Origin of the sequence: Streptococcus sinensis (assembly GCF_000767835.1) — a bacterium.
Taxonomy (GTDB): Bacteria; Bacillota; Bacilli; order Lactobacillales; family Streptococcaceae; genus Streptococcus; species Streptococcus sinensis.
In genome coordinates this window covers 1-87,230 of the sequence record NZ_JPEN01000074.1, presented here as the reverse complement: position 1 = coordinate 87,230, position 87,230 = coordinate 1, and the positions used below count along the sequence as shown (strand labels likewise).

General features: G+C 42.9%; 77 protein-coding genes and 3 pseudogenes. 70 read left to right on the top strand and 10 right to left on the bottom strand.

The features are described 5' to 3' along the window. Positions 1 to 19 precede the first annotated feature (19 nt). Both SSIN_RS06890 and SSIN_RS06885 read right to left on the bottom strand, forming a co-directional pair. Entirely contained in the window at positions 20 to 379 is a 360-nt protein-coding gene (locus SSIN_RS06890; protein WP_037617239.1) for a hypothetical protein, read from the bottom strand. After that, positions 380 to 835 carry a DUF1694 domain-containing protein gene (locus tag SSIN_RS06885; RefSeq protein WP_037617233.1) on the bottom strand — a complete coding sequence of 152 codons (456 nt, stop codon included), beginning with the start codon at positions 833 to 835 and terminating at the stop codon, positions 380 to 382. It abuts the gene before it with no gap. Between the two features lie 191 nt (positions 836 to 1,026). Here SSIN_RS06885 and eno point away from each other — a divergent pair, with 191 nt between their 5' ends. The 23 genes and pseudogenes from eno (at position 1,027) to SSIN_RS06775 (ending at position 21,966) form a co-directional block, all read left to right on the top strand. Then, a complete protein-coding gene (eno, locus tag SSIN_RS06880; RefSeq protein ID WP_037617231.1) occupies positions 1,027 to 2,331 on the top strand; it encodes a surface-displayed alpha-enolase in 1,305 nt (434 codons plus the stop codon). Between the two features lie 253 nt (positions 2,332 to 2,584). Next, entirely contained in the window at positions 2,585 to 3,274 is a 690-nt protein-coding gene (locus SSIN_RS06875; RefSeq protein ID WP_037617230.1) for a tRNA (adenine(22)-N(1))-methyltransferase, read from the top strand. Continuing rightward, positions 3,261 to 4,058: a Nif3-like dinuclear metal center hexameric protein gene (locus SSIN_RS06870; RefSeq protein ID WP_037617229.1), complete on the top strand. Its 798-nt coding sequence runs from the start codon at positions 3,261 to 3,263 to the stop codon at positions 4,056 to 4,058. The genes SSIN_RS06875 and SSIN_RS06870 overlap by 14 nt, the downstream gene beginning before the upstream one ends. Positions 4,059 to 4,069: 11 nt before the next feature. Further along, complete coding sequence (locus SSIN_RS06865; protein WP_037617228.1) at positions 4,070 to 5,164, top strand: NAD(P)/FAD-dependent oxidoreductase; 1,095 nt, start codon at positions 4,070 to 4,072, stop codon at positions 5,162 to 5,164. A 1-nt stretch (position 5,165) separates the two neighbouring features. After that, positions 5,166 to 5,303, top strand: a complete 138-nt coding sequence (locus SSIN_RS11150; protein ID WP_425314566.1) for an NUDIX hydrolase — start codon at positions 5,166 to 5,168, stop codon at positions 5,301 to 5,303. A gap of 40 nt (positions 5,304 to 5,343) precedes the next feature. After that, positions 5,344 to 5,697: pseudogene (locus tag SSIN_RS06860) on the top strand (NUDIX domain-containing protein); the annotation flags it as partial. A gap of 28 nt (positions 5,698 to 5,725) precedes the next feature. Further along, entirely contained in the window at positions 5,726 to 6,436 is a 711-nt protein-coding gene (locus SSIN_RS10070) for a hypothetical protein (RefSeq protein ID WP_052076771.1), read from the top strand. Further along, a complete protein-coding gene (locus SSIN_RS10065) occupies positions 6,354 to 7,166 on the top strand; it encodes a HEPN domain-containing protein (protein WP_167332869.1) in 813 nt (270 codons plus the stop codon). Before SSIN_RS10070 ends, SSIN_RS10065 begins: the two co-directional genes overlap by 83 nt. 44 nt (positions 7,167 to 7,210) lie before the next feature. After that, positions 7,211 to 8,036: pseudogene (gene tmpA, locus SSIN_RS06850) on the top strand (ZIP family manganese transporter TmpA). Positions 8,037 to 8,170: 134 nt separating this feature from the next. Then, complete coding sequence (gene rfbA, locus SSIN_RS06845) at positions 8,171 to 9,040, top strand: glucose-1-phosphate thymidylyltransferase RfbA (protein ID WP_037617225.1); 870 nt, start codon at positions 8,171 to 8,173, stop codon at positions 9,038 to 9,040. Between the two features lie 4 nt (positions 9,041 to 9,044). Beyond that, positions 9,045 to 9,638: a dTDP-4-dehydrorhamnose 3,5-epimerase family protein gene (locus SSIN_RS06840; protein ID WP_015605114.1), complete on the top strand. Its 594-nt coding sequence runs from the start codon at positions 9,045 to 9,047 to the stop codon at positions 9,636 to 9,638. Positions 9,639 to 10,031: 393 nt separating this feature from the next. Next, positions 10,032 to 11,078 (top strand): dTDP-glucose 4,6-dehydratase, encoded by a 1,047-nt coding sequence (rfbB, locus tag SSIN_RS06835; protein ID WP_002909476.1) that lies wholly within the window; start codon positions 10,032 to 10,034, stop codon positions 11,076 to 11,078. A gap of 219 nt (positions 11,079 to 11,297) precedes the next feature. Continuing rightward, a complete protein-coding gene (gene uvrC, locus SSIN_RS06830; RefSeq protein ID WP_037617221.1) occupies positions 11,298 to 13,133 on the top strand; it encodes an excinuclease ABC subunit UvrC in 1,836 nt (611 codons plus the stop codon). 65 nt (positions 13,134 to 13,198) lie between these two features. Next, positions 13,199 to 14,038, top strand: coding sequence for a metallophosphoesterase family protein (locus tag SSIN_RS06825; protein ID WP_037617219.1), 840 nt, complete (start codon positions 13,199 to 13,201; stop codon positions 14,036 to 14,038). Between the two features lie 331 nt (positions 14,039 to 14,369). After that, positions 14,370 to 14,915 (top strand): hypothetical protein, encoded by a 546-nt coding sequence (locus SSIN_RS06815; RefSeq protein WP_037617215.1) that lies wholly within the window; start codon positions 14,370 to 14,372, stop codon positions 14,913 to 14,915. 264 nt (positions 14,916 to 15,179) lie between these two features. Then, positions 15,180 to 15,785, top strand: a complete 606-nt coding sequence (locus SSIN_RS06810) for a nitroreductase family protein (protein WP_037617212.1) — start codon at positions 15,180 to 15,182, stop codon at positions 15,783 to 15,785. 79 nt (positions 15,786 to 15,864) lie between these two features. Then, complete coding sequence (pepV, locus tag SSIN_RS06805) at positions 15,865 to 17,271, top strand: dipeptidase PepV (protein ID WP_037617209.1); 1,407 nt, start codon at positions 15,865 to 15,867, stop codon at positions 17,269 to 17,271. Positions 17,272 to 17,323: 52 nt separating this feature from the next. Further along, a complete protein-coding gene (locus tag SSIN_RS06800) occupies positions 17,324 to 17,908 on the top strand; it encodes a uracil-DNA glycosylase family protein (protein WP_037617207.1) in 585 nt (194 codons plus the stop codon). Between the two features lie 162 nt (positions 17,909 to 18,070). Beyond that, entirely contained in the window at positions 18,071 to 18,679 is a 609-nt protein-coding gene (locus SSIN_RS06795; RefSeq protein ID WP_037617204.1) for a Type 1 glutamine amidotransferase-like domain-containing protein, read from the top strand. A gap of 32 nt (positions 18,680 to 18,711) precedes the next feature. Next, complete coding sequence (locus tag SSIN_RS06790; RefSeq protein WP_037617203.1) at positions 18,712 to 19,545, top strand: alpha/beta fold hydrolase; 834 nt, start codon at positions 18,712 to 18,714, stop codon at positions 19,543 to 19,545. A gap of 29 nt (positions 19,546 to 19,574) precedes the next feature. Further along, entirely contained in the window at positions 19,575 to 20,072 is a 498-nt protein-coding gene (locus SSIN_RS06785) for a GAF domain-containing protein (RefSeq protein WP_037617253.1), read from the top strand. Next, a complete protein-coding gene (dnaX, locus tag SSIN_RS06780; protein ID WP_037617202.1) occupies positions 20,072 to 21,736 on the top strand; it encodes a DNA polymerase III subunit gamma/tau in 1,665 nt (554 codons plus the stop codon). The genes SSIN_RS06785 and dnaX overlap by 1 nt, the downstream gene beginning before the upstream one ends. A gap of 38 nt (positions 21,737 to 21,774) precedes the next feature. Further along, entirely contained in the window at positions 21,775 to 21,966 is a 192-nt protein-coding gene (locus SSIN_RS06775; RefSeq protein ID WP_037617201.1) for a DUF3272 family protein, read from the top strand. A 107-nt stretch (positions 21,967 to 22,073) separates the two neighbouring features. Here the strand turns inward: SSIN_RS06775 and birA are convergent, their stop codons facing one another. Both birA and SSIN_RS06765 read right to left on the bottom strand, forming a co-directional pair. Further along, the gene (gene birA / locus SSIN_RS06770) at positions 22,074 to 23,009 is read right to left on the bottom strand and encodes a bifunctional biotin--[acetyl-CoA-carboxylase] ligase/biotin operon repressor BirA (protein WP_037617199.1); all 936 of its coding nucleotides are present in this window, start codon (positions 23,007 to 23,009) and stop codon (positions 22,074 to 22,076) included. A 14-nt stretch (positions 23,010 to 23,023) separates the two neighbouring features. After that, positions 23,024 to 24,025 (bottom strand): LacI family DNA-binding transcriptional regulator, encoded by a 1,002-nt coding sequence (locus tag SSIN_RS06765; protein WP_037617197.1) that lies wholly within the window; start codon positions 24,023 to 24,025, stop codon positions 23,024 to 23,026. Positions 24,026 to 24,219: 194 nt separating this feature from the next. Between SSIN_RS06765 and SSIN_RS06760 the strand changes: the two genes are divergently transcribed. The 8 genes from SSIN_RS06760 to SSIN_RS06725 all read left to right on the top strand — a co-directional run bounded on the left by SSIN_RS06760 (position 24,220) and on the right by SSIN_RS06725 (position 32,955). Beyond that, positions 24,220 to 25,398, top strand: coding sequence for a galactokinase (locus SSIN_RS06760; protein WP_037617195.1), 1,179 nt, complete (start codon positions 24,220 to 24,222; stop codon positions 25,396 to 25,398). A gap of 66 nt (positions 25,399 to 25,464) precedes the next feature. Beyond that, positions 25,465 to 26,949, top strand: a complete 1,485-nt coding sequence (galT, locus tag SSIN_RS06755) for a UDP-glucose--hexose-1-phosphate uridylyltransferase (protein WP_037617191.1) — start codon at positions 25,465 to 25,467, stop codon at positions 26,947 to 26,949. 77 nt (positions 26,950 to 27,026) lie between these two features. Beyond that, positions 27,027 to 28,028, top strand: coding sequence for a UDP-glucose 4-epimerase GalE (gene galE, locus SSIN_RS06750; protein ID WP_037617189.1), 1,002 nt, complete (start codon positions 27,027 to 27,029; stop codon positions 28,026 to 28,028). 112 nt (positions 28,029 to 28,140) lie between these two features. Further along, complete coding sequence (locus SSIN_RS06745; RefSeq protein ID WP_037617187.1) at positions 28,141 to 28,722, top strand: TetR-like C-terminal domain-containing protein; 582 nt, start codon at positions 28,141 to 28,143, stop codon at positions 28,720 to 28,722. Next, entirely contained in the window at positions 28,715 to 29,395 is a 681-nt protein-coding gene (locus SSIN_RS06740; protein ID WP_037617184.1) for an ABC transporter ATP-binding protein, read from the top strand. Before SSIN_RS06745 ends, SSIN_RS06740 begins: the two co-directional genes overlap by 8 nt. A gap of 3 nt (positions 29,396 to 29,398) precedes the next feature. Beyond that, positions 29,399 to 30,544, top strand: a complete 1,146-nt coding sequence (locus SSIN_RS06735) for an FtsX-like permease family protein (protein ID WP_037617181.1) — start codon at positions 29,399 to 29,401, stop codon at positions 30,542 to 30,544. Between the two features lie 86 nt (positions 30,545 to 30,630). After that, positions 30,631 to 31,668, top strand: coding sequence for a M42 family metallopeptidase (locus SSIN_RS06730; RefSeq protein ID WP_037617252.1), 1,038 nt, complete (start codon positions 30,631 to 30,633; stop codon positions 31,666 to 31,668). A 15-nt stretch (positions 31,669 to 31,683) separates the two neighbouring features. Then, positions 31,684 to 32,955, top strand: coding sequence for a hypothetical protein (locus tag SSIN_RS06725; protein ID WP_037617179.1), 1,272 nt, complete (start codon positions 31,684 to 31,686; stop codon positions 32,953 to 32,955). A gap of 87 nt (positions 32,956 to 33,042) precedes the next feature. Here SSIN_RS06725 and SSIN_RS06720 read toward each other — a convergent pair whose 3' ends face one another. Beyond that, positions 33,043 to 34,491 carry an alpha-amylase gene (locus tag SSIN_RS06720; RefSeq protein ID WP_037617178.1) on the bottom strand — a complete coding sequence of 483 codons (1,449 nt, stop codon included), beginning with the start codon at positions 34,489 to 34,491 and terminating at the stop codon, positions 33,043 to 33,045. A gap of 192 nt (positions 34,492 to 34,683) precedes the next feature. On the opposite strand from SSIN_RS06720, the gene SSIN_RS06715 reads away from it, so the two are divergent. The 7 genes and pseudogenes from SSIN_RS06715 (at position 34,684) to SSIN_RS10560 (ending at position 44,320) form a co-directional block, all read left to right on the top strand. After that, a complete protein-coding gene (locus tag SSIN_RS06715) occupies positions 34,684 to 37,656 on the top strand; it encodes a CocE/NonD family hydrolase (RefSeq protein WP_037617177.1) in 2,973 nt (990 codons plus the stop codon). 135 nt (positions 37,657 to 37,791) lie between these two features. Further along, positions 37,792 to 39,405 (top strand): M20/M25/M40 family metallo-hydrolase, encoded by a 1,614-nt coding sequence (locus SSIN_RS06710; RefSeq protein ID WP_037617176.1) that lies wholly within the window; start codon positions 37,792 to 37,794, stop codon positions 39,403 to 39,405. Between the two features lie 110 nt (positions 39,406 to 39,515). Continuing rightward, complete coding sequence (locus SSIN_RS06705; RefSeq protein WP_037617173.1) at positions 39,516 to 40,259, top strand: ABC transporter ATP-binding protein; 744 nt, start codon at positions 39,516 to 39,518, stop codon at positions 40,257 to 40,259. Continuing rightward, entirely contained in the window at positions 40,249 to 41,886 is a 1,638-nt protein-coding gene (locus tag SSIN_RS06700; protein WP_037617169.1) for a hypothetical protein, read from the top strand. Before SSIN_RS06705 ends, SSIN_RS06700 begins: the two co-directional genes overlap by 11 nt. A 146-nt stretch (positions 41,887 to 42,032) precedes the next feature. Then, positions 42,033 to 42,428, top strand: a pseudogene (locus tag SSIN_RS06695) (recombinase family protein); the annotation flags it as partial. Positions 42,429 to 42,558: 130 nt separating this feature from the next. Next, complete coding sequence (locus SSIN_RS06690; protein ID WP_037617167.1) at positions 42,559 to 43,203, top strand: recombinase family protein; 645 nt, start codon at positions 42,559 to 42,561, stop codon at positions 43,201 to 43,203. Positions 43,204 to 43,471: 268 nt separating this feature from the next. Further along, positions 43,472 to 44,320, top strand: coding sequence for an LPXTG cell wall anchor domain-containing protein (locus tag SSIN_RS10560; protein WP_037617164.1), 849 nt, complete (start codon positions 43,472 to 43,474; stop codon positions 44,318 to 44,320). Between the two features lie 187 nt (positions 44,321 to 44,507). Here SSIN_RS10560 and trhA read toward each other — a convergent pair whose 3' ends face one another. Both trhA and SSIN_RS06675 read right to left on the bottom strand, forming a co-directional pair. Then, positions 44,508 to 45,155, bottom strand: coding sequence for a PAQR family membrane homeostasis protein TrhA (gene trhA / locus SSIN_RS06680; RefSeq protein ID WP_037617161.1), 648 nt, complete (start codon positions 45,153 to 45,155; stop codon positions 44,508 to 44,510). After that, positions 45,139 to 45,600 (bottom strand): DUF1836 domain-containing protein, encoded by a 462-nt coding sequence (locus SSIN_RS06675; RefSeq protein WP_037617158.1) that lies wholly within the window; start codon positions 45,598 to 45,600, stop codon positions 45,139 to 45,141. Before SSIN_RS06675 ends, trhA begins: the two co-directional genes overlap by 17 nt. Before the next feature lie 156 nt (positions 45,601 to 45,756). Here SSIN_RS06675 and yaaA point away from each other — a divergent pair, with 156 nt between their 5' ends. After that, positions 45,757 to 46,485 carry a peroxide stress protein YaaA gene (gene yaaA, locus SSIN_RS06670; RefSeq protein WP_037617156.1) on the top strand — a complete coding sequence of 243 codons (729 nt, stop codon included), beginning with the start codon at positions 45,757 to 45,759 and terminating at the stop codon, positions 46,483 to 46,485. Between the two features lie 20 nt (positions 46,486 to 46,505). On the opposite strand, the gene SSIN_RS06665 is transcribed toward yaaA, so the two are convergent. The 3 genes from SSIN_RS06665 to coaA form a co-directional block, all read right to left on the bottom strand. After that, positions 46,506 to 47,018: a DNA topology modulation protein gene (locus tag SSIN_RS06665; RefSeq protein ID WP_037617154.1), complete on the bottom strand. Its 513-nt coding sequence runs from the start codon at positions 47,016 to 47,018 to the stop codon at positions 46,506 to 46,508. A gap of 68 nt (positions 47,019 to 47,086) precedes the next feature. Beyond that, a complete protein-coding gene (gene rpsT, locus SSIN_RS06660; RefSeq protein ID WP_001274000.1) occupies positions 47,087 to 47,323 on the bottom strand; it encodes a 30S ribosomal protein S20 in 237 nt (78 codons plus the stop codon). A gap of 70 nt (positions 47,324 to 47,393) precedes the next feature. After that, complete coding sequence (gene coaA, locus SSIN_RS06655; RefSeq protein WP_037617151.1) at positions 47,394 to 48,314, bottom strand: type I pantothenate kinase; 921 nt, start codon at positions 48,312 to 48,314, stop codon at positions 47,394 to 47,396. A 93-nt stretch (positions 48,315 to 48,407) separates the two neighbouring features. On the opposite strand from coaA, the gene SSIN_RS06650 reads away from it, so the two are divergent. From SSIN_RS06650 to SSIN_RS10295, 31 genes are all read left to right on the top strand, one after another. After that, positions 48,408 to 48,995 (top strand): class I SAM-dependent methyltransferase, encoded by a 588-nt coding sequence (locus SSIN_RS06650; protein ID WP_037617148.1) that lies wholly within the window; start codon positions 48,408 to 48,410, stop codon positions 48,993 to 48,995. Positions 48,996 to 48,997: 2 nt separating this feature from the next. Beyond that, on the top strand, positions 48,998 to 50,275 hold the full coding sequence (locus tag SSIN_RS06645; RefSeq protein WP_037617146.1) for a pyrimidine-nucleoside phosphorylase: 1,278 nt from the start codon (positions 48,998 to 49,000) through the stop codon (positions 50,273 to 50,275). A 17-nt stretch (positions 50,276 to 50,292) separates the two neighbouring features. Further along, on the top strand, positions 50,293 to 50,955 hold the full coding sequence (gene deoC, locus SSIN_RS06640) for a deoxyribose-phosphate aldolase (RefSeq protein ID WP_037617144.1): 663 nt from the start codon (positions 50,293 to 50,295) through the stop codon (positions 50,953 to 50,955). After that, the gene (locus SSIN_RS06635) at positions 50,942 to 51,331 is read left to right on the top strand and encodes a cytidine deaminase (protein WP_037617142.1); all 390 of its coding nucleotides are present in this window, start codon (positions 50,942 to 50,944) and stop codon (positions 51,329 to 51,331) included. Before deoC ends, SSIN_RS06635 begins: the two co-directional genes overlap by 14 nt. Positions 51,332 to 51,402: 71 nt before the next feature. Next, positions 51,403 to 52,458 (top strand): BMP family lipoprotein, encoded by a 1,056-nt coding sequence (locus SSIN_RS06630; protein ID WP_037617141.1) that lies wholly within the window; start codon positions 51,403 to 51,405, stop codon positions 52,456 to 52,458. Between the two features lie 136 nt (positions 52,459 to 52,594). Continuing rightward, complete coding sequence (locus tag SSIN_RS06625) at positions 52,595 to 54,109, top strand: ABC transporter ATP-binding protein (protein WP_037617138.1); 1,515 nt, start codon at positions 52,595 to 52,597, stop codon at positions 54,107 to 54,109. A gap of 13 nt (positions 54,110 to 54,122) precedes the next feature. Next, a complete protein-coding gene (locus SSIN_RS06620) occupies positions 54,123 to 55,217 on the top strand; it encodes an ABC transporter permease (RefSeq protein ID WP_037617136.1) in 1,095 nt (364 codons plus the stop codon). A 1-nt stretch (position 55,218) separates the two neighbouring features. Next, on the top strand, positions 55,219 to 56,175 hold the full coding sequence (locus SSIN_RS06615; protein WP_037617134.1) for an ABC transporter permease: 957 nt from the start codon (positions 55,219 to 55,221) through the stop codon (positions 56,173 to 56,175). Between the two features lie 654 nt (positions 56,176 to 56,829). After that, a complete protein-coding gene (locus SSIN_RS06610) occupies positions 56,830 to 57,738 on the top strand; it encodes a LysR family transcriptional regulator (protein ID WP_037617130.1) in 909 nt (302 codons plus the stop codon). Then, a complete protein-coding gene (gene lspA, locus SSIN_RS06605) occupies positions 57,735 to 58,196 on the top strand; it encodes a signal peptidase II (RefSeq protein WP_037617128.1) in 462 nt (153 codons plus the stop codon). The genes SSIN_RS06610 and lspA overlap by 4 nt, the downstream gene beginning before the upstream one ends. After that, entirely contained in the window at positions 58,186 to 59,082 is an 897-nt protein-coding gene (locus SSIN_RS06600; protein WP_037617126.1) for an RluA family pseudouridine synthase, read from the top strand. Before lspA ends, SSIN_RS06600 begins: the two co-directional genes overlap by 11 nt. 115 nt (positions 59,083 to 59,197) lie before the next feature. Continuing rightward, a complete protein-coding gene (gene proB, locus SSIN_RS06595) occupies positions 59,198 to 60,307 on the top strand; it encodes a glutamate 5-kinase (RefSeq protein ID WP_037617124.1) in 1,110 nt (369 codons plus the stop codon). A gap of 126 nt (positions 60,308 to 60,433) precedes the next feature. After that, complete coding sequence (locus SSIN_RS06590) at positions 60,434 to 61,696, top strand: glutamate-5-semialdehyde dehydrogenase (protein ID WP_037617247.1); 1,263 nt, start codon at positions 60,434 to 60,436, stop codon at positions 61,694 to 61,696. Between the two features lie 2 nt (positions 61,697 to 61,698). After that, positions 61,699 to 62,499: a pyrroline-5-carboxylate reductase gene (gene proC, locus SSIN_RS06585; RefSeq protein ID WP_037617122.1), complete on the top strand. Its 801-nt coding sequence runs from the start codon at positions 61,699 to 61,701 to the stop codon at positions 62,497 to 62,499. A gap of 65 nt (positions 62,500 to 62,564) precedes the next feature. After that, a complete protein-coding gene (locus SSIN_RS06580; RefSeq protein WP_037617120.1) occupies positions 62,565 to 63,527 on the top strand; it encodes an aminoglycoside phosphotransferase family protein in 963 nt (320 codons plus the stop codon). A 117-nt stretch (positions 63,528 to 63,644) separates the two neighbouring features. Continuing rightward, positions 63,645 to 64,775 (top strand): radical SAM family heme chaperone HemW, encoded by a 1,131-nt coding sequence (gene hemW, locus SSIN_RS06575; protein WP_037617118.1) that lies wholly within the window; start codon positions 63,645 to 63,647, stop codon positions 64,773 to 64,775. Positions 64,776 to 64,778: 3 nt separating this feature from the next. Continuing rightward, positions 64,779 to 65,519 (top strand): acyl-[acyl-carrier-protein] thioesterase, encoded by a 741-nt coding sequence (locus SSIN_RS06570; RefSeq protein ID WP_037617116.1) that lies wholly within the window; start codon positions 64,779 to 64,781, stop codon positions 65,517 to 65,519. Positions 65,520 to 65,530: 11 nt separating this feature from the next. Continuing rightward, positions 65,531 to 66,301 (top strand): TIGR01457 family HAD-type hydrolase, encoded by a 771-nt coding sequence (locus SSIN_RS06565; RefSeq protein ID WP_037617114.1) that lies wholly within the window; start codon positions 65,531 to 65,533, stop codon positions 66,299 to 66,301. Further along, a complete protein-coding gene (locus SSIN_RS06560) occupies positions 66,294 to 66,917 on the top strand; it encodes a TIGR01906 family membrane protein (RefSeq protein ID WP_037617112.1) in 624 nt (207 codons plus the stop codon). The genes SSIN_RS06565 and SSIN_RS06560 overlap by 8 nt, the downstream gene beginning before the upstream one ends. A 19-nt stretch (positions 66,918 to 66,936) precedes the next feature. Then, the gene (locus tag SSIN_RS06555) at positions 66,937 to 67,908 is read left to right on the top strand and encodes a CPBP family intramembrane glutamic endopeptidase (RefSeq protein ID WP_037617110.1); all 972 of its coding nucleotides are present in this window, start codon (positions 66,937 to 66,939) and stop codon (positions 67,906 to 67,908) included. Between the two features lie 150 nt (positions 67,909 to 68,058). Further along, positions 68,059 to 68,802: a DeoR/GlpR family DNA-binding transcription regulator gene (locus SSIN_RS06550; protein ID WP_037617108.1), complete on the top strand. Its 744-nt coding sequence runs from the start codon at positions 68,059 to 68,061 to the stop codon at positions 68,800 to 68,802. After that, positions 68,799 to 69,710 carry a 1-phosphofructokinase gene (pfkB, locus tag SSIN_RS06545; protein WP_037617106.1) on the top strand — a complete coding sequence of 304 codons (912 nt, stop codon included), beginning with the start codon at positions 68,799 to 68,801 and terminating at the stop codon, positions 69,708 to 69,710. The genes SSIN_RS06550 and pfkB overlap by 4 nt, the downstream gene beginning before the upstream one ends. Further along, positions 69,707 to 71,668, top strand: coding sequence for a PTS fructose transporter subunit IIABC (locus SSIN_RS06540; protein WP_037617104.1), 1,962 nt, complete (start codon positions 69,707 to 69,709; stop codon positions 71,666 to 71,668). Before pfkB ends, SSIN_RS06540 begins: the two co-directional genes overlap by 4 nt. 139 nt (positions 71,669 to 71,807) lie before the next feature. Next, positions 71,808 to 72,182, top strand: a complete 375-nt coding sequence (locus SSIN_RS06535; protein ID WP_037617102.1) for a DUF1149 family protein — start codon at positions 71,808 to 71,810, stop codon at positions 72,180 to 72,182. Positions 72,183 to 72,184: 2 nt separating this feature from the next. Beyond that, positions 72,185 to 73,033, top strand: a complete 849-nt coding sequence (locus tag SSIN_RS06530) for a DegV family protein (RefSeq protein WP_037617099.1) — start codon at positions 72,185 to 72,187, stop codon at positions 73,031 to 73,033. 46 nt (positions 73,034 to 73,079) lie between these two features. Then, on the top strand, positions 73,080 to 73,847 hold the full coding sequence (dapB, locus tag SSIN_RS06525) for a 4-hydroxy-tetrahydrodipicolinate reductase (protein ID WP_037617097.1): 768 nt from the start codon (positions 73,080 to 73,082) through the stop codon (positions 73,845 to 73,847). Next, on the top strand, positions 73,844 to 75,049 hold the full coding sequence (locus SSIN_RS06520; RefSeq protein WP_037617094.1) for a CCA tRNA nucleotidyltransferase: 1,206 nt from the start codon (positions 73,844 to 73,846) through the stop codon (positions 75,047 to 75,049). Before dapB ends, SSIN_RS06520 begins: the two co-directional genes overlap by 4 nt. Then, entirely contained in the window at positions 75,046 to 76,911 is a 1,866-nt protein-coding gene (locus SSIN_RS06515; RefSeq protein WP_037617092.1) for an ABC-F family ATP-binding cassette domain-containing protein, read from the top strand. Before SSIN_RS06520 ends, SSIN_RS06515 begins: the two co-directional genes overlap by 4 nt. Positions 76,912 to 76,962: 51 nt before the next feature. Beyond that, entirely contained in the window at positions 76,963 to 77,820 is an 858-nt protein-coding gene (locus SSIN_RS06510; RefSeq protein ID WP_037617090.1) for a GNAT family N-acetyltransferase, read from the top strand. Positions 77,821 to 77,868: 48 nt separating this feature from the next. Then, positions 77,869 to 78,783, top strand: coding sequence for a TDT family transporter (locus SSIN_RS06505; protein ID WP_037617088.1), 915 nt, complete (start codon positions 77,869 to 77,871; stop codon positions 78,781 to 78,783). Between the two features lie 709 nt (positions 78,784 to 79,492). After that, positions 79,493 to 87,230, top strand: a 7,738-nt coding sequence (locus SSIN_RS10295) for a SpGH101 family endo-alpha-N-acetylgalactosaminidase (protein WP_156956301.1), incomplete at its 3' end; no start/stop codon positions are given.

The following is an 87,230-nucleotide window of genomic DNA, read 5'->3' as shown; positions in this document are numbered from 1 at the left end:
GGGACGACGAAATCGAATTCTAACGAATTACCGATTTCTGTCCCACTCTCTTTTTCAGTAAATATTCGATTTCTTTGACAATTAAGCCGTTTGCAAATTCAAATATATCGCAGGATAGGTCACCGCAATCATTGAGCAAAATTGTTAGAATCCGACTTTGATCGGAATTGGTGTGATAGTGTTGGCAGCTAAACTGGGCGGAACTGTCTTGATAGGCCTCTTTTATCCTGTGGAGGTAGAGTTCTTTTCTCTGGATGATTTCTGGGGAGTCTCCATGTAGCTCCCAGACGACATGCTCGTCTAAAAAAGTTTGATAAATATCCCAGTCACGCTGATTTTCTGCCTCAAAAAAGGCAAATAATTTTTCTAAATTTGTCATCTATTTAAACATTTTTTTCCAAAAGGAAGTCTTTTTGTCTGCAGATTTTTTATTTTTTATTGGGTGGAGCACATCAGTAAACTGTTTATTCAAATCTTTTTCTTCAACATCAACAGGATAATTGCTGTGGATGACCAATCCAAAAGGCGAGGATTGGCAAAAGGCAGAGACGATGGTTGCCTCACAACTCAGCTCTTTAGCTGTCTTGAGATAAAAGACTTGGTAGCTGGATTCGACTTCAGGAGAGATTTTAACTGTGACGGGCTGGTAGCTTTCCGTTATGTTAGCTACTATCTCTTTAAAATGCTGCTTCATAATAGAAGAGTTTGCATCAGAAATAGAGCAGTAGCCTATCACCCGCTCTTCAAAAGTTTCCAGAAATTTACGCTGTTCATCAGGATTGAGCTTAGCGTTCCCCTGAGATTTTTCCATGATAATTTTATTAAAGTCTGCCATATCTTTAGTATAGCATAAATAAATTGATTTCTTCTGTTAAAACACATAAATACCCCAAAACAAACAATGTAATCGATTGCAAGTTAAAAATTGTGATTTTTCAAGCAAAGATACTATTTTTCCTTGAAAAAAAAGCGTTTTTACGGTATTATAGACTAGTAAATAATTTTAAATAATAAGGAGAGTCAGAAATGTCAATTATTACTGATGTTTACGCTCGCGAAGTCCTCGACTCACGCGGAAACCCAACACTTGAAGTAGAAGTTTATACTGAATCAGGTGCTTTCGGACGTGGTATGGTTCCTTCAGGAGCTTCTACAGGTGAACACGAAGCAGTAGAACTTCGTGATGGCGACAAATCTCGTTACGGTGGTCTTGGTACACAAAAAGCAGTTGACAACGTGAACAACGTTATCGCTGAAGCTATCATTGGTTACGACGTACGTGATCAACAAGCTATCGACCGTGCAATGATCGCTCTTGACGGTACTCCAAACAAAGGTAAATTGGGTGCGAACGCAATCCTTGGTGTGTCTATCGCTGTAGCTCGTGCTGCTGCTGACTACCTTGAAGTTCCACTTTACAGCTACCTTGGTGGTTTCAACACTAAAGTTCTTCCAACTCCAATGATGAACATCATCAACGGTGGTTCTCACTCAGACGCTCCAATTGCTTTCCAAGAATTTATGATCGTACCTGCTGGTGCACCAACATTCAAAGAAGCTCTTCGTTGGGGTGCTGAAATCTTCCACGCTCTTAAGAAAATCCTTAAAGGCCGTGGTCTTGAAACAGCTGTAGGTGACGAAGGTGGATTCGCTCCTCGTTTCGAAGGAACTGAAGATGGAGTTGAAACTATCCTTGCTGCTATCGAAGCTGCTGGTTATGTTCCAGGTAAAGACGTATTTATCGGATTTGACTGTGCATCATCAGAATTCTACGATAAAGAACGTAAAGTTTACGACTACACTAAATTTGAAGGTGAAGGAGCTGCTGTACGTACTGCTGCAGAACAAATCGACTACCTTGAAGAATTGGTTAACAAATATCCAATCATCACTATCGAAGATGGTATGGATGAAAATGACTGGGACGGTTGGAAAGCTCTTACTGAACGTCTTGGCGGCAAAGTTCAATTGGTTGGTGACGACTTCTTCGTAACAAACACTTCTTACCTTGAAAAAGGTATTGCTGAAGGTGCTGCTAACTCAATCCTTATCAAAGTTAACCAAATCGGTACTCTTACTGAAACATTCGACGCTATCGAAATGGCGAAAGAAGCTGGTTATACTGCTGTTGTATCACACCGTTCAGGTGAAACTGAAGATTCAACAATCGCTGACATCGCAGTTGCAACTAACGCTGGACAAATCAAGACTGGTTCACTTTCACGTACAGACCGTATCGCTAAATACAACCAATTGCTTCGCATCGAAGATCAACTTGGTGAAGTAGCTGAATACCGTGGACTGAAATCATTCTACAACTTGAAAAAATAATCTCTTTATGGGGTTAGGGGCTGTAAAGCCTTGATATTAAGCACTTTGGGGCTCTATCTCAAGGTGCTTTTAGTTTTCTATCATTTGTTGAAATTTGGAGATGGGCTGGGGTATACTTCTTGGTAAGGTGTTTGTTTTATGTTTCAGAGTGTATCTTCAACAATGAAACGGAATATTTACGTTCACTACTTTTTTTATGCCTCTAATAATGGTATACTAGAAGGCAGATATTTTGTTTAGAAAAGGGTAATCAATGCAAAAAAAGACTATTTCCCAGCGCTTGGAGCGAGTAGCTGCTTTTGTGCCGGATGGGGCAAAGGTGCTGGATGTTGGGAGCGATCACGCCTATCTGCCCATCTACCTGATTCAGCAGGGGCGGATTGAGAAGGCTCTGGCCGGAGAAGTGGTAGAGGGGCCTTTTCAGTCTGCCCAGAAAAATGTGGCAGAGCATGGACTGACGGAGCAGATTGAGGTTCGCTTGGCCAATGGTCTGGCAGCTTTTGAGGCGGAAAATCAGATTGACACCATCGTTATCGCTGGCATGGGTGGTCGCTTGATTTCGGAGATTTTGGAAAATGGCAGAGCTAAGCTTGGGTCTATTTCTCGCTTGATTTTGCAGCCCAATAACCGGGAGGATGAGCTCCGGAGCTGGCTGGTTTCAAACGGTTTTCGCTTGCTGGCTGAGGATATCTTAGAAGAGGCTGGAAAGTTTTACGAAATCCTAGTGGCTGAAGCAGGCCAGCAAACTTTGACAGAGCAAGAAAAGCGTTTCGGACCTTTTCTGATGAAGCAACAGTCACCTGCTTTTCAGCTAAGATGGCAGAAAGAACTGAAGAAACTTGAAGGAGCTCTAGCTCATATCCCAGAAAAAAATGAGCTAGAACGCTCTGCTATGTCCCAAAAAATCGAAAGTATCAAGGAGGTACTCCATGCTAGCAAGTGAAATCATCGCCCGTTATGAAGCATACTGCCCGCAAGAACTGTCCATGGAGGGCGACATTTCAGGCCTGCAAATCGGGACTTTGGACAAAGAAGTAGACAAGGTTTTGGTAGCCTTGGATATTCGTGAGCAGACGGTGGCGGAGGCTATTGAGGCAGGTGCTGGACTGATTATCGTTAAGCATGCGCCTATCTTTCGCCCGCTCAAGGACCTAGTGGCAGATAAGGCGCGAAATCAAATCATTCTAGACCTCATCAAGCATGATATTGCTGTCTATGTCAGCCATACCAATATTGATGTCGTGGAGGACGGACTCAACGACTGGTTCTGCCAGCTTCTTGAGATTGAGGAGACAAGTTTTCTTAGTCAGACGGGTCCAGATCAGGGTATTGGCCGCGTGGGGAGGATTGCTCCTCAGACCTTTGGGGACTTCGCGGCTAAGGTCAAGGCAAGTTTTGGACTAGATTGTTTGCGTCTGGTCACTTATGACGAAGCGGATCTCAATCGTGTGATTGAGCGTGTGGCTATTTGTGGTGGCAGCGGTCAGTCCTTTTATTCGGAGGCCATTGCCAAGGGAGCGCAGGTCTACATAACTGGTGATATTTACTATCACACTGCTCAGGAAATGCTGACAGAAGGGCTTTTAGCACTGGATCCAGGACACCATATCGAGGTTCTTTTTACGGAGAAATTAAAAGAAAAGTTTGATAGTTGGAAAGCAGAAGGGGGATGGGAGATTGAGATTCTGGCTAGTCAGGCTTCGACCAATCCTTTCCGACATATTTGAGAGGGAGCGACATGAAAAAAGTAGCAGTAATTGGAGCTGGGATTGTCGGATCAACAGCCGCTTACTATCTGTCTAAATCCCCAGATGTGGAAGTGACTGTCTTTGATGACGGCAAGGGGCAGGCAACCAAGGCAGCTGCCGGCATTATCAGTCCTTGGTTTTCCAAGCGTCGCAATAAAGCTTGGTATAGGATGGCGCGTCTGGGCGCTGATTTTTATCAAGACTTGATTGCGGATCTGAAAGCGGCTGGAATCCAGACAGACTTTTACCAACAGACAGGTGTTTATCTGCTGAAAAAGGACGAGAGCAAGCTGCAGGAGCTTTATGATTTGGCTGCTAATCGTAGAGAAGAGTCGCCCTTAATAGGGGAGTTGAGTCTTCTCAGCCGTCAGGAAGCCCAGGAGAAATTTCCAGACTTGCAAGACTTTGAGCGACTTCTCTATGCTTCCGGTGGTGCCCGGGTAGAGGGAGCGCTCTTGACGGAGACGCTTCTGAAAGCCAGCAAGGCAGAGCTGGTTGAGAAAAAGGTAAGCTTGACAGTAGAGGGAGAGAAACTTCTTGTGGACGGACACAGCTTTGACTGTGTTATCTTAGCTGTGGGGGCTTGGCTGGGAGAAATCTTGCAGCCACTGGGCTATGAGACAGATGTTCGGCCGCAAAAGGGACAGCTACGTGATTTTAGGCTGGCTGAGCAGACAGATGACTACCCAGTTGTTATGCCTGAGGGCGAGCTGGATATCATTCCATTTCTGGCAGGCAAGGTTAGCGTCGGTGCCAGTCATGAAAATGATCAGGCCTTTGACCTGACGGTAGATAAGATAGTATTGGATCGATTGCAGGAAGAAGCGGAGACTTATTTGCCGAGATTGGCTACTGCAGAAATTTTAGGTGAGCGCGTGGGAACGCGAGCTTATACCAGTGACTTTGCTCCTTTCTTTGGAGCTATACCAAATTTGCCGCATGTCTACGCGGCCAGCGGTCTAGGCTCTTCTGGTCTGACAACTGGTCCGCTCATCGGACGCCAATTGGCCCAGATGGCTCTGGGAGAAGCAGGGCTGCTGAATCCAGCTGACTATCTTATCGAGCGGTATGTGGAGAAGGTTTGATATGACAGAAACTATTTTGAATTGGGTCAATGTTTGTGTAAAAAAAGATGAAGAAATCCTACTGCTCAATCGCCAGCATGATAAGTTTAAAGGGTGGATACAACAAGGCGGCTTCATCAGTCTGGGGATAGACTGGTGAAGGTTGGGGATAGAAAAAGCTTAGCTTTTCACCTTCGTAAGAGTTTCCAGAATCTTTTTTTGAAGCTGCAAGGCGCGAATTAAAAGAAGAAACAGGGCTGACTGCTCTAAACTTGGAATTGAAGGGGATTTCAGGCTTCACTAATCCAAGTAAAGAAGAACGGTATGTATATTACTATTTTCTTTGTACTGCCTGTGAGGGGCAAGTCAGGGGAAACGATCATGAAGGGGAGCCCAAATGGTGGAAGATTTCTGAACTTGGCCAGATAGATATGCAGGATGACATACGTGAACGTTTGCCTCTCTATTGGAGGAAAGGCTCTTTCGAGCGGATTCATTACTGGAATGAGGAAAAACACTGTGTCGGGGAAACCAAGACGATTTTGTATAAGTGAATAATTTTTTAAATATTGAGGTATACAAATGTTATTGACGGGAGAAGTATCTTTTAAAAATATAAATTTCATATTTATTCTTGAGAACGGAATTCTAAAATTAATTAGTGATAAAGAAAAGAGAGAAGAAATTAGATTAGAATGGTTTGCTAAGAAACTGGGAAAAGGGGCATATGCTTTCCCAGGAGAACCTATATATCTTCCAGACGATTATTTGATAGGCTTTTGTAATGAACATAATAAAAATATCTTTTTTATTCCAGATAAAACTTCTAGACTATCTGAAAATAACGGAATAATATTAATGAAAATTAATTCATATTTTTTATCTTATTCATCTACTCCTAAAATAAGTAGAATGGAAATTAATTCAAAAGAAATAGACTATATACACTCTATCAATAATTCATTTGAGTTTTCTAATAATGTTGATGAAGAACATAGAGGTATAGTAAATCTTAAAACAAGAGATTTTGATAGTACTACAACTAAAAAACAATCCTTTCATGTTGATGGAAAGGAAGTTCAAGTATCATTTGGGATTTCACGTATTGTGAATTTTTCTATAGATACTCCACCGCTCGTTTTAAAATCAGCAATGATTTTCAATTTTGAAGAAACTGAGGATTATTTCTTTATTTCAAGACTGGAGAGAATTGCTAAAGAATTCATACAATTTCTTTGCTTCAGAAAAAATATTAAAATCAACACAGTTTCTTTGCTTCAGAAAAAATATTAAAATCAACACAGTTTCTTTGTATGGAAAAGATACTGGTAGAATTGGAAACTATTATAATGTAATAGAAAGATCAGTGCTTGATGAACCAGAAACTTTAAAAGATAATAGGTATATATCACAATTCTTTTTTTCTGGTCATGAGGGAGAAATTTTAGAAGAAATTTCAAACAACAGGCTTTATTTGAGACACATATCAGAATCGTTTGAAAGAGGATTAACTATTGACGAATCAAGCTTTATATTAATTATGGCTGCTTTTGAGTGGGAGTTTAGAAAGCTGTTTCCTGATGGGGTTCCTAAAAGTAAGGACAGGCTTGAGGTTGAACACAAAGCAAATGAAGCTATTGATAAATTGATTGAAAATAGTAATGGAAAATTAAAAGGAATATTTAAGAGAATTAAGAAATCCGCCATTTCAATAATTTCTTTATCTCAAAAACTTGAATATACTTTTACAACATTAAAAGATGTTCTTGATGAATTTGGAGATAACTTATATAAACTTAATAATGAAACTTTTATTTTAAAAGATACTTGCAAAAGACTAGCTAAACAAAGAAATAATTTTGCACATGGGAATCTTGATAAAGAATTTATTGATAATGCACTTCTTGATGTTATTTTTATGAGATTTGTAATTTATGCAATGCAACTTAAACGTTGTGGTGTTGATCAGACTAATATAAGAAAAAGTATTGGTCAACTATTCAGACAAAGGATTTCTATATAAATGTGTAAATTTAATTCTTTAAATATATTTTATAAGGAGAAGTTATGGACTGGTTACGATCGCAGCCTGTTGTTATGCAGGCATTCTTGGCTGGGCTGTTCACATGGGGTTGTACTATTGTGGGCTCGGCTATTGTATTTTTCTTTAAACAGGTCAGTCGCAAGTTGCTAGATATTATGATGGGCTTTGCGGCGGGCGTTATGATTGCGGCTTCCTTTTGGTCGCTTCTGGCACCGTCGATTGAGTATGCGCAGAGTTCTTATGGCAAGCTATCCTGGTTGCCAGCAGCGATTGGTTTTTTAGTGGGCGGTTTTTTCCTGCGGCTGATTGATGCGGTGGTGCCTCACTTGCACTTGAGCAAGGATATTTCGGAGGCAGAGAGTGTTCCTGAGCATAGCCGAAAGAAGCTGTCCAAGACTGCTCTGCTCTTCTTAGCCATTACTATTCACAATTTTCCAGAAGGTTTGGCAGTCGGAGTAGCCTTTGGTGCTTTGGCCGCCAATCCTAGTCCGGAAGCCTTTGTCGGCGCGATTGGCCTAGCTTTGGGAATTGGCCTGCAAAACGTCCCGGAGGGGGCTGCTTTGTCCATTCCAATTCGGACGGACGGAAAGTCTCGACTTAAAGCCTTTTACTGGGGGTTCCATGTCCGCGATTGTAGAGCCAATCGGGGCTGTTCTGGGGGCAGTTGCTGTTATGGCCATGACGGCTATTCTACCCTATGCCCTATCCTTTGCGGCGGGAGCTATGATCTTCGTAGTGGTAGAGGAGTTGATACCGGATTCGCAGACCAATGGCAATACCGATGTGGCGACTTTGGGACTCATGGTGGGCTTCGTTCTCATGATGGTCTTGGATGTGGCTTTGGGTTGATGCTAACTTAGAATCAAAGAGTATAAGAAAGCGGAATTTCCGCTTTTTTTCTTTTGTCTAAGGCTAGTGAAAAGGATGACATCCGCTTTCAAAAATGGTAAAATAAGGAGAATACATTAAGAGAGGAAACTCATATGAAAGGTATTATTCTTGCAGGTGGTTCTGGTACACGTTTGTATCCATTGACCCGCGCTGCGTCAAAACAGCTCATGCCGGTTTATGACAAACCCATGATTTATTATCCGCTGTCAACTCTTATGCTGGCTGGAATCAAGGACATCTTGATTATCTCTACTCCGACGGATCTGCCTCGTTTTGAGGATTTGCTGGGAGACGGCTCTGAGTTTGGTATCAAGCTCTCTTATGCAGAGCAGCCAAGTCCAGACGGGCTGGCACAAGCCTTTATCATTGGGGCTGATTTTATTGGAGATGATAATGTAGCGCTGATTCTTGGGGATAATATTTACCATGGACCAGGTCTGAGTAAAATGCTCCAAAATGCTGCTGCTAAGGAAAAAGGAGCAACTGTTTTTGGCTACCATGTCAAGGATCCAGAACGCTTTGGTGTAGTAGAATTTGATGAAAATATGAATGCTATCTCCATCGAAGAAAAACCGGAACAGCCGCGCTCTAACTATGCAGTGACAGGACTGTATTTCTACGATAACGATGTTGTAGAAATTGCCAAGAACATCAAGCCAAGTCCTCGTGGGGAGTTGGAAATCACAGATGTTAACAAGGCTTATCTGGAACGTGGAGATTTGTCTGTCGAGCTGATGGGACGTGGTTTTGCCTGGTTGGATACAGGGACTCACGAAAGTTTATTAGAAGCAGCTCAATATATCGAAACGGTTCAGCGTATGCAGAACGTTCAAGTGGCGAATCTAGAAGAAATTGCCTATCGTATGGGCTATATCACTAAAGAGCAAGTGCATGAATTGGCGCAGCCGTTGAAGAAGAATGAATACGGACAATACTTGCTCCGTTTGATTGGAGAAGCATAAGAAGATGACAGAACAATTTTTTGATAAGGAATTAGCAGCGCGTGAGGTTCCTGGAATCCCTGGAATGCTGGAATTTGATATCCCTGTACGCGGGGACAACCGAGGCTGGTTTAAGGAGAATTTCCAAAAGGAAAAAATGCTGCCGTTAGGCTTTCCTGAAAGCTTCTTTGCAGAAGGAAAACTGCAAAATAATGTCAGCTTTTCTCGTAAAAATGTCCTGCGTGGTCTTCATGCTGAGCCCTGGGACAAGTACATCTCTGTTGCTGATGACGGTAAGGTGCTGGGTTCTTGGGTCGACTTGCGTGAAGGTGAGACCTTTGGTAATACTTACCAGACAGTAATCGATGCCAGCAAGGGTATTTTTGTACCTCGAGGCGTAGCCAATGGCTTCCAAGTCCTTTCTGATACCGTTTCCTATAGCTATCTGGTCAATGACTACTGGGCTTTGGAACTCAAACCTAAGTATGCCTTTGTCAACTATGCAGACCCAGCTTTAGGCATCCAGTGGGAAAACCTAGAAGCAGCAGAAGTCTCAGAAGCAGACAAGAACCATCCACTACTTAAGGATGTCAAACCTCTAAGAAAAGAAGACTTGTGAGAAGAATTCTTTTCTGACGCATTAATTTATATTGAAATATATGATTTAGCTCAGCTCTTATCCGAGCGAAGCGAGTGGAAGAAATGATTGCCGCTGGGGTGTAAATCATGAGAGTGGGACGACGAAATCGGTAATTCATTAGAATTCGATTTCGTCGTCCCACCTCCGCACAGTTGAGTAGGGCTGTAAAAGCTGATGAAATCAGCGTAGTAGAGCCCACTCAACCACTGCGTCTTGATCGACAATCCAAAGACAATTGAGAGGCTAGGACTTTTGTCCCAGCCTCATGACAGGGGATTTTTGAGACATTTGGCTCAAAAATAAGCAATGAAACCGGAGGTTTGCTTGCGTCCCCACCACTTAAGACAATTATAAAAAAGTTAAGGAATAAAAATGACTGAATACAAAAAAATTATCGTTACAGGTGGAGCTGGTTTTATCGGTTCTAACTTTGTCCACTATGTTTACAATAACTTTCCAGATGTCCATGTGACAGTGCTGGACAAGCTGACTTATGCGGGTAATCGTGCCAATATTGAAGAAATTTTGGGCGACCGCGTTGAGTTGGTTGTTGGAGATATTGCTGATGCAGCCTTGGTAGACAAGCTGGCGGCTGAAGCGGATGCTATCGTTCACTATGCGGCAGAAAGCCACAATGATAACTCGCTCAATGACCCGAGTCCATTTATCCACACCAACTTCATCGGAACTTACACACTTTTGGAAGCAGCTCGTAAGTACGACATTCGTTTCCACCATGTGTCAACTGACGAAGTCTATGGTGACCTGCCTCTGCGTGAAGATTTGCCAGGTCATGGAGAAGGACCAGGTGAGAAATTTACGGCTGAAACCAAGTACAATCCAAGCTCGCCTTACTCATCAACCAAGGCGGCTTCAGACTTGATCGTTAAAGCTTGGGTGCGCTCATTTGGTGTCAAAGCGACTATTTCTAACTGTTCAAACAACTATGGTCCTTACCAGCACATCGAGAAGTTCATCCCGCGCCAAATCACCAATATCTTGAGCGGTATCAAGCCAAAACTCTACGGTGAAGGTAAGAATGTGCGTGACTGGATTCACACCAATGACCATTCATCAGGCGTTTGGACGATTCTGACCAAGGGTCAAATCGGTGAAACTTACTTGATTGGTGCTGACGGTGAGAAGAATAATAAGGAAGTGCTGGAACTGATTCTCAAGGAAATGGGGCAGCCAGCTGATGCTTATGACCATGTGACCGATCGTGCAGGTCACGACCTTCGCTATGCCATTGATGCTAGCAAGCTTCGTGATGAGCTAGGTTGGAAGCCAGAGTTCACCAACTTTGAAGCGGGTCTCAAAGAAACAATCAAGTGGTACACGGACAACCAAGACTGGTGGAAATCAGAAAAAGAAGCAGTTGAAGCCAACTATGCCAAGACTCAGGAAGTGATTAAATAAAATAGATTGAAGCAGGTGTGCGAGACAAGGTAAAAAATGTAGAGTTTTTAGTAGCCTATCTCAAATCGTAGGAATTAGCTACCAGGCCTATCTGAATCTTTTATGATACAAAAATGAGGTTGAGACGATTATTGTCCTAGCCTCTTTTTCGTAGTGTTTAGCCTCTTAGAGTAGATTTTTCAAAAGAAAGTTTTTAAAAAAATTTGCTATAATAGACCTATGAACAAGCTAATCCAATCAAAGCTGGAACTGTTGCCGACCAGTCCCGGCTGTTACATTCACAAAGACAAAAACGGTATCATTATCTATGTCGGAAAAGCTAAGAATCTCCGCAATCGGGTTCGCTCTTATTTCCGTGGCAGCCACGATACCAAGACGGAGGCCCTGGTTTCCGAGATTGAGGATTTTGAGTTTATTGTCACCGAGTCCAACATTGAGGCTTTGCTCCTAGAAATCAATCTAATCAAGGAAAATAAGCCCAAGTACAATATCATGCTCAAGGACGATAAGTCCTATCCATTTATCAAGATTACCAACGAAACCTATCCGCGCCTAATCATCACGCGCCAAGTCAAAAAAGACGGCGGACTTTATTTTGGTCCTTACCCCGATGTTGGTGCGGCCAATGAAATCAAGCGCCTGCTCGATCGAATTTTTACGTTCAAAAAATGTACCAATCCACCTGCAAAAGTCTGCTTTTATTATCACTTGGGGCAATGTGAAGCCCATACGATTTGCAAGCGGGATAGCCAGTATTTCAAGAATATGGCTCAGGAAGTGTCGGACTTTCTCAAAGGTCAGGACGATAAAATTATCGATGAGCTCCGTGATAAGATGAATAAAACAGCTGCAGCTATGGAGTTTGAGCGAGCGGCTGAATACCGCGACCTGATTCAGGCTATTGGGACCTTGCGTACCAAGCAGCGGGTCATGGCCAAGGATTTGCAGAATCGCGATGTTTTTGGTTACTATGTGGACAAGGGCTGGATGTGCGTGCAGGTTTTCTTTGTCCGCCAGGGCAAACTAATTGAGCGTGATGTCAATCTTTTCCCCTATTACAATGATCCCGACGAAGATTTCCTGACCTATATTGGCCAGTTTTATCAGGAAAAATCCCACCTCAAGCCCAATGAAATCTTAATTCCAGCAGACATTGATGAAGAAGCTGTTCGGGCTATGGTGGATACCAAAGTAGTCAAGCCTCAGCGAGGCGAAAAGAAGCAGTTGGTCAATCTGGCTATTAAGAATGCTCGGGTCAGCCTCCAGCAGAAATTTGATCTTTTGGAGAAATCCGTTGAGAAAACGCAGGGCGCTATCGAAAATCTAGGGAAGCTCCTCAACATTCCGACGCCGGTTCGGATTGAGTCTTTCGATAACTCCAATATTATGGGAACTAGTCCCGTATCGGCTATGGTGGTCTTTGTCAATGGTAAGCCTAGCAAGAAGGATTACCGCAAATACAAAATCAAGACCGTAGTAGGGTCGGACGACTACGCCAGTATGCGAGAGGTCATCAAGCGGCGCTATAGTCGGGTCATTCGTGACGGGCTGACGCCACCAGATCTGATTGTCATTGATGGTGGACAGGGCCAGGTCAATGTCGCTAAAGAAGTTATCCAGGAGCAGTTGGGACTGGATATTCCCATCGCTGGACTACAAAAAAATGACAAGCACCAGACTCATGAATTGCTCTTTGGCGATCCTTTGCAAGTCGTAGAATTATCTCGTAATTCGCAGGAATTTTTCCTACTCCAGCGTATCCAAGATGAGGTGCACCGCTTTGCCATTACCTTCCACCGCCAGCTCCGGTCTAAGAATTCCTTCTCATCGCAACTAGACGGCATCGAAGGCTTGGGGCCAAAGCGCAAGCAAAATCTCATGAAGCATTTCAAATCTTTGACCAAGATTAAGGAAGCCAGTGTCGATGAAATCGTCGAAGTGGGCGTACCGCGAGCGGTGGCAGAAGCTGTAAGGGCTAAGTTGAACGAACTAGACAAGCGGAAAGAAATATCATTACCAGAGGTTGCAGAACCCTTAGTAGAGTTGGATAGTTAATATATAAACCAAGACCGTGCAAGCGGTCTTTTGTGGTATAATGGAGGTATTCTAGGAGGAAATATATGAACCACAAAATCGCAATTCTATCTGATATACATGGGAATACCACGGCCTTGAAGGCAGTTCTGTCAGATTCCAAAAAACAAAAAGTGACAGAATACTGGCTTTTGGGGGATATTTTTCTCCCTGGCCCGGGGGAAAATGATTTGCTATCCTTGTTAAGAGACCTGCCTATCACAGCGACTGTCCGCGGAAACTGGGATGATTATGTCCTAGAGGCCTTAGATGGGCAATATGGCTTAGAAGACCCACAGGAAGTCCAACTCTTGCGTATGACGCAGTATTTGATGGAGCGAATGGATCCCGATCAGATCGCTTGGCTACGGAGTCTGCCCATGGTTGCAAGGAAAGAAATAGATGGACTGCGTTTTTCGCTCTCGCATAACTTGCCTGACAAAAACTATGGGAGTGACTTACTGGTTGACAATGATACGAAGAAATTTGACCAGCTACTTGATGAGGAAACAGATGTGGCAGTTTACGGTCATGTCCATAAGCAGTTGCTTCGCTATGGAAGCCAAGGGCAACAAATTATCAACCCTGGTTCGATTGGCATGCCCTATTTTGATTGGATGGCCTTGAAAAATCACCGTGCCCAGTATGCCTTGATTGAAGTTGAAGATGGGGAAATGGTGAACATTCAATTCCGAAAAGTCGCCTATGACTACGAAGCAGAGTTAGAATTGGCCAAAGAAAAAGCTCTCCCTTTTATCGAAATGTATGAAGAATTACGACGTGAAGATAACTACCAAGGCCATAACCGAGAATTGTTGGTTTACTTGAATGACAAGTACGGTTACACTGAGGATGTGAGAAAGTTTTTTGGAGAAAATGACGATTAATCCCCTGAAAGAAGGAAAGGTGAAAAAGAAGGCTAGAGTAGCTAAATCATCTAGTCATACTAATGAAGTTGTTGGATGATAATAGACTGGAGAAGTATCATGTTAGATATGAGAAATCAAAGTTTACATCTCCTTTTTGCAAGCTTCTATCTCGGACGTTGGTATTGTATCTGCATTTGGAATGGCCCTGCATTACTATTCTGTAGAAAAGAGGTAGCAGAACTTGAAAAGGGAATTTGGCTGGCTTGCCACAAACGTGCTTCAGCTATGATTTGACAATAAAATAATATTGTATTATAATATATGTATTCTTTATTTACAGGAGGCAATAATGAAAAAAATTATTACAGCTAGTGTAGCGCTTTTATCAGTTATCACTTTAGCAGCATGCTCAGGAAAAACAGCTTCAGAATCTTCTGGTAAAGCTTCAAGCTCGGTAGAAAAAAAATCTACTTCAGAGAATCAATCAAGTGGCTCTGAAACTTCATCAAAAACGGCTAGTTCAGATGCAGAACTGTCAGAAATTGTTCTCTTGACTGACGAAGAAATCGACAATGCAAAGACAATTGGCGATATGAAAGCTCTCTTTGGGAAGCTGATTGATAACTACCAAAAATACATTACTGAAATCGGGAAGAAAGTTCCAGAGGCTGGGAAAGAAGCTTACAATCAACAAGTAGAACCTGCAATTCAGTCTATGGAAGCTTCTAGAAAGGCATTTAATGACACGCTTTCAAGTGTTGGCTCAGACGACGCAGAACTTCCAGAACAAAGTCGTGCCCTATTTGTTCAACAGTTGAAAACAGGACGTGATACCATGAAGAAAGCGATTGAAGGAGCTTATAAAGCTCTTGCTCCTCTCACATCTGGACAATAATATCAACAAAGTAGGTGAGCTATCACCTGCTTTTTCTATGCTAAAATTTAAAAAGAGAAGCAAAGAAAGGACACTTTGAGAGAAAAGTTTGAATGTACAAGTTCCTGAGTGTTTTCTTATTTAGAGAAATCTGTAAAAATAGAGAATAGCTACTGAAAACATTCCTAACACTTTTTTAGTCAGGTTCCTTTCCATGGAAAATCCCTGCAAACTCTTACAAAATGTGATAAAATGAAGCTAGTAGATTTAGAAAAGGAAGTTACTATGAAATTTCTTGAGTTAAATAAAAAACGTCATGCGACTAAGCATTTTAACGATAAACCCGTAGATCCAAGGGATGTGCGGACTGCGATTGAGATTGCGACTTTGGCCCCCAGTGCTCACAATAGTCAGCCTTGGAAGTTCGTTGTCGTGCGGGAACGCAATCAGGCTTTAGCCGAGACAGCTTTCGGTGGTAATGTGGACCAGATTAAGGAAGCACCAGTAACCATTGCCCTCTTTACGGATACAGATTTGACAAAGCGAGCTCGTAAGATTGCGCGCGTAGCTGGAGTGAGGAATTTCTCAGATGAGCAGCTCCAATTTTACATGCAGAATTTACCAGCTGAGTTTGCTCGCTACAATGATCAGCAAAAGAGTGATTATTTAGCACTTAATGCTGGTCTGGTGGCCATGAATCTTGTCCTAGCTCTGACTGACCAAGGTATCGGATCCAATATCATTTTAGGTTTCGACAAATCCAAAGTCAATGAGGTTTTGGAGATTGACGAGCGTTTCCGTCCAGAGCTCTTGATTACTGTTGGCTATACAGACGATAAGTTAGAGCCTAGCTATCGTTTGCCAGTCGATGAGATTATTGAGAAACGTTGATAAAATTCTATTTTTAGAATTTACGATTTAATTCGATAGATAGTTTGTTTTAAATCGAATGATGTATTGAGGTGAAATAATGACAATTGATTTTAAAGCAGAAGTTGAAAAACGCAGAGAAGCACTCTTGGCTGACTTGTTCAGTCTGTTGGAAATTAACTCAGAGCGGGACGATTCAAAGGCAGATAAGGAACATCCTTTTGGGCCCGGTCCTGTTCAAGCCTTGCATAAGTTTTTAGAAATCGCTGAACGGGATGGTTATGAAACGAAGAATGTGGACAATTATGCCGGGCACTTTACTTTTGGCGAGGGAGAAGAAGAATTAGGAATTTTTGCTCACATGGATGTGGTGCCAGCTGGAAGTGGCTGGAATACAGATCCTTACAAACCTGAAATCATTGATGGCAAGCTTTATGCGCGTGGTTCATCTGATGACAAAGGGCCAACCATGGCTTGTTACTATGGTTTGAAAATCATCAAAGACTTGGGATTGCCAGTATCTAAGCGCGTGCGCTTTGTGGTGGGGACAGATGAGGAATCCGGCTGGCAAGATATGGACTATTATTTCAAACATGTAGGCCTGCCTGAGCCAGACTTTGGCTTCTCGCCAGACGCTGAGTTCCCAATCATTAACGGTGAAAAAGGGAATATCACAGAATATCTCCACTTTGGTAACAGTAATGATGGCAGCTTTAAACTCAAGAGCTTCACTGGCGGACTTCGCGAGAATATGGTACCTGAATCAGCAACAGCTATTTTTACGTCACCAGTTGATGCAGCTGAATTGGATGAGAAATTGCAAGAGTTTGCGGCTGGCCACAAGCTTTCAGCTAGTCTGAAAGCTTGTGGCGACGCTGTTGAAGTGACGGTTATTGGGAAGTCTGCTCACGGTTCTACACCAGAGGATGGTATCAACGGAGCAACCTACTTGGCTCTCTTCCTCAACCAATTTGACTTTGCAGGAGATGCCAAAGCTTATCTGGAAGTGGTAGCACAAGTTCTGCACAACGATTTCGCTGGCGAGAAGTTAGGAATCGCTTATACAGATGCTAAAATGGGCGCTCTCAGTATGAACGCAGGTATTTTCGATTTCGATAGTGCTAAGGATGACAATACCATTGCTTTGAACATCCGTTACCCACAAGGAACTGATCCAAAAACGATTCAGGCTGATCTTGAAAAAGTTCCAGGTGTCGTGTCAGTGAGCCTGTCTGAGCATGAGCACACACCGCACTATGTCCCAGCAGATGATGAATTGGTAGCAACTCTTTTGAGTGTTTACGAAAAACAAACAGGTCTCAAAGGACATGAGCAAGTCATCGGTGGCGGAACCTTTGGCCGTCTTTTGAAGCGCGGTGTGGCTTTCGGTGCTATGTTCCCAGACTATGTCAACACTATGCACCAAGCCAACGAATTTACAGATGTAGAAGACCTTTTCCGTGCAGCAGCGATTTACGCGGAAGCAATCTACGAGCTAATCAAATAAAAAGAAGAACTCGTTTGGCCTTGCTGGATGAGTTTCTTTGCAAGGAGCTGTCATGCAAACAATAGAGGACATTGCCAAGGCCATCATGGCTGATCCAGAAAATCAGAAATATACAGAGCAGGGGATCAAGCCGCTTTTTGCGGCGCCTAAGAAAGCTCGAATTAACATTGTCGGTCAGGCACCAGGTCTTAAAACCCAGCAGGCGGGGCTTTACTGGAAGGACAAGAGTGGAGACCGATTGAGAGAATGGCTGGGTGTTGATGAAGAGACTTTTTATCAGTCTGGATACTTTGCGGTCTTGCCTATGGATTTTTATTTCCCAGGACATGGAAAGTCTGGAGATTTACCGCCTCGTAAGGGCTTTGCCGAAAAGTGGCATCAGCCGATTTTAGAGCTTTTACCAGATATTGAGCTGACAATTTTGATTGGTCAGTATGCGCAGAAATACTATCTGCAACAAAAGGGGAATGTCAAGCTAACCGAGACTGTCCAACATTATCAAGACTACCTGCCCGACTTTTTCCCTCTGGTCCACCCTTCCCCTCGCAACCAAATATGGATGGCTAAAAATCCTTGGTTTGCGGAGCAGATTGTGCCAAATTTGCGGTCTCGTGTGCAGGAAATTATATTAAAGTGAGAGCAAAAGACTTCCTACAAGATATTTTTTGGGTGTCACACTTCGTAGAAACTTACAATTTGTATCACTGTTAGGCGATTTCAGACTAGATTTGTGAGAAATGACTCTTTAAATCAAATTGCTAGATTATTTGCAAAATAGGAATAATAAAGAAGGTGTCTCATGAAACAATTATTTTTATGTTCATATTTGGCTGGTATCAAGAACCTTTTTAAGTCTTATACGGCTGACAAAGGTCTGGGCGACCATCTGCTTTTTATCCTGACGGCCGGAAATGTGGAGGAATATCGAGATTACATTGATGAGGCAAAAGTAGTCTTTGAGGATTTAGGTTTTGCAGTAGAGGTTCTAGACCTGGATCAGACCGACCAAGAGACGGCTCAAGCTAAGATTTTCCAGACCAAGCTACTTTATATTGCGGGTGGCAATAGCTTCTATCTTTTGCAGGAATTGAAAAAGAAGCATTTGCTCAGTTTGATACGGGAGCAGATTGCAGATGGTATGGTCTATGTGGGTGAATCCGCTGGCGCTATCATCACAGCTGAGGGTATTGACTACAGCAAGCTCATGGATAATAAAGGAGTGGCGGGTGAACTGTCCGATACAGCGGCACTAAACGAGGTGGATTTTTATGTCCTTCCTCATGTAGGCGAAGAACCATTTGCCGAAAGCACTCAGGCAATCCTAGATACTTACAGAGACAAGCTCAATCTGCTGCCAATCAATAATAGCCAAGCGGTGCTTGTGGAGGGTGAAGAAGTGCGGGTTTGATGGAAAATAAATAAGAATATTGGGGTAGTATTTTGATTGAAAAGACATACGAAACATCAAGTGGAGTCATTCACTATTGGACAAATGATGGTGATGAATCATCCCAAAGAGCTCTTATCTTTTTACCTGGGCTAACTGCTGACCATAGGTTATTTGAAAAACAAATAGAATATTTTAAAGATACATATAGAGTCTTGGTTTGGGACGCACCTGGACACGCGTCATCTTATCCATTTTGTCTCGATTTTACTTTATTTGATTTAGCAACTTGGCTGGATGAAATATTTGTCAAAGAGAGAATAGAGAATCCAATACTAATTGGTCAGTCAATGGGAGGATATGTAGGACAGGTTTATGCTCAACTTTTTCCTGAGAAATTAAAAGGCCTTGTTACGATTGATTCACCTTCCATGCAACGGAAGTATTATACAGCTATGGAGTTGTGGCTCTCAAAAAATATGGAGGCAATTTATAGAATCTATCCATGGAAATCTCTTTTGAAATCTGGGCCTAAAAGCGTATCAACAACAGATTATGGAAGAAAACTGATGTATGATATGATGATGGTTTATGATGGCAATCAAGAAAGGTATGCTCGTCTTGCGGGATACGGATATAAGATATTTTCAGAAGCAGTAGAGAAGAATCTATCTTATGAAGTAAAATGTCCACAATTGGTTATATGTGGAAAAGAAGATCGTGCAGGGTCTTGCATACGATATTTGAAGGCCTATGAAAGAAATACTGGAAAGTCTGTTAAATGGATTGATAAGGCGGGACATAATTCTAATACCGACCAACCCGATATTGTCAATAGACTGATTGATGAATTTTTGAATAACAAAATTAAAGAAAAGCTTGGTTGAAAGACCGGCTTTTTGATATAATAGACTTTATGAACACAAAAGATAAAATTTCAAATTATCAACTGTTGCTAGATCAGTTGGAAGCCTTGCTGGATGGTGAGACCAATGCCTTGGCAAATCTGTCGAATGCTAGCGCCCTGCTCAATCAAGCCCTGCCTAATTCTGTTTTTACTGGTTTCTATCTTTTTGATGGGTGCGAGCTGATTTTGGGGCCCTTTCAAGGGGGCGTTTCTTGTGTCCACATTGCATTAGGTAAGGGAGTCTGCGGGGAGTCAGCTGAGAAAGAGCAGACGATCATTGTGGATGACGTCACCCAGCATGCCAACTATATCTCCTGTGATAGCAGGGCTAAGAGTGAGATTGTACTGCCGATGATAAAAGACGGTCGCCTTCTGGGAGTGCTGGATTTGGACTCAGCCTTGACGGGTGATTATGATAAGGTAGATCAAGAATATCTGGAAAGGTTCGTCCAGATTTTGCTTGAAAAAACGACTTGGAATTTTGAAATGTTTGGAGAAAAAGCCTAATGTATCAAGCTTTATATCGGAAATACCGCAGTCAGACCTTTGGTCAGCTGGTGGGGCAGCAGGTAGTAGCCACCACCCTGCGGCAGGCTGTGGAGCAAGGGAAAATCAGCCATGCCTATCTCTTCTCTGGCCCGCGTGGAACAGGGAAAACCAGTGTTGCCAAGATTTTTGCTAAGGCTATGAACTGTCCTAATCAAAAGGACGGTGAGCCTTGCAATGACTGCTATATCTGTCAGGCTATCACTGAGGGGAGCCTTGAAGACGTCATCGAAATCGACGCAGCTTCTAATAATGGAGTCGATGAGATTCGTGATATTCGAGACAAGTCTACCTATGCACCTAGTTTCGCCAAGCACAAGGTCTATATCATTGATGAGGTGCACATGCTCTCGACAGGGGCTTTTAACGCCTTGCTAAAGACCTTGGAAGAACCGACAGAAAATGTGGTCTTTATCCTAGCGACGACAGAACTGCATAAGATTCCAGCGACTATTCTTTCCCGCGTCCAGCGTTTTGAGTTTAAGTCTATCAAGACGCAGGACATTATTGGTCATATTGAGTGGATTTTGGAGCAGGAAGGGATTGATTTTGAGCAGGAAGGTGTGCAGATTATTGCCCGTCGAGCTGAAGGCGGTATGCGAGATGCCCTTTCTATTCTTGATCAGGCTCTTAGCTTGACTCAGGAAAATCGTTTGACTACGGACATTGCTGAGGAAATCACAGGCTCTATCAGCTTGGGAGCCTTGGATGCCTATGTGGCAGCCTTGATTGCTCATGATGCAGTTGCAGCCTTGGATAATCTCAATCTGATTTTTGACAGTGGCAAAAACATGGCTCGCTTCGTGACGGACCTCCTGCAATATCTGCGTGATTTGCTCATTGTCAAAACTGGCGGGGAGAATACTCATGCCAGCGAGCTTTTTCTGGAAAATCTCAAGACACCGCAGGATGCTCTCTTTGCCATGATTGAGATGGCGACCAAGAGTCTGGTAGACATCAAGAATAGCTTGCAGCCTAAGATTTATACAGAGATGATGACCATTCGCCTGGCCGAGGAAAAAACAGGCTTGGATGAGATTCCTGACAACTTGGCAGAAGAGTTGACTAATCTCAAGCAGGAAATCCAGCAGCTCAAGCAGCAATTAGCCAATGTCGGCAGTCAGCCAGCTCCAGCAGTTAAAAGAGCAGAAGTACGACCTCAGAAATCCAAGACTTATCGGGTGGATCGTAATAAGGTCAATGCCATCTTGGAAGAAGCGGTGGAAAATCCTGAATTGGCTCGTGGTAATTTGACCAAGCTGCAAAATGCTTGGGGAGAAATTATCGAGAGTCTGGCAGGCGCGGACAAGGCTTTGCTCATTGGTTCGCAGCCGGTAGCGGCCAACGAAAACCATGCTATTTTGGCTTTTGAATCTAATTTTAATGCTGAGCAGACCATGAAAAGAGAAAATCTCAATACCGTGTTTGGGAATCTGCTCAGCAATGCTGCTGGGTTTTCACCAGATATTCTGGCCATTTCTCTGGAAGATTGGACTCAGATACGGGCAGAATTTTCAGCTAGAAGTCGTAGCAATAAAGCAGAAGCAGCTGAAAAGCAGGAAGAAAGCTGGATTCCTGAGGGATTTGATTTCTTAGCAGAGAAAATCACTGTACAGGATGACTGAATTTAGATTTTTGCTGTTTTTCATGCTATAATAGAATTATGAATAGACGACAATTTATTGTAATGGCGGCTTTTACAGCCCTAGAAACTTATTTTTTTAACGAAGCAATCATGTCTGAACATTACCTGATGGCTATTTTCTGGGCCTTTCTGATTGGGCGCAATCTGCAAATTAGCTATGTCATGGGGCGGATTGTGGATGAAATTGATAAACATTTGAAGAATAAGTAAATGTTCAAAGTGAAATAAATGGCTCCTTGTCACCACAGTAGGTGACAAGGAGCCATTTTTCTTATCTTCTGAAAGGTGCTAGCTAAGCAGTTGCTTCCATTTTACCTTTACCAGCTGATGAGGGAAACTTCCCCGCTGTTGAGCCAGATTTCCTGTCCGTTCTCCAACTGGACTAGGAGTTGCCCGCTGTCAGAGACGTCACGGGCGATCCCCTTATAGGTTTGATTGTTTTGATGGAAGCTCACTTGTCGACCAAGGACTAGGGATTGCTTCTTGTAAAGGTAAATGAGCTCCTCTGGGTCACTTTCGAAGAAGCAGGCCCAAATTTCTGCAATCAATTCATTTCTGGTGATGGGAGCTGGGGCGCTAAAGAGCGATCCAGCCTTATTTTGCAGTTCCTTGGGGAAGTCACTAATGCAAAAATTAAAACCAACTCCGATAATGACATCTGTGACGAGGCCAGTTTCAATTGAAGTAGTGGCCTCGGTCAAAATGCCAGCAATTTTCTTATTTTTGTAGTAGATATCATTAACCCACTTGATGTCCACATCCATGAGGCTCAGATTTTTGACTGCCTTATAAATAGCTCCTGCTGTCAGAATGGTATAGGAAGGGATTTGCTCAAATGGCAGGTTGGGCTTGAGATGGAGGGACATATAAAAGCCACCTTGATTGGGACAGAAAAAGGATCGTCCGAAGCGGCCGCGGCCGGCTGATTGAGCAGCAGCCAGATAGAGGGTATTTGCCTCGCCACCCGCTTCCATACCTGCTTTTGCATCCATCTGGGTAGATTGGCAGTTGGGGTTGAAGGAAATCTTGATAGGTGCCTCTTGCTCAATCAGGTCTGGAATCAGTAAATCTCCTGTTTTAAGCTTATAGCCACGATTTTTAATGGAATCAATTTGCACCCCTTCCTTTTCCAAGCGCTGAATGGCCTTCCAAATGGAGGTTCTGGAAATGCCTAATGTCTGAGCCAGGCTTTCTCCGTTAACATAATCGTCAGCTTGGCTGAGAATGGTAAACAATTTTTCGTAGGTTTTCATTCGTTCTTTCTCTGTTAAATACTGCTTTCTCGAATGGTCAGCTTGGTAGAAAGTTTGACCATATAGGGAATGACATCATCTTCGGATGCTAAACTTTGATCCAGAATATGCAGGGCCTGTTTACCCATTTCTTCTGTAAAAACGGTGACCGTACTGAGACTGGGATAGATGTACTTAGCAATAGAGGTATCATTAAATGAAATAATGCTGACATCTTGGGGAACCTGGATTCCGTGTTCTTGCAGAGCCCTTAAGGCACCGATAGCCAAAGCATCGCTAGAGATGAAGAAGGCGGGTGGCAGCTGGTCTTTGTGCTCATTGATGAGCTCTGTCATCATCTGATAGCCTGACTCCGAGGAAAAATTGCCCACTTTAACAAAGTCAGGTTGAAAGATTCCTTTGTCAGATAGATACCGCTGAAAGCTCGCCAGACGAGGGTCACTGATGATGCTAGTTTGATCAGAGGTTTTTTCTTGTCCGGCAATCATGCCAATCTGCTCAAAACCAGAAGATATGAAGTGCTGAAGGACCTTCTGTACAGCATTCTCAAAATCAACCGTCACACAGCTGTGGCCTGCATTGAGCGTATCACTGTCGACAAAAACTAAGTGGTTGCTGTACTGCTCCAGCTGCTGAATTTGAACTGGGCTGAATTTGCCGATGGCAATCAAGCCATCAATGTCTTTCAATAGCTCAAGAGAATCGTTTTGAAACACTCTGAGAATCTCATAACCCAATTCTTGAGCTTTTTTTTCAATGCCCAAGCGAATAGAGTAGTAGTAGAGGTCATCGAGTTCCTCCTGCTCGGTGTACCATTCGATAAGCCCGATACGGTAGGCTTGAGTCCTGTTTGGCTTAGTTTTTCTTGATTTTTTATAGTTTAGCTGCTCAGCAATGTCAAAAATCTTTTTTCGAGTGCGATCACTGACCGACATGGCAGGGTCGTAGTTGAGTACGCGAGAGACCGTAGCGGGAGAGACCCCAGCAGCCTGGGCAATATCCTTAATCGTAGCCATTTTTTGCTCCTATTTGTCTTATATGGGCTATTATACCTCAAAAACAAGTAAATAACAAAGAGGAATTTAGTAAATATTAGCTAATTGATTTATTAAGTAAAAATTTACTAAATTTATTGAAGTTTTACTCAAAAACAGGTATAATAAAGAAAACGGTTACAAAATCGAAAATCAATTTTAAAGGAGTTTAGTTTATGTCAAACGTACTTTCAGCGGAGCAAGTTCGAGCAGATTTTGCTAAGGTTTTTGGAGTAGAAGCAGACCATACTTTCTTTTCACCCGGTCGGATCAATCTGATTGGGGAACACACTGACTACAATGGCGGCCATGTCTTTCCTGCAGCAATTTCTCTAGGAACTTATGGAGCGGCTCGCAAGCGGGACGATCAACTCTTACGATTCTTCTCAGGGAACTTTGAAGAAAAAGGGATTATTGAAGTGTCGCTGGAAAACCTGCACTTTGAACCTGAGCATAACTGGACCAACTATCCGAAAGGAGTTCTGCATTTTCTGCAGGAGGCGGGTCATAAGATTGACCGAGGAATGGATATCTATGTTTATGGAAATATTCCCAACGGATCGGGCTTGTCTTCTTCTGCATCTCTAGAGCTTTTGACGGGTGTCATTGCTGAGAAACTTTTTGATTTGAACTTGGAACGTTTGGACCTAGTGAAAATCGGTAAATTAACTGAGAATGAATTTATCGGGGTTAATTCTGGTATCATGGATCAGTTCGCTATCGGAATGGGTGCTGACCAGCGGGCTATTTACTTAGATACAAATACTCTTGAGTATAATTTGGTACCGCTTGATCTCCAGGATAATGTTGTAGTGATTATGAATACCAATAAGCGACGTGAGTTGGCGGATTCTAAGTACAATGAACGCCGTGCTGAGTGTGAAAAAGCTGTTGAAGAACTGAACCGCAAGCTGTCTATCGCAACCTTGGGTGAGTTGGATGAGTGGGCCTTTGACGAGTATAGCTATCTGATAGAGGACGAAAATCGTCTCAAACGGGCTCGCCATGCCGTCTTGGAAAATCAACGCACTTTGCAAGCGCGGGCAGCTTTGCAAGCAGGCGATCTTGAAAAATTTGGCCGTCTCATGAATGCCTCCCATGTATCATTGGAGCATGACTATAAAGTGACTGGTTTAGAGCTGGACACCTTGGTTCATACGGCCTGGGAGCAAGAAGGTGTTCTGGGGGCTCGTATGACTGGAGCTGGCTTTGGTGGCTGCGCCATTGCTTTAGTTCAAAAAGGTGCGGTTGCTGCTTTCAAAGAAAATGTCGATCACAAGTATCAAGAAGTTGTCGGCTATGCCCCTAGCTTTTACATCGCAGAAGTAGCTGGCGGAAGCCGAGTACTAGACTAAATCACAGAAAAGGAACATGGGCTGACAGTAATGCCAGCCCTTTACTAGCAAGAGAAAGGAAAATCTATGTCCAAGAAGTTACTGGATGCATTTGTATCAGCAGTGATTGACAATAGCACTTTTGAGGAAATGGATACCATTTATCTGCGAAATCGAGTCATAGCTCTGGTCGGAGAGACAGTGGCAGAGCAGGAGACTGAGGCTGTGCAGCTAATTGACCTGAAGGATGACTTGGTAGCTGTAGCTGTTAAGAATGGGAAGATTGGTGATACCCTGGCTGAGCAGGATATACTAGGAGCTGTGCTCATGAACTTCATCACACCAGTCCCTAGCCAGCTCAATCGGGACTTCTGGACGACTTATGCATCCAATCCCGAGCAGGCTGTAGCTGATTTTTACCAGCTTAGTCAAAAGAATGACTACATCAAAGTCAAGGCCATTTCTAAAAATATTGCTTTTAAGACTTCGACGGACTATGGAGATTTGGAAATCACCATAAATCTCTCTAAGCCAGAAAAGGATCCCAAGGAAATTGCGGCAGCTAAAATGGCTAAGAACAGCCATTATCCAGCCTGCCAGCTTTGCATGGAAAATGAAGGCTACCAAGGCCGCTTGGATCACCCAGCCAGAGCCAACCATCGGATTATTCGCTTTGACTTGACTGGACAGGATTGGGGCTTCCAGTATTCGCCCTATGCCTACTTTAATGAGCATTGCATCTTTCTGCACAGCCAGCACCTTCCTATGGCCATCAGCCGGCTGACTTTTGAGCGCCTACTGGACATCGTCGAGACCTTTCCGGGCTATTTTGCTGGCTCAAACGCCGACTTGCCGATTGTTGGTGGCTCTATCTTGACCCACGACCACTATCAGGGCGGACGTCATACCTTCCCTATGGAAATAGCAGAGCTGGATTGCAGCTTTACTTTTAGCGGATTTGATGAGGTAGAGGCAGGCATTGTCAAGTGGCCCATGTCCGTCATTCGTCTGAGGTCTGAGAAGAAGGAACGGTTGATTGAATTGGCTAACAAAATCTTGCAAGTTTGGCGGGTTTATTCTGACCCAAGTGTGCAGGTGTTGGCAGAGTCTGAGGGTGAGCCGCACCATACCATCACACCGATTGCGCGCAGAAAAGATAGATGTTTTGAGCTAGACTTGGTCTTGCGGGACAATCAAACTTCCCCAGAACATCCAGACGGCATTTATCACCCTCATGCAGATGTGCAGCATATTAAGAAAGAAAATATCGGTCTGATTGAGGTGATGGGACTGGCTATTCTTCCGCCTCGGCTCAAGGAAGAACTCAAGCAGGTGGAACTTTTCTTGCTGGGAGAAGACTGTCAGGTTGCTGCCTATCATCAGGAGTGGGCCAATCAACTCAAAGACCAGAATCCAGATGTTAACGCTGAGACGGTGGAAGGAGTGGTTCAGGCCTCGGTTGGACAAATTTTCAGCCGAGTACTGGAAGATGCAGGAGTTTACAAGCGAACGGAGGAGGGGCAAGAAGCTTTCATGCGCTTTGTCCGATCTGTTGGTTTGGAAGAAGAATAATGGCAGCAAGAGTTTTCATTCGTCCTTATTTTTGATAAAATAGTTAAAGTATAAATCAAGATGAGAAAGGGAGAAACATGGTAATTTTAGTATTAGGCGGAGCTGGTTATATCGGCTCGCACATGGTAGACCGTCTGGTAGCGGCAGGCAAGGAAGAAGTAGTCGTCGTTGATAATTTGGTGACTGGTCATCGGGCAGCCGTCCATCCGAAAGCAGTCTTTTATGAGGGGGATTTGGCGGATAAGGACTTTATGCGTGGCGTTTTTGCCAAACATCCATCCATCGATGCAGTCATTCACTTTGCTGCTTTTTCACTGGTGGCGGAGTCTATGGTGGATCCGCTCAAGTATTTTGACAATAACACAGCTGGCATGGTTTCTCTCTTGGAAGTCATGCAGGAATGCAGCGTTAAAAACATTGTCTTTTCTTCGACAGCGGCGACTTATGGCATTCCTGAAGAAGTTCCGATTCTGGAAACGACTCCGCAAAAGCCTATCAATCCTTATGGTGAGAGCAAACTCATGATGGAGACCATTATGCGCTGGGCTGACCAGGCCTATGGCATCAAGTTTGTAGCCCTGCGTTATTTCAATGTGGCTGGTGCCAAGCCTGATGGCTCGATTGGCGAGGATCACGGTCCTGAAACCCATCTCCTGCCCATTGTGCTTCAGGTAGCTCAGGGCAAACGCGAGAAGATTGCCGTCTTTGGCGACGACTATGACACTCCAGACGGAACTAATGTCCGCGATTATGTCCATCCTTTCGACTTGGCTGACGCCCATATTCTGGCTGTTGAGTACCTGCGTACTGGTCAACCATCAGATGCTTTTAACCTTGGCTCTTCGACTGGTTTTTCCAACCTGCAGATTGTAGAAGCAGCCCGCAAGGTGACCGGCCATCCTATTCCTTTGGAAATAGCAGAGCGGCGCCCAGGGGATCCAGATACGCTGATTGCTTCCTCTGAGAAAGCAAGAAATGTTCTGGGTTGGCAGCCGAAATTTGACAACATCGAAACTATCATCGAGACCGCTTGGAAATGGCATTCCAGTCATCCCAATGGCTATGATGACAGAGGATAAACTGACGAACCAGCTAGAAAAGCTGGTTTTTTCTTGCTTTTTGAATCAAATTATGATTAAATTATATAAAGAAACAACTGTTGCGCAACGTTTGTATTAGAAAGAGATATCAATGCCTCCAAAAAATAAATTCACTAAAGAAGAAATCATTGAAGCTTGTCTAGATCTTGTTCGAGAAGAGGGAAGGTCGGCTGTCACGGCACGCGCTGTTGCTGCCAGATTGAAGTCTTCCCCTAAGGTCATTTTTGGTCTCTTTGATAACATGGAAGAGTTGAGCAAAGCGATCGTCATTGCTGCTGAGAAGACCTTTGTCAAACAAGTTGAAATCGCATTACAGGAAGAAAAAGCCTTTCGTGCTGTTGGGATTGCTTATATCCGATTTGCAGCTGAGGAGCCCCAGCTTTTTCAGTTAATTTTTATGAATGAGCCTGAGCGTCGCATCGATAAGTTTGCTGACTTTTTGCCAATCAAAGATTACAGCTATGAACAAATGATTCGGTCTATTCAAGAGGAATATGGACTCTCAAGACAGCTGTCAGAGCAGCTCTACCAACATCTATTTATTTACTCACACGGAATTGCCAGTATGACTGCTGCAGGAATCTATCGATTTTCATCAGCAGAACTGCTGCCTATGCTGACACAAGTATTTACAGCTTTTATAAAAGAATTATTGGGAGGAAATCATGATTGAACTAAAGGGAGTTAGAAAGTCTTATGGCACCAATGAAATTTTAAAAGGTATTGATTTACAGATTGCAGACCAAGATTATTTGGTTATTTTGGGAGCTTCTGGATCAGGTAAATCAACCTTACTCAATATTCTTTCAGGCTTAGAAAAGCCAGATCAGGGCGAGGTTCTATATGATGGAGAAAATATTGCCTCTTTGAGCGAAAGCCAGCTGACAAAGTTTCGTAAGGAACAGGTTGCCTTCATTTTCCAACAATATTATCTATTGCAAGAGCTGACAGTAGAGCAGAATGTTAAAATGGGAGCCCACCTAGCAAATAATCAAGATTACCTGCCAGTTCTTGAAGCAATGGGGCTTAGGGACAAACTTCACCAATATCCTAGTGAATTATCAGGAGGAGAGCAGCAGCGCGTGGCTATTGCCAGAGCCTTAGCGAAGAAGCCTAAAGTGCTTTTTCTTGATGAACCAACAGGAGCTTTAGATGAAGCGACTGGTCGTCAGATTCTTTCCTACGTTGCTCAAATGAAAGAAGATCTCGGATTTACTCTTGTAATGGTTACTCATAATGAGCATATCGCTCAGCTAGCTAAGACAGTTGTCAAGATAAACAGCGGAAAAATCCAAGAGATTTTGGTTAATGAAGAGCCAAAAAACGTAGAAGAGATTGGATGGTAGGCTATGGTAATCGGTATTAAGGATTTACGCAAGCTGTTTGTTGTATCAATAATCAGTTTTTGTGCGGTGTTAGTTTCTACTTTATTTGTTAATTTTTATATTGATCTTCAAGCAATCAATATTGAGAAGTTATCTCAACCTGCTAAGGCCTACTACGATGCTCAAGTCCTCATTGCTAAATTTGTTTCCTTGGTGAGTGGAGGTGTTCTCTCTTTCTTAGCAGTTTTGCTTTTATTCTTTTATATCAAGCAGTTTATTGATAGTCATAAAGAGGAGCTAGGAATTCTCAAAGCTTTAGGCTACCAAAATTTCGAATTGGCCAAGCATTTCTGGGTCTTTAGCTTTTCGGTTTTTCTAGGAACGTTCCTTGGTTTCGGAGCTTCATTCTTCTTTATGCAGGATTTTTATGATTTGCGAAATCAAAAATCTCTGCTGCCTCTTATTAACATTCATTTTCATTGGGAATTGCTGGGGGCTTTAGTTGTCTTGCCGACCCTTATTTTTGCTCTATTAGGGATTGGCTACGCTGCTATTAAACTAAAGCAACCGAGTCTCTATTTGCTGAGGAGACTAGAATTTACGCGGGTCAAGCATAAGCGTCACAAGGTAAAATCTGACCGACCATTTTTGAAAGAGCTGAGTGCAGTTCATTTTTATCAACGGAAACTTCTGATTTTTTTTGTCATTTTTGCAGCTTTTTCCTTTGCAGCTATGATGCAGCTTTCCTTTGGAATGAAAGAGTTTATTGATGGCAGTATTCAAGCTATGATGATGGGCATAGGGCTTGTGTTGTCACTTTCAGTTTTGCTGCTTTGTTTAGGAACGGTTGTTCAAGAAAACAAAGCCAGTCTAGCTCTGATGAAGGCCTTTGGTTACAGTCAAAAGGAATGTTATCAAGTTATTCTAGCCAGATATCGAGTAGTGGCTTATCTAGGCTTTGTCTTAGGAACAGCTTATCAATACGGAATCATGAAATTATTGCTTAAAGTCATCGTAAAAGATGTTCAAGGCGTGCCTGATTACTCATTTGATATGCAGCTTTGCTTCCTTTCTTTTTTAGCTTTTGTAATGGTTTATGAATTTCTTGTCGCTTATTATTTCCGAGCTATTAGACGATTGAGTCTTAAAGAAGTCATGCTAGCTGAATAAGAAACCTCATCTCGCTTTTATGCAGGAAAAACCTGTATGAAAGCCTTTTTTATGCTATAATGATGGAAAAGTATGAGGAGAAAATGATGAATCAAACTGTTCAATATTTACAAGAATTAACGGCTATCCCTTCCCCAACAGGCTTTACGGCTGAGGTGGCAGACTATTTGGTAAAAACGCTGGAAGAAATGGGCTATGAGCCTGTCCGTACCAATAAAGGCGGTGTCCATGTTGTGGTTAAGGGAGAAAATGATGTCCAACATCGGGTCGTGACTGCCCATGTGGATACTCTGGGAGCTATCGTGCGTGCAGTCAAGCCAGATGGTCGTCTCAAACTGGATCGGATTGGCGGTTTCCCTTGGAATATGATTGAAGGAGAAAACTGTCTAGTCCATGTGGCCAGCAGTGGCAAGACTATCAGCGGGACTATCTTAGTTCACCAGACTTCCTGTCATGTCTATAAGGATGCTGGGACGGTGGAGCGGACTCAAGACAATATGGAAGTGCGTTTGGACGAAAAGGTGACGAGTGAGAAAGAAACGCGGGATTTGGGAATCGAAGTCGGCGATTTTATTTCCTTTGATCCGCGAACAACAGTTACTGAGTCAGGTTTTATCAAGTCCCGTTTTCTCGACGACAAGGTCAGCGCAGCTATTTTGCTCAATCTTCTGCGCGTCTACAAAGAGGAAAATATTCAGCTGCCAGTGACGACTCATTTTGCCTTCAGTGTCTTTGAAGAGGTTGGTCATGGAGCTAATTCCAGCCTGCCAGAGCAAGCGGTGGAGTATTTGGCAGTTGATATGGGGGCTATGGGTGACGATCAGCAAACAGATGAGTACACGGTTTCCATCTGTGTTAAGGATGCTTCAGGACCTTATCACTATGGTTTCCGCCAGCATTTGGTAAACTTGGCTAAGAAGCAGGATATTCCTTACAAACTGGACATCTATCCATTTTACGGGTCGGATGCCTCTGCAGCCATGAGTGCAGGAGCAGAAGTCAAGCATGCCCTGCTAGGCGCTGGCATCGAATCCAGCCACTCTTATGAGCGTACCCATATTGACTCGGTCGTGGCAACTGAGCGCATGGTGGATGCTTATCTGAGAAGTGGGTTGGTGGAGTGAGAAAGGATTAAAAATATGAATAAAAAAATTGAATTGAAAAATATTTTTACACCGGGTTCACAACCTGATGTAACTTATAATGATAGATTAGGTATTGGACTTGAAGAACAGCTTGAACAATTAGTGTACTTTGATGGTCAACTAGGAGTCGTTGCTGGGAAAAGTAAATTAGGAAAAACAGTATTAGTGAATCGAAAGTTTCCTAGTAATGAAGTGATTTTTATCCAAGAACAAGACTTGAAAGATAAATCTATTGAAGAAGTAATTCATGAAAAATTAGGTATTGAAAGACCTGTTAAGACTCGGACCAGCTACACTAACTCTTCTTTTGATTCAGAAGTTGAAGTTGGAACAAGTCTTGAATCAATTCCTTTTTTAAAATTTTTACAAGCTAAAGGGTCACTGAAAGGTGGTGTATCTAAACAGAATGGTACAGAAGTAAAGTATACGGCATCTTCAGATTTATTTCAATTAGCTATCGAGTATTTAATTACAAACAAAATAAAACTAATATTCGATGATTTTCATTATATAAATCCTCAACAACAAAAGGATATTATTCATAGGTTGAAAGAACCGATTAGTCGTGGTTTGCATGTCATATTAATTCTTATACCTATGAGACAAAATCAGCCAATTGAAGTTGAAACAGATATGAAGGGGCGAGTACAGTATGTAGAGGTTCCTGCGTGGAGTAATGAGGAGTTAGGATATATTGCGAGTAAAGGATTCAAAGAATTGAATGCAGAAATTAGCGAGGAACTTTTGATCTCGTTTGTGGAAAATAGTTTTAAAAATCCTTTTTTAATGCAAAAAATATGCGCTCAATATTGTTTAACGAAAGGTATAAAAGAGCGTAGTAAAGAAAAAATTTCTTTTGAGTATGATAAGAATGAAGTCGAAAAAATCTATAAATCGATAAATACTGGAGAAGATGAGACTGTAAGAAAATTACGAGAGGGAAAACCTACCAAAGGTAAGAGGAGGAATCTTTATTCTTTGAAAGACGGGACGGATGCTGATATATATACTATTCTAATCAAAGTTTTATCGAAACTTTGCCATCATGATAAAATTGCTTATACAGATTTTGTAGAAGAAGTAAGAAAGTCTCTTGCTGAAGATAAATCGATACAAAATAATCAAATTACTAATACATTGAAAAATATTAGTGAAATAGCTGAGAATATTTATCCCAAAGAACCAGTAGTAATTTTTAAAGACAATCAAATAATGATTGATAATGATATGTTTAGATTTTCTTTGAGATGGGGCCAAATTAAGTAAAAAAATTGACTATCACACTTATATCGTAAACAATATCATTTGAGTAAACTATTCACATAAAAATGCAAGGGAATAAGCCTTGCATTTTTATTCGACAGACCAGACACTGACTGACTTTTCTTCCACTGGAAATTCTCCCCAACCTTCGTCGTCAATGGTCACGATTTGAGAGCTCTTGTCCAGAGAATCTCTGAATTCTCTGCCGGCCCATTCTGAACCGACCAACATACGCTTGCTGCTGGCTTGGTCATTGCTGACAATAACAGCGATTGGCTGACCCCCGTCCTTTCCTTGACGAGTCCAGCCGATACAGTTAGCATCGTCAAAGTAGTCAGTCTGCTCGCCATAAGCTAGGTTGAGGCGGACATCCAAAAGCTTGTCCAGCACATCCTGAAAACTCTCCTGAGCAAACTGGCCCTCAATGCCATAGTAGTCTCCGTAAAAGACACAAGGAAGTCCAGCTTCTCGTAGAAGGATGAGAGCATAGGCTGCTGGCTTGAACCATTCTTCGACAGTGGACTCCAAAGCCTGTCCCCGCTGAGTATCGTGATTGTCCACGAAGGTCACGGCTGACTCAGGATGATTTTTTGCCAGAGTATGGTCAAAAATGGTCCGTAAGTCATAGTCTGCTCCAGCTCTGCTGGCATCAAAGAAATTATGGTGGAGCTTGACATCGACAAGGTCAAAGCGATAGTCAATACTTTCTAGATAGTCGTTATTGGCTGTCTCATCGCCATTCCAAAATTCTCCAAAGACATAGAAATCATCGCCATATTTTTCAGTAATATCACGGATGAAATTCTTCATAAAGAAGGAGTCAATGTGCTTGACAGCATCCAAACGAAAACCTTGGACTCCAGTTGTTTCGATAAACCAGTGAGCCCAGTCATAGAGATTTTGAATGACCTCTGGATGTTTGAAGTCAATATCGGCGTACATGAGATAGTCATAGTTGCCGTTTTCATTGTCCACCAGCTCATCATCCGCCCAGCCTTTATTGTCTCCTTGGATGAGGTAAATGCCAGACTTATTGTTTTTGGCATCGTAGTCCGTACCGGTGAAGTGATACCAATGCCATTCAAAATCATTGTAGGCTTTATTGCGACCTGGGAAGGTGAATTTAGTCCAGCCTTTGATTTCGAAAGGTTCTGACAAGACCTTTGTTCGGTCGTTAGGATCCACTTCAACGACGGTAAAGCGCTCTTTGCAGTCTGCTGCTGCCTTGTGATTAAGTACCACATCAGCCATGGGTTCAATACCGTTGGCTTTCAAAGTCTGGATAGCTTTTAGGTAGTCTTTCTTAAAACCATATTTTGTTCGGATGGTTCCTTTTTGGTCAAACTCACCCAAGTCGAAGAGGTCATAAACTCCATAGCCAACATCATTTGAACTCGTTGCCTTAAAAGCTGGCGGCATCCAAACTTTGCGAATGCCTTTTGATGCTAGGTTCGGAGCATCCTCCGCCAAGCGATTCCAATGCTGTCCATCATTTGGTAAGTACCATTCAAAATATTGCATTAATGTTTGATTTTCCATACTAGATACCTCACATTCTTAGTGATGGGTCTATTTTACCAAAAGAAGAATGATTACGCAAACGTTTGCGTAAATAATTTTTTACTTTTCTTACTTTTTCCGTAGATAAAAGGAATGTTATATTGAATTTAAAGCGCTTACAGAGTATAATGGACTTATCTAATAGATTTTATGTAAAGAAAAGGAGTCTTTATGAAAAAGAGAAGACTAGTCACATTGCTCCTGCCAAGCTTACTGCTTGCACCTTTGGTATTGTCACAGGCTGTCCAGGCGGATGAGGTGGCTCAGGTTACCAGTGAGCGGACGGAAAATATTAGTACAGAGGCAGCTACACCTGTCTCTTCTGAGCCTACTTCCTCAGTTCAGCAGCCGGCGATTGTAGAGGTTCAAAGTCAGGCTTCGTCTGAGAGTTCAGCGCCAGAAAAACAAGAAGAAGCAGTTATTTCAAGTGAAAAACTAGTTGCAAGTCCTGTAACAGCGAGTTCGTCACAGGCTCAGGCACCTTTAGCTTTGGCTCAAGAAGTCAGCTTAGCACCTTCCGCTGTATCAACTGTTGCAAAAGGGCAAGATTTGTCCGCTTATACCGGTAGCCTTTCAAATCCCGCTTTAGCTGATAAGGAACTGACCTTGCAAGAAGCAGTAGACGAGTTGTTAAACTGGGCAGCAGTCAGTCAGTCTCAACTGGGCAGCAGTGCTCAGGATAGAGTGAATCTGGCCAAGAGTCTGGGAATGATTGAAAAAGAAGCAGACCTGACAGCCAGCGTGCAGGGAAGCAATCTGCAGTCTATGTATGCAGTTGCCAAGCGGTTACATGATGCTTATCGTGCCGAAAAGAAAGCACCGCTCTTTTTGAACGGTCGGGCACAGCCGATTTTCCCATATAGCAGCGGGGAAAAGGAAGACCATGACTATTCTTATGAGAAAAGCGATATCGTCCGTTTTCCTGTCTATGTCGAGACGGATCATGATACGGATGGAGATGGCAAGCGGGATTTAGTCAAGGCAATTGTGCAGCTTCCCAAGGCAGCAGCTAAAGGTGATTTTAAAGCTTCAACGATTTTGGAAGCTCGGCCTTATGTTGCAGGAACTTTGGATGAAAAATATGTGACCTTGGAAAGTCTCAATTTGCCGACTAATGGTTCTTATGATATGAAGAGTCTGCGCAATCGTCCTGCTAAGCGCCAGCCTACTTCTAGTATGAGCAGCGTGGATGCAGCTAAAAAAGCCAAGGCATCAGATTGGTATTACTATAGTCCTTATGAAGGGATTTATGACTACGAAGATTTGAACTGGTATGATTATTTCCTAGTGCGGGGCTATGCCTTTATTTCCAGTGCTGGTCTGGGAACCAAAGGTTCAGAAGGCTTTAATACAACTGGCTCTGATTTGGAAATTGAAGCATTTAAGAATATTATCGAATGGGTCAATGGCAAACGCAAGGCCTATACAGACAGAACCAGCAATATTGAAATCAAAGCTGACTGGGCAAATGGCAAGGTCGGCATGACTGGTCTATCTTGGGCCGGTACGACAACTTTCGGAGTAGCAACGACTGGCGTGGAAGGCTTGAAAACCATCGTTCCAGCTGCGGGAATTGCCAGCTGGTATGATTATTTCAATAGTCAGGGGACAGCTTATACTAATCCGCCTTACAGTGACCTATCTTGGCTCTCACTTTATGTCTCCACACGGATTTTAGATCAGGATGATTGGGCTACTATCTGGAACAAGTACGCCGACTATATCAATCAGCTAAATAAGGACCAAAATGCCCACGGCCGCAATTACAGTCAGGTTTGGCGGGAACGGGATTATACCCTGCATCCAGAAAAGATAAAGACCAGTGCCCTGCTAGTGCATGGTTTAAATGATGATAATGTCAAAACCAAACAGTTCGAGCTTATGTACGATGCCTTGAAGAAAGCCGGCCAGAATGTAAAACTCTATCTCCATCAGGGAGACCATGTCAATCCAGCAGCTATTTCTAGAGGCTATGGTATCACAGCTAATAAGCAAGATTTCTATGACTTGCTCAATACTTGGTTCTCCCATTACCTCTATGATGTCGAAAACGATGTCAGCAAACTCCCTCCTGTTTTGGCACAAAACAACTACGATCCGAATAAATGGACCAGTTACGATAACTGGAAAAGTAGCAATCGTATGATTCTGACAGCCCAGTCTAAACGCTTGGAAGAAACGATTTCTAGTGACTATGCGGGGGCAGGGATTGACACTAGCAAGCGAGATGAAACAGTCAGTCAAGCTTCTTCCAAAGCGAATCTGACCTTTGTAACAGATGTCAAAGAGGATCTGACCATCAAAGGCCATATTCCTGTCCATTTCAAGGCAGCTCTGGCCAAGGGCAGCGGCAGAAATCTGCAGGTCAATGCGCTCTTGGTAGATGTATCAGACCAAGAATTTGATGTGGTCGGAAATGGTGCTGCTAGCGATGACAGTCAGACAGGTGGCTTCTGGATGGGCAGCAATCTCAGCAATCTGGATATTAAAAACTTTGCGACCGTCAAAACCAAATACAAGGTGATTGCTAAAGGCTGGCTAAACTTAGCTAATCCAGAATCAGGCTATACACCGTCCAGCTCGGAAAAAAGCATTAAGCCAAAAGTTGGCCAATTCCACGATTATACGATGTATTTACAGCCGAATCTTTATACGGTGAAAAAAGGCCATAAACTGGCTCTGGTTTTCAATACTTACGACCCTAGCGACCTCACAATTAAGCGTCAGTATGCAGTGACTTTCAAGACGGATTCCATCAGTGCGCTGTTGCCAACTGTGGAAGCGACTCGTTCGCAGAAGGCTACCTATGTACCAAATGCTCTTGATACCGAATATGCGAACTTGCCTGAGATTACTGGTGAAAAATTAGTTGCACCAGAAATCATAGAAGTTCCAGAATATATCTTTGACAGGAAAGAGCAGAAGGAAAGCCCGTCAGTTGACTTGAAGGTTCGCTATGCAGGACACTATGATCGGGGGACAGCCCAAGTGCAGCAATTAGCAAGTCATCAAGCTCAGCAAGCGCCAGCTGCCTTACCTAAAACAGGTAGCAATCCAGCAAAAGGAATGCTCCATCTTGGCTTGGCTCTGCTTTTCAGCACACTAGGTATGTCCAGCCTTGCTAAGAAATATTCTCATCGTTAACAGTCACTATTTAAAAGCAGCCAGAAATTCATAATTAGGTGAAGTTTGGCTGCTTTTGCCTTATCGTCTTTTAGCTGGACTCGACTTTCACTTAGATTTGATGTAAGGAGTGCCGGCAATATAGGGGTAGAAAGAATGAAAAATCATATTCAAGATATTTTTGACCAAAGTATGGCGATTGAAAGTTTTACCCATACTGGTTCTGAGCGGGAGATTGAAGCCTTTCTTCAGGAGCGGATAGGAGAGATTCCTTATTTTCAGGAGCATCCAGAACAGTTTGGCTGCTATCAGATTCCAAATGATTTTTATAACCGCAGTGTCAATTGGGCTTTGGTCAAGCAGGACACGGCTGACACCGTAATTCTTTTTCATCATCATGATACAGTGGATATTGAGGATTTTGGCAGTCTCAAAGACTGGGCTTTTGATAATCAGGCCCTGAAAGAAAAATTACCCTCCATTTCTTCAGATTCAGATCTTTTAGCGGATATTGCGTCGGATAAATGGCAATTCGGTCGGGGCTCTTGTGACATGAAGGCTGCTCTGGCCTTGCAGTTAGGTGTGGTGGAAGAATACAGCCAAAGACAGTCTGGTCAGGTCAATTTGCTCTATCTGTCTGTCGGGGATGAGGAGTCCTATTCCCAAGGCATGCGGGCAGCAACGGCCCTGCTTGCTAAATTGAAGGAGCGCTTCCAACTTCATTACCTTCTGGCTGTGGATTCTGAGCCTTTTGAGAGCCAGTCAGCGGAGGAAAAGGTGCTTCATATAGGAACAGTCGGCAAGTTGATGCCAGTTGTCGTGACTCAGGGTATCCTTTCTCACATGAAAGAGCCGCTCAAGGGGATCAATGCCCTGTCCTTGCTAGCCAAGGTTGCTGAAAAAATTGACCTTAATCCGGCTTTGTCTGACATGGTCTACGGCGAACGCTCTCCCCTGCCATCTTGGTCTTATCTGCGTGATTTGAAGGAAAATTACGATGTGTCAACTGTGCTGCGTGCTGCAGGTTATTTCAGCGTCCTTTATCTAGAAAAGAGTCCAAGTGAGCTGCTGGCGACCATAAAGAATCTCAGTCAGGAAGCAGTGGATGGCTTTTATCAAAACTACTGTCAATTGCAGAAAGTTTATGAAGAAAGCAAGCTTGTACCGAAACCGCACGTGCTGACCTATCAGGAATTACTGCAAGAATGCCAAGAAAAAATCGGTTTTGAAGAAACTTTGCAGCAGATTTATGAGGAAGCACAGAAAGCCTTGCAAGAAGGCGCATCCTATCAGGAAATCAGCATTCAAAATATCCAGAAAGTTTTAGATTTCTACGACCGTAAGGAAGCTTTGGTGATCCTAGCGATTGCGCCACCTTACTATCCATCCATGAATTGTCGCCGTCTGTCAGACAGTCCGATTGTGATTGATAAGGTCGTTCAACTTTATCGGGATTATCTGGAGAAGGAAGCTGGCTGTCAACTACAAGTGGACGAATTCTTCATGGGAATCTGTGACCTTAGTTACTGTGCCTTGGAGAAGCCTGCCACTGAGTACCAAGACCTGATTGCCAGTATGCCTGTACCGGAGAATCTTTACCAACTTGATTTTTCAGAAATTGCTTCCAATCATATCCCCGGCATCAATCTTGGTCCATGGGGGAAAGACTTGCATCAGCTGACTGAGCGTGTCTATGAGCAGGATATGCTGGAAACCATTCCCAATTTCCTGCTCTATCTGCTGGAAAATACTCAATCTTTCAAGGTTTAAAGGATGGTTCTGGCTTGTTTTAAAGCAAAATCCGAACTTTTTCGCTCATTTTAAGACAAATAAGTTTTAAGATAGTATAATAAGCTCAAAACATAGTAAAGGAGTTTCTCATGATTGAATTTAGAGATGTAACAAAAGACTATGATGGCAAGCTGGCGCTTAACCACCTGAATCTGACCTTGGAAAGCGGTGAGATTGTCGGTCTCATCGGTCACAATGGAGCGGGTAAGTCAACAACCATTAAATCCTTGGTCAGCGTTATCAATCCGACACAAGGACAAATTTTTGTGGACGGCAAGGAGCTATCCAGTAATCGTCTAGAAATCAAGAAAAAAATCGGTTATGTAGCCGATTCTCCTGATCTTTTCTTACGTCTGACAGCCAATGAATTTTGGGAGCTAGTGGCGACTTCCTACGATATGACCACGGCAGAAGTAGAAGCTCGTTTGGGTGAGTTGCTGGCTATTTTTGATTTTGCCGGCCATCGCTATGAAGTGATTGAGTCGTTTTCACACGGTATGCGGCAGAAGGTCTTTGTCATTGGTGCCCTTTTGTCTGATCCAGATATCTGGGTCTTGGATGAGCCTTTGACGGGCTTGGATCCTCAGGCAGCCTTTGATCTCAAACAGATGATGCGTGAGCATGCCGATAAAGGTAATACAGTTCTTTTTTCAACCCACGTTTTAGAAGTGGCCGAACAGCTATGCGATAAGATTGCCATCCTCAAAAAGGGAGAGCTAATATTCTATGGCACGATTGAAGGATTGAAAGGTCAACATCCGGAACAGTCCCTCGAAGCCATTTACCTAGGTCTGGCAGGCCGCAGAGAAGAGGTGAGTCCAGATGCGCCTTAAAGTGATTAAAAAATTAGTTGATATCAATATCCTCTATGCTATCCAAACTTCTCAGCTGCAACAATACCGCAAGAAGCAGGCAAAGAATCCCTCGGTCAAGGTCAATGTTTCCCTGCAGGCTATTCGGATGTACCTGATTTTGGGTCTGGTCTACCTATTCATCTTTGGTATCATGAGTGCTTTCAATCGCATGGTAGGAAATCCGGGCCTTTTTGCTAATATGGTTTCCATATTTGCCATGTTTTCCATGTCGCAGGGTTTCCTCGTTTTCTATAATGTCTTTTATGAAAGCAAGGATTTGCAGTCCTATCGGCCTTATGCCTTTAGTGAATCAGAAATCATCGTAGGAAAGAGCATCTCTGTTGTTCTGACCCTCTTGATTGCGATTCTGCCCATGTATAGCTATTTCATTGTTCTAGGTCTTCAAGGTGGAAATCCTTTAGTCGGTCTTCCTATGGCCTTGATTTCGATTGTGATTTTAAGTTCGGTTTTGACCTTTGTCATTTTGATTTTGGTGCATTTTATCACCAAGACAGCCTTCTTTAGAAAGTATAAAACCATCCTATCCAATGTGATTCTAGGGCTTGTTTCCCTAGGTTCGGTAGGACTTTATATCTTTATCAATCAGATGAATAGCCGTAGCATCGCAAGCAACACAATGGCCACACCTTATTTCCCGCCAGTTGTAGCCTTTTACGATTTTATTATTAATCCTTTCAGCTTGACTGCGGTTTTAGGAATTCTAGCTTGGCTCGTCGTAGCAGCCTTTCTCTTTTTACTGGTCAAGTTCAAGGTGATACCGGAATTTTATGAAGCGGCTTTGATGACGGGTGCAGCAGGAGGAAAACGTGAGCGCGTGCATGATATCAATATGGATGAGGCTAAAAATTTCAAGAAATTTGTGTGGCGCTATCATCTTCGGCTGCTGAGTGAAGGTTCAGTCGTTTTACAGGCCCTCTTTATGTCGGCACTGATTCCCTATATCATTATTTTTAGTATGGTCATGGGGACAATCAATGCAGGCTTGGATATTAGTCCCTTTCTGATTCCACGGTATTTGCTCCCGCTTATCTTTCTATCTATGTTTATCGCTACGCTCAATTCAGGGGGGAATAATCTGACCTCTATCGGTTTATCCTTAGAGAGGGAAAATTTTGATTATCTGAAGGTTTTGCCTTTTGATTTGAGAAAATATATTCGTCTCAAATTCTGGTATCTTTTTGCGATTCAATCCATTTTGCCAGTGATTCTCCTTTTTGTGACCAGTCTTCTATTTCATATCCATTTGGTGACATTTCTTGGTATGCTGCTGACTTGGTTTATGGCTAGTCTAGCATGGAGTGCTTGGGGCTATCATCGAGACTATAAACACTTGGTGACCAACTGGTCCAATGTCAACGAGCTGATGAATCGGGATAACAGTATGGGGAAAACCCTGTTGGCTCTCTTATTTACTTTTGGAATTATCATTGTGATAGGGCTTTTCTATATGATTTCCTACTTCCTACCTCTCACAGTCCTTTATTTCCTTTCGGCGGTATTGATTCTTGTTTCCGGCCTCATATCTTATCTGACCTATCGAGACTACATGAGGCGACTCGATAAGGAAATCGCCAGTTTTTATTAAAAAGTACTGAGATGCTTAGAAAATATCAGAAATATGAGGTCTGGCAAAACACATTCTGAGTAAAGGCATATTTCAAATAACTATCTCAAAAAGGCTTAGAAGAACGTTTCTAAAAAACGTGTTTCTAGGCCTTTTATGATGATACAAAGATTAGCGTCTTTACCAGAAAGATATTTCACCTCTCCGCTATTATTGAAGATTTAAACAATCATGGTATTCGCCTTCAATCTCTTCATGAAAATATTGAGACAGATTCTTTAACTGGTAAATTCTTTTGCTTAATGCTGGGATATGTGGCGGAATGGGAACTTCAGGCTATTTCAGACCGCACAAAAGACGGACTTCGCAAAGCTAAAGAAAAAGGTGTGAAACTCGGCAACAAGGGACTATCTCGAACCAAAGAAAAACAAATAATCAAGGAATACCTGCAAAAAGAATTATCTGTGCGAAAGATTGCCAGTCGCCTCAATATTTCTACTGCCACCATTTACAGTATTCTAAAGAGAAATAATATCCAAATCAACCGAAAAAATGTCCTATAAATTATTGACAAATCTCTAAAAAAATAGTAAATCAAACTCTTATTTGTACTTTTTCTTTCCCCTAGAATTCTTGTTAAACTGAACCTACCTCTGCTACAATGGCAAGGCTAAGTTAAACAAGGAGATAATCGTGACCAAATACTACATCAATAAATTCAAGGATCTACGGGAAATCAAAATCGGCTATGCTCGTGTCAGCTCCACAGACAACCGCCAAGAGTTAGGCCTAGAAGTTCAGAAAGAAGCTCTGAAGTCTTGTGATATACTTTTTATCGAAAAAGATTCAGGATCTCAAGATAACAGGGTTCAGTTACTTAAAGCATTGAAACTGGCTAAAGAATTTAAGCAAATCAACAAACAGGTCTCGTTAGTCGTTTACAAGTTGGATAGACTAACTAGAAAAATGTTTACTCTAGTAAATATATTGGACGACCTAACTATTCATGATATTCAATTAATCAGCCTGAAAGAAAATATTGCGACAGACTCGCTAACTGGCAAATTACTGCTTGTTATTCTAGGATACGTCGCGGAGATGGAACTAGAAGCTATACGCTCCAGAACCAAAGACGGTTTACGTAAAGCTAAGGAACGAGGTGTTAAATTGGGCAATAAAGGAATTTCTAAAACGAAGGAAAAAGAAGTTATCCAGCTATATCAACAGTCAAATCTAACGGCTAAAGAGATTTCTCAAACTTCCAACATATCCACGGCCACCCTTTATAATATCTTAAAGCGCAATAACATAAAAACAAAATCAAAAAATACCCTCTAAGTGCTTGCATTTATGAGATAAAATGGTAGAATAAGACTGTCAAAACATTCTAGCAGACGAACGTTTGTTAGAATTCTCAAAGATTGAAAAATTCATTTTCTGAATGCTGGTTTCATAAGGTTTTGTGCCTTTTTTGAAGCTAGCATTTTTTGTTTTTAAGCGTTCTATTTGACGTTCGTCCATTAGAATCTACCAAATGCTTTGTAGCAGAGGTTATTTGGGGAGAAAAAGTTTAGACTTTCAAAAACAAAAAACGGAGGAAAAACAAATGAAAAAAGTTGCAAAATATGGAATCACCCTACTGTCTGTAGCTGTTTTAGCGGCTACTACTTCAGCAGCAACAGTTACTGCTGATGATGTTGCTGGGGATAATGTCTCAGCGGTTGAAACGGTTACTCCAGCGAAGCAAACTTACTCTGTTGGAATTAACCATCTGGATGAGCATAGCCGCCTAGCTATTGTTCCTCCAGAAGAGCATGAAAACCTCCCGGCAGGAGTCTATACTTATAGACCTGTAGAAGTTCCGGGTTATAAGTATTCTGGCTACTACATCGTTGATGGAGTGGACCAGAGAGTCTACGCCAACGAATTTGTTGTTGATACAAATAAGTTGGTGGAACCAGATGCAGGGGTTTCTTTCTTTTATGAGAAGTTTTATCCAACTCCAAAACCGGATCCAACTCCAACTCCGGATCTAAAACCGGATCCTACGCCAGACCCAACTCCGCAACTAAAGCCAGAGCCAGAACCACAGCCTGCCCCTAAACCAGCGCCACAACCTGGCGACGATAATAAGGGTGGACAAGCTAAACCTGACGACAACGGCAAAGGTGACGGCAAGGCCGAAAATCCAGCAGATAACCAAAAACCTGCGGATAAAGGCACCGCAAAACAGCCAGAAGGTGAAAAACCTGCTGACAACAGCAAAGCTCCAGACCAAAGCAAGAAGTCTGAAACTGTGAAGCCTAAAGCGACCGAAGACAAAAAAGAAGAGACTAAAGACAAACTCCCAAATACTGGTGAAGCTGTTTCTAGCCTAGGGTTCCTAGGCGTAGGACTCCTTTCTAGTTTAGGTTTAACTAAGAAACGTTATAAAGGAAGACACGAACGTCACTAATATCTAAAGTTTTGAAATGGTTATTATAGATAAATAAAATCTGTTTATAGTCTTATAAGGACTTATTTGATAATAATACATTTAAAAAGACGGTTATTTTTGAACCGTCTTTTTATTTACCTATAAGAAGTGTGAACTCAGATTACTTTTAGACTGCTGAGTGTCAGACTATCTTGTTGGCAGCTTTCTACATGAAATAAACAATAGCCAAGTACTGGAGAGCAGAAGCAGCTAGGATGAAGAGATGCCAAATCATGTGGAAGTAGGGCTTCTTTTTAGCATAAAAACCAGCGCCGACTGTGTAACAAAGACCGCCTGCTAGCATCAGTCCCCAAAACACTGGTCCAGTTTGTCCGATAATTTGCGGGATGATAAAGATCACCAGCCAACCCATAATCAGATAAAGGGCCAGGCTGAATTTCTCATTGACCTTCTTGGCAAAGATTTTGTAGAGAATGCCGAAGATAGTCGTGCCCCACTGAATCGCGATAATCAGATAGCCCCGCCAGTCATTCATGAGTGAAAGGACGACGGGAGTATAGCTGCCCGCGATGGCAATGTAGATCATGGAGTGATCGATAATCCGCAGGATATATTTGTGGGTCGAGCCATAGGACATGGAGTGGTAAATAGTGGAGGAGAGAAACATGAGGAAAAGGCTGATGACAAAGATCGAAGTACCGATAGCAGAGACTAGGCCATGCCCTTCATAGCTGTAAACGGCAGAAATCGGAAGGAGAATCAGCATCAAAACAGCTCCGACGGCATGGGTAACAGCATTGGCAATTTCCTCTCCAAAAGAGAGCTTTTTACTGAGTTTAAGCGCGTAGTTCATCGTTATTTTCCTCCTTTTTGGGCACTTGGATAAAGGCTAGGGTTTGCTGGTAGAGCTTGACGGTCTGACAGGCACTGGCAATGATTGGCGTCACTTCAAGTTTCTGTCCATTCATGTAATCTACAAAGTCATTGTAAAGCTTTTCAGACTGGGTTTGGGCATTCAGCATATCCAAAGTAGTTGCAATATCCTGAATAGAAAAAACAGTTTTTAAGCTTGTAATGGCAATCAAACGGGCAACTTGTTGGCGATTGTATTTTTTCTTTAAGGGTTTATCAAGATAGGCATGTTTAACATAGTTATTGATCATTGATGCGGTCAGTCCCTTATCCGAAGCGGTGAAAGCAGGCTTGCAGACATTATTGACATAGAGCAGGACTTGGTCCAAATATAGATCAAGATCAGGCAATTCATCCCATCTTGGAAAAAGAATTGTTGTTTCCAAATTTCAATCTCTCTTATATCTAGTCTTGATAACTAGATAATATCATTTTTAAAAAATAAAGTCAAGAATAAATCCATGTTTGATAAAATCTGCTATAATCATTAATAAAGTAAAGTAGGAATGCAGACTCGCAGTCCAACGTTAGAAAGAGTAAGTATGAAGATTTTAATCCCAACTGCTAAAGAAATGAATGAAAAGCAGAGCTCGCTGGGTCACTCCCAGTTGATGCTAAAAAGCCAAGCTATAATAGAAGAGTTGTTGCAATTCTCAGCCAAGGAGCTGGAAAAATTATACAAAATCAGTCCGCAAATGGCTGAAATAGAATATCAGAGAATTCACAATTTGAGCAAGAATGAAGCGGAGACTTACCCAGCCTTGCTTTTATTTGACGGGCTCATGTATCGCAATATCAAGCGAAAAGATTGGACACAAGAGGAGAAATCCTATATTCAAGAGCATTTGCTTTTAACTTCTAGTCTATATGGGGTCATTCCTGCCCTTAGTCCGATTGCCCCTCATCGGCTGGACTTTTTGGTGGGGCTGAAGCCCAATGGTCAAACGCTGAAAAAATTTTGGCAGGACGATTATACAAAAGCAGTAGCGGATGAAGATATGCTGCTTTCTTTGCTGTCTAGTGAATTTGAGGAAGTTTTTGATAAATCAGTCAGAGATAAAATGCTTCGTTTTAAATTCTTAGAGGAAAAGGCTGGCAAACTCAAAAGTCATTCTACCATTTCCAAAAAGGCGCGTGGGCAGTTTCTGACTGCTTTGATGGAAGCGCAGGTCGATAAACTTGAGCAAATCAAACAGCTCTCTTTTGCAGGTTTTGCCTTTCGAGCTGACCTATCGGATGACAAAGAATTCATCTTTGTAAAGGAAGAATAAGAAAAGGCTTCACTTGGATCTTATCTAAGTGAAGCTTTTACATATTCTGTTAATTGCACTTGATTCTGTAATTCGATGAATTTCTCAGGGAAAGTCTGGCGAACTTTTTGATAGCGATTTTTAGTCCTTTTTGTCCGGCCATCCCAAAGGATCCAGCGGATAAATTCCCAGTCAAACTTCTCAGAACAGCCTGGTGCCATGCTTTCTCTAGTTTGATTGCGATATTTTAGATAGCGTTTGAAAGCCCGATAGAGGCAGCTCCAGCGAGAAAAGTTCAGAAAGATGATTTGGTCAGCCTCTTTCATCCGCTTTTCATAAAAACACCAAGAGTAGTTGCCATCAATGACCCAGGATTGATTTTGCTGGAGGAAATCTGCTAAATCAGCTCGAACTTTGTCCTGACTGCGAGCCTGCCAACTTACTTTAAACTGGATCGTGTCCAGATGAAGGACGGGAAGTTGGTAGTATGATCCTAAATGCTGGGCCAAGGTTGATTTTCCTGAACCCGAGTAGCCAATGATAGCAATTTTCATTAGAAGTCTCCTTTGTTTAATGTGCAACAAAAAAAGCTCCTCAGAGCTCCCTTTGCATGCGTGGCGCATTATTTAGCAAGTTTAGCTGAAAGACGTGCTTTGTCGCGGCTTGCTTTGTTTTTGTGGATCAAACCTTTAGTTTCTGCTTTATCGATAGCTGAGCTAGCAGCACGGAAAAGTTCTTCAGACGGGTTTGCTTCAAATGCTTTAATTGCAGTACGCATAGCTGATTTTTGAGCTGAGTTTTTTTCGTTTTGTTTCACGTTCAATTCAGCGCGTTTGATAGCTGACTTAATGTTTGCCAAGTTATTCACCTCCATTGAAAATACTAACTATCTAATTATATATGAAAAGTTTTGATTTGACAAGCCTAAATTATTTTTTTAGATAGATTTCATCAATTTCATGGTTTTCTGCTTTGTGTAAAATAATCTCAGCTCGGTTACGAGTGGGCTCGATGTAGTCCAGCAGATTGACGAGATTAATTGTTTTCCATATATTTTGCGCGAAAGCCATAACTTCTTCATCGGACTGGGTTGTGAAGCGATAATAGTAGTTGGTTTGATCGTTTTCAGCTAGAGACAGCATTTTTTTAAAGCGATCCAAATACCAAGATTCGATATTGTCAACTTCGGCATCTACATAGATAGAAAAGTCAAAAAAGTCGGTCATATACAGCCGTTCATTCTGTGGATTTTGGAAAACATTGATTCCTTCCACAATAACAAAGTCAGCAGCCTTGATTTCTTGCTTTTCATTTGGGACAATATCATAAATTTCATGCGAATAAACAGGGATTTGATAATCCTGACCATTTTTGATGGTGTCTAGGAAATCAAGGAGCAGCTCCATATTGTAACTTTCTGGAAAGCCCTTGCGATTTAAAATTCCTGCTTCAATCAGGGTTTGATTGGGGTAGAGAAATCCATCTGTTGTAACCAGTTCGACCGATGCATTTGAAAATGTCCGCGATAGGAGGATTTGCAGCAGCCGGCTGGTGGTTGACTTTCCAACGGCGACACTACCGGATACTCCAATGATAAAGGGCTGTTTTTTGCTTTCTTTTTGCAGAAAAATTCCTTTTGAAAAGGCAAGGTCTTCCTTGGCACGCTTGTAAATCTGAATTAAATTTGTCAGTGGCAGATAAATATCAGTCACGTCCTGAAGGCTGATTTTATCATTGAAACTTTTAATAGAATCGAGCTCTGCTTCAGTGAGCGGTGGATTTGTTTTGCGATGCAGATTCTGCCATGTGTGGCGGCTGATTTTTTCAAAATGAATAAATTCGTTAGTCATAAGTTACTCCTATATGATGGATTTTAGTATAACATACTTTTGGAGAAATGAAAACGATTTACAAATCTAGAAAATTTATGATAAAATGGTTTTATGACTAAAATGTATTTTGCAGAAAATCCGGATGCCAAACATGACATTCATGAATTAAAAGTGGAACTATTAGGACAACAGATGACCTTTTTAACGGATGCTGGTGTCTTTAGCAAAAAAATGATCGATTACGGCAGTCGAGTTCTTTTATCTACTCTGGATTTTGGAAAAGGAAAAACCTTACTGGATGTCGGCTGTGGCTACGGAACTCTGGGCTTGACCCTGGCTAAAGCGCAGACTCTAAAGGTCACTCTAGTGGATATCAATCAGCGGGCTTTAGACTTGACGCGGAAAAATGCGGAAGCGAATCAGGTGTCTGCCGAGATTTTCCAATCCAATGTCTATGAAAATGTGACAGGAAAATTTCAGCATATTATCAGTAATCCGCCGATTAGGGCTGGTAAAAAGGTGGTACACGAGGTTATTTCAGGCAGCTACAATCATTTGCTGGATGACGGAGATTTGACGATTGTTATCCAAAAGAAACAAGGAGCACCCAGTGCTAAAGCTAAGATGGAAGAAGTGTTTGGCAACTGCGAGACTCTCAAGAAGGACAAAGGCTATTATATCCTAAGGAGTGTGAAATAAAGATGCGGGCAGTTGATATTATTCAAAAGAAACGAGATGGACTAGAATTGTCCAGTCAAGAGATTGAATGGCTGATTGAGGGATATGTAGCTGGAACAGTGCCAGATTATCAAATGTCTGCCTTTGCCATGGCTGTTTATTTTAAAGGAATGACCACTAGGGAAATTTCTGATTTGACCATGACCATGGTGGGGACAGGCCAGCAGTTTGACCTGTCAGCCATTTCAGGGATTAAGGTAGATAAGCATTCGACTGGCGGAGTGGGGGATAAGGTAACTTTGATTTTGGCTCCTTTAGTAGCTAGTTTTGGAGTGCCAGTTGCCAAGATGAGCGGTCGAGGCTTGGGGCATACGGGTGGCACCATAGACAAGCTAGAGTCTGTCAAAGGCTACCAAGTGGAGCGCAGTCAGGAAGATTTCATCAAGCAGGTTCAAGATATCGGTCTTTCTGTGATTGGCCAGTCAGACAAGCTAGTCAAGGCAGACAAGCTCCTCTATGCCCTACGCGATGTGACAGCTACGGTCGATACGATTCCTTTGATTGCCAGCTCAGTGATGAGTAAGAAAATCGCCGCTGGTGCAGACAGCATTTTGCTGGATGTGACCGTTGGTGAGGGTGCTTTTATGAAAAATCTGGAGGATGCTCGTATCTTGGCTCGTACGATGGTTGACTTGGGCAAGGCGGTCGGACGCAGGACGGTTGCAGTTATTACGGACATGAGTCAGCCTTTGGGCACTAGCATAGGCAATCGTTTAGAAATCTTGGAAGCTTTGGATATTCTTCAAGGAAAAGGTCGTGCGGATATTACAGAGTTTGTTTGTGAGCTAGCTCAAATTATGCTTGATTTAGCTAATGTTCAGAAAACGATTCCAGAAATCAGAGAGCATTTGACTAATGGAGCAGCGCTGAAAAAATTTGAAGAGATGATTCAAGCTCAAGGTGGTGATGTAGAGGATTTATACCGTCCATCGAAAGCAGCTTACGTGGTAGAAGTAACAGCTACTCAGGCAGGTTATATCACAGAACTACCAGCTATGGAGTTTGGCCTCTTCGCTATGAGACTGGGAGCAGGACGGGCAGTTAAATCTGACGACTTGGATTATGAAACAGGAATTGTTTTTGAAAAGAAGGTCGGAGACAAGGTCGAAATTGGAGAAGTTTTTGCAAAAATTTATTCAAATGAAAAAATTTCTCAAGAACTAGTTACAGAATTCCAAAAAAATGTTAAAATAGGGAATGAAAGCGTTGCAGTAAGCGAGATTATCGAGGTAATTTCTTAATTCTAGGAGAATCCAACATGAAGTTAAACAAATATATAGACCATACGCTTTTAAAACCGGAGGCGTCAAAAGAGCAGGTTCTGAAGTTAATTGAAGAAGCAAAAGTTTATGATTTTGCCAGTATCTGTGTCAATCCAACCTGGATAGAGTTTGCTGCAGAGCAGCTGAAAGGTTCAGATGTCAAGGTTTGTGTGCCAATTGGTTTTCCTTTGGGCGCCAACACTTCCGATGTAAAGGCCTTTGAAACGAAGGACGCAATCCAAAAAGGTGCTGGCGAAGTGGATATGGTCATCAATGTCGGTGCTCTGAAATCAAAAGATTATGATTTGGTAGAGCAAGATATCCGTGCGGTTGTAGAAACTGCTAAAGGTACCTTAGTCAAGGTGATTCTGGAAACTTGCCTGCTGACAGATGAGGAAAAGGTTAAGGCTTGCCAACTGGCTCAGAAAGCTGGAGCTGATTTTGTTAAGACCTCTACAGGATTTTCAACTGGCGGTGCGACAGTCGAAGATGTCGCCCTCATGAGAAAAACAGTTGGTCCAGACATGGGGGTCAAGGCTTCTGGTGGTGCCCGTTCTTACGAAGCTGCTCTAGCCTTTATAGAAGCCGGTGCGACTCGGATCGGAACTTCGGCTGGTGTAGCGATTATGGAGGGAGACGTGGCTAATGGCGACTACTAATTTGATTGATTTAGTTGTAGAAACCACGAAGAATGCCTATGTTCCATACTCTCATTTCCCTGTCGGAGCTGTTTTAGTAGCTAAAAATGGACAAGTTTTCACAGGTGTCAATATCGAAAATGCTAGTTTCGGCTTGACCAATTGTGCAGAGCGAACAGCCATTTTTAAAGCTGTTTCTGAAGGAATTTTAGACTTTGAGGAATTGATTATTTATGGAGAGACTCAAAAACCAATCTCTCCCTGTGGTGCCTGCCGCCAAGTAATGGCAGAGTTTTTTGATAAGGATCTACCAGTGACTTTGGTCGCTAAAGATAAATCGACGGTCGTGATGACGGTCGGGGAATTGCTTCCATACACTTTTACAGACTTAACTTAAGTCTGTTGCTGGTCGTTTGACCAAAATTAAACTCGCAACTAAGTTGCACATCTTATATAGGAGGTTCAGAAATGAACAAGAAACAATGGCTAGGTCTTGGTCTAGTGTCTATCGCGGCAATCGGACTTGCTGCATGTGGTAATCGCGCGTCTAAATCAGACAGCTCTAATGCTAAAACTGATTTAAAAGCTGCTATCGTAACTGATACTGGTGGTGTAGATGACAAATCATTTAACCAGTCAGCTTGGGAAGGTATCCAAGCTTGGGGTAAAGAAAACGGTCTGTCTAAAGACAATGGCTACACTTACTACCAATCTAACGATGAGTCACAATACGCGAACAACCTAAACCAAGCTGCTACGGATGGTTATAAACTAGTATTTGGTATCGGTTTTGCCCTTCGTGATGCCGTTGAATCTGCAGCAAAAGACAATGCAGAGATTAACTACGTTATCGTCGATGATGTGATTGAAGGCCAAAAGAATGTTACTTCAGCTGTTTTTGCGGATAATGAAGCTGCTTACCTTGCAGGTGTTGCTGCTGCTAAAACGACTAAAACAAAACAAGTTGGTTTCGTAGGTGGTATAGAAGGCGCAGTTATCACACGTTTTGAAAAAGGTTTTGAAGCTGGTGTGAAATCAGTTGACCCATCTATCAAGATTCAAGTAGACTATGCTGGCTCATTCGGTGATGCTGCTAAAGGTAAGACAATTGCTGCTGCTCAATATGCTGCAGGTGCAGATGTGGTTTACCAAGTTGCTGGTGGAACTGGTGCAGGTGTTTTCTCTGAAGCAAAAGACTTGAACGAGAAGAAAAATGAAGATGAAAAAGTTTGGGTACTTGGTGTTGACCGTGACCAAACTGAAGAAGGTAAATACAAGTCTAAGGATGGTAAAGAGTCTAACTTTGTTTTGGCATCAAGCTTGAAACAAGTTGGTAAGACTGTCCAAGACATCGCTAATCAAACTGCTAAAGGTAAATTCCCAGGTGGTAAAACAGTAACCTTTGGTTTGAAAGACGGCGGTGTTGATTTGACAACAACTAATCTTTCTGAAGATGCTAAAAAAGCTGTTGAAGAAGCGAAAGCTAAAATCCTTGACGGAAGTATCACAGTTCCTGATAAATAATTGAATGCTGAGCGATCCGACCTACTTGGGTCGCTCATTTTTCAGTTCTGACGCCTTTGCATCGATTAGGCCTACTAGGATATGAGTCCGACGAGGTTTGATCGACATAAAATGAAATTCTGGAAAGGAAAGAGCCATGACACATGAAAATGTCATTGAAATGCGAGAAATTACCAAAATTTTCGGTGAATTTGTAGCCAATGATAAAATCAATTTGCAACTCCGAAAGGGTGAGATTCACGCCCTTTTAGGAGAAAATGGTGCCGGGAAGTCAACCTTGATGAATATGTTGGCCGGCCTGCTTGAGCCGACTAGTGGTGAGATTGTAGTCAATGGAAAGCCAGTTAAGCTGGACTCTCCATCAAAGGCAGCCTCACTTGGTATCGGAATGGTGCATCAGCACTTTATGCTTGTGGAAGCCTTCACTGTTGCTGAAAATATCATTCTCGGAAGTGAGCTTACAAAAAATGGTATCTTAGACTTGAAACGCGCTACGCAAGAAATTAATCGTTTGTCTAAGAAATATGGTTTGTCGGTCGATCCTTCTGCCAAGATTGAGGATATTTCTGTTGGAGCCCAACAACGTGTTGAAATCCTCAAGACCCTATACCGTGGCGCAGACATTCTGATCTTTGACGAACCGACAGCCGTTTTGACGCCAGCTGAGATTGATGAATTGATGAAAATCATGAAGAACTTGGTCAAAGAAGGAAAATCCATCATTCTCATTACCCATAAGTTGGATGAAATTCGTGCAGTTTCTGACCGAGTGACTGTTATTCGTCGAGGAAAATCCATTGAAACAGTTGAAATCGCTGGTGCTACTAACCAAGATTTGGCTGAAATGATGGTAGGACGTTCCGTTTCCTTTAAGACTGAGAAAGAGCCTTCTAATCCACAAGAAACGGTCCTTTCAATCAAGAATCTTGTTGTTGAAGAAAATCGTGGTGTTCCAGCTGTTAAAGGACTTTCTCTGGATGTTCGTGCAGGTGAAATCGTTGGGATTGCAGGAATTGACGGAAATGGTCAGACCGAGTTGATTCAGGCTATTACAGGGCTCAGAAAAACAAGTTCGGGTGATATCTTGATCAAGAACCAGTCTGTCGTCGGTAAGAGACCACGGCAGATTACCGAAATGAAGGTTAGCCACGTACCTGAAGACCGCCATCGTGATGGTTTGGTGTTGGCTATGTCTATTTCTGAAAATATTGCTTTGCAGACTTACTACAAGGAACCGCTCAGTAAAAACGGCATCTTGAACTACAATAATATTTACTCTTATGCGCGTAAGCTAATGAAAGAGTTTGACGTACGGGCGGCTAGCGAATATGTACCTGCTTCAGCCCTTTCAGGAGGAAACCAGCAGAAGGCTATCATCGCTCGGGAAGTAGACCGTGATCCAGATTTGTTGATTGTTAGTCAGCCAACTCGTGGACTTGATGTCGGAGCAATTGAGTACATCCATAAACGCTTGATTGAAGAACGCAGTCGAGGTAAGGCTGTCCTTGTTGTTAGCTTTGAGTTAGATGAAATCCTTAATGTTTCTGACAGAATTGCGGTTATCCACGATGGTAAGATTCAAGGGATTGTGACTCCTGAGGAGACCAATAAGCAAGAGCTTGGTATTCTCATGGCCGGCGGTAAGATTTAGAAGGGAGATTCAAATGTCTAAGAAAACACAGCAGATCGCGGTTCCCTTAATCTCTGTTATTCTAGGGATTTTATTGGGAGCGATTGTCATGGCTATCTTTGGCTATGATGCTATCTGGGGATATGAATCCCTCTTTAAAACAGCTTTTGGCTCTTTAAGAAGTTTAGGTGAGATTTCTCGTGCGATGGGACCTCTGATTCTCATTGGTTTGGGCTTTGCCGTAGCTAGTCGTGCTGGATTCTTCAACGTCGGACTTCCAGGACAAGCCTTGGCCGGATGGATTATGGCTGGTTGGTTTGCCCTTTCCTTCCCTGATTTGCCTCGTCCGCTGATGTTATTGGCAACTGTAGTCATTGCAGCAGTGTCTGGCGGTATTGTGGGAGCTATTCCAGGGATTCTTCGTGCTTATTTGGGAACGAGTGAAGTTATTGTAACGATTATGATGAACTATATCGTTCTCTTCGTCGGAAATGCTTTTATCCATAGTTTTCCAAAATCTGTGATGCAGAGTGTTGACTCTAGTAAACGTGTCGGTGCTAATGCCATTTATCAGACAGAGTGGCTAAGAAGTCTGACTGCTAATTCTCGGATGAACATCGGTATTTTCTTTGCCTTGATTGCAGTCGTGCTGATTTGGTATATGCTTAAGAAAACAACGCTTGGTTTTGAAATCCGTGCTGTAGGTCTTAACCCAAATGCATCTGAGTATGCAGGGATGTCTTCTAAACGTACCATTATCTTGTCCATGATTATTTCTGGCGCTCTTGCAGGACTTGGAGGAGTCGTAGAAGGATTGGGTACTTATCAGAACGTCTTTGTACAAGGTGGTTCTCTGAGTGTCGGATTCAATGGTATGGCGGTAAGTCTTTTGGCGACCAACTCTCCAATTGGTATCCTTTTTGCAGCCTTCCTCTTTGCGGTTTTGAGTGTCGGTGCGCCAGGTATGAACGTGGCTCAGATTCCGACAGAATTGGTCAATATTGTAACAGCTTCTATCATCTTCTTTGTCAGCGCTCATTACCTGATTGAGCGTTTGACTGGTAAGACAATCTTTGAATTGTTTAAAAATAATAAGCAAGAAGCTGACAAAGTGAAGGGAGGAAACTAGGATGAGTATTGTAACGATATTAGGTTTATTGGTATCATCTATGCTGATTTATGCGGCTCCCTTGATTTTTACAAGTATCGGTGGAGCTTATTCAGAGCATGCTGGAGTCGTCAACGTCGGCTTGGAAGGTATCATGGTAATGGGAGCATTTACAGGTGTTCTCTTTAACCTGACCTTCGAAAGTAGCTTGGGTAGCTTGACTCCGTGGCTTTCTTTGTTTGCTGCTGGTTTGGTCGGAGTGCTCTTCTCTCTTATCCATGCTGTAGCAACCATTAACTTCCGCGCAGACCACGTTGTCAGTGGTACGGTTCTAAATTTGCTAGCACCAGCCTTGGCAGTCTTTCTTGTAAAAGCTATCTATAACAAGGGACAAACAGACAATATTCAGCGTTCATTTGGTAAATTTGATTTTCCTATTTTGTCTGATATTCCAGTCATAGGAGAAATTTTCTTCAAACACACAAGTTTGATGGGATATTTGGCCGTTGCCTTCTCTTTCTTCGCTTGGTTTATCATGTTTAAGACAAAATTTGGACTTCGTCTTCGCTCAGTAGGAGAGCATCCTCAGGCAGCAGATACACTTGGAATCAATGTTTACCTCATGCGCTATTGCGGTGTCATGATTTCTGGTTTGCTCGGCGGTATTGGTGGAGCTATTTATGCTCAGTCTATCTCTGTTAACTTTGCTGTAACAACCATTGTAGGACCAGGCTTTATCGCCTTGGCAGCCATGATTTTTGGTAAGTGGAGTCCTATCGGCGCTATGTTGGCAAGTCTCTTCTTTGGAGCTTCCCAAAGTTTGGCGGTTATCGGAAATCAGTTGCCTCTCCTTTCAAAGGTACCGACAGTTTATCTGCAGATTGCGCCTTATGTTTTGACAATTGTTGTCCTGGCAGCCTTCTTTGGTAAAGCTGTTGCTCCGAAAGCAGATGGTATCAACTATATCAAGTCTAAGTAATCATCAAAAGAGAAATCTGTCGCTTGGATGAGGCATGACGAAAAGATTACCAAGTTTCAATGTGAATGATGATGAAATAAACTTATTAATTAGCCCAAAATAATGTTTTTGGGGACAAATACCTATTAAAATCCATTATTCTCATGTTAAGAATAATAGATTTTTTTATCCATTCGTTAAAGTGGATTTCCAGAACAAATGCATGAGAGTTTCTTCTGGATAAATTTGTGAATCCCTATTTGTTACATCAAACAGTTTTATATGTTTCATAAATCATGTTCAAATGATATTTTTCGCTACAGACCAATCTTTTCCTAAAGATCTAACTTTTTTAAGGCAGCTAAGCTAAACTGATTCAACGTATTCAAATATCAGACAGAAGTCTTCTATGCTCTCCCAGTGTTCAGCTCCTGTTATACAGACGGAGAAAATCAAAGAAAAATCTCTGCTAACTTGTGTTTGGTTTTTTAACTATCCCTTAGACTTTTATCAGTCTGCAAAATTAATTGTATTAACCATGAATTAAGAGACATCATTTTCAAAGCTGAGACCGTTATCTGAAAACTATCTTTTCATCGTGTGGATGTATCAAGAATTTGTTTATTTAAATGAACTTGTGATATAATTAAAAGATATGTAAAGAAGGTTTTAACAATGAATATTCAACAATTGCGTTATGTGGTGGCCATTGCCAACAGTGGGACCTTTCGCGAAGCAGCAGAAAAGATGTATGTCAGTCAACCCAGCCTATCTATCGCGGTGCGAGATTTGGAAAAGGAGCTGGGATTTAAGATTTTCCGCCGAACGAGCAGCGGGACCTTTCTGACTCGGCGTGGCATGGAATTTTACGAGAGAGCTCAGGAATTGGTCAAAGGCTTCGATGTTTTCCAAAATCAATATGCCAATCCTGAAGAGGAAAAAAATGAATTTTCCATTGCTAGTCAGCACTATGACTTTTTGCCGCCTTTGATTACGGAGTTTTCTCAGAGTTATCCTGACTACAAGAATTTTCGGATTTTCGAGTCTACGACCGTGCAGATCTTGGACGAGGTAGCCCAAGGCCACAGCGAGATTGGGATTATTTATCTCAACAATCAGAATAGCAAGGGCATCATGCAGCGGATAGAAAAGCTAGGCTTGGAGGTCATTGAGCTGATTCCTTTCCAGACCCACATTTACTTGCGAGAGGAACATCCTTTGACTCAAAAGGAGGAGCTAGTCATGGAAGACTTGGCAGATTTGCCGACGGTTCGCTTCACTCAGGAAAAGGATGAATATCTCTACTATTCGGAGAACTTTGTTGATACCAGCGACAGTTCACAGATGTTTAATGTGACGGATCGGGCTACGCTGAATGGGATTTTGGAGAGAACGGATGCTTATGCAACAGGTTCCGGTTTCTTGGACAGCGATAGTGTAAATGGGATTACTGTCATTAAACTGAAAGATGATCTAGACAATCGTATGGTCTATGTCAAGCGAGAAGAAGTAGAGCTAAGCCCAGTCGGGGAAGCCTTTGTAGCTGTTATGAAAGAATATTTTGCACAGAAAAGAGAAGTATGAAACGAAAGATTGCCATTCCTTTTTTAGTTATTCTCTTGATTGTCCTTGATCAGGCAGTCAAGTATTATATTGTCTCCAATTTTTCCTTAGGCCAGGTCAGGAAGTTTATTCCTAAACTTGTCAGTTTGACCTATCTGCAAAATACCGGTGCCGCCTTTTCTATAATGGAAAATCAGCAGTGGTTTTTTGCGTTAGTCACTTGTATCGTGATTGGAGCGGCTATTTGGTATTTGATTAAGAATATTCAAGCGTCCAAATGGATGCTGTCTGGGCTGATCCTGGTTATAGCTGGTGGATTGGGGAATTTTATTGATCGGATTCAACAGGGATTTGTAGTGGATATGTTCCAGTTGGATTTTGTGAATTTTGCTATTTTTAATGTAGCAGATATGTACCTGACTGTTGGAGTAGCGATTTTGTTATTGGTTATTTTGAAGGAAGAAAAAGATGGAATTTAAAATTGATGCAGTGGCCGCCGGTCTACGTTTGGATAAGGCGGTGGCGGATTTCACTGAGTTGTCACGCAGTTTGGCCAATGAGCAGATAAAAAATGGTCAGATTTTGGTCAATGGACAAGCCAAAAAAGCCAAGTATGCTGTCAAAGAAGGTGATGTCATCAGCTATGAAGTGCCAGAGCTAGAAGAGGTAGAGTATGTAGCAGAGGCTCTTCCGCTAGAAATCGTCTATCAGGATGAGGATGTAGCCGTCGTCAACAAGCCTCAAGGCATGGTGGTTCATCCTTCTGCAGGCCATACTAGCGGTACACTAGTCAACGCTCTTATGTATCATATCAAGGACTTGTCTGGCATCAACGGAGTTCTCCGGCCGGGGATTGTCCATCGGATCGACAAGGATACTTCAGGACTTCTCATGATTGCAAAAAATGACCAAGCCCATGTGGCTCTGGCTGATGAGCTCAAGGATAAGAAATCCCTACGTAAGTATTGGGCTATTGTTCATGGAAATCTGCCTAATGATCGTGGAGTCATTGAAGCGCCGATTGGCCGCAGTGAAAAAGACCGCAAGAAGCAAGCTGTAACGGCAAAAGGTAAGCCGGCTCTGACGCGTTTCCAAGTCTTGGATCGCTTTGGTGACTATACTCTGGTTGAGCTTCAACTGGAAACGGGACGGACTCATCAGATCCGCGTCCACATGGCCTACATCGGACATCCTGTAGCTGGCGACGAGGTCTATGGACCGCGTAAGACCTTAAAAGGACATGGCCAATTTCTGCACGCGCGAACGCTGGGGTTCACCCATCCTCGAACTGGGGAGGTGCTGGAATTTACAGCTGAAGCGCCAGCCATTTTCCAAGAAATTTTGGAAAAGCTACGACAAGAGTAGGTAGGTTTGTTCATTGTTAAAATACAAATTTTCCTTTGACCGCTTCAATCGCGGTCGTTTTTATTTTCTGTAAATCGTGGTATAATAAGACAATCTAGCAGTGAAGGAAAAGGAAATGAAAGCAAAGCGAATCGTATTTAAGGTGGGGACTTCGTCATTGACAAACGCAGATGGCAGTCTGTCACGCGCCAAGGTAAAGGAAATCACTCGGCAGTTGGCTCTCTTGCATGAGGCAGGACATGAGTTAATCTTGGTCTCATCAGGAGCTATTGCGGCAGGTTTTTCTTCTCTGGGCTTTAAAAAGCGACCAACCAAGGTGGCGGATAAACAGGCATCAGCTGCTGTTGGACAGGGTTTGCTTTTGGAGGAATATACAACCAATCTTCTTTTGAAACAAATCATTTCTGCTCAGATTCTTTTGACCCAGGATGATTTTGCAGATAAGCGTCGGTACAAGAATGCCCATCAGGCCTTGTCTGTCTTGTTGAATCGCGGAGCTATTCCTATCATCAATGAAAATGACACGGTGGCTATTGAGGAGCTCAAGGTCGGGGATAATGATACACTGAGTGCGCAGGTAGCGGCTATGGTTCAGGCGGACCTCTTGGTGCTTCTGACTGATGTAGACGGACTTTACACGGCCAATCCCTCTGCTAATCCAGATGCTCGTCGGCTTGAAAAGATTGAGAAGATTAGCTCTGAGCTGATTGATATGGCAGGCGGTGCAGGAACGAGCAATGGAACTGGCGGCATGCTGACCAAGATCAAAGCAGCAACTTTGGCGACCATGTCTGGAGTTCCGGTCTATATCTGCTCCTCGCTCAAGACGGATGCTCTGCTGGAAGCTGCGGAGGAAACCAAGGATGGTAGTCTCTTTTTGGCACAGGAAAAGGGGCTAAAAACGCAGAAGCAATGGCTGGCTTTCTACGCTAAAAGTCAAGGGGAAATCTATGTAGACCAGGGAGCAGCTGATGCTCTCAGAAATAAGGGAAAAAGTTTGTTGGTATCTGGTCTTGTCTTAGTATCGGGTAGCTTTGCCTATCAGGATACGGTGACAGTTTATGAGGAAGGTAGTGGAGCTATTCTTGGTAAAGGGCGTGTGCGCTTTGGCAAGTCAGCTCTCAGGGATATGCTCAAGTCAAATAAACCTAAAGGTGTCGTCATTCATCGGGATGACTGGATCTCTCTGACGCCGGAGTTGGATGAGCTGTTCTCAGAATTTTAGAAGTTAAAGTTGAACACGACTTAAAGAAAATGTTTAGTGAAGGAAAGCGAAGCTTTCTTTATTCGCAATTTTCAACAGTTCCTTGAACTATTGAAACAGCCTTTGTATTTTACGAAAGGAATCGTTATGACCTCAACACAAGCAATTTTTGAAAAGGTTCAGAAGGTTAAGAAGACGGTAAACACAGCCACAACTGCTGAGAAAAACCATGCTTTGGAAGAAATGGCAAACCATCTCTGGCTTTCTCGTGCGGATATTTTAGCAGCCAATGCAGCAGATATGACCGCAGCTAAAGGTAGGATTTCAGATGTGATGCTGGACCGCCTCTATCTGAATGAGGATCGCATTGCTGCCATGGCAGAAGGTATTCGTCAGCTGATTGGCTTGGAAGATCCTGTAGGCCAAGTCTTGGAAACAACCCAGCTTGAGAATGGGCTTATCATCAGCAAAAAGCGAGTTGCCATGGGGGTGATTGGTATTATCTATGAAAGCCGGCCCAATGTAACCTCTGACGCTGCGGCTTTAGCGCTAAAGAGTGGTAGCGCAGTCGTCCTCAGAAGCGGTAAGGATGCCTATCAGACAGCGCTAGCAATTGTCACAGCTTTGAAAAAAGGTTTGACTCAGACCAAGATTTCGCCAGATTGTATCCAGTTGGTTTCTGATACCAGTCGGGCTTCCGCCAAGGCTATGATGAAGGCCAAGGGCTATCTGGATTTGCTCATTCCTCGTGGTGGTGCGGGACTGATTCAGGCGGTCGTGGAAAATGCGACTGTGCCAGTGATTGAGACAGGTACTGGAATTGTCCATGTCTATGTAGATAAGGATGCTGATCAAGATAAGGCTTTGACGATTATTGAGAATGCTAAGACCAGTCGCCCTTCTGTCTGCAATGCCATGGAAGTACTGCTGGTTCACGAAGAGATTGCAGCTGACTTTTTGCCACGTTTGCAGAAGATGCTGGTGACAGATCGTGAGGCTGCGCAAGAAACCTCTGTTGAATTACGTTTGGATGAGAAAGCAGCTCAGTATATCTCGGGCTCGCAAGCTAGACCAGAAGATTTTGACACCGAATTCTTGGACTATATCTTAGCGGTCAAGTTGGTTTCCTCGCTGGAAGAAGCGGTAGAGCATATCGAAGCCCACAGTACTCATCACTCGGATGCTATTGTGACGGAGAGCGATGCAGCGGCAGCTTACTTCACAGAGCAGGTGGATAGCGCAGCAGTTTATGTCAATGCTTCAACCCGCTTTACAGACGGCGGTCAATTTGGCCTTGGCTGCGAAATGGGGATTTCTACTCAAAAACTGCATGCCAGAGGGCCTATGGGTCTGAAAGAGCTGACCAGCTATAAGTACATCATCCAAGGGACTGGTCAAGTGAGGAAATAAAGATGAAAATTGGATTTATCGGTCTGGGAAATATGGGCGGCAGTCTCGCTCGCCTAGTTGCCCAAGATGGAAGATTTAGAAGCGAATTACTCCTGGCTAATCGCAGTCGTGACAAGGCTGAAAAGATTGCTGCGGAAGTTGGTGGCCAGCCGGTCAGTAATGCAGAAGTTTTTTCTCAGGCAGAGGTGATTTTTCTAGGTATCAAACCAGCTCAATTTGCTGACTTGCTGGCTGAGTATCAGGAAATTCTAGAAAAACGGAATTCTCTTCTGCTGGTTTCGATGGCTGCAGGTCTGCCTTTGGAAATATTGGAAAGATTAACACCTAGCCACCATCGTTGGATTCGGATAATGCCTAATACTCCAGTAGTCGTAGGTGAGGGCGTTATTAGCTTTGCCTTATCCCAGCAGGCGAATCAAGCGGATGAAGACTTGTTGTGGGAACTTCTGTCTTCGGCTGGTCTTTTGGTCAAACTAGAGGAAAGGCAGTTGGATGCGGCGACAGCTCTTGCTGGCTGTGGACCAGCTTTCGTCTATCTCTTTATAGAGGCTTTAGCGGATGCAGGTGTCCGAGCAGGACTCAGTCGCGATATATCCCTGCAGCTAGCCAATCAGACCCTCTTGGGTGCTGCTAAGCTAAGTCAGGTCAGTGGGCAACATCCTGCTCTGCTCAAAGATCAGGTCTGCAGTCCGGCCGGTTCGACCATCGCTGGGGTAGCCAGTCTGGAAGAAAATGCCTTTCGAGGAACGGTCATGGATGCCGTTCAAGCTGCCTACAAGAGGACGCAGGAGTTGGGAAAATAAAGAAATCTACCAGTTTTAAGCTGGTAGATTTTGTATAAGTTGGTAGTCAAATCAGAGGAGAAATTATGTTCTTTCAACAATTTGCAGATGAAAATTTTATCTTGAATAATCTTCATAAGTGGTATGGTCATGATTGCCAGATTTCTCAACTCTCAAAAGGCAGTGAAAATCTAAATTATTTGCTCGATGGCCAGTTGGTGGTTCGTGTGCTTTATTTGGCCGAAAGTTCGCCAATTTTTTCGCAAGCCTTTCCGTATCTAGAAAGAGAAGTGTATTTTGTCAATACTTTATACGAGAACAAGTTAAATCCGCTTCGGTATCTGTCTTTTCCAGATGGGAAGTTCATTCATCGGCTGGATGTGAAGGATGGAAGTCTCTTTTTTCTGAAATATCCTTATTTAAGAGGTGAACGAATGACTTTCTCTTCCTCTAATCTGTCTGAACTTGCTCGAAAATTAGCAAACATACATGAATTTTCTCAGAGATATATGATGACATTTGAAAGAGTCCACTTTTATGACGACTTGATTTCTTCTCTACATTTCAGAACTTTTTCTTACAATCCTCAGCTTGAAAGAATTGTTCCAGGCTATCAGGCATTGTGGAAAATATTTCAAGAGAACACAAAAGCATTGAAGTCAATGAAGTCTGAGAAGAGGAATATTTTTATTCATAACGACTTACATGATGAAAATTTACTGCTTTGCGAAAAGGAAGTAGCCATATTGGATTTTGGAGATTGCAGATATTCATTGCCTGAAGAGGATATTGGAACCTTATTTTGGGGAATCCTGCAGAAAGTTGAAAAGTCAAAATATGAAGAAATGCTAAATCAGTTTTTTAAATATTATTCCAGACCCATCGATAAAACCGTTTGTTTTTGTTATACCTTGCAGCGATTTTTAGATATTCATTTGTATTATCTGAATGAAAATCTAAAAGAAGCTGGCTTAATCAAGTATCAAAAAGAAAAATTCAACAAAGAAGAAGCAATGATTAATTTTCTCATATCGAAAATTACTGAATAATACTTCCTTATTGAAAGTATTTAAAGAGGGAGATAGAGGATTTGGCGACTATGATTTGAACCTTATTAATTCAACATTTCTCCCGCTTGTCTTTGTGATTTATGTTATAATCTTACTATGCAAACTAAACCAACTTCTGCCTATGTGCACATTCCTTTTTGTACTCAGATTTGTTATTACTGCGATTTTTCCAAGGTTTTTATCAAAAATCAGCCAGTAGATTCTTATCTGGAGCATTTGATTGAGGAGTATGATTCTTACGACATCAAAAAGCTCCGTACCCTCTATATCGGTGGAGGGACTCCGACGGCTCTATCGGCTCCTCAACTAGCCTTTTTGTTGGAAAAGCTAACGGACAAGCTAGATTTATCTTATCTAGAAGAGCTGACCATTGAAGCCAATCCTGGGGATTTGGATCAGGAGAAGATTGCTGTACTTAAAGACTCGCCTGTCAATCGGGTTTCGCTGGGTGTACAGACTTTCAATGACCGCATGCTCAAGCAGATTGGCCGCAGTCACCTGGAAAAAGACATCTATGAGAATATTACAAATCTCAAAAAAGCAGGTTTTGACAATATCTCGATTGATCTGATCTATGCCCTGCCCAAGCAGACCATGGAAGATGTGAAAATCAATGTAGCCAAGGCCATTGCCCTAGACATTCCTCACATGAGTTTGTACAGCTTGATTTTGGAAAATCACACGGTCTTCATGAATCGGATGCGTCGAGGGAAGTTGCCTCTGCCCAAGGAAGACTTGGAAGCGGAGATGTTTGACTACATTATAGCTGAGCTGGAAAAGGCCGGCTTTGAGCATTATGAGATTTCAAACTTTTCCAAACCAGGCTTTGAGAGCCGCCACAATCTCATGTACTGGGACAATGCGGAATATTATGGTATTGGAGCGGGAGCGTCTGGCTATGTCGATGGTGTTCGCTATAAAAACCACGGGCCGATTCGCCATTATCTGCAGGCGGTGGAAGCGGGCCATGCTCGTGTGCAGGAAGAAGTGCTGACGCTGAAAGAAAAGATGGAAGAAGAAATGTTTCTGGGTCTTCGGAAGAAATCTGGTGTTTCCAAAAAACGTTTTGAGGAAAAATTCGGACGCTCCTTTGAAGACCAGTACGGAGCTGTTGTGTCTGATCTGACTGAGCAGGGCTTGCTAGTGCCAGACAGAGATATCGTGCGCATGACCAAACAAGGCCTCTTTTTGGGCGATACGGTTGCTGAGAAATTTATATTGGAGTAAATCATGGGCTTAACTTATCAAATGAAAATGAAAATTCCTTTTGATATGGCAGATATGAATGGCCATATCAAGCTGCCGGATGTTATCCTGCTGTCCTTGCAGGTATCGGGGATGCAGTCGATTGAGCTTGGCGTCAGTGACAAGGATATGCTGGAGCAGTATAATCTAGTCTGGATTATCACGGACTATGATATTGATGTGACTCGACTACCACGCTTTGCAGAGGAAATTACCATTGAAACAGAAGCTTTGACCTACAATCGGCTCTTTTGCTACCGGAGCTTCACAATCTTTGATGAAGCAGGTGAAGCCATTATCAAGATGATGGCGACCTTTGTTCTCATGGATCGGGATAGCCGAAAGGTACATGCTGTGGAACCAGAGCTTGTGGCTCCTTATCAGTCCGAATTTTCAAAAAAAATGCTGCGCGGTCCCAAGTATCCATACTTGGAAAATCCTGTCAGCAAAGACTACCATGTGCGCTTTTACGACTTGGATATGAACGGACATGTCAACAATAGCAAGTATCTGGACTGGATCTTTGAGGTCATGGGGGCAGACTTCCTCACCCAGCACATTCCTAAGAAAGTCCATCTCAAGTATGTCAAGGAAGTCCGACCAGGCGGAATGATTACTTCTAGCTATGATCTAGAAGGCCTGCAGAGCAATCACCAAATTTCCAGTGACGGCGAAGTCAATGCTCAGGCTTTGGTGACCTGGCAAGAGTTTAAACAAGAGAATTAGGAAGAGTAGAAATGACTTATAGAGGATATTTGATTGATTTAGACGGGACGATTTATAAGGGCAAGAGTCGGATTCCAGCTGGTGAAGCTTTTGTGCATGAGTTGCAGAAGCGTAATATTCCCTATCTTTTCGTGACCAATAATACTACTCGCACGCCAGAAGCTGTACAGATTATGCTGGCTGAAAATTTCAATATTGAAACACCGATTGAGACTATTTACACAGCAACCTTAGCTACCATTGACTATATGGAGGAGAAAAATCTGGGCAAGAAAGCCTACGTTATCGGAGATGTCGGACTTAAACATGCCATTGAAGAAGCTGGATATATAGAGGATACAGAAAATCCTGACTATGTGGTGGTGGGTCTGGACTGGGAAGTGGACTATGAGAAGCTGACAATAGCGACTCTGGCCATTCAAAAGGGTGCTCACTTTATCGGGACCAATCCTGATCTAAATATTCCGACTGAGCGAGGTTTGCAGCCGGGAGCGGGTGCTATCAACGCACTCTTGGAAGCAGCCACTCGGGTTGAGCCGACCTTTATCGGCAAGCCAAATGCCATCATCATGGAAAAAGCCATAGAGCATTTAGGACTGGCGCGTGAAGAAGTGGTCATGGTGGGTGATAACTATTTGACAGATATTCGAGCGGGAATCGACAACGGCATTCCGACCCTCTTGGTTACGACAGGCTTTACCCTGCCAGAAGAGGTGCCCAATCTGCCTATCCAACCGACGCATGTCTTGTCCAGTCTAGCGGAGTGGGACTTTGATGCGTGATAAGTTGAGATTTTCAGCAAGCGCTTTGTGCTTGTTGGCAGCAGCAATCTTGCTAACTATTTATCTGGCTTGGCTGGTTTATCCATTGGAGATTTCTTATTTTGCCTTGCCGGATAAGGTGTATTTGAAAGCTGAGACCATCCAGTATAATTTTAATATTTTGATGAATTACCTGACCAATCCTTTTAGTCAGAAGTTGGCGATGCCGGATTTTCGTTCGTCAGCAGCAGGGCTGCATCATTTTCAGGCAGTCAAGTATCTTTTTCACTTGGCGCAAGCTATTTTTCTAGTTACTCTGCCTGCTTTGATTTTCTTTATCAAAAAAGTGGTCAAAAAGGGATTTTTAGGTCTCTACAGACGTGCTTTTCTAGTGATTAATATCTTGCCACTTGTCTTTGCTGGACTGACCTTTCTGATTGGCTTTAACAATTTTTTCACACTCTTTCATCAAGTGCTTTTTGTGGGAGACAATACATGGCTATTTGATCCAGCCAAGGATCCAGTTATCTGGATTTTGCCAGAAGAATTTTTCATGCACGCCTTTATTCTTTTTGCTTTGCTTTATGAGGGAATCTTTTCGACATTGTTTTTCCTGAGCAGAAAGAACAGGCTCTAATAATAACAGAGGAGATTTTATGTTTTTTTCACCTGAACCTTTAAATCCTAAAAAAGATTTAGGGCGATTTTCAGCAGCCTGTTTTACTTACTCTATCGTGATGCTTGTGGTTATTTTTATATATACTTTCCTCTCAATTTTTTTGGTCCTCCCGCAACAGGATTTTGATTTAGCCAAGACAGAGGAAATTGTAACGAAATTTATGGAGTCGGATGGTGGAGCATATATTATTGCCTCTTGCCTAGGTATTTTAGTTTTTACAATTTTCCGAGGCAAGCAGTTGTTTACTCAAGATTTGCGCAAGAAAAATAAGAAAATGACTGCCAAAGTCTTCTTTTTCATGATTTGTTTTCTATTTTTTGCTCAATTATGTAGCGCCTTGACGACTCAATTCATGGAGAGTGTTTTATCACTCTTTGGTTTGGATCTTTCTGAGATTATATCACAGGATTTTAGTTCTCGAAGCGTCACCATGTTTATCTATTCAACGATAATGGCGCCGATTACGGAGGAAATTATTTTCCGAGGAGCAGGCTTGCGAGTTTTGGAAAAGGATGGGAAGGTATTTGCCATTATCATGACAGCACTTCTTTTTGGTCTCTTTCACGAAAATCTATATCAGCTTTATTTTGCCACCATTATTGGTCTGGGTTTCGGATATATCGCTTTTGAATATTCTATTTTCTGGGCGATTTTCTTCCATATCTTCAATAACTTGGTAATAGCAGAAGGGCTTGATTTCCTGACCAACTATATTCCAGAAAGCATTGTTAATATCGTCAATTATTTATTGATGGCTACAGGGTCTACGGTAGTATTGATTGTGCTTATTCTGAATTGGCCAAAGATTAAAGCTTATATCGATGAAAATAGACCTCAACCAGGGACATATAGGCAGGCCTTTAAGTCGGTCTGGTTCTGGGTATTTTCAAGTTTATGTATTCTCTCTGCCGTTTTACCAATCCTCATCATTTATATCAACTCTAGATAATGAATCAAATAGAAAAGAAGTCTGAGCAGGCTTCTTTTTTGTATTTTTAGATAAATGAATTATATTTTGAAAGAAAATGAAAGAAAATGCTTGACTTTGATTTTAAATCATGTATAATATAAGTGTAATCGATTGCAGAGGAGGTGTTCTATGCTGAAGTCAGAGAGAAAGCAGGTCATACTAGAAACTGTGACTAAAGAAAAATTTGTTTCTTTAGAGTATCTGGTGCAAGCTTTAAACACTTCAGAATCAACTGTTAGAAGAGATTTGGATGAGCTTGAAGGTGAGCGTAAGTTAAGACGTGTTCACGGTGGTGCGGAGAGTCTTCACTTCTTGCAAGAAGAAGAAAGCAATCAAGAAAAATCTATCAAAAACATTCAAGAAAAGACCAAGATTGCTCAAATAGCAGCAGATTTGATTCAGGAATACGATGTGATTTTTATTGATGCCGGCACGACCAATGAGCTTTTAGTCAATGAATTACATGATCCAAGCGTTACAGTGGTAACCAACTCTATCCACCATGCTACTAAGTTAGTTGAACGGAATATTCCCACTGTTATTATTGGCGGTGTCGTGAAACGCTCAACAGATGCCAGTATTGGCGGTGTTGCCTTGAATCAGATTGGTCAATTAAATTTTGATAAGGCTTTTATAGGGATGAATGGCATTGATAGTTCCTTTTACACGACTCCGGATATGGAAGAAGGAGCGGTTAAGCGGGCTATTTTGGAAAATGCTAAGAAAACCTATGTTTTGGCTGATGCTTCAAAGCTGGGGAAGACATCTTTTGTAAAAGTCGCTCCGATTTCGCGCGCAAGGCTTATTACGAATCAAATTGAATCTGAAGTGATTCAAAAGATTAAAGAAAAAACGGAGGTAATAGAAGCATGATTTATACAGTCACACTAAATCCTTCCATTGACTATATCGTCCGCTTGGACAAGGTCAATTTAGGCAGTGTCAACCGGATGGACAGTGATGATAAGTTTGCCGGCGGTAAGGGCATCAATGTCAGTCGTGTTCTCAAACGACTAGGAATTGAAAATACAGCAACGGGCTTTATTGGCGGCTTTACTGGGAAATTCATCACAGACAACTTGGTCAGCGAAGGGATTGCCAGCAATTTTGTCGAAGTGGATCAGGATACGCGTATTAATGTCAAAATTAAGGCGGATGCTGAAACAGAGATTAATGGACCCGGTCCAGAAATTTCCACTGAAAAGCTAGCTGAGCTCAAGGAAATCCTTTCTTCATTGTCTCCAGCTGATACGGTAGTCTTTGCCGGTAGCAGTCCTAAGAATCTAGGAAATGTTGTTTACAAGGAACTGATTGGTTTGACCCGAAAAACTGGCGCTCAAGTAGTCTGTGACTTTGAAGGACAAACCTTGCTGGATTCCTTAGAATTTGAGCCACTTTTGGTTAAACCAAACAATCACGAACTCGGCGATATTTTCGGCGTTAAGCTGGAAAACTTGGATCAGATTGAAAGCTACGCCCGTCAAATCTTAGACAAGGGTGCCCAATATGTCATTATTTCTATGGCGGGTGACGGTGCCCTGCTGGTGACTCAGGATGGTGCTTACTTTGCTAAGCCCATCAAGGGAAATGTGAAAAATTCTGTCGGGGCTGGAGATTCCATGGTGGCAGGCTTTACTGGAGAATTCGTCCGTTCAGGCGATGCAGTAGAGGCCTTCAAATGGGGTGTAGCCTGCGGAACAGCCACCACCTTCTCAGATGATTTAGCAACAGCTGATTATATCAAAGAAACTTATGAAAAAGTAGAGGTAGAAAAAAGATGAAAATTCAGGATTTACTGAGAAAAGATGTCATGTTGCTGGATTTGCAGGCAACTGAAAAGACAGCAGTTATCGAAGAGATGATTCAAAGTCTTGTCAAACATGGTTATGTGACAGATCTTGAAACTTTCAAGGAAGGAATTCTTGCGCGTGAAGCTCTGACTTCAACTGGTTTGGGCGATGGAATTGCTATGCCTCACAGCAAAAATGCTGCAGTAAAAGAAGCAACGGTCCTCTTTGCAAAGTCAAATAAAGGTGTAGATTATGAAAGTTTGGATGGCCAGCCGACGGATCTCTTCTTTATGATTGCTGCTCCAGAAGGTGCTAACGATACTCACTTGGCTGCCTTGGCTGAGTTGTCCCAATACCTGATGAAAGATGGTTTTGCTGAAAAATTGCGTAAGGTATCTTCGCCAGATGAAGTTATTGCTCTTTTTGACCAAGCGTCTGAAAAGGCAACTGAACCAGCAACTGTTGCTCCTGCAACTGAGGGAGGGGACTTCCTTGTAGCGGTTACAGCTTGTACAACAGGGATTGCCCATACTTATATGGCTCAAGAAGCTTTGCAGAAAGTTGCTGCTGAAATGGGCGTTGGCATTAAGGTTGAAACCAACGGTGCCAGCGGTGTCGGCAACAAATTGACAGCAGAAGACATCAAGAAAGCTAAAGCAGTTATCATCGCAGCAGACAAGGCTGTTGAAATGGATCGTTTTGACGGCAAGCCTTTAATCAATCGTCCAGTTGCAGATGGGATTCGCAAGACAGAAGAACTCATCAATCTGGCTCTGTCAGAGAATGCTGAAGTATACAAGGCTGCCAATGGTGGGGCTGTAGCAGCAAGCAGCAATGAAAAACTGAGCCTAGGCGGAGCCTTTTACAAGCATTTGATGAGTGGGGTATCACAAATGCTGCCATTCGTTATCGGGGGCGGTATCATGATTGCCATCGCCTTCTTGTTGGATCAAATTTTGGGTGTGCCACAAGACCAACTGTCCAACCTAGGAAGCTATCATGAAATTGCGGCTCAGTTTAAAGCAATTGGTGCAGCAGCCTTTGGTTTCATGTTGCCAGTCTTAGCTGGTTACATCGCTTATTCAATCGCTGAAAAGCCAGGTCTGGTTTCCGGTTTCGTAGCTGGAGCGATTGCTAGCAGCGGTGCATCATTTGGCGGTGTGGCCTATGCTGCGGGTGGTGAGAAGACACTCTCTTTAGCAGGTGTGTCATCTGGTTTCCTCGGAGCTTTAGTTGGCGGTTTCCTGGCTGGTGGTGTGATTTTAGTCCTTCGCAAGCTTCTTGCTGGTCTGCCTCGCTCACTTGAAGGTATTCGCTCAATCTTGCTCTTGCCACTTCTTGGTGTATTAGTGACTGGATTCCTGATGCTGGCAGTCAATATTCCAATGTCAGCTATCAACACAGCTCTCAATGATTTCCTTGCAAGTCTGAGCGGAAGTTCTGCTGTTCTTCTAGGTCTCTTGGTCGGCGGTATGATGGCAGTTGATATGGGGGGGCCAGTTAACAAAGCAGCCTATGTATTTGGTACAAGTACACTGGCAAGCACTGTTTCAACTGGTGGTTCACCTGTGATGGCAGCGGTTATGGCAGCAGGAATGGTTCCACCGCTTGCAGTATTCGTAGCAACTCTGCTTTTCAAAGATAAATTTACTGCCGAAGAATGTGATTCAGGTTTGACCAACATTGTCATGGGACTTTCCTTCATCACAGAAGGTGCGATTCCTTTTGGAGCTGCTGACCCAGCCCGCGCTATTCCAAGCTTTATTGTAGGATCAGCTCTTACAGGTGCGCTTGTCGGTCTATCTGGCATCAAACTTATGGCTCCTCACGGAGGAATCTTCGTAATCGGTTTGACCAACAACCCAATCCTTTACCTTGTGTATGTCTTGATTGGTGCAGTAGTCAGCGGTATTATCTTTGGATTCCTGCGCAAGCCATTGGAAAAATAATCTTTAGACTGAATGAAAATAGAATCTCAACCGAGATTCTATTTTTTGCATGATTCATACCCTCTGCTGAGAAGTATAGGTAGAAAGTCCCATAGAATTATGATATAATGTACTATCGTATATTTTTAGGAGAATAGTAATGAATTTACAACGTGAACAAGAATTTGTCAGCCAATATCATTTTGATGCGCGCAACTTTGAATGGGAAAAAGAAAATGGAACACCGGAAACAAAGGTTGATGTGAATTTTCAGCTAATTGAGCGGAATGAGGAAACTCAAACAACCTCTTTGATTGTCATTTTGACTTTCATGATTGTATTTGATAACTTTGTCATCAGCGGAACGATTTCACAGGCCAACCATATTCAGGGACGTTTGGTCCAAGAACCTAGCGAATTTGATCAAAATGAAGTGGAGGAATTGGCTCGTCCTTGTTTGACTATGCTCAATCGTCTGACCTATGAAGTGACGGAAATTGCTTTGGATTTGCCAGGTATTAATTTGGAGTTCTAATAATGAAATTAGCGGTTATAACGGATTCTTCTGCTTTTTTATCAGAGAATCTTCTGGGAAATGAAAATCTGTTTGTCTTAGATATTCCAGTGGTGATTGCTGGTGAAACTTATGTAGAAGGAAAAAATCTGAAAGCCAGTGAGTTCTATGAGAAAATGGCTGCCGCAGATGAATTGCCAAAGACTAGCCAGCCTAGTATTGCAGAGCTGGAGGAAACTTTGACTAGCCTTGCCAGTAAGGACTATACTCATGTGCTGGGTCTCTTTTTATCCAGTGGGATTTCCGGATTTTATCAAAACATCCAGTACCTCAAGGACGAATTTGATGGATTGGCAATCGCCTTTCCTGATTCAAAAATCACCAGTGCTCCGCTGGGGATCATGGTTGAAAATGCTTTGACTTGGGCCGCGGAAGGGCAGGATTTTCAAGAGATTTTGACTAAGATTCAGCGACAAATCGATGGGACCAGCGCTTTTATCATGGTTGACGATCTGAATCATCTGGTTAAGGGCGGTCGCTTGTCCAATGGTGCAGCTATTTTGGGTAATCTCTTGAGTATCAAGCCTATTCTGTATTTTAACGATGCGGGTGTCATCGAAGTCTTTGAAAAGATTCGGACGGAAAAGAAGGCGACCAAGAGGTTGCTTGAGGTAGTTGAGGAAAGAACTGGAACGGGTTCCTATCAAGTTATCGTGATTCATGGAAATGCTGAAGAGAAGGCGGAAAGCTTGCGCCAGCAGCTGATAGAGGCTGGTGTGGCAGATGATATTTCTCTTGCTACCTTTGGCAGTGTGATTGGAACTCACTTGGGCGAAGGAAGTGTCGCTTTGGCTTACATGCCGCTTGTGTAGAGTTTTTCAGGGCAGCTAGTCCAGAAATAGAGAGTAGAGGTTCTAGATGAGTATAAAAGTCATTATTGCTGGTTTTAAAGGGAAAATGGGTCAAGCAGCCTATAAGATGGTAACGGAAGACCCTGAGTTGACCTTGGTCGGTCTGCTGGATCCTTTTACAGCTGAAAAAGAAGTAGCGGGAGTTCCGGTTTTTAATGCCAAAGAGGAACTGACAGGTCTCCAAGCAGATGTCTGGATTGACTTTACGACTCCAAAAGTTGCTTATGAAAATACCCGCTTTGCTCTTGAAAATAGCTTTGCACCAGTAGTCGGGACGACTGGTTTCACGCATGATCAGATTGAAGAGCTGACAGAGCTATCTCGTCAAAAGGGGCTTGGAGGTTTGATTGCACCGAATTTTGCTCTGGGAGCAGTTTTGCTCATGCAGTTTGCAGCCCAAGCAGCCAAGTATTTCCCAGATGTAGAGATTATCGAACTGCATCATGACAATAAGAAAGATGCACCGAGCGGTACGGCTATTAAGACAGCTGAATTGATCAGTCACGTTCGGACGAGCAAGCAGCAGGGAGCAGCTGATGAGGAAGAATCCTTGGCTGGTGCCCGCGGGGCAATGTTTGACGGTATGCGGATTCACTCAGTGCGTTTGCCGGGCTTGGTCGCTCATCAGGAAGTTATCTTTGGTAGTCAAGGAGAAGGGCTGACTTTGCGGCATGACTCCTATGATCGGATTTCCTTTATGACTGGGGTAAATCTGGGTATCAAAGAGGTAGTGAAGCGCTCGGAATTGGTCTATGGATTGGAACATTTACTATGAGATTAGAGAAGATGCCTTCTGAGTTTCAGGAGGCTTTGCCAGTATTAGAGAAGATTAAAGAGGCTGGTTTTGAGGCTTATTTTGTCGGTGGTTCTGTACGAGACGCCCTCTTGAATCGACCGATTCACGATGTGGATATTGCCAGTTCGGCCTATCCTGAGGAAATCAAAACAATCTTTCATCGGACAGTTGATGTTGGTATTGAGCATGGAACGGTTCTGGTCTTGGAAGGCCAGGGAGAATACGAAATAACGACCTTTCGGACTGAGGATGTCTATGTGGACTACCGCAGGCCTAGTCAGGTCTCTTTTGTGCGCTCTTTGGAAGAGGACTTGAAGCGCAGGGACTTCACTATCAATGCTCTTGCTTTAGATCAGAATGGGGAGATTGTAGACCTCTTTAATGGTTTGGCAGATATGAAAAATCGCACTCTACGGGCAGTCGGAGTGGCTGCAGAGCGTTTCAATGAAGATGCTCTTCGCATCATGCGAGGCTTTCGTTTTCAGGCTGGTCTAGACTTTGATTTGGAAGAGTTGACTTTTCAAGCAATGGCTGATTGCGCGCCGCTTTTAGAGAAGATTTCGGTAGAGCGGATTTTTATCGAGTTTGACAAGCTGCTGATGTCTCCTTTCTGGCGGAAAGGTTTGGAGAGTCTGATCAAAGCTGCTGCCTACGACTTTCTTCCTGATATGAAAGATTCAGCAGAGGCTTTGCAGGAACTACTAGACAGTCTAGAAGAAGAGTTTCGATTTTCTAGTTCTGAGCAGGCTTGGGCTGCACTTTTATTGGCTTTGAGGGTGAAAGATGTTCGCAAGTTCTTGAAACATTGGAAAACCTCCAATGAATTTCAAAAGCGAGTAAATCAGCTAGTGGCTGTTTATGAGATTCGGCAGGAACGGAGCCTTTCTAAGCGTGATTGCTATCAATATGATTTGGATTTGATTCTGCAAGCTGAAAGTTTGAGACAGGCGGCAGGCTTGCCAGTTGAGTTTGAGGCTATTGAGGCGACACATGCTGCTCTGACCATTCATGATAAACATGAGATTGTGGTGACAGGCAGTCATTTGATTCGAGATTATGGCTTTAAACCCGGACCAGAATTGGGACAAATCCTGACTAAAATTGAATTGGCCATTGTCGACGGAGAATTGGCAAATAGCAAGGAAGAGATAATGAACTTTATTAAGGAGCAAGTTGGATGAGTGACTTTATCGTTGAAAAGCTGAGCAAGTCTGTAGGGGATAAGACAGTCTTTCAAGAGATTTCGTTTATCATTCACGACTTAGATCGGATTGGATTGATTGGAGTCAATGGAACAGGAAAAACCACCCTTCTGGATGTCTTATCTGGTAAATCAGGCTTTGATGGTGATGTCTATCCTTTTTCAGCAAAATCTGACTATAAAATCTCTTATTTGACTCAGGAACCGGACTTCGATGAAGAAAAGACAGTCTTGGATACTGTTTTGTCTAGTGATTTGCGAGAAATGCAGCTCATTCGAGAATACGAACTGCTCATGGCTGCTTATGATGAAGCTAAGCAAGCTCGTCTGGACAAGGTCATGGCAGAAATGGATTCGCTGCATGCTTGGGAAATTGAGAGTCAGGTAAAAACAGTCCTATCCAAGCTCGGTATCTCAGATTTGGCAGCAAAAATCAGCCAGCTTTCAGGTGGTTTACGTCGGCGGGTCCAGTTGGCGCAGGTTTTGCTTTCCGAAGCAGACTTGCTGCTGCTAGATGAGCCGACCAACCATCTGGACATTGATACGATTGAGTGGCTGACAAATTTCCTGAAAAACTCAAAGAAGACCGTCCTCTTTATCACCCACGACCGCTATTTTTTGGACAATATTTCCACGCGGATTTTTGAATTAGACGGCGGGAGCTTGATTGAGTATCAGGGCAATTATCAGGACTATGTCCGACTAAAGGCTGAGCAGGATGAGCGCGATGCTGCCCTGCTACACAAGAAACAGCAGCTATACAAGCAGGAGCTGTCTTGGATGCGCCGTCAGCCTCAGGCGCGAGCGACCAAGCAGCAGGCACGTATCAATCGTTTCCATGACCTCAAAAGTGATTTGTCTGGTCAGACCAATCAGACGGACTTAGAGATGAACTTTGAAACCAGTCGTATTGGAAAAAAGGTCATTGAGTTTAGAGATGTGGATTTTGCATACGGAGACAAACAGATTTTGTCGCATTTCAATCTCTTGCTGCAAAACAAAGATCGACTGGGCATCGTCGGAGATAATGGAGTGGGCAAGTCTACTCTGCTCAATCTAATTGCTGGTCAGTTGCAGCCTCAATCTGGTCAGGTTATAATCGGCGAGACAGTCCGAGTGGCCTACTTTTCTCAGCAGATTGAAGGGCTGGATGAGTCCAAGCGGGTCATCAATTACTTGCAAGAAGTAGCGGAAGAAGTTAAGACAGGGAGTGGCACAACCTCCATTGCTGAGCTCTTGGAGCAGTTTCTCTTTCCTCGCTCAAGTCACGGTACTTTGATTGAGAAGTTGTCTGGTGGAGAAAAGAAGCGGCTTTACCTGCTAAAGCTTTTACTAGAAAAGCCCAATGTCCTGCTTTTGGACGAGCCGACCAATGATTTGGATATCGCAACCTTGACGGTCTTAGAAAATTTCTTGCAGGGCTTTGCAGGGCCGGTAATTACAGTTAGCCACGATCGGTATTTCCTTGATAAGGTAGCTAGCAAGATTTTAGCTTTTGAGGATGGTCAGGTCAGAGAGTTTTTTGGAAACTACACGGACTATCTGGATGAGAAGGCTTTTAGACAGTTCAGCGTAGCTATTTCCCAAAAGAAAGAAAAGGAAAAGCCGGTCAAGGCGCGGGAGCAGAAGAAGCGGATGAGCTACTTTGAAAAGCAAGAGTGGGAGACCATCGAGGCGGATATCGAGGGGCTAGAGGCACGTATCGCCGCCATTGAGACGGAAATGGAGCAGAACGGATCGGACTTTACCAAGCTATCGGAACTTCAGAAGGAGCTGGATGACAAGAATGAGCAGCTTCTTGAAAAGTATGAGCGCTATGAGTATCTGAGTGAGTTGGAGTAGGACAGTTACATAGTACATGTGTTCGTTGATAAAAGTTTGTGAGGGAGAATGATGGAAATACAGATTTATAGCAAGCCTAGCCAGAAAATCAAGGATCAGCTTTTTGAGCTGGTTCAAAGCTGTCAGGCCACAGATGGGACCTACCGTCTCCCTTATCTGGATAACGCCTATAATTTTGATGCAGAAATGCCAGCCTTTTTTCTGGCAAATTTAGATCATCAAACGGTTGGTTTTTTATCAGTTTATGCGGATGAGCCGGGTCAAGCAGAGGTATCTGTCTATGTATTGCCCGACTATCGCAGACGAGGCATAGCGAGTGCTCTTTTGCAGGAATTTTCTAAAATTGCAGAGAAATACGATTTATCCCAAATCGAATACATCAGTGAAGTCAAGTTTTTAGCAGACCATCCGACCTTTGCTGAGAAATTTGACTATGATTTGAAAGAAACGGAAATTTGGCTGGAGCAGGCGGCGGGGACTTTCCCGGAAGAAGAAAAAGAAGGCGTGGAAGTTTTACTGGGCAAGAAAGAGATGGTTGCGGAGATTGCAGCGTTTCAATCGCAGATTTTTGAAATGCCGATGGAGACTGCGCTTCACTATGCCAGTCAAGTGCTGGAGAGTCCAGATAGCCTGCTCTATGTCCTGAAAAAAGATGGTCAAATCGTGGCGTCTTGCTCAGTTGATACAAGTTTTGGTAGCAATTATCTGTTTGCCTTAGCTGTGGAACAGACCTTTCAGGGACAGGGCTTAGGGAGTCACCTAGTCAGGTCTATCCTGAATGACCTTGCTAGCCGAAATGGACAAGTCTGTCAAATCGTCGTAGAAGCCCAGAATACAGGTGCCCTGAGGCTGTATGAAAGATTGGGCTTTAAACGAAAATCGGAAACGGTTTATTTAAAGAGAAAATAAAAAATTAACCTTCAGAGAAGAGCGACATGGAGGTCAGGAGATCTGTTTATGATAAAGAGAAAAGAGCCTTTCTTGGTTCAGGCTGGCTTGGTGCTGGGCTTATTGGCTTTGGGAAATTTAGTCGGTGATGTCAGTCAGTTCTTGCGTTATCTTTTGGCAAGTCTGGCATTCTTATTTTTCCTCCATCTAATGATGGGAATGCTGACGCACAGCAAGCAAGTCAAAGAGCAACTAGGTCAAGCGCTAGTGGCTTCAGTTTTCCCTACCTTTTTCATGCAGGGAATGGTGGCTTCGACTTATCTAGCGAGCTGGACTTTTTTGGGGAATTTTGCCCGAATTAGTGCGCAAGCGCTGTGGTGGCTCAGCTTTAGCGGGCTGGTTTTCTTGATGGTCTATTATATCCTGACCTTTGTCTTCCCTTTCAAGTGGGAGAACGTCTTTCCGGCTTGGACGGTCTTATTTGTCGGGATCGGTGTCGCTCCTCTGACAATTGCAGTTCCTCAACAGTTGGCTTTGGGGCAACTGGTCTTTTGGTATGGACTTTTAGCGACTATCTCGGTCTTGCCAATCGTCCTTTATAAGACTTATAAAATCGGCTTAGCAGAGAATGTTCGCCCGAATACAACAACGATTTGTGCGCCTATTTCCTTGATGACAGCGGCTTATGTGGCTACTTTTCCTCAGCCAAATCTTGTCTTGTTGAGTTTGCTCTTGATTTCAGGTCAATGCTTTTATGCCTTTATTTTGTGGCAACTTCCTCGTTTGCTCAATCGTCCTTTTTCAGCAGGTTTTTCTGCCTTTACCTTCCCTTTGGTCATTTCGGCTGTGGCTTTGAAGCAATCTTTAAACGTATTAGAATTAGGTTTAGCTGGGCAGATTCTGCTTGTTTTTGAAATTCTGATAGCTCTGCTTGTTGTCCTTTATGTTGCATTCTTATATCTAAAGGATATTTTTGGAAAGTAAAGATTTCTACGATTTTATGCTTTAATAGTAAGATTTGTAATAAGGGAAAAATGGGAGTTTCTCAAATTGCCTTATGTGATAGCCATTGTGAACAGTAGGATTTTGGGTGATAAATTGTGTAAAAAAGGAAAGGATAATGGCTGTTTCTGCGGTCATGAACTTTGAATCTTGTCCAGCCATCTCATCTATTGATAGGAAAAGAGTTTGGATCTCGTGCCCTGAAGCGGAAGCGCCAGCTATTTTTTAAAGAACTATGAAAAAATAGCAAGGTAGAAGCTTAGAACTGAACCGTTGCTTGGATAGAAGCTGTGTAGTAGAAGAGCACAAAAAATATATTTTGAAATAAACTCGACGGCTGTAGATGCAGTCGTTTTTATTTGGTGTCCTATCTCTCTTTGGCCAATATGCAATCTGCTAATGTGCTTGATTATGGTACAGGCGAAGTGAGTCTTGGCTAGTGATTTTTGAGCAATGATTGAACATTCGTTTGAAGTGAGGTGACATGGTGTGGTTCCACTTCAAACGAATATTTTTCTATCTTTATTCTAAGCAGAATCTAATTTTCTGCTGTAAAATAATTTGACAGTTCTTAAAATATTTGATATATTAAAATCAACATATTAACATAAAAAGAAAGGGATGGAAGGGTTTTACAGTATCCTGAAAAATTTAGGATAAATTGTAAACGCTTACTATCGGTGGTTGTCAAATGAATAGAGATTTATTTGATAAAAGATATAAGTTTGGAATTCGCAAGCTAACGTTAGGTGTTTGCTCTGTTATGATTGGAGCGGTCTTGTTTGGGGCCAATCAAGTATCTGCTGACGGTCTAGCAGAGACACCAACTAGCCCAGCAGGAGTAGTTGCGGTATCTCAACCAAGTGTGGCACCTCCTGCTACTGAAGTTACGGGAGAGGCAACATCTTCAGAGGTAAATGAGAAAGTAGAAAAAGAGGATAAGGCTCCTGAAGCAGAAGCTACTACTAAGCCAGTCTCTACAGAAAATGCAGCTACACCTGCGCCTGCATCGCCATCTACAGATACAGGTGCCTCCTCAGATACTTCTTCTGATACGGTTGCTGAGACAGAAGAAACGGTTGAAAGAGACTATTATTCCCGTTCTTTAAAGAATGTCAAACCTGTCTTGGAAAAAGAAGACATCACGATTAACAAAACAGATCACGCCAAAGAGGATCTATCCAGCGAGCTTGATAAAGTAAAAAAATTAAAGAATGCAACGGTTCATTTGGAGTTTAAGCCGGATGCAAATTCGCCAAAGTTTTATAGTGTATTCTCTGCTTCTAGCTCCTCTCATGTCAACGAATACTTTACTCTTGCGGTCAATAATGGAACAGCAGTTGTCGAAGGTCGTGATCGCAATGGGCAGCAATTCTATGAAAATTATAACAATGCTCCTTTGAAAATCACTGCGGGTCAATGGAACTCCATCACCTATACAGTAGAAAGACTGAATCCAGATTCGCCAGAGGGTCGCGTGCGTCTCTATGTCAATGGTGTCCTATCAAGAACCAGCTATCAGTCAGGGAAATTCTTGAGTGACATGCCAGACTTGACCAATATGCAGTTGGGCGCTACAGTACGTGGTAAGCAAAGCCATTGGCCAGGGACTTTTGCCGTTCGAAATCTAACTGTCTATGACCGTGCTCTTTCACCAGAGGAAGTAGCTCAGCGTAGCCAGATTTTCAAGCGGAAAGAACTTGAAGGACAGCTAGCTCCTGGTGCCTCCCTGAGTGAAAAGACAGATGTATTTGAGAGTGGAGCTGGCGGTCAGGCCAATAGTCAAGGAATTAAAAGTTATCGAATCCCAGCCTTGTTAAAGACTCAGAAAGGCACCTTGATTGCAGCCGCGGATCAGCGTCGCCTGCATGCGTCAGACTGGGGGGATATCGGAACGGTTATTCGTCGTAGTACAGATGGCGGTCAGACTTGGGGAGCAGAAAAGACGATTGTTAATTTGCGCAATAATCCCAAAGCAACGGATCCGAATCAGGGCTCTCCTGTAACCATTGATGTGGCTATGGTTCAGGATAAAGACGGAACCATTCACGCCATCTATGATATGTTTACAGAAGGGCGGGCTGTTTTTGACCTGCCTGCTAAAAACGAAGAAGCCTATACAACGATCGATGGCAAGGTTTATCAGATTCTTTATCACGAAAATGGCAAAAAATACACTATTCGCGAAAATGGAACAGTCTATGATGCAAATGGTGCAGCGACAACCTATCGTGTAGTGGTTAATCCACAGGAAAAGGACTATCGAGATAAAGGTGACCTTTATGATGGTGATCGCTTGATTGATAATATCTATTTCATGACGAAGAAAGATTCGCCTTTCCGTGTCGCTCGGACTAGCTATCTATGGACATCAGTGAGTAAGGATGATGGACTGACTTGGTCAGCTCCACGTGATATTACTCCTATGGTCAAGGAAAACTGGATGAAGTTCTATGGAGTTGGGCCTGGTACAGGTATTCGCCTCCATACAGGCCCGCACAAAGGACGCTTGGTTATTCCGACTTATTCGACTAACGAATCTTCCCATTTACATGGTTCTCAGTCTTCTCGTGTTATCTATTCAGACGATAATGGACAAACTTGGCATTCTGGGGTAGCAGTCAACGATGGTCGCAGAGTGAATAATGCAGAGATTCAATCCAGCACCATGAATCATCCATCTGCTCAAAATACGGAAGCAACCGTTGTACAATTAGCAAACGGTCAGCTGAAAATGTTCATGCGTGGTTTGACGCGAGACCTGCAAGTTGCAACCAGTGAAGATGGTGGTCTTACTTGGCTTCCTGAAGTAAAACGCTACAAAGATGTACCTGATGTCTATGTACAAATGTCAGCGATTAGCACAGTCAAAGATGGACAAGAATATGTGATTTTGGCGAATGCCAGCGGACCTGACAGAAATAATGGTCATGTTCGAGTTGCTAGGGTAGATAAAGCTGGCAATCTGACTTGGATCGCTCATCGGGAAATCAATAAAGGAAAATTTGCCTACAACTCTCTGCAACAAATCAATGATCAAGAGTTTGGCTTGCTTTATGAAGGAGCGGAAGGGAATAAAAATGACTATACTCTGTCCTTCAAGAAGTTTAACTGGGATTTCTTGCTGAAAAACAGTGTTTATCCGACAGAGGCTAAGGTAGTCAGCGCGAAAAACACAGAAGAAGGACTCGTTGCCCTGCGTTTTGATCACGAAGTGATTGTCAATGAAGTACCGGTATTTGAACTAGAAAACGGTAAAGAAGCTACCTTTGTCACTCAGGCGGACAGCAAGACACTCTTGTTCTACGCAGATGATGATTCGGCTGGTCAAAAGATTACTAAGCTGAAATCAGGCAGCATCGAAAGTATTCATAATCTAGCTGTTTCTGTAGTGGGAACGAGACTTCCGGCTGCAGGTTCGGCTCCAGAAGCAGTCACACCTTATATTGCACCGACACCGACGGTTCCAGATCCTGACTTAGTGGCAAGATTTGCAGCTAAGAAGACAGCTGAGTGGACTCCTGTAGGAACAACAGAGCAGCATGGAACAGTCACTACAGTTGAGAAGAACGGTGTCCGTTATAACCAGCTCTCTTCAAAATCTACTCATGATAACAATCAAAATCCAGCCCTCTTCCAGAAAGAAGGCTTGCAGGTGGATCAAGAAGGAAATGCCAGTGTCAACTTAACTTTTGTAGAAAATTCTGAAACAAACCATGGCCGCTTTGGTGTCTTTATGAAATTTAAAGATACGTCAAACAATGTCTTTGTCGGCTATGATAAAGAAGGCTGGTTCTGGGAATATAAAACGCCAGGCAATGGTAACAGCGCTTGGTATCGTCAGACTCGTGTACCAGCACCGAAAAAAGGTTCAACCAATAACTTAGTAGTAACCCTGAAGGCAGATGGCCAGCTCAATGCGACCAATAATGGCGAGCAACTCTTTAATACAGTGACTTTGCCAGCTGCAGTTAAGGAGAATCTCAAGAATGAGCGCAAGATTTTGGTCAAGGCTGGTACTTATCAGGGCACTGAACTGACTTCTGTTTTGATAAAGACAGATAACCAAGAAGGCATGACTCCAACTCAGCCGACAGGAGAAAAGGAAACAGGTCCTGCTGTAGATGACTCTAAAGTCACTTATGATAAGATTCACTCAGCAACGATGGAAGTGCTGATTGATAAGGCCTTCCCGCGTGTCAAGAGCTACACAGTCAACAAGCACACACTGACAGGTCAAGTCAAACAGCTGGATCAAGTCACCATCAACTCACATGCTCTCAAGCCGAAAGTGACTTATCGCAAGGTTGATGAGCAGACAGCTGAGTATGATTTGGTCTTGAAGGATCCAGAGCATTTGATTGATGCAGAAATGACCGTTCGCTTGAAAGTAGTGGACAACCAACTGCACTTTGATGTGACAAGAATCGTCAACCACAACCAAGTCGAAGCTGGTAAACCAATCGATGATGTTAGAAAATTGATTTCTTCTATCAACTTTGCGGACAACGCTTTGGTATCCGTCTCTAGTGAGCAAACTGGTGCTAAGTTTGATGGGGCGACCATGTCCAACAATACCCATGTCAGCGGAGATGACCATATCAATGTGACCAATCCGATGTCGGATTTGCGCAAGGGCTACATGTACGGATTTGTCTCAACAGACAAGCTGGCGGCTGGTGTATGGAGTAACTCTCAAAACAGCTTTGGCGGCGGTTCGAATGACTTTACACGCTTGACTGCCTACAAGCAAACAGTAGGTAAGGCCAACTATGTTGCGATTAAGAGCTCACCATGGCAATGGCAAAGAGAACATAAAGGAATTGTTTATCCAGATTATACTTTGGAATTGCCAAGTGCTAAGGTGGTCGTAACCGAAGATGCTAACAAGGACAACCAAGTGGATTGGCAGGATGCGGCTGTAGCTTATCGTCAAATCATGAACAACCCGCAAGGCTGGGAAAAGGTCAAAGACATCACCGCCTATCGGATTGCCATGAACTTTGGCTCTCAAGCACAAAATCCATTCCTGATGACTCTGGATGGTATTAAGAAAATCAATCTTCATACCGATGGACTGGGGCAAGGTGTCCTCTTGAAAGGCTATGGAAATGAAGGGCATGACTCTGGCCACTTGAACTATGCAGATATCGGTAAACGAATCGGTGGAGTTGAAGATTTCAAGACCTTGATTGCTAGGGCTAAGGAATACGGTGCTCACATCGGTATCCACGTCAACGCATCAGAAACCTATCCAGAATCTAAATACTTCAAAGAAGAAATTCTACGCAAGAATCCTGACGGTAGCTATAGCTATGGCTGGAACTGGCTGGATCAAGGTATCAATATTGATGCTGCCTATGACCTCGCTCATGGCCGTCTCAAACGCTGGCAAGATTTGAAAGAAAAACTTGGCGAAGGATTAGACTTTATCTATGTCGATGTCTGGGGTAATGGTCAGTCAGGCGATAATGGTGCTTGGGCAACTCACGTCTTGGCTAAAGAAATCAACCAACAAGGCTGGCGCTTCACCATTGAGTGGGGACATGGTGGTGAGTATGACTCTACCTTCCAGCACTGGGCAGCTGACTTGACTTATGGTGGCTATACTAACAAGGGGATTAACAGCAGCATCGTCCGCTTTATCCGCAATCACCAAAAAGATTCTTGGATTGGTGACTATCCGTCCTATGGCGGCGCAGCCAACTATCCGCTGCTTGGCGGTTACAGCATGAAGGACTTTGAGGGCTGGCAAGGACGGAGTGACTACAATGGCTACGTGACCAATCTCTTTGCTCATGATGTCATGACCAAGTATTTCCAACACTTCACTGTCACAACATGGAAGAATGGTAATCCGGTTACCATGAATGATAATGGCGGCAGCTACAAGTGGACACCAGAAATGGAAATCGGTCTGACAGACAAGGACAACAATCAAGTTACTATTCGCCGTAAATCAAACGATGTGGCAAATCCAGGCTACCGTGAGAGAACAGTCACTCTTAACGGGCGTGTAATTCAAGATGGCTCAGCTTATCTGGTGCCATGGAATTGGGATGCCAACGGTAATAAGCTAGAAAAAGCTCAAGAAAAGATGTATTATTACAATACAAAAGCAGGTCAGACAACTTGGACCCTGCCGAGTGATTGGAATGATAAGGTTTACCTCTATAAGCTGACCGACCAAGGTAAGGTTGAAGAGCAAGAGCTGACAGTGACCAATAATCAACTGACACTAGATTTGCTGGCTAACCAGCCATACGTTCTCTATCGTACAAGGCAGGTCAACAAGGAAATGTCTTGGAGCGAAGGAATGCATATCTATGACCAAGGCTTTAACAGTGGCAAGCTGGATCATTGGACAATTACAGGCGACAAATCTAAGGCTGAGATTGTCAAGTCACAGGGTGCCAATGATATGCTCCGTATTCAAAACAATACAAGTACTGTGACTCTGACTCAGAAATTAACGGGTCTCAAGCCAAATACCAAGTATGCTGCTTATGTCGGAGTGGATAATAGAAGTGATGCTAAGGCAAGTATTACGGTCCAATCAGGTGGCAAGACAATCACCAACTACACTCATAAGTCTATTGCTCAAAACTATGTAAAGGCCTATGCTCACAATACCAACCGCAGCAATGCGACAGTGGATAACACTAGCTATTTCCAAAATATGTATGTTTACTTCACGACTGGTGATGACGTGTCCAATGTGACCCTGACCCTGAGCCGTGAAGCAGGTGAAAAAGCAACTTACTTTGATGAAATTCGAGTCTTTGAGAATAATTCTACAATGTATGCCGGCGGTCATGATAACCAAAAAGGTGTCTTCAAACAAAACTTTGAAAATGTCGGTCAAGGAATCTTCCCATTTGTTATTGGTGGTGTCGAAGGTGTCGAGGACAATCGGACTCACTTATCAGAAAAGAATGCACCATATACACAACGTGGCTGGAATGGTAAGAAGATTGATGATGTTATCGAGGGCGACTGGTCACTCAAGACTAATGGTCTGGTTAGCCGTCAACGCATGGTTTACCAAACCATCCCACAAAACTTCCGCTTTGAAGCAGGCAAGACTTATCGAGTAACCTTTGATTATGAAGCTGGTTCTGATGGCACATATGCCTTTGTAAGCGGTAATGGTGAAGTGACTTGGAAGCAGGCAGGAAACCAATGGACCAGTGATTTGGGTAATGCACAAGTGCACGAACTTCCAAACACTTGGAAAGGTTCTCAAAAAGCTAAAAGAGCGACCTTCCTCGTTACGGGAGCACCAGATGGCAATACCTGGATTGGTATCTATTCTACTGCTAGAGGTGGCAATACAAATGGCGATGCAGGCGGAGATGCAAACTTCCGTGGCTACAATGACTTTGTAATGGATCGTCTGCAAATTGAAGAAGTCGAGCTGACAGGTAAGATGCTGATTGACGAAGCAGTGAATAACTATCTGCCACTAGTTGCCAGAACGAATTACACTGCGGAGTCCATGAATGCGCTGAAAGATGCGGTTTATAATCTGACTCAGCAGGATGATGACATCTCAGTTGATGCTGCTAGACAGGCAATCGCTGCAGTGGATCACCTCAAGGCTGCCTTGGTAGAGAAGAAGACTTCCCTCAAAGCAGCAGACTTTGAATCTCTGGAAGCTCCTGCACAGCCAGGAGAAGAGTTGGCTAAAGCCTTTGATGGTAACCGCTCTAGCCTATGGCATACACCGTGGTCAGGTGGTGGTGCTAATAAACCAGCTACCATGATCTTGAGAGAACCAACTGATCTGACAGGCTTGACTTATGTACCACGCTCTTCAGGCTCCAATGGTAATCTTAGAAATGTAACCTTGGTGGTAACGGACGAAGCAGGCCAAGAACACCGCTTCTCAGCCAATAATTGGCCAAATAATGCAGCAACTAAAACTATTGACTTTGGTCGGGTTATCAAGGCTAAGAAGATTGTCTTGACAGGTACTCAGACTTATGGCGATAGCGAAAATGAATACCAATCAGCAGCGGAACTAGTCTTTAATCTACCAACAACAAGCGAGGCTGCTCTGGACACAAGTGCTTATGATAAGGCTCTTGCGCGTGCTAAGACGTTGACAAGTCAGGCTAATCGTGAAGCAGTAGAAGAGTTCTTGCAGGTGGCTGCTTACGTAATAAATAACCACTTGTTAACTCCGACTCGCTTGGCAGAATTTACAACTTATCTCAATAGCTTAGAAGATACACCAGCTACACCGCCAGTTCACAAGACGACTCCAGACGAAGGTGTTAAGATTCCAGTAGTTGAACAGCCACGCTTGGATATTGTGACAGAAACTCTACCGTTTAATACTGTTGAACGTGAAAGTGCTCAACTGCCTAAGGGGACACGAAAAGTTGTCCAAGAAGGCAAGGCTGGCGAGAAGACAACGCTGGTTG

Bases quoted from the DNA above. Each gene is read 5' to 3' on its own strand.
- SSIN_RS06890 (WP_037617239.1), bottom strand. From the start codon at position 379: ATGACAAATTTAGAAAAATTATTTGCCTTTTTTGAGGCAGAAAATCAG.
- SSIN_RS06885 (WP_037617233.1), bottom strand. From the start codon at position 835: ATGGCAGACTTTAATAAAATTATCATGGAAAAATCTCAGGGGAACGCT.
- eno (WP_037617231.1), top strand. From the start codon at position 1,027: ATGTCAATTATTACTGATGTTTACGCTCGCGAAGTCCTCGACTCACGC.
- SSIN_RS06875 (WP_037617230.1), top strand. From the start codon at position 2,585: ATGCAAAAAAAGACTATTTCCCAGCGCTTGGAGCGAGTAGCTGCTTTT.
- SSIN_RS06870 (WP_037617229.1), top strand. From the start codon at position 3,261: ATGCTAGCAAGTGAAATCATCGCCCGTTATGAAGCATACTGCCCGCAA.
- SSIN_RS06865 (WP_037617228.1), top strand. From the start codon at position 4,070: ATGAAAAAAGTAGCAGTAATTGGAGCTGGGATTGTCGGATCAACAGCC.
- SSIN_RS11150 (WP_425314566.1), top strand. From the start codon at position 5,166: ATGACAGAAACTATTTTGAATTGGGTCAATGTTTGTGTAAAAAAAGAT.
- SSIN_RS10070 (WP_052076771.1), top strand. From the start codon at position 5,726: ATGTTATTGACGGGAGAAGTATCTTTTAAAAATATAAATTTCATATTT.
- rfbA (WP_037617225.1), top strand. From the start codon at position 8,171: ATGAAAGGTATTATTCTTGCAGGTGGTTCTGGTACACGTTTGTATCCA.
- SSIN_RS06840 (WP_015605114.1), top strand. From the start codon at position 9,045: ATGACAGAACAATTTTTTGATAAGGAATTAGCAGCGCGTGAGGTTCCT.
- rfbB (WP_002909476.1), top strand. From the start codon at position 10,032: ATGACTGAATACAAAAAAATTATCGTTACAGGTGGAGCTGGTTTTATC.
- uvrC (WP_037617221.1), top strand. From the start codon at position 11,298: ATGAACAAGCTAATCCAATCAAAGCTGGAACTGTTGCCGACCAGTCCC.
- SSIN_RS06825 (WP_037617219.1), top strand. From the start codon at position 13,199: ATGAACCACAAAATCGCAATTCTATCTGATATACATGGGAATACCACG.
- SSIN_RS06815 (WP_037617215.1), top strand. From the start codon at position 14,370: ATGAAAAAAATTATTACAGCTAGTGTAGCGCTTTTATCAGTTATCACT.
- SSIN_RS06810 (WP_037617212.1), top strand. From the start codon at position 15,180: ATGAAATTTCTTGAGTTAAATAAAAAACGTCATGCGACTAAGCATTTT.
- pepV (WP_037617209.1), top strand. From the start codon at position 15,865: ATGACAATTGATTTTAAAGCAGAAGTTGAAAAACGCAGAGAAGCACTC.
- SSIN_RS06800 (WP_037617207.1), top strand. From the start codon at position 17,324: ATGCAAACAATAGAGGACATTGCCAAGGCCATCATGGCTGATCCAGAA.
- SSIN_RS06795 (WP_037617204.1), top strand. From the start codon at position 18,071: ATGAAACAATTATTTTTATGTTCATATTTGGCTGGTATCAAGAACCTT.
- SSIN_RS06785 (WP_037617253.1), top strand. From the start codon at position 19,575: ATGAACACAAAAGATAAAATTTCAAATTATCAACTGTTGCTAGATCAG.
- dnaX (WP_037617202.1), top strand. From the start codon at position 20,072: ATGTATCAAGCTTTATATCGGAAATACCGCAGTCAGACCTTTGGTCAG.
- SSIN_RS06775 (WP_037617201.1), top strand. From the start codon at position 21,775: ATGAATAGACGACAATTTATTGTAATGGCGGCTTTTACAGCCCTAGAA.
- birA (WP_037617199.1), bottom strand. From the start codon at position 23,009: ATGAAAACCTACGAAAAATTGTTTACCATTCTCAGCCAAGCTGACGAT.
- SSIN_RS06765 (WP_037617197.1), bottom strand. From the start codon at position 24,025: ATGGCTACGATTAAGGATATTGCCCAGGCTGCTGGGGTCTCTCCCGCT.
- SSIN_RS06760 (WP_037617195.1), top strand. From the start codon at position 24,220: ATGTCAAACGTACTTTCAGCGGAGCAAGTTCGAGCAGATTTTGCTAAG.
- galT (WP_037617191.1), top strand. From the start codon at position 25,465: ATGTCCAAGAAGTTACTGGATGCATTTGTATCAGCAGTGATTGACAAT.
- galE (WP_037617189.1), top strand. From the start codon at position 27,027: ATGGTAATTTTAGTATTAGGCGGAGCTGGTTATATCGGCTCGCACATG.
- SSIN_RS06745 (WP_037617187.1), top strand. From the start codon at position 28,141: ATGCCTCCAAAAAATAAATTCACTAAAGAAGAAATCATTGAAGCTTGT.
- SSIN_RS06740 (WP_037617184.1), top strand. From the start codon at position 28,715: ATGATTGAACTAAAGGGAGTTAGAAAGTCTTATGGCACCAATGAAATT.
- SSIN_RS06735 (WP_037617181.1), top strand. From the start codon at position 29,399: ATGGTAATCGGTATTAAGGATTTACGCAAGCTGTTTGTTGTATCAATA.
- SSIN_RS06730 (WP_037617252.1), top strand. From the start codon at position 30,631: ATGAATCAAACTGTTCAATATTTACAAGAATTAACGGCTATCCCTTCC.
- SSIN_RS06725 (WP_037617179.1), top strand. From the start codon at position 31,684: ATGAATAAAAAAATTGAATTGAAAAATATTTTTACACCGGGTTCACAA.
- SSIN_RS06720 (WP_037617178.1), bottom strand. From the start codon at position 34,491: ATGGAAAATCAAACATTAATGCAATATTTTGAATGGTACTTACCAAAT.
- SSIN_RS06715 (WP_037617177.1), top strand. From the start codon at position 34,684: ATGAAAAAGAGAAGACTAGTCACATTGCTCCTGCCAAGCTTACTGCTT.
- SSIN_RS06710 (WP_037617176.1), top strand. From the start codon at position 37,792: ATGAAAAATCATATTCAAGATATTTTTGACCAAAGTATGGCGATTGAA.
- SSIN_RS06705 (WP_037617173.1), top strand. From the start codon at position 39,516: ATGATTGAATTTAGAGATGTAACAAAAGACTATGATGGCAAGCTGGCG.
- SSIN_RS06700 (WP_037617169.1), top strand. From the start codon at position 40,249: ATGCGCCTTAAAGTGATTAAAAAATTAGTTGATATCAATATCCTCTAT.
- SSIN_RS10560 (WP_037617164.1), top strand. From the start codon at position 43,472: ATGAAAAAAGTTGCAAAATATGGAATCACCCTACTGTCTGTAGCTGTT.
- trhA (WP_037617161.1), bottom strand. From the start codon at position 45,155: ATGAACTACGCGCTTAAACTCAGTAAAAAGCTCTCTTTTGGAGAGGAA.
- yaaA (WP_037617156.1), top strand. From the start codon at position 45,757: ATGAAGATTTTAATCCCAACTGCTAAAGAAATGAATGAAAAGCAGAGC.
- SSIN_RS06665 (WP_037617154.1), bottom strand. From the start codon at position 47,018: ATGAAAATTGCTATCATTGGCTACTCGGGTTCAGGAAAATCAACCTTG.
- coaA (WP_037617151.1), bottom strand. From the start codon at position 48,314: ATGACTAACGAATTTATTCATTTTGAAAAAATCAGCCGCCACACATGG.
- SSIN_RS06650 (WP_037617148.1), top strand. From the start codon at position 48,408: ATGACTAAAATGTATTTTGCAGAAAATCCGGATGCCAAACATGACATT.
- SSIN_RS06645 (WP_037617146.1), top strand. From the start codon at position 48,998: ATGCGGGCAGTTGATATTATTCAAAAGAAACGAGATGGACTAGAATTG.
- deoC (WP_037617144.1), top strand. From the start codon at position 50,293: ATGAAGTTAAACAAATATATAGACCATACGCTTTTAAAACCGGAGGCG.
- SSIN_RS06635 (WP_037617142.1), top strand. From the start codon at position 50,942: ATGGCGACTACTAATTTGATTGATTTAGTTGTAGAAACCACGAAGAAT.
- SSIN_RS06630 (WP_037617141.1), top strand. From the start codon at position 51,403: ATGAACAAGAAACAATGGCTAGGTCTTGGTCTAGTGTCTATCGCGGCA.
- SSIN_RS06625 (WP_037617138.1), top strand. From the start codon at position 52,595: ATGACACATGAAAATGTCATTGAAATGCGAGAAATTACCAAAATTTTC.
- SSIN_RS06620 (WP_037617136.1), top strand. From the start codon at position 54,123: ATGTCTAAGAAAACACAGCAGATCGCGGTTCCCTTAATCTCTGTTATT.
- SSIN_RS06615 (WP_037617134.1), top strand. From the start codon at position 55,219: ATGAGTATTGTAACGATATTAGGTTTATTGGTATCATCTATGCTGATT.
- SSIN_RS06610 (WP_037617130.1), top strand. From the start codon at position 56,830: ATGAATATTCAACAATTGCGTTATGTGGTGGCCATTGCCAACAGTGGG.
- lspA (WP_037617128.1), top strand. From the start codon at position 57,735: ATGAAACGAAAGATTGCCATTCCTTTTTTAGTTATTCTCTTGATTGTC.
- SSIN_RS06600 (WP_037617126.1), top strand. From the start codon at position 58,186: ATGGAATTTAAAATTGATGCAGTGGCCGCCGGTCTACGTTTGGATAAG.
- proB (WP_037617124.1), top strand. From the start codon at position 59,198: ATGAAAGCAAAGCGAATCGTATTTAAGGTGGGGACTTCGTCATTGACA.
- SSIN_RS06590 (WP_037617247.1), top strand. From the start codon at position 60,434: ATGACCTCAACACAAGCAATTTTTGAAAAGGTTCAGAAGGTTAAGAAG.
- proC (WP_037617122.1), top strand. From the start codon at position 61,699: ATGAAAATTGGATTTATCGGTCTGGGAAATATGGGCGGCAGTCTCGCT.
- SSIN_RS06580 (WP_037617120.1), top strand. From the start codon at position 62,565: ATGTTCTTTCAACAATTTGCAGATGAAAATTTTATCTTGAATAATCTT.
- hemW (WP_037617118.1), top strand. From the start codon at position 63,645: ATGCAAACTAAACCAACTTCTGCCTATGTGCACATTCCTTTTTGTACT.
- SSIN_RS06570 (WP_037617116.1), top strand. From the start codon at position 64,779: ATGGGCTTAACTTATCAAATGAAAATGAAAATTCCTTTTGATATGGCA.
- SSIN_RS06565 (WP_037617114.1), top strand. From the start codon at position 65,531: ATGACTTATAGAGGATATTTGATTGATTTAGACGGGACGATTTATAAG.
- SSIN_RS06560 (WP_037617112.1), top strand. From the start codon at position 66,294: ATGCGTGATAAGTTGAGATTTTCAGCAAGCGCTTTGTGCTTGTTGGCA.
- SSIN_RS06555 (WP_037617110.1), top strand. From the start codon at position 66,937: ATGTTTTTTTCACCTGAACCTTTAAATCCTAAAAAAGATTTAGGGCGA.
- SSIN_RS06550 (WP_037617108.1), top strand. From the start codon at position 68,059: ATGCTGAAGTCAGAGAGAAAGCAGGTCATACTAGAAACTGTGACTAAA.
- pfkB (WP_037617106.1), top strand. From the start codon at position 68,799: ATGATTTATACAGTCACACTAAATCCTTCCATTGACTATATCGTCCGC.
- SSIN_RS06540 (WP_037617104.1), top strand. From the start codon at position 69,707: ATGAAAATTCAGGATTTACTGAGAAAAGATGTCATGTTGCTGGATTTG.
- SSIN_RS06535 (WP_037617102.1), top strand. From the start codon at position 71,808: ATGAATTTACAACGTGAACAAGAATTTGTCAGCCAATATCATTTTGAT.
- SSIN_RS06530 (WP_037617099.1), top strand. From the start codon at position 72,185: ATGAAATTAGCGGTTATAACGGATTCTTCTGCTTTTTTATCAGAGAAT.
- dapB (WP_037617097.1), top strand. From the start codon at position 73,080: ATGAGTATAAAAGTCATTATTGCTGGTTTTAAAGGGAAAATGGGTCAA.
- SSIN_RS06520 (WP_037617094.1), top strand. From the start codon at position 73,844: ATGAGATTAGAGAAGATGCCTTCTGAGTTTCAGGAGGCTTTGCCAGTA.
- SSIN_RS06515 (WP_037617092.1), top strand. From the start codon at position 75,046: ATGAGTGACTTTATCGTTGAAAAGCTGAGCAAGTCTGTAGGGGATAAG.
- SSIN_RS06510 (WP_037617090.1), top strand. From the start codon at position 76,963: ATGGAAATACAGATTTATAGCAAGCCTAGCCAGAAAATCAAGGATCAG.
- SSIN_RS06505 (WP_037617088.1), top strand. From the start codon at position 77,869: ATGATAAAGAGAAAAGAGCCTTTCTTGGTTCAGGCTGGCTTGGTGCTG.